Source organism: Syntrophomonas wolfei subsp. methylbutyratica (genome assembly GCF_001570625.1).
GTDB classification, from domain to species: domain Bacteria; phylum Bacillota; class Syntrophomonadia; order Syntrophomonadales; family Syntrophomonadaceae; genus Syntrophomonas; species Syntrophomonas methylbutyratica.
On record NZ_BBQT01000001.1, the window covers coordinates 1 to 115343 of the forward strand.

The 115343-nt window shown below is 46.1% G+C and carries 105 protein-coding genes and 1 other RNA gene (1 of these 106 running past the window's edge); 56 read left to right on the plus strand and 50 right to left on the minus strand.

Going from position 1 to position 115343, the window contains the following annotated elements; translation table 11 throughout:
* Positions 1 to 196 precede the first annotated feature (196 nt).
* The 8 genes from AWB54_RS00005 to AWB54_RS00040 form a co-directional block, all read right to left on the minus strand.
* The gene (locus tag AWB54_RS00005; protein WP_061212602.1) at positions 197 to 1405 is read right to left on the minus strand and encodes a thiolase family protein; all 1209 of its coding nucleotides are present in this window, start codon (positions 1403 to 1405) and stop codon (positions 197 to 199) included.
* Positions 1406 to 1481: 76 nt separating this feature from the next.
* Positions 1482 to 2330 carry a 3-hydroxyacyl-CoA dehydrogenase family protein gene (locus AWB54_RS00010; RefSeq protein WP_153014621.1) on the minus strand — a complete coding sequence of 283 codons (849 nt, stop codon included), beginning with the start codon at positions 2328 to 2330 and terminating at the stop codon, positions 1482 to 1484.
* Positions 2331 to 3074: 744 nt separating this feature from the next.
* Positions 3075 to 4823 carry a sigma 54-interacting transcriptional regulator gene (locus AWB54_RS00015; RefSeq protein ID WP_082735915.1) on the minus strand — a complete coding sequence of 583 codons (1749 nt, stop codon included), beginning with the start codon at positions 4821 to 4823 and terminating at the stop codon, positions 3075 to 3077.
* A gap of 216 nt (positions 4824 to 5039) precedes the next feature.
* On the minus strand, positions 5040 to 5948 hold the full coding sequence (locus AWB54_RS00020; RefSeq protein ID WP_061212603.1) for a bifunctional cobalt-precorrin-7 (C(5))-methyltransferase/cobalt-precorrin-6B (C(15))-methyltransferase: 909 nt from the start codon (positions 5946 to 5948) through the stop codon (positions 5040 to 5042).
* 70 nt (positions 5949 to 6018) lie between these two features.
* Positions 6019 to 6957, minus strand: a complete 939-nt coding sequence (locus AWB54_RS00025; protein WP_061212604.1) for a thiamine pyrophosphate-dependent enzyme — start codon at positions 6955 to 6957, stop codon at positions 6019 to 6021.
* A complete protein-coding gene (gene porA, locus AWB54_RS00030; RefSeq protein ID WP_061212605.1) occupies positions 6954 to 8147 on the minus strand; it encodes a pyruvate ferredoxin oxidoreductase in 1194 nt (397 codons plus the stop codon). The genes AWB54_RS00025 and porA overlap by 4 nt, the downstream gene beginning before the upstream one ends.
* On the minus strand, positions 8144 to 8452 hold the full coding sequence (locus AWB54_RS00035; protein WP_061212606.1) for a 4Fe-4S binding protein: 309 nt from the start codon (positions 8450 to 8452) through the stop codon (positions 8144 to 8146). The genes porA and AWB54_RS00035 overlap by 4 nt, the downstream gene beginning before the upstream one ends.
* Positions 8449 to 9033, minus strand: coding sequence for a 2-oxoacid:acceptor oxidoreductase family protein (locus AWB54_RS00040; RefSeq protein ID WP_061212607.1), 585 nt, complete (start codon positions 9031 to 9033; stop codon positions 8449 to 8451). The genes AWB54_RS00035 and AWB54_RS00040 overlap by 4 nt, the downstream gene beginning before the upstream one ends.
* A 546-nt stretch (positions 9034 to 9579) precedes the next feature.
* Between AWB54_RS00040 and AWB54_RS00045 the strand changes: the two genes are divergently transcribed.
* Positions 9580 to 9783, plus strand: coding sequence for a glutaredoxin family protein (locus AWB54_RS00045; RefSeq protein ID WP_061212608.1), 204 nt, complete (start codon positions 9580 to 9582; stop codon positions 9781 to 9783).
* Between the two features lie 256 nt (positions 9784 to 10039).
* Here AWB54_RS00045 and AWB54_RS00050 read toward each other — a convergent pair whose 3' ends face one another.
* From AWB54_RS00050 to AWB54_RS00060, 3 genes are all read right to left on the minus strand, one after another.
* Entirely contained in the window at positions 10040 to 10927 is an 888-nt protein-coding gene (locus tag AWB54_RS00050; protein ID WP_061212609.1) for a DegV family protein, read from the minus strand.
* Between the two features lie 543 nt (positions 10928 to 11470).
* Positions 11471 to 11935 carry a hypothetical protein gene (locus AWB54_RS00055; RefSeq protein WP_153014622.1) on the minus strand — a complete coding sequence of 155 codons (465 nt, stop codon included), beginning with the start codon at positions 11933 to 11935 and terminating at the stop codon, positions 11471 to 11473.
* 54 nt (positions 11936 to 11989) lie between these two features.
* Positions 11990 to 12964: a DUF3089 domain-containing protein gene (locus tag AWB54_RS00060; RefSeq protein ID WP_061212611.1), complete on the minus strand. Its 975-nt coding sequence runs from the start codon at positions 12962 to 12964 to the stop codon at positions 11990 to 11992.
* Between the two features lie 89 nt (positions 12965 to 13053).
* On the opposite strand from AWB54_RS00060, the gene AWB54_RS15830 reads away from it, so the two are divergent.
* Positions 13054 to 13194 (plus strand): hypothetical protein, encoded by a 141-nt coding sequence (locus AWB54_RS15830; protein ID WP_160328880.1) that lies wholly within the window; start codon positions 13054 to 13056, stop codon positions 13192 to 13194.
* Positions 13195 to 13214: 20 nt separating this feature from the next.
* Here the strand turns inward: AWB54_RS15830 and AWB54_RS00065 are convergent, their stop codons facing one another.
* Entirely contained in the window at positions 13215 to 15164 is a 1950-nt protein-coding gene (locus AWB54_RS00065) for a 5'-nucleotidase C-terminal domain-containing protein (protein WP_061212612.1), read from the minus strand.
* A 634-nt stretch (positions 15165 to 15798) separates the two neighbouring features.
* Here AWB54_RS00065 and AWB54_RS00075 point away from each other — a divergent pair.
* Together AWB54_RS00075 and AWB54_RS00080 are read left to right on the plus strand one after the other, a co-directional pair.
* Entirely contained in the window at positions 15799 to 16233 is a 435-nt protein-coding gene (locus AWB54_RS00075) for a DUF6978 family protein (protein WP_061212614.1), read from the plus strand.
* A gap of 19 nt (positions 16234 to 16252) precedes the next feature.
* Positions 16253 to 17029 (plus strand): DUF1828 domain-containing protein, encoded by a 777-nt coding sequence (locus AWB54_RS00080; RefSeq protein ID WP_082735918.1) that lies wholly within the window; start codon positions 16253 to 16255, stop codon positions 17027 to 17029.
* A 53-nt stretch (positions 17030 to 17082) separates the two neighbouring features.
* Here the strand turns inward: AWB54_RS00080 and AWB54_RS00085 are convergent, their stop codons facing one another.
* From AWB54_RS00085 to AWB54_RS00105, 5 genes are all read right to left on the minus strand, one after another.
* On the minus strand, positions 17083 to 21444 hold the full coding sequence (locus AWB54_RS00085) for an S-layer homology domain-containing protein (RefSeq protein ID WP_061212616.1): 4362 nt from the start codon (positions 21442 to 21444) through the stop codon (positions 17083 to 17085).
* Positions 21445 to 22038: 594 nt separating this feature from the next.
* Entirely contained in the window at positions 22039 to 23025 is a 987-nt protein-coding gene (locus AWB54_RS00090; protein ID WP_061212617.1) for a helix-turn-helix domain-containing protein, read from the minus strand.
* Positions 23026 to 23293: 268 nt separating this feature from the next.
* Positions 23294 to 25798, minus strand: coding sequence for a serine hydrolase (locus tag AWB54_RS00095; RefSeq protein WP_061212618.1), 2505 nt, complete (start codon positions 25796 to 25798; stop codon positions 23294 to 23296).
* Positions 25799 to 25867: 69 nt separating this feature from the next.
* Positions 25868 to 29650 carry an S-layer homology domain-containing protein gene (locus tag AWB54_RS00100; protein ID WP_061212619.1) on the minus strand — a complete coding sequence of 1261 codons (3783 nt, stop codon included), beginning with the start codon at positions 29648 to 29650 and terminating at the stop codon, positions 25868 to 25870.
* 86 nt (positions 29651 to 29736) lie between these two features.
* The gene (locus AWB54_RS00105) at positions 29737 to 29970 is read right to left on the minus strand and encodes a hypothetical protein (protein ID WP_061212620.1); all 234 of its coding nucleotides are present in this window, start codon (positions 29968 to 29970) and stop codon (positions 29737 to 29739) included.
* A gap of 226 nt (positions 29971 to 30196) precedes the next feature.
* Here AWB54_RS00105 and AWB54_RS00110 point away from each other — a divergent pair, with 226 nt between their 5' ends.
* From AWB54_RS00110 to AWB54_RS00125, 4 genes are all read left to right on the plus strand, one after another.
* Positions 30197 to 33061: a hypothetical protein gene (locus AWB54_RS00110; protein ID WP_061212621.1), complete on the plus strand. Its 2865-nt coding sequence runs from the start codon at positions 30197 to 30199 to the stop codon at positions 33059 to 33061.
* Positions 33062 to 33329: 268 nt separating this feature from the next.
* Complete coding sequence (locus AWB54_RS00115; protein ID WP_061212622.1) at positions 33330 to 35402, plus strand: serine hydrolase domain-containing protein; 2073 nt, start codon at positions 33330 to 33332, stop codon at positions 35400 to 35402.
* Between the two features lie 101 nt (positions 35403 to 35503).
* Positions 35504 to 36073 (plus strand): hypothetical protein, encoded by a 570-nt coding sequence (locus AWB54_RS00120; protein WP_061212623.1) that lies wholly within the window; start codon positions 35504 to 35506, stop codon positions 36071 to 36073.
* Between the two features lie 289 nt (positions 36074 to 36362).
* Positions 36363 to 37103: an SGNH/GDSL hydrolase family protein gene (locus AWB54_RS00125; RefSeq protein ID WP_061212624.1), complete on the plus strand. Its 741-nt coding sequence runs from the start codon at positions 36363 to 36365 to the stop codon at positions 37101 to 37103.
* A 145-nt stretch (positions 37104 to 37248) separates the two neighbouring features.
* Here AWB54_RS00125 and AWB54_RS00130 read toward each other — a convergent pair whose 3' ends face one another.
* Both AWB54_RS00130 and AWB54_RS00135 read right to left on the minus strand, forming a co-directional pair.
* Complete coding sequence (locus AWB54_RS00130; protein WP_061212625.1) at positions 37249 to 37611, minus strand: type II toxin-antitoxin system HicB family antitoxin; 363 nt, start codon at positions 37609 to 37611, stop codon at positions 37249 to 37251.
* A complete protein-coding gene (locus AWB54_RS00135; protein WP_338064108.1) occupies positions 37604 to 37783 on the minus strand; it encodes a toxin HicA in 180 nt (59 codons plus the stop codon). The genes AWB54_RS00130 and AWB54_RS00135 overlap by 8 nt, the downstream gene beginning before the upstream one ends.
* A 282-nt stretch (positions 37784 to 38065) precedes the next feature.
* Here AWB54_RS00135 and AWB54_RS00140 point away from each other — a divergent pair, with 282 nt between their 5' ends.
* Entirely contained in the window at positions 38066 to 38440 is a 375-nt protein-coding gene (locus AWB54_RS00140) for an AbrB/MazE/SpoVT family DNA-binding domain-containing protein (RefSeq protein ID WP_082735919.1), read from the plus strand.
* A complete protein-coding gene (locus AWB54_RS00145; protein ID WP_061212627.1) occupies positions 38440 to 38730 on the plus strand; it encodes a type II toxin-antitoxin system RelE/ParE family toxin in 291 nt (96 codons plus the stop codon). The genes AWB54_RS00140 and AWB54_RS00145 overlap by 1 nt, the downstream gene beginning before the upstream one ends.
* 79 nt (positions 38731 to 38809) lie before the next feature.
* On the opposite strand, the gene AWB54_RS00150 is transcribed toward AWB54_RS00145, so the two are convergent.
* The 14 genes from AWB54_RS00150 to AWB54_RS00220 form a co-directional block, all read right to left on the minus strand.
* On the minus strand, positions 38810 to 39670 hold the full coding sequence (locus tag AWB54_RS00150) for a DUF6544 family protein (protein ID WP_153014623.1): 861 nt from the start codon (positions 39668 to 39670) through the stop codon (positions 38810 to 38812).
* 87 nt (positions 39671 to 39757) lie between these two features.
* Positions 39758 to 40513 carry a CPBP family intramembrane glutamic endopeptidase gene (locus AWB54_RS00155; protein WP_235811047.1) on the minus strand — a complete coding sequence of 252 codons (756 nt, stop codon included), beginning with the start codon at positions 40511 to 40513 and terminating at the stop codon, positions 39758 to 39760.
* Between the two features lie 285 nt (positions 40514 to 40798).
* Entirely contained in the window at positions 40799 to 41233 is a 435-nt protein-coding gene (locus AWB54_RS00160; RefSeq protein WP_061212629.1) for a MarR family winged helix-turn-helix transcriptional regulator, read from the minus strand.
* A 602-nt stretch (positions 41234 to 41835) separates the two neighbouring features.
* Complete coding sequence (locus tag AWB54_RS00165) at positions 41836 to 42687, minus strand: hypothetical protein (protein WP_061212630.1); 852 nt, start codon at positions 42685 to 42687, stop codon at positions 41836 to 41838.
* Positions 42688 to 42707: 20 nt separating this feature from the next.
* A complete protein-coding gene (locus tag AWB54_RS00170) occupies positions 42708 to 44234 on the minus strand; it encodes an S-layer homology domain-containing protein (protein WP_061212631.1) in 1527 nt (508 codons plus the stop codon).
* A gap of 85 nt (positions 44235 to 44319) precedes the next feature.
* The gene (locus tag AWB54_RS00175) at positions 44320 to 44808 is read right to left on the minus strand and encodes a hypothetical protein (RefSeq protein WP_061212632.1); all 489 of its coding nucleotides are present in this window, start codon (positions 44806 to 44808) and stop codon (positions 44320 to 44322) included.
* Between the two features lie 262 nt (positions 44809 to 45070).
* The gene (locus AWB54_RS00185) at positions 45071 to 45844 is read right to left on the minus strand and encodes a helix-turn-helix domain-containing protein (protein WP_061212634.1); all 774 of its coding nucleotides are present in this window, start codon (positions 45842 to 45844) and stop codon (positions 45071 to 45073) included.
* Positions 45834 to 46022: a DNA-binding protein gene (locus tag AWB54_RS00190; RefSeq protein ID WP_394326486.1), complete on the minus strand. Its 189-nt coding sequence runs from the start codon at positions 46020 to 46022 to the stop codon at positions 45834 to 45836. Before AWB54_RS00190 ends, AWB54_RS00185 begins: the two co-directional genes overlap by 11 nt.
* Before the next feature lie 202 nt (positions 46023 to 46224).
* Positions 46225 to 46554 (minus strand): ABC transporter permease, encoded by a 330-nt coding sequence (locus tag AWB54_RS16190; RefSeq protein ID WP_235811048.1) that lies wholly within the window; start codon positions 46552 to 46554, stop codon positions 46225 to 46227.
* 81 nt (positions 46555 to 46635) lie between these two features.
* Complete coding sequence (locus tag AWB54_RS00200) at positions 46636 to 49215, minus strand: ABC transporter permease (RefSeq protein ID WP_061212636.1); 2580 nt, start codon at positions 49213 to 49215, stop codon at positions 46636 to 46638.
* Positions 49212 to 49895 carry an ABC transporter ATP-binding protein gene (locus AWB54_RS00205; RefSeq protein ID WP_061212637.1) on the minus strand — a complete coding sequence of 228 codons (684 nt, stop codon included), beginning with the start codon at positions 49893 to 49895 and terminating at the stop codon, positions 49212 to 49214. The genes AWB54_RS00200 and AWB54_RS00205 overlap by 4 nt, the downstream gene beginning before the upstream one ends.
* Before the next feature lie 240 nt (positions 49896 to 50135).
* Positions 50136 to 51005 carry a sensor histidine kinase gene (locus AWB54_RS00210; RefSeq protein WP_235811049.1) on the minus strand — a complete coding sequence of 290 codons (870 nt, stop codon included), beginning with the start codon at positions 51003 to 51005 and terminating at the stop codon, positions 50136 to 50138.
* 137 nt (positions 51006 to 51142) lie between these two features.
* Positions 51143 to 51817: a response regulator transcription factor gene (locus tag AWB54_RS00215; protein ID WP_061212639.1), complete on the minus strand. Its 675-nt coding sequence runs from the start codon at positions 51815 to 51817 to the stop codon at positions 51143 to 51145.
* A gap of 207 nt (positions 51818 to 52024) precedes the next feature.
* Positions 52025 to 52795 (minus strand): helix-turn-helix domain-containing protein, encoded by a 771-nt coding sequence (locus tag AWB54_RS00220; RefSeq protein ID WP_061212640.1) that lies wholly within the window; start codon positions 52793 to 52795, stop codon positions 52025 to 52027.
* A gap of 336 nt (positions 52796 to 53131) precedes the next feature.
* Between AWB54_RS00220 and AWB54_RS00225 the strand changes: the two genes are divergently transcribed.
* Positions 53132 to 54505: a M56 family metallopeptidase gene (locus AWB54_RS00225; protein ID WP_160328881.1), complete on the plus strand. Its 1374-nt coding sequence runs from the start codon at positions 53132 to 53134 to the stop codon at positions 54503 to 54505.
* Positions 54506 to 54707: 202 nt separating this feature from the next.
* Positions 54708 to 55820 carry a stalk domain-containing protein gene (locus tag AWB54_RS00230; RefSeq protein ID WP_061212642.1) on the plus strand — a complete coding sequence of 371 codons (1113 nt, stop codon included), beginning with the start codon at positions 54708 to 54710 and terminating at the stop codon, positions 55818 to 55820.
* 689 nt (positions 55821 to 56509) lie between these two features.
* Here AWB54_RS00230 and AWB54_RS00235 read toward each other — a convergent pair.
* The 13 genes from AWB54_RS00235 to AWB54_RS00295 all read right to left on the minus strand — a co-directional run bounded on the left by AWB54_RS00235 (position 56510) and on the right by AWB54_RS00295 (position 75137).
* Positions 56510 to 56863 (minus strand): DUF5615 family PIN-like protein, encoded by a 354-nt coding sequence (locus AWB54_RS00235; protein ID WP_061212643.1) that lies wholly within the window; start codon positions 56861 to 56863, stop codon positions 56510 to 56512.
* A gap of 7 nt (positions 56864 to 56870) precedes the next feature.
* The gene (locus AWB54_RS00240; protein ID WP_061212644.1) at positions 56871 to 57101 is read right to left on the minus strand and encodes a DUF433 domain-containing protein; all 231 of its coding nucleotides are present in this window, start codon (positions 57099 to 57101) and stop codon (positions 56871 to 56873) included.
* A gap of 271 nt (positions 57102 to 57372) precedes the next feature.
* Complete coding sequence (locus AWB54_RS00245) at positions 57373 to 58203, minus strand: helix-turn-helix domain-containing protein (RefSeq protein WP_082735922.1); 831 nt, start codon at positions 58201 to 58203, stop codon at positions 57373 to 57375.
* Positions 58204 to 58766: 563 nt separating this feature from the next.
* On the minus strand, positions 58767 to 59819 hold the full coding sequence (locus AWB54_RS00250; RefSeq protein ID WP_061212645.1) for an SIR2 family protein: 1053 nt from the start codon (positions 59817 to 59819) through the stop codon (positions 58767 to 58769).
* A gap of 18 nt (positions 59820 to 59837) precedes the next feature.
* A complete protein-coding gene (locus AWB54_RS00255; RefSeq protein WP_061212646.1) occupies positions 59838 to 61775 on the minus strand; it encodes a Piwi domain-containing protein in 1938 nt (645 codons plus the stop codon).
* Between the two features lie 34 nt (positions 61776 to 61809).
* Positions 61810 to 64935 (minus strand): type III restriction-modification system endonuclease, encoded by a 3126-nt coding sequence (locus tag AWB54_RS00260; RefSeq protein WP_061212647.1) that lies wholly within the window; start codon positions 64933 to 64935, stop codon positions 61810 to 61812.
* Positions 64936 to 66789 carry a site-specific DNA-methyltransferase gene (locus tag AWB54_RS00265; RefSeq protein ID WP_061212648.1) on the minus strand — a complete coding sequence of 618 codons (1854 nt, stop codon included), beginning with the start codon at positions 66787 to 66789 and terminating at the stop codon, positions 64936 to 64938.
* Positions 66782 to 67399: a DUF4391 domain-containing protein gene (locus AWB54_RS00270; RefSeq protein WP_061212649.1), complete on the minus strand. Its 618-nt coding sequence runs from the start codon at positions 67397 to 67399 to the stop codon at positions 66782 to 66784. The genes AWB54_RS00265 and AWB54_RS00270 overlap by 8 nt, the downstream gene beginning before the upstream one ends.
* A gap of 10 nt (positions 67400 to 67409) precedes the next feature.
* Positions 67410 to 70640: a helicase-related protein gene (locus AWB54_RS00275; protein ID WP_061212650.1), complete on the minus strand. Its 3231-nt coding sequence runs from the start codon at positions 70638 to 70640 to the stop codon at positions 67410 to 67412.
* Between the two features lie 33 nt (positions 70641 to 70673).
* Entirely contained in the window at positions 70674 to 70865 is a 192-nt protein-coding gene (locus AWB54_RS00280) for a helix-turn-helix domain-containing protein (RefSeq protein WP_061212651.1), read from the minus strand.
* 56 nt (positions 70866 to 70921) lie between these two features.
* On the minus strand, positions 70922 to 71422 hold the full coding sequence (locus AWB54_RS00285) for a DUF6650 family protein (protein WP_061212652.1): 501 nt from the start codon (positions 71420 to 71422) through the stop codon (positions 70922 to 70924).
* Positions 71422 to 74259 (minus strand): NACHT domain-containing protein, encoded by a 2838-nt coding sequence (locus AWB54_RS00290; protein WP_061212653.1) that lies wholly within the window; start codon positions 74257 to 74259, stop codon positions 71422 to 71424. Before AWB54_RS00290 ends, AWB54_RS00285 begins: the two co-directional genes overlap by 1 nt.
* On the minus strand, positions 74256 to 75137 hold the full coding sequence (locus tag AWB54_RS00295) for a hypothetical protein (protein ID WP_061212654.1): 882 nt from the start codon (positions 75135 to 75137) through the stop codon (positions 74256 to 74258). The genes AWB54_RS00290 and AWB54_RS00295 overlap by 4 nt, the downstream gene beginning before the upstream one ends.
* A 301-nt stretch (positions 75138 to 75438) precedes the next feature.
* On the opposite strand from AWB54_RS00295, the gene AWB54_RS00300 reads away from it, so the two are divergent.
* The 44 genes from AWB54_RS00300 (at position 75439) to AWB54_RS00515 (ending at position 111218) form a co-directional block, all read left to right on the plus strand.
* Positions 75439 to 75924, plus strand: coding sequence for a sigma factor-like helix-turn-helix DNA-binding protein (locus tag AWB54_RS00300; protein WP_061212655.1), 486 nt, complete (start codon positions 75439 to 75441; stop codon positions 75922 to 75924).
* Between the two features lie 145 nt (positions 75925 to 76069).
* Positions 76070 to 76252, plus strand: coding sequence for a hypothetical protein (locus AWB54_RS00305; RefSeq protein WP_061212656.1), 183 nt, complete (start codon positions 76070 to 76072; stop codon positions 76250 to 76252).
* Positions 76236 to 76568: a hypothetical protein gene (locus tag AWB54_RS00310; RefSeq protein ID WP_061212657.1), complete on the plus strand. Its 333-nt coding sequence runs from the start codon at positions 76236 to 76238 to the stop codon at positions 76566 to 76568. The genes AWB54_RS00305 and AWB54_RS00310 overlap by 17 nt, the downstream gene beginning before the upstream one ends.
* The gene (locus tag AWB54_RS00315; protein WP_061212658.1) at positions 76561 to 77727 is read left to right on the plus strand and encodes a DUF2800 domain-containing protein; all 1167 of its coding nucleotides are present in this window, start codon (positions 76561 to 76563) and stop codon (positions 77725 to 77727) included. The genes AWB54_RS00310 and AWB54_RS00315 overlap by 8 nt, the downstream gene beginning before the upstream one ends.
* A gap of 13 nt (positions 77728 to 77740) precedes the next feature.
* Positions 77741 to 78319: a DUF2815 family protein gene (locus tag AWB54_RS00320; protein WP_061212659.1), complete on the plus strand. Its 579-nt coding sequence runs from the start codon at positions 77741 to 77743 to the stop codon at positions 78317 to 78319.
* Positions 78316 to 80256 (plus strand): DNA polymerase, encoded by a 1941-nt coding sequence (locus AWB54_RS00325; RefSeq protein WP_061212660.1) that lies wholly within the window; start codon positions 78316 to 78318, stop codon positions 80254 to 80256. The genes AWB54_RS00320 and AWB54_RS00325 overlap by 4 nt, the downstream gene beginning before the upstream one ends.
* A gap of 78 nt (positions 80257 to 80334) precedes the next feature.
* Complete coding sequence (locus tag AWB54_RS00330) at positions 80335 to 80544, plus strand: hypothetical protein (RefSeq protein ID WP_061212661.1); 210 nt, start codon at positions 80335 to 80337, stop codon at positions 80542 to 80544.
* On the plus strand, positions 80537 to 81232 hold the full coding sequence (locus tag AWB54_RS00335; protein WP_061212662.1) for a BRO-N domain-containing protein: 696 nt from the start codon (positions 80537 to 80539) through the stop codon (positions 81230 to 81232). The genes AWB54_RS00330 and AWB54_RS00335 overlap by 8 nt, the downstream gene beginning before the upstream one ends.
* Positions 81229 to 81654 carry a DUF7768 domain-containing protein gene (locus AWB54_RS00340; protein ID WP_061212663.1) on the plus strand — a complete coding sequence of 142 codons (426 nt, stop codon included), beginning with the start codon at positions 81229 to 81231 and terminating at the stop codon, positions 81652 to 81654. The genes AWB54_RS00335 and AWB54_RS00340 overlap by 4 nt, the downstream gene beginning before the upstream one ends.
* The gene (locus tag AWB54_RS00345; protein WP_061212664.1) at positions 81651 to 84038 is read left to right on the plus strand and encodes a virulence-associated E family protein; all 2388 of its coding nucleotides are present in this window, start codon (positions 81651 to 81653) and stop codon (positions 84036 to 84038) included. The genes AWB54_RS00340 and AWB54_RS00345 overlap by 4 nt, the downstream gene beginning before the upstream one ends.
* Positions 84039 to 84201: 163 nt before the next feature.
* Positions 84202 to 84483 carry a VRR-NUC domain-containing protein gene (locus AWB54_RS00350; RefSeq protein ID WP_061212665.1) on the plus strand — a complete coding sequence of 94 codons (282 nt, stop codon included), beginning with the start codon at positions 84202 to 84204 and terminating at the stop codon, positions 84481 to 84483.
* Positions 84464 to 85819, plus strand: coding sequence for a DEAD/DEAH box helicase (locus tag AWB54_RS00355; RefSeq protein ID WP_061212666.1), 1356 nt, complete (start codon positions 84464 to 84466; stop codon positions 85817 to 85819). Before AWB54_RS00350 ends, AWB54_RS00355 begins: the two co-directional genes overlap by 20 nt.
* On the plus strand, positions 85816 to 86265 hold the full coding sequence (locus AWB54_RS00360; protein ID WP_061212667.1) for a sigma-70 family RNA polymerase sigma factor: 450 nt from the start codon (positions 85816 to 85818) through the stop codon (positions 86263 to 86265). Before AWB54_RS00355 ends, AWB54_RS00360 begins: the two co-directional genes overlap by 4 nt.
* A 125-nt stretch (positions 86266 to 86390) precedes the next feature.
* Positions 86391 to 86747, plus strand: coding sequence for an HNH endonuclease (locus AWB54_RS00365; protein ID WP_061212668.1), 357 nt, complete (start codon positions 86391 to 86393; stop codon positions 86745 to 86747).
* A gap of 131 nt (positions 86748 to 86878) precedes the next feature.
* Complete coding sequence (locus AWB54_RS00370; protein ID WP_061212669.1) at positions 86879 to 87457, plus strand: P27 family phage terminase small subunit; 579 nt, start codon at positions 86879 to 86881, stop codon at positions 87455 to 87457.
* Between the two features lie 6 nt (positions 87458 to 87463).
* A complete protein-coding gene (locus AWB54_RS00375) occupies positions 87464 to 88699 on the plus strand; it encodes a site-specific DNA-methyltransferase (RefSeq protein ID WP_061212670.1) in 1236 nt (411 codons plus the stop codon).
* Positions 88700 to 88764: 65 nt separating this feature from the next.
* Positions 88765 to 89424 carry a hypothetical protein gene (locus AWB54_RS00380; RefSeq protein ID WP_061212671.1) on the plus strand — a complete coding sequence of 220 codons (660 nt, stop codon included), beginning with the start codon at positions 88765 to 88767 and terminating at the stop codon, positions 89422 to 89424.
* Positions 89421 to 89696, plus strand: a complete 276-nt coding sequence (locus tag AWB54_RS00385) for a DUF4314 domain-containing protein (RefSeq protein WP_061212672.1) — start codon at positions 89421 to 89423, stop codon at positions 89694 to 89696. The genes AWB54_RS00380 and AWB54_RS00385 overlap by 4 nt, the downstream gene beginning before the upstream one ends.
* Positions 89693 to 89881, plus strand: coding sequence for a DUF5049 domain-containing protein (locus tag AWB54_RS00390; protein ID WP_061212673.1), 189 nt, complete (start codon positions 89693 to 89695; stop codon positions 89879 to 89881). The genes AWB54_RS00385 and AWB54_RS00390 overlap by 4 nt, the downstream gene beginning before the upstream one ends.
* 83 nt (positions 89882 to 89964) lie before the next feature.
* Positions 89965 to 91563, plus strand: coding sequence for a terminase TerL endonuclease subunit (locus tag AWB54_RS00395; protein WP_061212904.1), 1599 nt, complete (start codon positions 89965 to 89967; stop codon positions 91561 to 91563).
* 173 nt (positions 91564 to 91736) lie between these two features.
* Positions 91737 to 92429, plus strand: a complete 693-nt coding sequence (locus AWB54_RS00400; protein ID WP_061212674.1) for a DUF3800 domain-containing protein — start codon at positions 91737 to 91739, stop codon at positions 92427 to 92429.
* Between the two features lie 72 nt (positions 92430 to 92501).
* Entirely contained in the window at positions 92502 to 93719 is a 1218-nt protein-coding gene (locus tag AWB54_RS00405; protein WP_394326488.1) for a phage portal protein, read from the plus strand.
* Positions 93716 to 94423, plus strand: coding sequence for a head maturation protease, ClpP-related (locus tag AWB54_RS00410; protein WP_061212676.1), 708 nt, complete (start codon positions 93716 to 93718; stop codon positions 94421 to 94423). The genes AWB54_RS00405 and AWB54_RS00410 overlap by 4 nt, the downstream gene beginning before the upstream one ends.
* A 16-nt stretch (positions 94424 to 94439) precedes the next feature.
* Positions 94440 to 95639, plus strand: coding sequence for a phage major capsid protein (locus AWB54_RS00415; RefSeq protein ID WP_061212677.1), 1200 nt, complete (start codon positions 94440 to 94442; stop codon positions 95637 to 95639).
* Positions 95640 to 95648: 9 nt separating this feature from the next.
* Positions 95649 to 95870, plus strand: coding sequence for a hypothetical protein (locus AWB54_RS00420; RefSeq protein WP_061212678.1), 222 nt, complete (start codon positions 95649 to 95651; stop codon positions 95868 to 95870).
* A gap of 21 nt (positions 95871 to 95891) precedes the next feature.
* A complete protein-coding gene (locus tag AWB54_RS00425) occupies positions 95892 to 96164 on the plus strand; it encodes a head-tail connector protein (protein ID WP_235811051.1) in 273 nt (90 codons plus the stop codon).
* Between the two features lie 2 nt (positions 96165 to 96166).
* Positions 96167 to 96505, plus strand: coding sequence for a phage head closure protein (locus tag AWB54_RS00430; protein WP_061212679.1), 339 nt, complete (start codon positions 96167 to 96169; stop codon positions 96503 to 96505).
* Positions 96495 to 96878, plus strand: a complete 384-nt coding sequence (locus tag AWB54_RS00435) for an HK97-gp10 family putative phage morphogenesis protein (protein WP_082735925.1) — start codon at positions 96495 to 96497, stop codon at positions 96876 to 96878. Before AWB54_RS00430 ends, AWB54_RS00435 begins: the two co-directional genes overlap by 11 nt.
* A complete protein-coding gene (gene gp17, locus AWB54_RS00440; protein ID WP_061212680.1) occupies positions 96875 to 97243 on the plus strand; it encodes a tail completion protein gp17 in 369 nt (122 codons plus the stop codon). The genes AWB54_RS00435 and gp17 overlap by 4 nt, the downstream gene beginning before the upstream one ends.
* Positions 97244 to 97246: 3 nt before the next feature.
* Entirely contained in the window at positions 97247 to 98131 is an 885-nt protein-coding gene (locus tag AWB54_RS15835) for a major tail protein (protein WP_160328882.1), read from the plus strand.
* A 48-nt stretch (positions 98132 to 98179) separates the two neighbouring features.
* The gene (gene gpG / locus AWB54_RS00450; protein ID WP_061212681.1) at positions 98180 to 98476 is read left to right on the plus strand and encodes a phage tail assembly chaperone G; all 297 of its coding nucleotides are present in this window, start codon (positions 98180 to 98182) and stop codon (positions 98474 to 98476) included.
* Positions 98477 to 98696: 220 nt separating this feature from the next.
* Positions 98697 to 101840, plus strand: coding sequence for a phage tail tape measure protein (locus AWB54_RS00455; protein ID WP_061212682.1), 3144 nt, complete (start codon positions 98697 to 98699; stop codon positions 101838 to 101840).
* Positions 101833 to 103245, plus strand: a complete 1413-nt coding sequence (locus AWB54_RS00460; RefSeq protein ID WP_061212683.1) for a hypothetical protein — start codon at positions 101833 to 101835, stop codon at positions 103243 to 103245. The genes AWB54_RS00455 and AWB54_RS00460 overlap by 8 nt, the downstream gene beginning before the upstream one ends.
* Before the next feature lie 4 nt (positions 103246 to 103249).
* Positions 103250 to 103861 carry a hypothetical protein gene (locus AWB54_RS00465; protein ID WP_061212684.1) on the plus strand — a complete coding sequence of 204 codons (612 nt, stop codon included), beginning with the start codon at positions 103250 to 103252 and terminating at the stop codon, positions 103859 to 103861.
* A gap of 11 nt (positions 103862 to 103872) precedes the next feature.
* Positions 103873 to 104214 carry a hypothetical protein gene (locus tag AWB54_RS00470; protein WP_061212685.1) on the plus strand — a complete coding sequence of 114 codons (342 nt, stop codon included), beginning with the start codon at positions 103873 to 103875 and terminating at the stop codon, positions 104212 to 104214.
* 1 nt (position 104215) lies between these two features.
* Positions 104216 to 104626, plus strand: a complete 411-nt coding sequence (locus AWB54_RS00475) for a hypothetical protein (RefSeq protein WP_061212686.1) — start codon at positions 104216 to 104218, stop codon at positions 104624 to 104626.
* Between the two features lie 12 nt (positions 104627 to 104638).
* Positions 104639 to 105370: a hypothetical protein gene (locus AWB54_RS00480; protein WP_061212687.1), complete on the plus strand. Its 732-nt coding sequence runs from the start codon at positions 104639 to 104641 to the stop codon at positions 105368 to 105370.
* Complete coding sequence (locus AWB54_RS00485) at positions 105370 to 105894, plus strand: hypothetical protein (protein ID WP_061212688.1); 525 nt, start codon at positions 105370 to 105372, stop codon at positions 105892 to 105894. Before AWB54_RS00480 ends, AWB54_RS00485 begins: the two co-directional genes overlap by 1 nt.
* A gap of 21 nt (positions 105895 to 105915) precedes the next feature.
* Entirely contained in the window at positions 105916 to 106338 is a 423-nt protein-coding gene (locus tag AWB54_RS00490) for a CD1375 family protein (protein ID WP_061212689.1), read from the plus strand.
* 71 nt (positions 106339 to 106409) lie between these two features.
* Positions 106410 to 106811, plus strand: a complete 402-nt coding sequence (locus AWB54_RS00495; protein ID WP_061212690.1) for a phage holin family protein — start codon at positions 106410 to 106412, stop codon at positions 106809 to 106811.
* Positions 106804 to 107505, plus strand: coding sequence for an N-acetylmuramoyl-L-alanine amidase family protein (locus tag AWB54_RS00500; RefSeq protein WP_061212691.1), 702 nt, complete (start codon positions 106804 to 106806; stop codon positions 107503 to 107505). Before AWB54_RS00495 ends, AWB54_RS00500 begins: the two co-directional genes overlap by 8 nt.
* A 613-nt stretch (positions 107506 to 108118) precedes the next feature.
* Positions 108119 to 108286, plus strand: coding sequence for an SHOCT domain-containing protein (locus AWB54_RS15840; protein WP_160328883.1), 168 nt, complete (start codon positions 108119 to 108121; stop codon positions 108284 to 108286).
* A gap of 47 nt (positions 108287 to 108333) precedes the next feature.
* Positions 108334 to 109644, plus strand: coding sequence for a recombinase family protein (locus tag AWB54_RS00510; protein WP_061212693.1), 1311 nt, complete (start codon positions 108334 to 108336; stop codon positions 109642 to 109644).
* A complete protein-coding gene (locus AWB54_RS00515) occupies positions 109641 to 111218 on the plus strand; it encodes a recombinase family protein (protein WP_061212694.1) in 1578 nt (525 codons plus the stop codon). Before AWB54_RS00510 ends, AWB54_RS00515 begins: the two co-directional genes overlap by 4 nt.
* 324 nt (positions 111219 to 111542) lie before the next feature.
* Here AWB54_RS00515 and ssrA read toward each other — a convergent pair.
* The 4 genes from ssrA to AWB54_RS00535 all read right to left on the minus strand — a co-directional run.
* Positions 111543 to 111894, minus strand: a transfer-messenger RNA (tmRNA) gene (gene ssrA, locus AWB54_RS00520).
* A 130-nt stretch (positions 111895 to 112024) separates the two neighbouring features.
* Positions 112025 to 112498 (minus strand): SsrA-binding protein SmpB, encoded by a 474-nt coding sequence (smpB, locus tag AWB54_RS00525; protein ID WP_061212695.1) that lies wholly within the window; start codon positions 112496 to 112498, stop codon positions 112025 to 112027.
* A 268-nt stretch (positions 112499 to 112766) separates the two neighbouring features.
* A complete protein-coding gene (gene rnr, locus AWB54_RS00530) occupies positions 112767 to 114884 on the minus strand; it encodes a ribonuclease R (RefSeq protein WP_061212696.1) in 2118 nt (705 codons plus the stop codon).
* 228 nt (positions 114885 to 115112) lie between these two features.
* Positions 115113 to 115343: the end of an HD domain-containing protein gene (locus AWB54_RS00535; RefSeq protein WP_268873627.1), read on the minus strand. It continues 354 nt past the right edge of the window; only the last 231 of its 585 coding nucleotides appear in the window; the start codon falls outside the window, past its right edge; the stop codon is at positions 115113 to 115115.

Consider the following 115343-nt stretch of genomic DNA (forward strand, 5'->3'; position numbering starts at 1 on the left):
ACAAATTCCCCATACTGCACCAGGTCACCTGATTTAACTACTTTCATGGCTTCTTCGACGGGTAGCAGTTTGCGTTTATATTCCATGCTGTAATCCATCTTAGGGTAATTCCTCCTTACTGGCATATATAACTTTAAAAGCGTAGGTGATGGCGGTGCAAACCATCACCTACAAGGGAAATATTAAAGTAAAGCTATTAGATTTCGCGGGTCCACAAAGAGGCCATGGCCGGTCCGGTTCCTACGCAGGTAGAAGCCCCGCCTTTGCTAAGGCCGAGTCTTTCCAGTTCGTAGTATAAAGAAACCACGATACGCAGTCCGGTTGAGCCAATAGGATGTCCCAAAGCAATACCTGATCCATTATGATTTACTTTATCCATAGAGAGGTCCATGCCATATTTTTCTTTCAGGCGAATTTTGCAGCCTATGAACTGAGGTGCAAACGCCTCATGCAGTTCCCAATAATCCACATCATCGAATTTCCAACCAGCTTTTTCGAGTGCTACCGGAATCGCTTCCGCCGGTCCGATCCCCATGATCTGGGGATCAACCCCAACCCCAACCGAAGCGACCAGTTTCATAAGCGGTGTTATTCCCAGTTCCGCAGCTTTTTGTTTGGACATGATAACAGCGGCGGAGGCACCGTCATTGATGCCGGATGCATTGGCAGCGGTTACTACACCCCCATCTTTTTTAAATGCTGCTTTAAGCCTGCCCACGCTTTCCATGCTGCAATCACGAATAGGATGTTCGTCTGTTTCAATAATTGTTATACCTTTTTTAGTTTTAATTTCAACCGGAACGATTTCCCGCTTGAAAATGCCATTATCAGTTGCATTTATAGCATTGGTATGGCTTCTAACCGCTAACTCGTCACACTGTTCGCGAGTAATGTTATATAAAACTGCAACGTTTTCCGCGGTCATTCCCATATGTCCCGGAACCAATGAATCGACCAATGCATCATGGGTTAAGGAATCGATCTGTTTGGCATCGCCCATTCTGGCCCCGGTTCTGGCACTGGGAACCATATAGGGAGCCTGGGTCATGTTTTCCACCCCGACAATCAGCGCGATATCTGTCACTCCCAGCATAATGTTGCGACTGGCAATTTCCAACGCTCTCATGCTAGAGGTACAGTTCTGATTTACAACACAGGCATTACTACGCTCAGGAAGCCCGCAGGCCAAACCAACAATACGTGCGGGCAGCGATTTCTGCAAGCCCTGGTAAACTTGCCCCATTACAATTTCATCAATAATCTCAGCTGGAATCCCTGCTCTCTTGATGGCTTCCTTACCTGCCGTTACTGCCAAATCCTTGGCCGGCACATCTTTAAATTGGCCCAGAAACTTACCTATAGGAGTTCTACAAGCACTTACCATTACAACCTCATTCAATCCCATAATTTAATACCTCCAATTATTTTTCTCAATAATTATTTATCTTGAAATACCGCTTTACTTTTCTTTAGAAATGCTATTAATAGTTATAAAAACCTTTCTTGGTCTTCATCCCCAACCAACCAGCACGAACATACTGTTTTAGCAAACCGGAAGGACGATACTTGGGGTCTCCGGTTTCGTTATATAAGGTATTCATAACCGCCAGGCTTATATCAGCACCTACCAGATCACAGAGAGTAAGCGGTCCCATGGGCCATCCGGCGCCAAATTTCATAGCTGTATCAATGTCTTCGGCAGTAGCCAGTCCCTCATAAAGGATGGCACAACCTTCATTAATTGCCGGAACCAGGATGCGGTTAACCACAAAGCCGGGTCCTTCTTTAACTTTTACCGGTTTTTTGCCAATCTCAATAGATAGGTCAACCACGGTTTGCACAGTTTCTTCCGAGGTCTGCAGAGCAGGAATAACCTCGACTAATTTCATAACATTGGCCGGGTTGAAGAAATGCATTCCGACAACCTTGTCCGGTCTTTTGGTAATAGCCGCTATTTCCGTGATGGAAAGGGAGGAAGTATTAGTAGCGATTATAACTTCAGGGGCCAGCAAAGCATCTAATTTGGTGTAAACGTCTTTTTTGACGTCCATGTTTTCAAAAACGCCTTCAACTATAAAATCAACATCTTTCAGGTCTTCGAATTTGTCTGTTCCGAAAATATTACCCACTATAGTATCCTTTGTGCCGGGAGCAGCTTTCCCTTTTTCTTCTGCTCTGGCCAGACTCTTCCCAATGGAGCTTATAGCTCTATCAGCAAACTCTTTTTTAATATCATAAAGTACGACTTTCTTGCCTGCAGAAGCAAGAGCCCAGGCTATACCCTGTCCCATTGTACCAGCACCGAGCATTCCAATTTTGTTAATAGCCATTAAGATAGTACCTCCTCATCGAATAAACTACAGAGACCTTAAAATTTCTCACCTCCTTAGTAAATAACTCCAGATATCTAAATAAAGATCTAAGAGAAATAACTATAGTTGATTCCACTGCAAAAAGTAATAATTATGCATTAGCTTGCATAAATATTCCGCTCCAGCGTCCTTAATAGCGACCGAAGGGAGCATCAGTTGTGCCCGACAGGGCGCTACGCATGGGCAACACCAACGGCTTGTCTCGCGGCTCAAGGGGTACCGCGCCAATCTCCCGTCCATGGGAGGCAACCTTAATAGTGACACCCGTAGGGTGGAACACTAGGCGTACCCGAAGGGTGAAGGGTGTAGCATCCATGCTTCGCCAACGCTCGCTTTGCATATTTATGCAACCCCATGCAACAAAAAGGGTTTTTTGCAGTAGAGTCATAGTTGTAAAAAAAAATAGTCTGAATCTATCTCATCAGACTATTAAGCAAAAAGCGTGCCAACTTTCATGCGAATCGTAAAACTTCGGGCATTAGGCGTTTTGTCCAAGTCCTGCCCTCTACCCATTATTCCCCATCGTCTTATAATGCAACTGCTGGCATAGCGTCTTTATTAAGTTATCGTCCAATTTTACGCCTTTAGAAAGTCGTATGGATTACCAACCATGTGGCTGTTTTTGCAACTCTCCATAATATATAAGCAGGTGAAATATGTTCCCGCTAAGCGGTCGCCTATTCACAAAATAGGCGATGGGTTCTAATTAAACAAACCGTATTTCCGCATTTTACTATATAAAACCGATTTGTTAAGACCCAATTCTTTGGCTGTCTGAGATTTATTATAGTTGGTTGATTTCAGCATTTGCTCTATCAGCTCTTTCTCCAATCTTTGCACCGAATCGTTCAAGGTGCTATGCTCGTTTTCATTAACTGCGGGGGGAAGTGCTTCCCCGGTTAACGAGGGGAAATGTTGTACCCCCAGGCGGGTAGCCTGCTTTAACGAAGCCAGGTTTATAGCCCGCTCCAGCAGGTTCTGCAGCTCCCGCACATTTCCCGGCCAATTATAATTTTGCAGCATATGCAGGGCTTCATTGGAAATATGCGTTACATTAGCATTAAGATGGGTATTGATACCAGCCATCAAATAACTAACGAGCAAGGGGATGTCTTCCATTCGTTCCCGCAAAGGAGGGATGTGCAAACGCACTACATTCAAACGGTAATAAAGGTCCTCCCGGAACTCTTGCTGAGCAACCATCTTTTCCAGATCGCGATTGCTGGCGGCAATTACTCTTACTTTTATGGCAATGGGAGTGGTGCCGCCCACCCTTTCAATCACCCGTTCTTGCAACACTGAGAGGATTTTGGTCTGCATACCTATAGGCATGTCGCCTATTTCATCCAGAAAGATGGTGCCTCCTTTGGCCAGCTCAAATTTTCCCGGCTTGCCGCCTTTTTTAGCCCCGGTGAAAGCCCCTTCCTCATAGCCAAAGAGCTCGGATTCCAGCAGGTTCTCGGGTAAAGCAGCACAATTGACCCGTACAAAAGGCCCCTCCTGTCCACCCTGGTTGTGTATGGACTGGGCTAACAATTCTTTGCCAGTTCCGCTTTCCCCGGTTATAAGGATGGTAGATCTGGTATGAGCTAATTGCTGGGCCATGGCTTTGACCATCGTAAACTCGGGATTAACTCCTATAAGATCATCAAATTGCCAGCGGGCTTGATAGAGCTGGCGAAACTCCTCCCTATAGTAATTGAGTTCTTTCGCTGTTTCTTGCAGTTTGTTTATAAGCATTTTAGCCTGGGACATATCCAAAAAAAGGCTTCTCCCTACCGCCCCGGTAATCTCGCCATCCTTTATAATGGGGGTTCTGGTAATAATGGTGTCGCGGCCATTAACGGTCCATATGTCAATTTTGTGTATATCACCGGTTCTTAAAACTTCCGGCAGCTTGGAATGGGGGGTTATCTCCAGTATATGTTTTCCCACCACATCTTCCTTTTTCATCCCCAATAAGTGCAGGTAAGTCTGGTTCATGAAAGTAATAATACCCGCTTTATCAACAATCACATATATGAGGTACGGACTCTGCACCAAGACCTCTGATACCGTTTCATACTCCTTTTCCATAGTTTGCAGCTTCTTCATGAGTATTTTCGCCCCGGCTTTATCCAGGAAAATAGTCTGCCCCACCGCCCCAATAACCTGCTCATCTTTAAGCAATGGATAGCGGGTGATGATCGTCTCCCGGTCATTAACCGACCACAGGTCAACCAGATCGCTTTTCCCGCTGCGCAGGACCTCAGGCAATTTGGAATGGGGCGTAACCTCAAGAATATGCTTTCCCATTACTTCGTCTTTGTCTTTGTGCAGCCATTCCAGGTAGGCTTGATTGATAAAGCGAATTATGCCATGCTCATCAACAACAATACAGGCCATAAGAGGATTAGCCAGTATAGCCTCCGATACTTTATAAAGATTAAAACTATCAACGGATTTAGACATGGGTCAGATGCCTCCTGTTGCAAATAAGTTCATAAATACATTATATCTAAACTTGATGAGTTGCAAAATACTACACATAATGGTTTAGGAAATAGAAGCATAAAAAGACCCTTCCGGGTCTTGTATGGAGTAAATACACGCTGTTTTTCTGGTTGGAGGCGGGGTTATGCTGGGTGGAAAGCAGCGACCTTCACCGGCAGTAACTCTACTCTGATACTAACCTTTAACCCTTTTGCCGGAGATCAGCCAGGGAGCTGGAAATGGCTCCATCATTTTTTTGCTATTGACTCGCGATACCGCTACATGGATGGCTTCAGTTCGCTCCAGGCCGTTTTCCCGAAATAAAGCAGGCAGGGACATTAGAACTTCGAAGTCCAGGGTATAGATCACAAAATCCATAAGGGGATTGATGGACAGCAGAGTCTTTATTTCGCTGCCTATCCTGGGAGAACCCACTATAAAGGCTATATCCGGCACCGGCAGCTTATCCGGGATGCCATTTCCCAGAGACTCAACGATGGTTACGTTGTTCAGGCCAAATTTCTTAACATTTTCTTGCATGGTATTCCGGTCCCAGCGGTCATATTCCACAGCAATGACACTGCCCTCAGCAGCAATCATGGCGGCCTCCACCGCGATGCTTTCACCTGAGATTATACATATATTATCCTGGTCCCCCAGATTGAGCTTATTCATTATAACCGCCCGGACTTCCCGGCACACGTACTGCACCGAGCCGCAGGAGAAACGGCTGTTCTCCATACCTATATGATAATTCGTGGCAGCGTCAGGATTCAGAATCAACATAGCTGCAGAGGCATTGATACCGCGATTAATCATATCTGAGACCTTGTCGTGCTTGATCTCGCCGGATGGATCTGAGCCCTCATTGTACCAGATATCACAGTCCCCCAGTTCTGCATTCCACATGTCGTAGAAGATATCCGGATGTCCGGCATCCGTAAAAACCAGCACTGCCCGGTTGCTCATAACGGTTGGAATCAAGTTCTTATTCTTCCCGGTAATGTCCAGCATCTTCAGTTTTGCCAGGTTGATCGGGGCATTCCGGGAAAAATATTGAAGCCAGGATAAAATGACTTCATTAGTAAACATGGTTTGTTCCACAGGCAAAACCTCCTTTATTTACAGCTATCATAGCATATTTTTTGGATTTACTCCCATTCCCTGCAGAGATTTAAGCACCGCTGTGCTCCAGCAAGCGTTCCCATTTTTGATCCACATAGCTCTGCGCTTCTTCAATCATCCACTCATTGCCTTGCCGGAACATATGGCGGAATCTGCCCTGAGGGCGGAGAAAGTCTTCCACAGGCAGCTTTTTCTTGGGCATATAGCTCAAACGCCATACTCCCTCCTCTACTTCGTAAAGGGGCCAGACGCAGGTATCCACCGCCAGCTTAATGATCTCCGCCAGCATAGCCATGGGGTAGTCCCATCCGCGAGGACAAGGAGATAATACGTTCAAAAAGCAAGGACCCTCAGTATAAATGGCTTTATAAGATTTGCTGTGCAGATCCCGGAAATTGCCTATGGGGGCAGTCTGAGCCACATAGGGGATATTATGAGCAACCAAAATCTCCGTCAGATCTTTTTTATTCTGTTTCTTACCCTGCCCCACAGAACCTACAGGCGTGGTAGTCGTGCGGGCAAAACGAGGCGTTGAAGATGAACGCTGGATTCCGGTATTCATATAAGCCTCGTTGTCATAGCAAACATAGACCATGTCATGACCGCGTTCCATGGCTCCTGACAGGGATTGAAACCCGATATCATAGGTGCCGCCGTCACCGGCAAAAGTAATGAACTTGACGGTTCCTTCCACCTTGCCGCGGCGTTTCAAAGCATTATATGCTGCTTCCACTCCGGAACAGGTAGCTGCGGAGTTCTCAAAAGCAGAATGAATATAGCTGTCCATATAGGCAGTGTAAGGATACATAAAGGTGGAAACCTGCAGACAGCTGGTAGCGTTAACCACCACTGCCCGGTCCTCTCTATCCAGGGCACGCAGAACCCCTGACACAACTACCCCGGTGCTACAGCCGGCACAGAGCCGGTGCCCTCCGGTGAGACGGATCGGCTTTTCTACTTCCCGTTTCAGGTTATATACCGTACTCATACTGTCTCCTCCTCCCTTGACCTCTGTCCCATATGGGTATATGCCGGGTGGGTTTCACCGGTCACAGCAATATCCGCCAGCCGGCCGAAGACTTTTTCAATATCCTCGGTCCTTACATCACGGCCGCCCAGACCATAAACGATATTAATCAGATAGGGGCGTTCCTTCAGATTATACAAAGCGCTGCAAGTCTCGGCAAATAAAGGACCTCCGTTGGCTGAAAAGCCTTCCGACTTATCCATAACGGCTACGGCTTTAGTGCCCGCCAACGCCCGCGCCAGTTCCTCGCCAGGGAAAGGACGGAAAACTCTGATTTTAACCAGCCCTGCCTTTACTCCATCCTCCCGCAGCTTGTCGATAGCTGCTTTGGCTGTTCCGGCAGTGGAGCCGATTAGAACCAGAGCCAGCTGGGCATCCTCCATCCTATATTCTTCAAACAGGCCGTAGCGCCGGCCGGAAATCTTTTCAAACTCTGCGGCTACCTCCAGTATGCGGGATTTGGCCGCCTTCATGGCCTCAGCCTCCTGAACCTTGTGTTCCATATAATAGGCACTCACATCATATGGTCCTACCGCCAGCGGATTTTCTTTTTTCAGCAGGTAGTGTTCAGGGTTGTATTCCCCGATAAACTTGCGTACCGCATCCGTCTCCAAAAGCTCTATATTCTCTACGGCATGACTGGTAATGAAGCCGTCCATACAGGTCATCACCGGCAAGCGTACACTTGGGGTTTCGCCGATAGGCATGGCCATTATAATATTATCGTAGGCCTCCTGGTTATTTTCGGCGTAGATTTGGATCCAGCCGCTATCACGGGCTCCCATAGAATCGGAGTAGTCGTGGTTTATGTTAATCGGTCCCGAAAGAGCCCGGTTGACACAGGCCAGGGTAATCGGCAGGCGGCATGAAGCCGCCACGTACAAAAGCTCGTACATCAGGGCCAGTCCGCAGGATGAAGTAGCACTAACAGCTCTGGCTCCTGCTGCTTGTGCCGCAATGCAGACAGACATCGAACTATGCTCGGACTCCACAGCTACATATTCAGTATTCACCTCGCCGTTGGCTACATAAGCGGCGAAGTATTCGGGAATTTCCGTGGAGGGAGTGATAGGAAAAGCTCCCATGACATCAGGATTTATCTGCTTCATGGCATAAGCTACAGCCTCGTTGCCGGAAAGGCGGCTGCTCATCTGGCCACACCCCCAATCATCATGGTAATCGCCGGGAAGGGACACACGTTCTCACAGACGCCGCAGCCCTTGCAGTACATATAGTCGAAGTCCAGACGTTTCCCGTCCTTCACCGGAATAGCGCTGTCCGGACAAAATGGAACACAAAGCATACAGTGTTTACAAGCTTCCTCGTGAAAAACGGGCGTGTTGGTCCGCCAGGTACCGGTATTGAAGGCCCGTGCGGTTCCTGCTTCGTAGATCTCCCCGCCGGGAGTCAGATCCTGCCAGGGGGTAAGCTCATTGATATCTTTCGCACGAATCATCCTAGCTGTACCTCCTCCATGGATTTTTTCAGGGTTGTCATATTCCCCTCAATAAGTTGGGGCTTGTCAGCAAATTTATGTTTAAAGGATTCTTCAATATTCGTCAAAAAGCGCCCGGTTTCCAAAACACCGCTTACCTTAACCGCTGCGGCCAGCATAGGAGTATTGGGGAGGTTTCTGCCCAGTATCTCTTCGGAAATGCTGCGGGCATCAATGGTACAGACTTTTCCGGTCCATCCCTGCAGCCGGGGGCGCATCTCCTGGGGAGAACTGGGAGTATTAATGATTATCGCACCGCCTTCTTTCAGTCCTCCGGTAACGTCGACGCTGTCCAGCAGAGTTTCATCCACCACCACCACATAATCCGGATAGTAAATGTTGGAATGGATGGTACAGCGTTTTTCACTGATGCGATTATAAGCCGTAATAGGGGCTCCCATACGTTCTGGTCCATACTCCGGGAATCCCTGCACGAATTTTCCTTCCAAACCAGCCACATCCGCCAGCAGCAGGCAGGCCATCTTGGCACCCTGTCCGCCCCGGCCGTGCCAGCGGATTTCTACCATATCATTGCTTGCCATTGCTCTTTCCTCCAATCATTATGATTGATAAAATTGAATAAAACTAAAAAGGCTTTCGTCCCATAAAGGGACGAAAGCCAGAAAGACATTCGCTATACCACCCATTAGTACGACATACCATCATATGCGTTCCCGGTGACGGGGGAAAACCGTCGGAGCCTACTGGATAATTCGTTCGGTCCGCAGCTCAGGAGTGATTTTCGGGTTCAGACTACTGGTACCGGGCTTGCACCGTCCCCGGCTCGCTAAAACGTTCACCTTGAAACGTACTCTCTCCGTCAATGCCTTTGAATATTAAATTATAAATAAATATACAGATTTAACCGTGTTTTGTCAATCACTGTATACATTGAATTAGCTTTAATGAAAAGGAATAGTATGATTCCCGATCAGGCTGGCATTCGAAGATCAGCGTAGGGACATGCTATCTTGGATGGTATAATAAAATAGAATAAGAAAGCAACAAGAATACCTCTTGTTTCCTTCGGGAAACACATCGAAGGACGGATAACTACTACTGGTACTGCTAGGGAGGTGACAAACTCATTGATTATTTACACGAAAACCGGCTGCCCTTACTGTGAGGGAGCAAAGCGGCATTTTACCGCCCAGGGAATCCAATTCGAGGAAGTTAATCTATCGGTTCACCGGGAAAGAATCCAAGAGATCAAGCAACTCACAAACAACACCATGGTTCCGGTCATAGTGGATAATGGACAGGTTACAGTTGGTTTCAACGGCGGAGGTTGAGGTGTGTAAATGACCGTCTGTAAGACGGCCGAAACCAGTGCTTTTTCAACCGGCAAACAGCCCAAATATGCCCGAAAGCCCAGGACTGCTGGGCTTTCTTTCGTATATAATTATATATTTAAAATTGACTCCACTGCAAAAACCCTTTTTGTTGCATAAGGGTTGCATGAATATACAAAACGAGCGTTGGCAGAGGTGAAGGCAGGCGGTCGAAGACCGCCCTTTACAATGCCTTGCAGTTGCTATTAAGGTTCAATTAATCCTCCCGCTTGTCACCTAAAAAGAAAAGAGCCACAGTTCCAGGACCGGTATGAGAACCAATTACGGTACCAACACTATTTATCATTACACGCCCATTGAGTAAAGGAAATCTTTTCTCAACTAAATCAGCTACCTTACGTGCATCGTCATAACAAGCAGAATTAGATATAATGCACTTCCCTGAATAACTTATGCCATCTTTTGCATGTATCTCCATCATACGCACGATTTCTTTAATTACTTGTATTTTACCATGAATCTTCTTGCGAGGAATAAGTTTTCCTTCATAGTTCATATTTAACAGTGGGCAAATATTAAGCAAACTCCCCACAACCGCAGATGCAGCTGATATACGCCCGCCGCGTTTATAATGGGTAAGATCCGTAGAGAAAAACCAATGATGAAGATTAAGCTTATTTTTCTGAAGCCAATTATATACTTCTTCAAGTGTTTTTCCATTATCCCGCATATCCGCCGCCATGTCTGTAAGCAAGCCATATCCCGAGGATGCTCCCAGGGAATCTATAATCAGGATTTTTCTATCAGGGTATATCGATAAAAGCTGCTCTCTGGCAATATTTGCAGAATTATAGGCCCCCGATAAGCCAGAAGAAAAGGAAATGTGGAGAATGTCTTTTCCTTCCTTTAAAAAAGGGTCGAAAAAATCTATATATTGTCCCACATTTACCTGTGATGTTGTAGGCATTGAACCTGCGGCAATTCTACTATAAAATTCTTCGAAGGATATAGTTTCGCCCAAATCATCCAGATATTCCTGTCCGTCCAAAATATAATGAAAGCATACAAATGGAATATTTCTTATTTTAAAATAGTTATTAGGCATATCTGCTGTAGAGCAACAAGTTAAAACATAATTTATCATATCACACTCCCCCATACATCTTGTTAATTTAACATAAATAAAACGCCAAGTGTATTTGGTCCACAATGAAAGAAATTTACGCCTGGCACGTGTAACAAAGTTCCTTAAAATCATACATCTCTTCTTCAGTTCTTTTAACAAGGTCAATGTTCTCAGAAAAGCGGCCTTGAGTGGGTAATAAAAACTCTGTCGGGTTTTATGTCAGTCAAGTTATTTAGTTTATCCATAGTATAGCATTTTAGAACACTGGGAAAGGTACTCTTTGTATTTTTTCCCATCTTTATTTTAATCAAGAAAGGTCTTTCGCAGAAACTGGGCTCGCCTAATTCAAAGATTTATCATACCGATTCATTACTCTGTCCCAAATTATTGATGGCGGACGATCTGACCCGCCTGGCTTACACCATCAAACTGAGCCGCAAAACGCTGGGAATTATTTCATTTGGCTTTCCCGGGCATGAAAACGCCCCCCATTTTTTTCATTATGGAGGGCATTTATCATGACATAGAAAATCCAATCAAATTAGAACCATTTATCAAAAATCATGTTCTGTCCAAATGTCTTAGCTCTTCTTGAAATCTTTTTTCTTCCGGCAATAAATCAATAGCTCTGTAATACGCGTTTTTCACATCTCCCATAGGCGCTTTCAACCATTTCAGCACCCTCCCCAAATCACGCCATGCCCATGCATGACGCATAGGCGGGGCTTCCATTTGAATTACCCGTTCCAGTAAATCGCGGGCCTCCATTAATAAGCGACGATTTGTGTCCCGCCGGTAATTATCTTTTCCGCTTCTGTTAATCCACAAATTACGGGCGATATCTATTTTCGTTTGAGCAAACTCATGCAAAGCCCGCACATCGGAAAGAACTGAATCACCGGCCCGTTCAAAATAATTGTGTGCCATCTTTTGATTTCCTAATCGACGAGCTAAAATCGCTGCATCAAAAGCATCAGCCGATGACAATAAAGTCGGTAATTGTTTCATTAAGGCTATACCGGTCAATATGAAAGAACTCACAGGTAGATTGAGTTTTACTCACCCTGAGGTAAAGCATTCCTAGTCATGTGCTTCTATATATTTATCCACTCGAAGTGCTACATTTTGTTGGAGATTGCGGTAGAAAAACTGGTAATCATAGAGATGATATACGCCTTTTTCAAAAATATCCAATACGGGCGGGTAATCCTCGGGAGATACACCGGTTACTTTAAGGGTGCCCCGCTCCGGATCAAGATAGGCTCCGGTTAGAGCCGGGATTTCCTTCAAAATATCTCCCTCATAATCGGTAAAAACTGCGCCTAGATTTAACTCCGCCTCAGCATATTCGCCGGTAGTTTTCCAATTAAGGGGATTAATAGCCAGGGTTGAGCGGGGAACGAGCAGTGAAGTGTTAACCGATTCCGCTTCCGAATTAAAGCTGATTATAACGCCGGTATCGTCAGCCCCCCGGGCCATTTTTAAATACGGGTACTGAGCAACATCCTCTTCGGTAATTCGCCAGCCGATTAAATAGGCACCTACCAGAAGATCGTTATAGCTTTTATTTTGGAATAAATCCTTCATTAAACGCAAGAGCATTTCCGAACCCTGGCTAAAGCCTGCTAAAACCAAGGGCCGGCCATTATTGCATTCCTGCATATAGTATGCAAATGATTGCTTAACATCACTATAAGCCAATTGAAAATATGGTTCCGCTTCAGTTGAATCGAGGCTATAAGCATTCAACCCGGCCTGCCGATAGAAAGGCGCATATATACTGCAAACATTCTCATAAATCCCTTTTTCCATATTAAGCGCTCCCATAAAACTGGCTCGGGTCTTGGCATCGTTCATTTCCATATTAAATGAATTTTCCTCACCCATATAAACGGTGGGACAAATCAAAAAAACATCGGCACTTCTAAGCTGGCTGCTTTCCGGGAAAAATGCCCAGTTATTTTTATCCGCATATTGATTTGATGTTTGCGCGCTGCATCCGATTACGAGCGCAAAAATAATAAACAAAAGCAGGTATTTTAATTTTTTCAACAAAATCTATCCACCCTTTCCGCCGAGTGCCGGCATGGGAACAGTTCAACGAATTCCTGAAGCCAAGCAAGGACAACGGCGTTTTTGATGATATGGTCAAGCGCTGGATCACCGAGGGCAGCAGCGAACACGATATCGGGCTGAAGCTTATTCAGAGCCGCAGTGCCGGCAGCCGGTACAAATATGAAAACGGCAAGAACATCTTATCCATCAAGGTCAAGAGGACGGATTGACCCGGGACCCTTTACAATCGCTAAGCCGCCGGATCAAGAAGAGCCTTGCTATATTGATGTTTATTAAAAAAGGCTGCCGGTTGTGCTTCGACGCCGATGACCTGGAAACGATCGTCACCTTTGCAATCAAGGGTTTTAGTTTTCTTAATCGCTTCTATCAGCATGTCTCTGACAAAGCGGTGGGTATCGCTGGTGTTTCTCCCCTCCCGGAACATGTTGTAGCCATCCCCGCCTTCGGCCATGAAATCATTGGTGGCCACCCGGTAAGTCTTTTCCGGGTTTAACACACTGCCATCCGGCAGAGTAACTTTCGCTATACGTTGGCCGCTCAAGTCGTACGCAACCTTCATACCCGAATATTGTATGCTGCCGATATGGGGATTATTAATTCCATGCTGCAGAATTGACAGGACCTGGCTGCCCGGCAAATCCATCTGGATCAGGGTATTGTCGAAAGGAATCACTTCCCACAGCTTGCCGACGGTTATCTCCCCGGTCGGGATACTGGTTCTCAGCCCTCCGCCGTTTTGAAAAGCGAAGTCAGCATTGCTTTGCTGGCGCATAATATCCGTAACCCATTGACCCAGCACTGAAACTTGCTCTTTTTGATGCGCCAGATCTACAACGGCCTTGCCGATCACTTCGTTTTTGACCGCCGCTATTTCCTTTTGATCAGCATTAATCACCGCTTTTACCGCGGCGTCCTCGCTTAGACCGGGGGTGGGTAGATCGATTACGGAGGCAACGGCGGAGACAACTTTTTGGGTCCGGGGCGAATATTTCAGGGCAACTTTGCCGGCTGCCCGGCCGTTATAATAAGCCTGCACAACGGGTATCCCATTAATATAACCGGCCATTTTTTGATGAGTATGCCCGGTCAGCAGCGCATCCACACCGGTAATACCGTTGGCTAATTCCGTTACTTCACCGGTAATGTTGATATTATCCTTATCCAGGTATCCGCCCAAGTGCCCCAACACCAGGATTATTTGCGCGCCCTGGCGTTTTAGTTCCGGTACCAGGAGGTCAACGCTTGCTGCCGGTTCATTTATATTGTAACCAGCTATGATTTTGGGATTGACTTTGATAACTGTTTCTTTGGTGGTTAATCCGATAATCCCGATTTTTATCCCCTTTTTCTCTATCATAACCCAGGGTTTGGTACCGGGCAGATTCCCGCCGCTTTGCTTATCCGTTATATTGGCAGTCAGAATCGGAAATCGGGAAGCGGCAGCTTGCTCCTGCAATTTATCCAAACCCCAATCGAATTCGTGGTTGCCGATGGCCATAGCGTCAAAACCGATTTGGTTCATGGTTTCAACTACCGTTTTCCCGTACAGCAAGTTGGAATCAATACTGCCCTGGTACATATCCCCGGCGGATAAAACCAGGGTTCCATCAGGGTTTTTAGCTTTTTCATCCCGCAGCCATTTGCCCAATTTGGCCGCCCCCGGATTTTTGCCATCATCCAGGAGCGCCCCATGAAAATCGTTCACACTCAAAACATCCAGAGCAATCAAGTCCGGTTGGGCCGCCTCCAGGCCGCCCGGGTAAAGGTCAACGCTGGCCGTGGAAGCATCCCAGGCAGTGCGAATATTGTAAATATCAGCCACCGCTCGCAGGGGTACAAGCAGTACCCCATTTTTAATGGCCGGGGCAACCGGCAGTAAAATATCCCGGCCGTCTACCCTGGCTGCAGGATTACCGGAAACAAGCGTTAGAATGCTGCCAGGCAAGTAAACAGTTGCCGCACCGGTTTGCCGGTTCCAGGTTAGCTGAGCTCCCAAAGCTTCCACGAGCGGTCTTAAGGCAACTATACACCGGCTGTTTTCCAATACCGGGGCTTCTTGGAAATTAATTTCCCGGTTGTTTAACCGGACGCTGACAGGTCGCTCCGCCGCCAGAGCGGAACCCGCCGCCAGAAGGCCGATTAAAACTCCCAATATAAGCACCATAAATTTTCGCCGCATTTTATCACTCCCCAATTCATACATTTACAGGCTGAAATACCTGTTTCACGCCAGGTTCCCCATATCCCAACCATTCTTTTTTAACCTCCGCATCCTCTAATTACAGTACTTCGACCAACCAGCAGAAAATTCCTGTCTAATTCTGCTAAAATAAAGGATATATATGCCATATTAACGAAGATTAAAAGATGCCGCTTGTAGCTGCGGCCCCTTGGCGGAAGAGTACAAATTTTATAGCTTCATAACAAAGGGGAGGCAGAAGTAAATACTGTGATTTTCAGTTATTTGTCTCACTGCTTAAGCAGCCAGGCCACATTCCCGTACATAATTTTATCTTTGGCATCTTCCCGCAGCTGAATACCAAGTACCTCCATCATTTGGGAAAGTTTCCTAATGCAATACTGGCTGTTAATTCTTATAACGAACCTATAGGCTGGATACCCGAAGATTTTTACTATCAGGAAGACATTGCTCAAAGGCTTGATGACGGAACCATCGTAAAGGGTCAAATCAGCGCTATTTTAGGCGGCGAAGATGGGAAGAGTTTAGGGGTTAGGATTGATATTGCGAGATATACAAAGAAACGGTCTAAATAATTATTAACGTATATCAAGGGATTATAGGGGGTAATATTTTGTTATCAGAAATTGAACGTGATGAAATATATGGCGAACCTAAAGAAATTGATGGCGATACTATTATTTGGGAATCACGTGGCAATAAAGACAGATTTTACTTAAAAGTCCCGGTTAGAAGGGCAAATGGAGAAGAAATGCATTTAAGGGCATATTATGGTGCACGGAGATATAGTTTTGCGTTGTTATACAGAGGGACAATTCTTATAAGAAGATGGGATTTTGAACGTCACGAAAATCCCGGTCCAGATGGGAGCATATTTAATGGTGTTCCACATAAACATAAATGGACAGAAGAATATGGGGATGAGTGGGCTTATACTGTTGATGATGTTCCTGTTAATGATGTTGAATTAGCGTTAAAGGCCTTTTTGACAGAATGCAATATTTCTGTAATTGGGCCTACACAGCAATCACTTTTTAGTATATCCTAAATTAAAGAAAGGAGGGATTATGATGCTTGAAATGGGCGAAATATTTATCATTAACCAGTATATTAATTGGCTTGATAACTCATTTGTAAACAATACTGATGATAGTATAGGCGTCATAAAAACTCCTTATAAAAGACCGGACGGAGATTTTGTTAACCTTAGATTGCTTAAATTAGGTAACAAATATTACCTTACTGACAATGGGGAGACTTATGACTATTTATATATCTCAGGGATAGACTTACACTCTTCTTCCACTAATCGGGATAATTTAGTCAGAAGGACATTATTATCAAATGGGGTAAGCTTTTTAAATGATATTGAGTTATCAATTGAAATAAAAAGCACTGAAGAAATAGGTCCTGCTGTATCCAGATTAATTAGAGCAATTACCGGATTACAGTATTTAATTTACACTACACGTCCTGGTGGAATAAGGTATTTCAAGGAAAATGTAGCCAACTACTTTACTTCAAAGCGCATTAATTTTGAAGCTGATTATTATGTAACCGGTAAAGCACGTGAACATCGTTTTGATTTTTATATTCCCGGAAAATTATATCTCGTTAAGACATTATCCACAGAGAATATTGCATGGGCCAAACGTTTGGCAACTGAAACAATGTTCGAATTTGTGGATACTAAAGAAGTTACCCCTGATTATAAGGGTATTGCTTTAATTGATGATAATAAAATTGAAGTATGGCAAGGTGCTGCTCTCTCAATTTTAAAAGCCTATTCTGATTATGTGATCCCATGGAAGAAACGGGATGATTTAATGTCGCTTATATCATAACTTGGGAAGCAGGGGGAGCTGTAAGGTTTAATCCCCTGATACATGCTGACATTTTATTTTGAGAGCAGGCTGTAAAGCACCTGCGCCATTTCTGCTCTAGTGCTTGTACTTATCGGGGAAAGCTTCCCATCGCTACCGCTGACAGTCCCGGTTTCCACAAAAAGGCTCATGGCAGCCTTTGCCCAGGAAGCTATGTCACCTGCATCGCTGAAGTCAGAGAGGGTCTTCCCGGAATTGCCCTGGGGCAGCTTACCGATAATTTTTAGCACCTTATACAGCAAGGTAAACATTTCCTGACGGGTGATCTCCTTTTCCGGCATAAACAGGTTATTGCCTACACCCGCGGATATACCGAGCCGCTTTGCCGCAGCCAGGTAGCTGGTGTAATAACTGTTGCCGGCGTCTGCGAAGTTAACCTTAGTATTAAGATCTGGGGCTATGCCATATGATTTCATCAGCATGGCGATGAACTGGCCCCTGGTCAGCTTTACTTCCGGGCTGAAATTGCCACCTCCGGTGCCTGTCGTGATCTCCCTTGCAGCGATAAAACCTGCCGCCTTGCTGTACCATGCGCTTTCAGCCACATCCTTGAAGCTGACTTTGTTATAGCCCACGGCATACTGTGAGAAATGCCTGGTGTTGAAGCTGATCATTCCCGTTGCGGGATCATAGATACAATTGCTTACTGCTTCTAGCTCCCCGGACTCCTTGATACAGTAGATGACAATAGCGTCTGTATCCTCGCCTACTTTAGGGGTATAGGGCACGGATACCGATACATTCCCGCCAAACTGGGATATGGTCTTGCCCCTGCTGGTAACACCGAAATCGAACACCGGCCTGTCGCCCACCGTCCGCTGTGCTTCAGGCGAAAGAGAGGAGGCTTCTACTTTGGATGCCGTAATTTTCACATCACCTGTTGCTTCTCCGGAGAGGGTAGACAGGGTGTTGGCGTCAAGGGTAATAGAAGCAACCGGGGTGGATATGGTCAATGCGTCAATCCCGGCTTCCGCGGCCCGGCTTACCGCCTCTTTAGGGATGCTTGTTTCTGCGGTGGTGGCAGCTGCAGGAGCTTGCACCTTGATTTCAAGCCTGGCGGCAGTGCCTTCGCCTTGCTTTCTGGCTTCTTCCTTCGCTTTACTGATGGCATCGCTTACCTGTATGCGGCTAACTATGGCCGTTGCATAGCCGCGGCTGTCTACGGAAGCGGTAACTGTTGTGGCAGCCGTCGCGGTATTTCCTGCAATATTGGTCTCCGTTTTGGGTGTTTCCATAGGAGTACTTGTTCCTCCGCTGCCGCCGGATGAACCGCCGCCGGTACTGTTTTTACTCCATTGTGCGTATACCGTAATGGAATCGGTGACTGCCGTAGCTGCCGTAAAAGCGGTGCCGCTTCCGTTAGCTTGCGTATTCCAGCCAATGAAGGTGTAGCCTGATCTGGCAGGCGCCGTGGGCAGTGTGCCGACCTGAGCGCCTGAGATTACTTCTTGGGCCGCGGGGCTTGCTTCCGTATCTCCGCCATTCTGATCAAAGGTGACCGTATAGGTGACCGCCCTTCGAAAAGAGCCGGGCTTTGCCCAGACAGTGCTGCTTCCATCTGTAAAGGTGTAATAGTCTTCCTTGGTAGTGCTTTCCGTATGCTCGCTTTCCTCTACCGGCAAACTCTCCATCCGCAGGGGAGTGGCGGCGCTGATCTTGCCGTCAACGGTAACTTTCGCCCCCTCGGCCGGGTCAACCAGCTCCCATGCCGATGCATATATTCCCATGCCGCCTTGGCCTGATGAGGTCACGTTGCCTTGTATATGCACATCGGCTCCTGATGAGATAACAGCCGTGGCTTCTTCCCCCTTGGCAACGATATTGCCCTGCACGGTGACGGAAGCGCCGTGCCAAGCGTTTACTGCATAATCCGGTGCGGTGATACCGCCCTTGATTGCGACTTCACCCTTGCCTGCCGAAACAGCGGAAACGCCGCCGGTGACTGTAACACTTCCTTCAACGCTCAGAACTGCTTCCTCTGCGCCCAGGTATATCCCGCGGCTTTTTTCACCGGTTACCGTGACATCCCCCCCGATGAGGACGGACTGCAGTCCGCCACTCTCGGAATCTATATACACGCCATGAGAGGAAACACCCGTAACCTGCACATCGCCGCTGACTTTGATGTTGCTGCTGTCAAAGCACCCTACACCATAAGCGTTATCCCCGGCCACCGTGATACTGTCAACCGTCACAGCGCCGTCGCCCGTCGCATAAACCGCTTTGCTGCCACCAGCCGATGTCACCGCGTTCACTTTGACATTGCTGCCTGTACCCACATAGACACCGTAGGCGACGCCATCTCCGGCCATCACGTTTAATGCGCCCTCTCCTGTCAGTTTCAGCCGGCTGAAGTTATCAGCATAGACCGCAGCAATCTCGGCTGTGCTGCCCATGGGGTCAACGTTTGGCTGTGCCGTGTGGTCAGGCTGTACAGTCAGCGTATGTCCGTTCAGATCAATCGTTAAACTACAGCCGTTCAGCGTGATAGGCATGGAATAATCGATATTCGCCGTCAGTCTCAGATCTTGTGCATTCCAACTGCCGTCGGACACCTTCTCCAGCGCATCCGTCAAATCATTCGCGCTGCCTATCTCGCGTATCGTCACGGGTTCAGGCACGCCCTCTCCTGTGAGCTTGAGTATTTCCGGATCGGCCAGGGTAGATATTTCCTCATCTGTCCCTGCGTTTTCGATGATGGCGCAGCGGTACATCCAACCGTTCATTAAAGGTTCCAGCACGGGCAGGGTGTAGGTCGCGCCGGTTTCCCCCGCTATCTCCTCAAAGTCCTTGCCATCGCCCTTGGCGACAAACCACTGGTAGGTGGCACCGGCTTTTTCTTCCATGGAAAGAGTGATGCTGCCGGTATAGGGCAGTTCATATGAGCTGGCCATGCCGGAAATCATACCGGCGGTTTCACTTGTCGGAGGCCGATCGTTGGATTGTAAAGCGCCCTGATTTACAATCCCCCAGTACCTATTAACGCTAAAAAACTGTTCGCTTGAAATTTTCAAACTGTCATATCGCGATTTAGTATAACTGAAGTCTAAGCGCGCAAGAACCACAGTTTCATTCAATTTCCCTTTATCACTTACTACGTTAGTTCTCCATTGGAAATCAGTCGAATTTACACGTTTATAAACATAATAGTCTGTCGCAAACCTTGTTCCCTTGGGAAGGTGTTGCCCATTGTTGATAAAATTACCTTCTTTAGGATCGAAAAAAATGTCATATAAAGTCTTTTTACCGCCATAAGCTTTATAAATATCCTCAAAAAGGCCCCTCCATGGCTGCCAGGATATTAGTTCGCTGCCACCGTTACCCGGCCGTCTAACCGGATATTTTGTCCATATCATGCTTTGCATGTACTCAGTTGTTTCAAGTCTGTCCCGATAATAAAGATCTAAAGGAGTCATCTGGGCTACATAAAAGTTTTCGTAGAAAGCATACAGATCCTGTCCGGCCTTGGTGTCACGAAAAATGCGTATGTTCGAGTGCTCTACCACGGCACAGCGCTGATTCATATTCTTTACCTTTTCGGCGTTTGCCTTCAGCTCATTCAAGTTCCTCTGGGCCTGCAAGCGGATATTTTGTTCACTCAGACTGTCACCCTGGTGCGCTTCGATCACTTTCTCGCAGGCGATCTGGCCCATGCCATTGTATAAGGCGTAGACATTGATGATGTTATTCCGGTACTCCTTGCGCATATCGTAGCCCTGATGTTCCCAGTGGTTTAGGTGTCGTTCCAGTTTATCAAAAGCACCGAAGACATTATAACCACCGGTCAGCACCATCGTTATTCTATCGCCCAGGGCATTGGCGGCGGCGATAACCGTCATGCCGCGGGTATCAATATTCCTGTTTTTACCCCAATAGAGGTCTTGCATAAATAAATCCGTTAGCTCACCATCGTCAGCCAAATCCGTCTGATAACCACAGAGCTGATTGTATGGGGCGGTGTAATCGCTGAAGAATTCAGCGAAGCTATCCAAATTTCCCCGCAGCTCTTTCTCATCAAGCTTGCCGGATAGGGCCTTTATTTGGTTCTCAATGTTATCCAGTTTTCCCTTGATTTCTTGCAAAGCTTTGAGAATTCGAGCGCTATCCGAGCCGAATATGGCTGCAAACGACTCGTTGACGGTCTTCCCCGCAACTCCGGAGATGATCCCGCCCGCCAGTTTCTCAAGCGCCTTCATGCCCAAGGAAGTTCCCGGCTCTTCTGGTACAGACTGCAGCAAAGGAAGCTCGGTCAAGGCTTTGTTATTCTCTGTTGTCTCAATAACAATCTCATCTTCCGCCAGCGCCGTCAACGGCAGCTGCGTAATGGTTAAAGCCATTATAAGCAGCAGCGCCAAAAGCCTTTTAACTTTTCGCACTTTATCCCTCCTTTTTTTTATGTTTGAACATAACTATGTTTTCATGGAACCCTATTTCATAAATATGACCATTCCTTTCTTGAGGCACAAAACGTCATGAATAGACTTATCACTGCTCCCTGGGTGGTCTGAGCGTAATCTTCGCTAATGGGGAAAAAAATAGCCTCCCGATATTCAGGTATTTTCCTGTTCGTGCTTGCACTCATGAATATCTCCAACGGATCTGACAGACTGGTTAAAAAGGTGGTTTTCCCCCAGCCCCACTCCTCCCTACTGGTGATAGTCCAATCATATGTAAAATGATGTCAATGGGGATAGTCAATTTAGTGCTATATTTTCTGTGGTTATGGCGATTTTGCAGTCAAAAAAAGAGCTCCGAACCATTACGCTCGGAAGCTCTCTGCTATTTTTTATATTAATTCTTTTTAAACGAGAGTTTTGCATCATTCAAAAAATGCAATATTGTCACTCTCAGCGATAGCGAAGCAGTGGTTGCCATTGGCGTCCAGGGCTGAAAGCGATGGGAAGGCAAGCGCGATATGCAGTCTGCGCGTCGATGAGTCTTAAGGGCCATAAATCAAATGAAAAATAGTATTATTTTTGGGTCATCATTGTTCGATATTGCGAAGGAGTCATGCCTAACTTGTCTTTAAATATTTTTGCCAAATTCCCGTTGTAATCCACTCCGCATTCCTCAAAGACCTGGGTTATGGACAAATTAGTATCGCACAATTTTTCCTTGAGCTTACCAATCTTTACTTCTTGATAATAGCTGTAGGGGGTCATGCCCGTATGTTGCTTAAACAAACGGGTATAGTGATACCTGCTCATGTGAACAATACCCGCCAGCTTATCTATGTCAAACTCCTCCCTCCAATGATTGTCTATGTATTCTTTTCCTTTGATAATTTCTTCTCTGTCCTGATAATACCTGGAGGTGATAAAAATAAACACGATAAACAACAATTTATTATTGCTGTCGCGTATAGGCAAGGCAGTTATGTTGTGATACATGCTTCCGTAAACTAACTCCTTGTCATCTCCCAACCGATCAACGATCTCCTGATGCGGTACTTTGACATCATAGGCGTAAACGGCTTCTCCCTGAAACGCCCGCACAGTGAAGTCCTTTACTCCCCACCTTTCCAGGTTGGGATTCTGCAATATATTATGTTTTTTATACAGTCTTTCTGGATTTGATATTTTAGCAAATTTTAAATATGCTTCATTGGCTAAAAGCATCGTACCGTCCGGTGCGCATATGTGCATAGGATAAGGAAAGTGCTTTACGATCTCTATAAACAGATCTTTGTTTTCATACAGCGACTGAAAAGACCTTGCGTTTTCATGCTTGTTTGTTTCATATACGTCATTGTCTTTGCCTGCCGCCGGTTCCTTTTCTTCTTGAATTGAGGCTTTTTTCCGTCTTCTATCCTCCGGTTTAACGGCATCTTCAGGAATAAGCCACAGGTTGCCCTTTTTCACCACGCCGGCTATTCTGCCCTCGGTACAATACAGCGTCACCATCCTGATCCCCAGTCCCCATTTTTCACCGGCTTCCTTCACGGTTATATACTCCATGCCTCATGCCACCCAAAATAATAAATCTTGCCATAACTATATTTCCAAATCAAGCATATTGCAAGTATTAGCAATGTATAATTATAACCTATACAAGTGCGAAAAATCCTGCTTCTTCTTAGGTGAATAACTTTTACATTTTTAGATAATTAATTAGGCTAGGGTGTGAACTGTAACCCAAAAAAGGAGGATGACTAAAAGCAAAGCGGATATTCATCAAATGGATAAGTCATCCTCCAGGTCTTTCATTGCAAGAGTGAACTATAGTCTATTGTATGCACTTTAACATCTTCAAAACCGTTGCAGCTGCTTCCCCGCGAGACATAGTATCCCCGGGCGCCAAAAGTTTATTGCTCCTTCCTTGAAAAATGCCCAGTTTTATAAGTAATGCCGCATTCGATTTAAGCTCTTGGTCAATTCCTTCCAAATCAGAAAAACCTTTTATCAATGAAACTTCTTCTTCTGTGGTCAGGTTAGCTTCGAAGCCTGTTAAAGCCATAACATCTGCTAAGACGGAAACAGCCTGCGTTCTGGTAATAGGTTGTTCGGCTTTAAAAGAAAGCGTTTCTTCTCCAGATGCCGAAAGATTATCCGGGGTTATGCCGGTGGCTCTTTGGATAAGTATCAAAAAGTCAAGCCCCGTCATATTTTTATCAGGCTGATACAGATTATTACCTGTTCCCTTCAGTATGTTGGCAGATGCCAGTTGATTTATGGAATCTTTTGCCCAATGGCCGCTTATATCTTTAAAGCGTTCAGAATTAGTAATTCTAAAAGTATCTCCCGATTTGCCGACAGCCAGAATATAGGCACCTTTTTCCGCATAGGTCTCAGGGCTGTCTGACATCAGACTGTCGTATGCCAAATTGAGTTCGGGAGAGAAGACCACAATTCTTCCTCCTTCGGGAATAGAAAAGCTCACAAGGTCGCTAAACCCCATCTTGCCTGCCTTGTTTTGACCGTTAGAATCAATTTGCAGAATATCACCTTCTGTGATAATTGGTAATTTGGAGGCATCTGAGTAGTAATGGCCATAATTATAGAGCAATGTCTCCCCTTCGATATTTTGCAGAAAGACTTCAAACTGATCCCTTAAATAGTTGAAGGACATCCAGGTACCTGTCGGGCTTTTAAGAGCTAACGGAGTATATGTTGCTCCGTCATCGACAAATATATATCCCGGTATTTCAGGAATTGTTACCGTCCGAATCATTTTCGTGAAAAAATCATATCGGTTCAGATTTCGGGGAACCCACACCCTTCCTGAAAATGCGCTTGTGTCTATATCATTTAGATTATTTAACTTCTCGCAACTTACAAATCCTGCATTTGAGCTGTCAGGATGAATCATCATTACCTTTCCTTCCGCATGCTCTGCAAAGGAATAGTTTAAGCCGCCCGGCTTATAAAACCTGCCATTTTCTTTATAAGTTAAAACACCTGCGGGCTTAAAACCTTTACCATCATAGGTTGAGAGAGTCATTCCATTTTTATCCGCAGAAATCTCCACCTTCATGATTTTATCGTCTGAGGTATAAAATCCCTCATAGCCCTTAAAATAATCCGGAATTTTGGCATCCTGAGGAGGGAGTATATCAGACGATGGTTTTTTCACAATTCCCTTTTCTTCCAGCAGGGCCTGCAATATGGCATTAGCAACTGCTGTGGGGTTTGCAGATCCCGCAAAAATAACCGCTACATTTATATGCTCTTTGGGCAATACATAGAGCTGGGAAAAGTATTGAAGCGTACCGCCATTTTTCGCCAGTACGTCAACGCCTTGATTCTTGAATTTGTGGACTTGCACATAGTCCCAGCCCAATCCCGCATTGAATATCGGTTCTCCCGCCGGGACTGTTTCGGGGCCATATTGAACTTTGGTATATTCTTCAATCATGGCTGGATTCAAAATAGTTTCTGATTGAAGAATCTCTCCGTATTGGCAAAGATCAATTGCTGTGGAGGATATTCCTCCGCTTCCAAGGATGTTTACATATTCAACGGGTAACGGCGCTATACTATCTTTTTCATATACTCTTGCAATATTTTGGTTGCCATCTTTAAAGTATGCGCTTGTGTTATCAAGGCTCATCTTATTGAAAATTCTCTTCTCAAGGAAATCCGGGAAGCTCATGCCTGAAACATGCTCGATAACAGCCTCGGCAATTGTGAAGCCATCGTTGCAGTAAATGCTTATTTTCCCCGGATCATTCACCAAATTGCTGATTTTTAATCTTTCCAGTGTTTCCTCTACGTAGTTTCTATTTTTTACTGCTGTAAAACCATCTTTAGTATTTGTTCCCGGAAAGCCTGAGGTATGATTAAGCAGCATACGGATGGTGATGTCTTTGTACCTGCTATCATTCATTGTAAAATTAGGAATATAGTCTGTGACAGGCTTATCCAGTGAAAGCTTACCTTCCTGCTCCAGTACAAGGACAGAAGCAGCTGTAAAGATTTTGCTGACGGAGCCTATGTTAAACTGTGTATCTGTTTCTACTCGAAGGTTCTTAGCGCGGTCCCTCAAGCCAAAACCTTCTGCATAAACTATCCTGCCATCCACCATGATGGCTACCGTTGCACTTGACGATATGCCGGTTGACAATTCCTTTGCCACGGCCTCCCGTGCCGCTTTAATTGATGCTTCATAGCCTTGAGCCATATCTGTTGTAACTGCATAAGCAGAAAGATTTGTCACTCCCGGCAACTGAATACAGGTTAAAAAAAATACCATAACTATCAATTTAACTAAAAATATGGTTGACTTTTTCATTTTGATTCCTCCTTATCGTACTTTTTAAAAACCCCTTGCAGTCATCCTCAAATTGTGAATATATAACACCTATTTATTAATCAAACCCGAATGGAGGAGAAGCCTGCGCACCATGATTGTGGTCTCGGCTCTTGTAATGTTGTCCAGAGGAGCTATCCGGCCGTTGTCTCTGCCGGTAACAACACCTGTCTTTACGCATTTTGACACAGAATCCTTAGCCCAGTCAGAAACATCAGCATTGTCGTCGAATGCCGCAAGAATGTCGCTTACATCTATCTCAAGCTCTTCTCCCAGCTTGGTAGCACCCATGGCTCGCGCTAAAATTGCCATAGCTTCCTGACGGGTGATATTTCCGTCAGGTTTAAATGTCCCGTCATCATAGCCCCTAACTAAACCATAGTATGATGATGTTGAAATGTATTCCCTATACCATTCGCCTGCCTTGACATCAAAGAAATCATTCTTATATTCTTCCGCTCTAAGCCCTAATGCCCTAAGCATAACTGCCGAAAACTCAGCCCTGGTTATATTGCGCTCAGGCTCGAATAAATCATTGCCCACTCCGCTGATTATCAATCTTGAGGCCATATCGTTGACATCTTTCTCTGCCCAATGGTTTTCAACATCCCGAAAGGTTTTCGGGCTATAGATTAACAAGTAGGCGCTGTTGGTCAGGCTGTTGATTTTTGCATAATATTTGCCGTCTATCATTGCAATGACTGTAGGCACATGGGAAAAGGTTCCGTCGGAATTCAGAATAACACCTGTCGTAATTTTGGACGGATCGACACCTTCAGGTATCGCAATCATCCTTTCTACATATGCGTTGAATTTGGAAACCTCCACGGTCTTGCTTCCGCTTGAGCAGGTAATTTCAAACTCAATGGGCTTTACGATAATTTGATAATTGTTTTTGTCTGCGGTATCTTCAACGATTTTAACAGTATCTGTGGCCGGCTCAGATATTTTTACGCTTACCGCAATATCCTTCAATTCCACCTGTTTTCCGATCTGTTCTGAAACGGCGTCAATATTTATTTGGGATGCCGGCAGCGTATAAGTAATCTGTCCGGTTTTAATTTCAAGAACAGCATCTTTGCTTGCCATGTTCTTGACGGTATGGCCGTTCAGAGTACCGATGACAACATCCGCACCGCTCATAACCGGAATGGTTACAACTGCATGGTTGCCTTCCCGTGCCAGTGTCTCTTCCACTTTTTTATCGTCTATAACAACGGTTGTAACCTTTTTATCGCCTTCCCGGGTGGTGGTTGCCGCAGCGACCGTTTCGGACTTGCCGTTGGCATTATTCGTACTTTGCGAATTTGAAGGAGAACCAAGCGAATTGCCATTTCCCGCACTGGGAATGGGTATTATGTCTATATTCACGGTCTGAGTATTTGAATATTTGCCACTAGGGCCTTTTACTCTATATGTAAAAGAATCATGACCTACCTGTTTCATATCATGAGTACAATATTCAAATTGATTATCTCCGGTAATGGTTACGGTTCCCTTTTTGGCCTGCTCTACAATCTCAAAGGTAAGCTTCCAGTCAGTGCCATCATTACTTGATCCGGCGTCATACGATCCTATCAACCGGCCTTCAAGAGTTGAACCTGCGTACACTGTCCATCCCCGTACATCCGAAACAACCCAGCTGCCGTCTGTCATATTAACCAAGGTTCCATTATACGATCCTTTTGAATCTATAACGGTGGTTCCGCTGCTTTGATTGAGTTTATAGTAATAAACCAAATTACCATACTTATGGTGTGAGCTATCTACGCCCCTGTACATCCAAGCTACAATTTCATCAGGATTCAGTGCAGTATTCCAAAATTGGATTTCATCCATTCGTCCGCTAAAAAATTGGTTGACTGCGGTTGTACCACCAATACTAATATTACCCGCTAAAGGCGCAGGTGCGTAAAAGTGCATGGAATCTAAGGTCATTTCATAATACTTTGTCCCATTTGCATAAACTATTACACTTTCTCCTGACTTCGTAAGCGCAATATGAGTCCACTGGTTCATCGGAATCTTGGTGATATTGGTTAATGATATTTCGTCATTCCAAGGAAAAGCATTTTGCCAGCTGTAATTTAGCCCATTAAATCCAAAGTACAGGTATCCTTCATCGTCATTATATTTAATAAATCTAAAATCTAAACCTAAAGATCCCCTAGTTTCATCTCCTTCTTGGCGATATAGAGTTTGGTATGGTTCATTTTCTCTGGGGAAAATCCACATAGATATGGTAAAATCCGAATTGCCTCCTATCTTGGTATCTTCGAATGGGACATTAATCCGCCCTTGCGAATTTTCAGGAAAATCCAGCGCACTGCCAAACCCCGCGACCGGTTTGGCATAGTCATGGGCGTTAAGGATTATTCTGCTGTTTTGAACATCCCCTGGATTTATACTTATTAAAGGTCCTGCTGACTCTAAACTAATATATTTGCTTTGTGCTGATTTATCCACAAAAAATCCGGTTATCCCTTCACTATTGATTACATGTTCTTGTTCATTCAAAGTTATCTTATTTTCATTTTCAGGTGACAAATTTTCTACTTCTAATCTTACATATGTTAAATCTGTACCTTTGACGTCACCACGCTTAATAATAGTTTTTCCTACACCATATCTTCCATTTCCTATATCTGCACCACCGCCTCCTCCGGTAGCAATAACCGTGGGATAGTTATTGATAATTATAGTGCCTCCGGAACCTCCACTTAATCTGGGATGACCTCCACCGCCGATTCCCGCACTGCCATTGCCTCCTGTGGCTATGACTGTTCCGTTGTTAATTGTCACATTGCCACCGTCGCACCTCTCGCCCCCTCCTATTCCCGCAGCATAGTCACCGCCTGTTGCTGTAACTGTTCCGCCGTTTATGGTAATCTCTCCGATATAAGAGCCTAGGGCTCTTCCGCCGATGCCTGCGCCACCACCGTAACGGGCTATGGCTGTGACTGTTCCGCCGTTTATGGTAATCTCTCCGCTAGATCCTTCGGCTCCTCCGCCGATGCCTGCACTGCCGGCAACGCCTGTGGCATTGAGGGAGCCCCTCTCATCCCCCTTTGATTGTGCGTAAATTGTCAAACTATTATCTTTGGGGACGTTGATGCCCGCATCATCCCGCTTCCCTCTGATGGTAAGGGATGAACTATCTGCCAGGATTAGATGAACATTACCACTTACAGTGATTGCACCGGTTCTATTGATATTGCCTTCCACTATATACCAGCCCTCATTTAGAGTGGCGGTCTTCGAGGTTATTTTAGCAACAGTTTTATTCCCCGTATTTTTTGTCACGCCGTTTTCGTCTATATAAGTGTATCCCCCTTCAGCCCTAAGCCCAGCACCCATCATCAGGTTCTCGCCAGGTTCTTCTTCCGCACTTTCCCCTATTTCTTCTTTTATATCCTCTTCCGTCAGCTTTGCTTGATAAAAAGCGACTATCCGGGCTCCTTCTTCCGTATCAATATCGTAAATCTGCAGATAATTGCCTGCCGCAACACCGGCGGTTATATCTGCACCTGACTCATAGTCTGCAATCATGGTATCTCCGGTTGTTGGGGCCGTGTCTCCCACCCGAGGTGTTGCAATCTCCTGCTCCGTTATATTAACAAGCAAGTTCCCATAAACATAGCCGGTAACCGTTGCTGAAGTGGCCCCTGTCGTTTCCCCAGGGGATAAAGTTACAGCCAGCAGAGGCACAAACTCAGGCCCTGCTATGTGGTCACTTGAATCTTCCGCCAACACTGGTGACACACCAACAAACACCTGGAAGAGCATCGACACAATCAATACAACAGTCATCCTTTTTTGAATCGTTTTAAACATTCTTTATGCCCCCCAATCTATTCACAAATATTAAGTTATTATCCTTAAACATCAACATTTAATCTCAACATCATTTCATTATTCCGTTATCCCGCTAACCTTTTGCCGTAACCTAATCTGCTGCATTCAAAAACAGTCACCGTTTTTAGATCTGCTCCATAAGGAAGAGAGGACCATATGTCACAGTGCGGGCAAGTCTTTTCATATGAAACCATGAATAAGGCATCGTTTTTGCAGCAGCACTTCCCCAGGCAGGGAAACATTTCCTCATCCACACCACAGTCCTCATCTGGAATTTTTTCTATCATATCAGTATTCATCTAAATCACCTCATTTTACGACCAAGCTGTATATCAGCAGTGCATACTACTGTTCAGATAATTTTAAAACACCGGCAATTAACAAAACCGTGAACATAACTGCAAAACTTTTTTAAAAACTTTCTCATTCCGACTTTTTTATCATAATTCTTCGTATGCTTCCCGCAATTTTCCCTAATTTGTGTTACAATTTACCAATCATATATTAGTTGTGGAGTGTATGTGCATGTTCAATATACCAAGCGCGAGGCTGACGATTCCCCGAGCCGCCGCAGGAGAAATTGTACGCCAAAATTTAATAGATACCGTCCTTAACAGTCCAACAAAGCTTGTGTATATCCATGCCGGCGCGGGTCACGGCAAGACGACCCTTCTGTCGCAATTTGCAAACAGCACCGAAAAGGTCGTCTGGCTTTCTCTGGACGGAGAAAACGATATTTTTACCTTTATAAACACGCTCTGCGAGGCTGTAAAGCAGACTTTCCCGGAATTTGACTTCTCCGCCTCGGAATACCTGCCCTTTTCCGAAAAGAACAATTTCATCTCCATGCTTGCGGGTGCACTGATCTGCAGCATTGAAAATATTTCCGGTGATTTTGTCGCCATCATGGACGATCTGCATACCATAGAAGAAGACGAGGTCAAAAAGCTTATCACCTGCCTGATCAAGTATCTCCCTAACAATGCCAAGCTTTGTTTCGGCAGCAGAGAGGCTCCTTGGCAGGATTTTTTATCGTTTAAAGTAAAGGGCAAGATCACAGAACTGACCCAAAAGGAGCTTGCGTTTACAAGAGAAGAAATCGTCGGTATCCTGGGTTTTGACGATCCCGCCATTTACGGTTCCACGGAGGGGTGGCCTCTGGCCATCCGTTCTTTCCAGGTATTGCTGGAGAACGGTATATCCATTGGCGACATTACTTCCTACGGCAATGAAACTTTGTATGCCTACCTTTTCCGTGAATGCATAGCCAATCTGAACTCCGACATGGTGGATTTCCTTAAAAAATCCGCCTGCTTTGACGTGCTGGACGCACAGATGCTGGATAATGTCCTGAATAAAAAAAATACACGACTCATGCTGGAAAGCCTTGTATCCAGAAATATATTCACCATCAAAACAGGCGACGGGTTTTATCGCTACCACGCGCTTTTCAGAAGCGGCCTGCTGGAAACGGGAGATAAGGACCAAATGCCTTTACTGAGGCAGAAAGCCGCCCGGTACTATTTTGATCATAAGCAGTATTCAAGGGCAGCCCGGTACGCCATTGATTCGAAGGATGACGAACTTCTGGAAAATATAATCCTCGCATGCTACAGAGATTACATAAAAGCCGGCAATTACAATGAGCTTCGGATATGGTTCCGGGCGCTTAATGATGCGGCGGTCGAACTAAATCCAAGAATTCTTGTAGCCAAGGGTGCTTTTCTGTCCGTTCTCGGAAATTTTGTACAGGCCAAAGCATGCCTTGAGGCAGCGATACCCTTAATGAACAGAGACGATAAGGAGCTTTATTTTGAGGCTATGATGCATAAGGCAAGGGTTCTCCGTAATTTCGTTTCATTCGAAGAATCAAACAGGCTGCTTGATGAGTTGATCGCCAAGCTTGACGATCCGACTGGGGAACTGGCATATTCTGTAGTCATCGAAAAGCTGTACAACCTGTGCTGGAATTCGCAGATAGGCGAGGCCTATGCTCTTGCACGGCATATGATAGAGAGCTGCGCCCATGTCGGCAATATTAAGATCATGCGTTGGTTTGAAAGGTATCTTTGCACAATTCAATTTTTTGCCGGCAGGATGAAGGAGTCGGTTTACTATTACGAAAAATCCCTTGAGCTTCCCGAGGATGAACTGAACTATTTGGGTATGCACAGTACGGGCATCTATGTGGCCAAGGCTTATCAGATGCTGGGAGAACGAAGCCGTTCACTGTCCGCACTGTCGGAGGAGCTTCAACGGCTCAGGAATACAGGAAACTATGAGGAAATGTGGGCAGGCTACCTGTTGGCAGCTGAAATTCACTTTCAGAATACCTTTATTGATAAAATGAACGGCGAAAACGCATCCTATGAAACCGCCGTAAAGTATTTTACCTTGGCGGACGAGTATGCGCCTCTTTACCGTAAAACTAATTTTCAGATGCATTGGGCAAAAATGCAGCGTCTTACCTACAGCCTTATTTTTACGGATGACCCGAAGGAAGACATTGTTCGGGAAATCTTTGAAAATCTTGACCAGGCGGGAGCTTATTTAAAAAGCCTTGTCCTGGCCAGACTTATGGGGTATTTTTCCGCTATATCCGATTATCCGAACGCGGTTAAATGTGCGAACCTGTGCATAGAGACAGGAGAGAGCTCCGGTATGCTCCTTCATGCGTCGCTGGCATACGGAGTACTTGTAAGAGCGGCAATCGAGACAAAGGATCATGAAAAGGCGACCAGCCTGACAGGGCGTTATCTTAAGCTTTGCTCCGACCATGGGTTCTATGAATATTTCAGGTTGCGGAAGGCTTACGACCCAGTCCTGGAATTTGCGTATAACTACGGAATAGAGCCTGAATTTACCAAGCAGATGATAGAATTTGCCGGATACCGACCAAAGAAAGTATATATTGAAACATTGGGAGCCTTTACCGTTTATCAAGACAGAAGCAGGCAAAAGCTTTTAAAATTTAGGTCGAAAAAGGAACGTGAACTTTTGGCCTTTCTGCTCGATGCAGGCGACCAGGGGGCTACAAAAGAACAAATATATAACGCTATTTGGTGGGAATCGGAATCCAATAATATAAAAAACCTGATTGCGGTAAATCTGAGGCACATAAAAAATGACCTTGAATGTGCCGGCATAATGGAATCAGTCATATACCGGGAAAACCGCTATTTTATCTGCCGGGACGAAATTGCGTGCGATATCGACCTTTTTGAAAGGATATATGAAGAATTTAAGCTTCATAATACCAAAGTGCAAGCAAAAAATCTTTTATCCCTATACAAAGGAGAATACTTATCAGATTTCGAAGCACTTTGGGCTACTGCGAAAAGAATCAGGTATCACGAAATTTATGAGGAAGCCGCAAAGTATTGTCTATAAAGCAGAAGGCCTCCATCATCCCTGAAATGCAAGTGGTCTTTGGCAGCTATTCTTTTAATACGGTACAGCGAAAATTTAAAACGCGTTTCTTTACACAGATCAAACGATTACCTATTGTCAACATCTTTTGCGCATTCTTTAGTTAAATTTGTTGCCTTTTTGTTAGCCTGGTAATATAATGCAAAGACAGCTGGCAATTTTGGGCGATTGCTGCGGCTAGAACCAGGATAACTGGAAAAAGAAAAGGAATACGGAGGATGACAACAGTATGAAAAAACTAAAAACACCTTGGTTTTATGTAGTGGTGGCAATATTTATGATGTTTCCAAGCATTGCATTTGCTGAAAACGATATTTATACTGATGTCAAAAAATCAGCCGTTGAATTGGCTGAAGTTCTTGTAAATGACTATAAAGTTTCCGGAGTTCAGTATGCGTTGATTTCTGATGGGAAAATTGTCGTTTCAGGTACATCCGGAATTTTTCACAAAGCTAATATCAAGACCTTAGATAATAAATCAATATTTGGCATAGGTTCAATAAGCAAAATGTTTCCTGCCACTGCCATAATGCTGCTTTCAGATCAAGGTAAATTGAACTTAGATGAACCGGTCGCAACCTATCTTCCGGAATTTAAAATGGCAGATGAACGCTATAAAGAAATAACTGTAAGGATGCTTTTAAACCATTCTTCGGGAATAATGGGCAGCCTCTATGTTAACAGTGGAATGTATGATTACCCAACTACACTTAATCATGATAATTTTTTAAAAGAGCTTGCCAAACAAAAATTAAAGGGAGATCCAGGAGAATTTTCCGTTTATTGCAATGACGGATTTACTCTGGCAGAGCTTGTTGTTGAAAAGGTTAGCGGCATGAGTTTTTCAGAATTTATAAAGAAAAATATTACGGAACCTCTTGGCATGACTAATACCAAAACACCTCAAGACGACTTTGATAGAAATCGTCTTGCAAGAACATTTATAAATGAAAAAGAAACACCTATCGAAACTTTAAATATGATCGGAGCAGGCGGAGTATACTCAACAGCTGAAGACTTATGCCGATTGGGACAAGCCTATATGAACGACCCGGGATATGCAGCTGCGGCAAAACTATTATCTCAGTATGCAAAGACCAAGACGATGCAAAAAGAGTATCTGAGAAGTATAGGGCCTGAACAGAACGAAGGACTTTTTGGCTATGGTTTAGGCTGGGATTCAGTTGATGCATATCCATACAGCCAATACCATATTCAAGCATTAGTAAAGGGCGGTGATACAGGCTTGTATCATGGCAGCATGATAGTGCTTCCTGAATACAATATGGCTTTTGCGGCTGTGTTATCAGGCGGTTCCAGCTTCTACGGACAAGTAATGGGTCAAACATTGCTTCTTAAAACCCTGTTAGCCGAAAATGATATTACAGAAATTATTCCACCTAGAGACCTTCAAGCACCGGTTCTATCCTCGATGCCATTAGAACAAACTTCATATGCAGGTATCTATGCTAACAACGCCATGGTTATGAATGTAAGTGTTGGAACAGAGGGGAAAATCACTATTTCGGCTTTATCACATAAAGATATACCTGATGAAATTTATCTTTATACATCTGAAGGTGTATTTGTCAACGAAGATGGTAGCAAAAAGTTGACTTTTGTGAATGAGTCAAATGGGAAAACATATATACAGATCAAGCAATTTTTTAATTTGCCTAATATGGGACAGACGGTTATGACTTCATATGAGTATGAGAAAACAGAGCCTAATATTATAGATGATGTATCGCAAAAAGCATGGGATGAACGAAACGGAACAAAATATTATATTGTAAATGAAATTCCTCAAAGTCAGGCTTATCATAAGCTGGAAAGCTCGCATTTTGAAATCACCACCAATAAAGAATTGCCAGGCTATGCCGTACAATATAAAATTGTTGATTCTGATACGGCTTGGCAAGATGTACAAATTCCTCTTATGGCAGGCCGCGATTTAGGAACCCTTGAAATTTCAAATATTGACGGGAAAGAATATCTTTCAAATGCTGGCTCGATTTTTATTAGTGAAAAAGATATGGCCGATATGTATGCGGGGGATAATGCTATCTGCACAATCCAGGAGAACGGATATGCTCGATGGTATACTATCAGCCAAAATGATGCCGGTAAAACAATGACGGTTAATTTGCCGGAAAACGCGTCATTTGCTGTTTATGATGAAGAATCGTGTGTTTACTATTCTACGGTAAACGGTAATCAAGCAGTGAAGCTTCCCGAAAATGGAAAGGTTGTTTATATAGGAGAGGCTCCAGGAGACTGTTTTACTATTACCACCAAATAAGAAATTATAAAAATCAATGATATTGACCTTGTGAGAGCAGCAAGCATAACTGTCCGTATTTCAAGTTATTGGAGGGTCAAGGGGGACAGGTTCCTTGTCCATTGATTACAGCAAAGGAAGGAAGAGAAAAGAAAATGTTATTGCCTGATTTGAATTTTGCGACAATAAACTCACTAAAACCGGTTGAGATAGTTATTACCGAGGCTTCCCGGGCATTAAAAGATCAAGACCGGGTTATTGGCAGCAGTGAAATTGCTAATGTACTTAGGATAACTCTTCAAACTATTGCTGAAGCTGATATTTCTTTTCGCGCTATTTATGCATACGGTACAAGCAAAATAAGCAATCCCGAAGAATATATTCCATCTGAGGATGCTGCCGGCACCTTTATAAGTTCACATCTGCCATACTTGACACCAGGTCTTAATGATGGGCTATTAGCTCTAGTTGGATCTATTTTCTTTCTGGTTTTTAGGAGAAAGAAAATTAAACAAAAAGAACAGATTTTGTATGACGAAGCTGTGGCCAGAGAGAAATCCCTTCGTAATCAGCTTCTGTTAGAAGCTAATGCATCACAGGAACGAATCGACTATCTAAAGAGCATTCTTGCACTGTTAACCTATGCGTTAAAAGAACTTAAGCGAGATTTAACAGTATTAAAAGCTAACTAAACATTTTATAGAAAGGAAAGTCTAATTTAATTTCCCATCCAAAAAGAAATAGTGCAGGAGTTGTCTTCGCTCGATAAGCCTTTAAATCTACTGTACTGGGAATGGAGGGGATGAATCAAAGGCTTGGATGTTCTGACTCTTTCCAGATTTTTAATAATGATAGGGATCAATTGTCATTACCTCCTCCATTAAATAAGAGCTTTGATGAACCTGTTGTTGTTTGACCTATGCAATTAGGCATGATATGTTGTGTATATAATGGTACCTATTAATGATAGAAGGTGATTATATGAGAGAGATGAACAATGGCGATAACATCAAAATCCTGGTGTCAGGGGATTCAATCTCTAAAGGGGTAATATATGATGAAACCAAGAACAGATATATTGTACTGCAAGACAATTATGTGGATACAATCAGCACTAAAATTAGATGTTCTGTTAAAAATGTTTCAAAGTTTGGCAGTACTATAACCAGAGGAATTGGTAAACTGGAAAGATACATTAGTAAAGAAAACCCGGATATGGTTTTAATTGAATATGGCGGGAATGATTGCACCTTTAATTGGGATGAAGTAGCAGATAACCCCTATACCGACCATTTGCCCCAGACAGAAATCAAAATATTTGAAACAGCCCTTCGTGAGACTATAGAACTGCTAAAAAATATTAAAGTTACTCCCGTGCTGATGACCTTGCCTCCGCTTAACGCTGATAAATATTTAGAATGGGTTAGTAAAAACAACCCTATTGCCCAGAGTAATATTCTTAAATGGCTGGGAAACGTTGCGGAAATTTATTACTGGCAGGAAAAATACAGTTTAGTCATTAGCAAAGTTGCCGAAGAAACCCATACCAAATTCATTGATGTCAGAAGTGCATTTTTGCAGTTCCCTGACTTCACTAAAATAATTTGCAGAGACGGAATGCACCCCAACCGGAACGGACAAAAGGTAATTGCCGACAAAGTTATGGATTATATCAAAACAGGTTATGATTATCTACTAATAAAGAAACCTTCGACAATATGAGTGCTACGGTACATTATTCCGCAGCACTTCTTATATTTCTTGCCACATCCGCATGGATGTGGGCCATTTCGGCCGATATCAATTATGCCGTCCCAGACACCGGCGTAGTCGCAGTCCATAAATAGCTGCGGCAGCAGGTTAATCCTTAAAAAGGCCGAAGTCCAACGGCACGAGAAAGGGTATAAGTTATAAACTGGTTTAAGCTTACTCCTTCGGAACTGGCCAGCTCAACAAGCGTACGATGCAATGTCTTGGGAACCCGAACATTGAATTTTCCTGAGTAATCGTCTTCTTTGCCAGGCTCCGGGATCTCCTTGCCGTCTTCCAGAGCTGCAAGCAACCAAAGCCTTTTAGCATCATCTATCATTCCCACAATTTCTTCTTTTGTTTCTGCCTGAGTAATGCATCCCTTTAAATCAGGTATTTCAGCCACATACCCGCCTTCATCACAAGCAACAAGAACCACCTTATAAGGGAGGGCCATGTAGTAATCAAGGTCTTTATTCATCGATTTTACCTCCTTCCAGTAGCTTTATAGCTCTTTCAACATAAACAGCTTTAATATGCGGTTGGTCAAAAGGCACAACCAGGGAATCCCCGTCTTTTGTGTAAATATAGTGGCTGGAACCGCCGCCCGGCTGCCTTCGTTCGAATCCAGTCCTGATTAATATTTTGTCCAACTCCGCAAACCTTACCTGTTTAGGGTTATTCCTTATATCACTATCTATTACCGATACAAATTATACCACTGTTTCCCATAATCGCCACACCTGTAAAAATAGAAACTGTCTCCTCTTCGATGAAACCTGTGCCTCTTCATACAAATAAGAACAAAGCCTAATAGAATATGCTTATTCCTGCCCCCCTACACTTGAGTTTTCTTTGTTTCTTTGCTATGATTAATCAAAGATTCTTTGAATGCTTTCTTTTGAATCAGCATAGACTACCAAAGGAGGACAGTAATGTCTCAAGTTAAAACCAAAGGAGAAAATCCTATGATAAAGAAACGCATCTCGGTGTCTCAGAAACGCCAGATAACCATACCGATTGAGTTCTATAACAGCGTCGGCATTGACAAGGAAGTAGAATGCTACGTCCAAAACAATGCCATCGTCATCCGTCCCGTTCGGGAAAGCGGCGGAGAATTTGACGAACAGATTTTGGCTGATTTAATATCCCAAGGTCTTTCCGGACAAGAACTGCTTGATAAGTTTAAGGAAACCCGTCGCCAAGTTCGTCCCGCTGTGGAACGCTTGCTTGAGGAGGCCCGTCTTGCAGCTCAGGGCCACGCATCAAGCGATAACTATGAAGATGTCTTCGGCTCGGAGGCAGACTGATGACCAAATTAGTCATTTTGCCTCCTGCCGCACGCTATCTTAAAAAGCTTAAAGAGAAACCGCTAAAAGAAAAATTTCAAGCTATTGTCGATCAGATTCTAAGGAATCCTTATTATGGTGAACCTAAAACCGGTGATCTTAGCGGCGTATATTGCTGCGATATCTTCCACAATAAAACCAACTACGAGTTGGCCTATACCATCGTTGAAGAAGGTGGCGAAACCGTTGTTGTTATCCTTGCAGGCACCCGCGAAAACTTCTATGAAGAACTGAAGCGATACATGAAGTAAGCGGGATACCACTTAATCATTTCCGATCGACACTGGTTGCATATTCTCATTCTTCTTACCCCCATTTAATAAAGCGGGCTCACTTGGACACGTCGTATTTTACGGTTATATCTCGGCCATCAAAATATACCAGATCTCCAGTTTCTAAATGCCATACGGCTTTTAGATTTGATGGATACTTGATTCCATCAACCTCTTCATAATCTCCACAGACTGCCAACCACTTTACCTTTTGACTATTGCCTTTGGTATCGGTATATTCTCGGTCATTGGTAGTGAACCTGGTCATGGCGCCATTATCGTCAAAGGTAAAGATTCCACTGGCTGATATTCCATAAAAATTTATCACTGCCTGAGCGTGAGTTTCGTCAATCTCTTCCCAGCTAATATATTCTTGCAGGGCTAAGGTAGGTAATAGCAAGCTTTCAGCCAGGCAGGTAACCAGACTGGCTTGATCCATCGCTTCACCCTTTTGATCAAACAAAGTAAAAGTTTTGGCAATAACACCTTTCATGGAACCTGCACCATTCTGGTAAGCATCGATACCTTCGAAAGGGATACCATACAAACTTGTATTAATATTAGCAAATCTTTCTGGTTCTGCTACGTAGTTATACTGGGTGTATTTTATTTTCAGCTTTGGTTTGTCTGGTGTTAACACAAAATCAACATCGTTAAAATGCATAATCATATTCGACATTTTGGATTTACCGATATATCCGCAATACTGAAAGTACTTCTGCACTGGCAGGGGCAATTCTGCAATATCTTCGGAAGTAATAATCCCGCCTTGGGTCATCGTTTTAGTCATTTGATAGCTGGTCAATTTAGCAAATTCTGCTTTAGTAGGTGAATAAGGAACGATAAACCATATCAATATGCCGGCAATTAACGCTGCAACCGCTAGGCTCCAGACCATATTTTTTTTACCTCTTTTCACAAAAAATCAACTCCTTAAACGATCAGTTCAATATGGGCGCTATCCATACACACCATCTCCATGGACCGCTGGATCGCTCATTATTCCTCATCCTGAACACTCTTCAGCTTTACTAATAAGGATTTGGTCTGATCGCATTCCACAAGCTTTTATTCTATAGGCTCTTATTCCCAGCCCAACAGCTAAATACAAAATTGAAGCAATGATTCCATTGATAGGGGAAACCAGTATTTCTTTTCCGACAGCAATGCTGATATAACCTGATATAACTAACAAATTTATAAGTGAATCCTCCACCGTATGCAATATAACACAGGGCCAGACTGACTTTGTTACCCGGAAAAGTTCAGTAAACATCACCGTCCAGCATAAGAAAGTGGTAAAAGCAACGACAACATAGATAGCCCGACTGACTGGCATTACCGCTTGTATATCTGCCTCCGGCAAAAAAACCAAATAATATGGAATATGCCATGCGGCCCACACACAACCGACGATAAGATATAGCTTCCAGTCATTAAGATTTAGTTTGAGAAGTTGGGAAGTCAGATAACCGCGCCAGGCAGTCTCTTCAAAGATATCAATAATAAAATTAACGAACATAGTACTGCCAAACGCGACAATAAAAGGTCTGAGAGCAAATGCGGACAAGTCTATCCAATTCGTGGCTGCTCCAATTAGCATAACGATGGCGGTTACAACCGGGAAAATAAGAATCGAAGCCAGGTACCATTTTATATTGCCTTTAAAGTTCGGTTTTAAGCCAAGTTCTTTCCAACTGAACCGTGAAATTAAAATGATTACCAAGGCAGTCAGCAGAGGTAATACCAACCATACACCCATACCAAGAGAATCACCTTCGGGCTGCTCGGTGAGGACAGAATCAAGCAGGACCCCTAACCACCCGCTTATAATAACAATGGAAATAAATAAGCCTAGATTTCGGATACCTTTTTTATTTATGCCAGCCCCTCCTCATATACTCGGCTTTACGCCATATAGTAAAACCGCACCATAGTTGTCTATACACAGCCATTTTTCTCGGGTTGGGTTTGAATCCTTGGCAAATTCTGATTTGGTTTTATCTCGATGACACGACAACCCCTTAACTGTCGTTTGCATCATTATCTATATCATCGTTGCAATATTTTTTTCAAGCCTGGATAAGCCCTGATAAAAACCAGCGGTTAATTCAGCATCAAATCCATTGAAAATCTCCTCCAGGAATTCCAATTCCCTCTGATCGCGCCCGGCAAAGTATTCTATACACTTTGGCGTCCGTGCAATGCGAAGAGCTCGTGCATCGTTTTCATCTTTGGCTATGGTTACAAAGCCTCGTTCCTGCAGCACAGCCGCCATTCGCTTGGCATTTTGGCGAGAATAGCCGACATAGTTGGCTACTTCGCTTATTGTCGGTGGTTCCTCGAATTTTGAAATACTTACCAGGAGCAGCCACTGTTTAATGGTGATATTTTTATCAAATTTATCCCCAATCACCTGCAATTTGTTTGACAAGGCAAATATCGTCCCGAAAATGTATGCCTTCTGTTCTAATTGATTCATAGTACAACCTCGCAAATATAATTAAGGTAATATGTTACGCATTTATTATATGCAACATGTTACCTATTGTCAACATCTTTTTGCTCATTCTTTAGCTTTACTGTCAAAATAGCACTCTTCAGAAAGAAACAATAAAATCCGCACAACGGAATGGTAGCCAGCCCTGCGGATTAGTTGTTTATAATTATTAAACTTTAATTACCGTACCGTCTCTGAAAGTAAAATGGATGTCATCAGCATCATGAATTATGACTTTATCAATGACTGCCAAGGCCTATAGTTTTTATACTTCTTATTGCACCGCCATACCGTACGCCGATATTTGGTGTTTGATCCCCAGACCTTGGAACCATAAAAACCGCCACACTCACCGCAAATGATTTTTGCGTTTGGGGCAAATTACAGCAACTATATGCGAAAAATAAATTTGTTGTTATTCATTCGTCATGCATAGCCCCAAATACAAAACTCTCATCATCTATAGTGTAGTATAATTCCCCTCCAATCAATTTGTTATTAAGATTAATATGGGTAACAAAAATCTCTTTTTCACTTGCCGTTCCTCCTTGAAAAATTTGCGCATATTTTCACTGCTGCGCTGGCTAAAAAGCCTTTCCGTTCAGTTTCCCTGTAAATTCTCCATTGGCAATGGTGAACCAGTGAGTAGCTCCGCTGATGAAATCTTCCTCCGAGGGAACGCCGCCAAGCAAAGTTTCCGGTTCGGCATCTATACCGTCAAAGCGGGCGCAGGAGCCGTTTTGCCCATCAAAAATAGTTCTGTAAACACACATCTGCTCTTTAGCACCGCTGAAATCACGGCCCGTAATCGCCTTGAAATAATACTGCGCCGCGTAACCGCCGCCGTTCTTCGCATATTCAAAGAGCAGCGCCGGCTCTCCATCCTTTTGCGCCTCCAGGCGAAGATCGTCCCGGTCGGGATCGTATTCAATCCTGATGCTCATTGCGCCGCCATCACGGGAGGTGCCTGTCACTAAAAAGTTGCCGTCCCCGTTGTCGGTCAGCTTGGCGTCGTCAGCCCAGCCTGTCTGCAGCATGGTGGTTTCCATGGCCTCGTTATACCGTCCTGTGCTGTTTATCGATTCTCCGATAAAAACAAGCGGCAGTAAATACTCAATAATCTTCAATTCAAAGGCGCTTACAAGCCCAATACCCACATCTACAACTTCATGGCTGTGACTTTGCTCCAAAGCATACTTGTCAAAGGCGTCACGAGCCTGCTTGTAGGCATTGTAGCCGGCGGAAATTGTCGATTTACCCTGTTGAGTTGATTTCCCGCCGTTTTCATCCGGTACATTTTGCGTGAAACCGGCTTCAGCCTCATTCTGATTATTGGTCCCCGAAGGCGCTGCAGTATGTGACTTTCCTCCTGCGCAGCCTGTAATTATGCCCGCAAGAAGTATCAGCATTAAAATCAATGACAATAATTTTCTCATATTGAACTCCCCTCTTTTTACTAATACTCTTTATGCGGTTTGACTTGAATCCCCACTAGATTTCCCCCGCTAAGCGCAACGGATATATCTATCTCCCAGCCATCCCTGACGCCGCGAACATAGTAGGCTCTTCCGTCATCCTGTTTGTATGTAAAAAAGTCCTCCAAGCCTTTCATGAAATCAACGTACAAATAATACAGGGCTTCTAGAGTTTGTTCTGACGTGTAGCCAATCATGATCATATCGTCACTGGGTGGATATATCCCGCCGAGGGCGCCGAATTCCGCATCGGCAGCAATGGGGATGTCGAGAAACCAGTCCGGCAGCCAGCCCGGCAGCCCGGCTATTATGTCTGCGGGTAAGCGGCCGCCGCTGCTTGCCGCCTTTCCCGATGAATTGTCAACGGGATTGGAATTGCCCGCGCTTGATGCTTTAATATCCGGCGCTTTATCATGGGTCCTGACCGATAAAGCTATGGCCTGTTCTCTCGTTGCCATGCCGTATCCGGCGGCCTCCTGCGCCGGCGTGGTTGCCTTGGGCATAAAATTGCCCTGGGCGTCGCCGGTAATAATTCCGACTTTATTCATATATTTTGTTGCTTCAACCGCCCAGCTTGAAATGTTTTTCTGGTCGGGAAAATCCTTAACGCCTGCTACGCTGTAATCACCCTGGGGGTGAATGGCCTTAATCGCTCTGAACAGCATGGCCGCGCATTGCTCCCGGTTAATCAGCACTTTGGGCGAAAAGGTGGTTTGTGAGGTTCCTGAGGTTATCCCGAGATTATAGGCCTTCAGTATTTGCGGATTTGCCGTGTCCGTAAAGGGGTTTGGAGAAACCGGCTCGCTTTTTTTGTCCGTAACCCTTTCATAGAGCACTACCGCAAGCTCGGCAAACTCCTCGCGCGTGATCGGTTTTGTCATATCGGCGCCCTTCAATATGCCGGGGATCAGGCCGAGATCATTGGATTTCTGAAGCTCGGACTTTGCCCAGTCGGACGCTTCCTTGTAGAACGCTTCGGTACCGATAGAAGCAATATTGGAAAACGGGCTGTATATATAATGCTCGTCATCGCTGCCTTGATTAGCTGAATAGGCGTATCTCACCCGCAAATGATAGACATTTGCCTTGATATCGGCAGTACCGCCCACACCGAGATCCATAGGGTCGCATTTAACGTCATCTGTTACATAATTTCCGGGTTCATCCAATTCTTCATCAAACGAAAGCGCATTCCCGAAAAGACTCTCGCCCATGTCAGAGCGCCATTTCCCGTCGCCGACCTTCATATCAATCTGATACTCCGCGCCCCACTCTCCATGTTCGACGCCGTATCGTCCCAGTTCCCATATGCTTCGAGGGTTAGTCCACTTAAGCGCAAAATAGGGCCTTCCATCTTCCCATTCCTTGAGCTCCGCCGTCAGATTTTGAGGGGCCTCCAAACTGCCGCCTGTCGGGAGTGATTCCGCAAATGCGCTCATGCCCGGTATGGACAGCATGGTGAATGCCATTACACCGGCAATAATAAATGCAAAAATTTTTGTTTTCATTGTTTATCCTCCTATGATATTTTTGTAGGGTTTGTTATTCACGCAACCGCCAGCGGCCTGTGTTTACTTGTCTTGTCCTGTTTGCTCACGGTATAAACACAATCACGCCGTGGGTGATTTCAGCATCATCGGCCGGAACAGGAAAAATAACGACCCGATTAAAAAGGTCAGGCTCCGACGCGCTTTGTTGCGTAATTCCCGAAAACATGGAAAACGGGTTCTTTAAGTCCTCTAAAAAGAAGGTATTCCCGGCAAAGACCCCTGTGATGGCGGCAGCCAGTTGCATATCATTGATCTTGTGTTGAAGAATGCGTGCGGCTCCTTTTTCCGGATACATTACCCGCGTTTTTGTTTCCGCCGCAAAAGCCTTATTTGTCATGGACAGTGTATACTGTGGTGTAAATATAGCGAGGGGATAAGGGAGAAAGTCGATTATTTGAGAAAACAGCCCCTCATTTTCGATAAGCGTCTGAAATTTTCTTATCATATGACCTTGAGTCTCTGTTCTTTTCTCCAACATTTTCTGTACTTCCGACAGTTCCTCAAGCAGCTGCTTTTTCGTTTTACCGCCCATATGAACGCTCCTTTCCAGCCAAAGTGCCGATGCTTTCATTATGGCTATCAATATTTTATTAGCCGGCTGGCTGTGAGGATAGGTTGAATATGCTTATAATTAGTAAGGAAAGTGCTATCTTGAAAATAAGAACCCCTACCCGTCAACGCATTCAAGGATTGCTGACGGATCCCGGGAACCTTGTTTTATTCACAATAAAAAAAGCCGGGCTTTCGTACACACAAAAGCCGGGCTTTCTCTTATTACTTTTTATGGCAATTTTTTATTCTGACTTTTTCCGGTAAGCAGAAGGGGAAAGTCCGGTTTTATTTTTAAATACTCGGGCGGAATGGCCGTTGTAGTCCATGTTGCAGGCGGCAAAGACTTGGGCGATGGAAAGGTTGGCATCCAGCAGCTTCTCCTTCACTTTGCTGATTTTATAATTAGTATAATACTCATGAGGCGTTACACCGGTATGCTTCTTGAACAGCTTTGTGAAATGGGCTTTGCTGAGGCAGGCCGCCCTTGCCGTTTCGTTCAAGTCAAACCTTTCCAGCCAGTGGATTTCTATGTATTCTTTTGCCTTTTCAATTTCATCCTTGCCGCGATAAACCCTCCTGTTGATTAAAAATGCCGCGACATAGATCACCCGTTTTTCGCCGTCCAGAATAGGGAAAACCGTAATATCCTGGTATACGGCCTCTATATCGAAGTCCTCTACTCCGTATCGCTCCGCAATATCTTCCAAAGGCACTTTGATATCCGGGAAAAAGACCGTTTCTCCCTGAAAAGCTCGCTTTAACACGGGGAGCTGGCCCGAGGCGACAATATAAGGATCTTTGAATATATTGTATTTCCCGACAACCATGTCCGGGCTAATCGTATGATATTCAGCCAGCATAGCCTTATTCACCAGCACCGAGGTTCCGTCCGGATCGTAAACCTGAATCGGATAGGGGAAGCACTCGATTACTTTCGCAAGCAGTTCTTCCTTTCCAAAGAGCGATTGGAAGGACCCTATAATGTTATTTTGCATTTCTTTCATACTACTTCCCATTTTTTAGCCCCCTTTTATACCTGCCATCTTTAGGCTTTTCTGCATCCTTAGGGAGCAGCCACATATTGCCGATTTTCTCCGTCCCTTTAATCCGCCCATCTGCACAGTAAAGCGTTACCATCCGGCTTCCGATGCCCCATTTTTCTCCCGCTTCCTTCACAGTCATATAATCCAGCATGGTAACCCCCAAATAGTTTTTTTTATTATACTACAGATTTCAGTATATTTCTATATTCAGAAATATACTGAAGGCGGAAATGCACGCAATAAGATCAAAGGAATGGTTTTTTTTAGGTCAATCTAAACCCTCAGCCGCTCCCGCTGCATATAAAAGGAATATAAAGCACCTCAAAAATATTAGGGCAAGGCAAGCAAGCGGGCTATTCTAAGTTGCAACCAAAGTAAAGGTCTTTCCCTCTTTCTCGAAACTCTGAAGGATAAAGACTGTCCTGCACACAGCGGTATAACTCGGTGAGCTGGTTATCATTAAACAAGCGGTTGGGGGGAATCAGTCCTGTTCTACGGACAAAAATCAGAGTACAATTGTGTTCTTCTTTCATAAAACTACATATGTTTTGAGCTGGGAACCATACCCCATACCCCTTGGCCATCGCCACCAGCCCTAATATGCCGCCGTTCAACGCGATCCCCACCGGTACGGCAAAACTGCGGATCACCAGCGACAGGCAAAGCTGGAAAGCACAGATCACGATCCCGCCGATAAAGCCATAGAAAAGCCAGGTTGGATTATACTTTTAGTTTTCGATAGCAGTATTTATTTCGGCACTGAATTACAATGCCTCTTTCTTGAGTGCATCCGCCGTGTTTTCTTTTTTGACCTTGCTGACGGAATACATCATGGTGACAAACACCACCAGGAATACGCTGAAAACACTGATACCCACACTCATCCATGGCACCAAAAAGGCAACATCAGCGCCAGTCATGACACTTCTATAGATCAAGTAAGTAATGATGAACGCAACCGGGAGTCCATATAACAGAGACTTTAGCCCATAAAAAACACATTCAAAATTTATCATTTTATTAAAGCCTTTATAGCTCATGCCCACCGATTTCAAAATGGCGAATTCGCGCCGGCGCAGGTTGATATTGGTGGAAACCGTGTTGAATACGTTGGCAATGGCAATAAGCGAGATCAGCAGGATGAAGCCATAGGAAAAGACATTGATCAAAATAATCACATTACGGTTTTGTTCCTGAATCTGAGCTATATTGTAGAGGCTGTATCCGGAAAAAATACCTTCATCTTTTAGGATAGCATTCATTTCTTCCGCTGATTTACCGGGGTCGGTCGACAAAAAGGCAAATGTCAGATGTTCATCACGAGTTTCGCTAAAGCGGCTGTTCATAGAATAGGGAGCAAAAACCAAGAAGCCCGCACCACGGGATTCGGAAATAGCTTCCGGCATCCGGTCGGCTATATATGTGACGGTAATCTCCGGGCCGGGCTGGCTCCCGCCTGATGGCTCACCCGGAGCGAAGAGCTGCAGGGACAGGGGCAAGCTGCCTTGGAGCACATCGAACGACACATACCGTCCGGTTTCATCATCGTATTTATTTATCTTGGTTATGACAATCATGTTGTCGGTGTTTTCACCGGCATACTTCTGCGGGTCAAGCCCGAGCTCCTTTACATAAGCCGCATAAGTCCCGTCATCAACCAGACACAACGCCACATTGATGGGAACCATATCACCCGCCGGCAGCGAATCCCCGTAATAATGTTCCAAATATCTCTCCGTTAATCGGTCCTTAGGCAGGCTCGCTTCAAAATAAAGGGCTTTATAAAATCCGCTGTCGTAAACGCCGCTCACGTTCCTCAGTTTCTCATATAGCAGCAGCTCTTCATCTGTGGTCTGGGTGGACCTAAAAAGAATATCGTAGCCGGATTCATTGATGGTTGTTTCCGCGCTTTCCTGGAGATAGATACCAAAGGCGCTGGCCGATATAAACAGTACGACACTGACGAACAGCGAGATCACCGTACTCCGGTATCCTTTCTTGTTCCTTTTGAAGTTTTTCAGGGCCAATGTCCCCTCCAGACCGAAGAGCTTTGGCACCAGCCTTGATGTTTTCACCTTTTTGGCGTTGATTTTAATATCGGTTGTCTGGCGGATAGCATCGATAGCCGATAGCCGGGCCGCCTTGCGGGCTGGAATATAGGCTGAGATCAGAATGGTGATGATGCCCACAACGCCGGCCGTCACCAGCGAGGGCAGGGAAAGTGACAGCTTCATGTGAACACCGCTGTAAGACAGACTCGCAAATATACCGCTCATCAGCGAAAGCGTAATCCCGATGCCGCCAATCCCGGCCATAATGCCCAACGGGATGCCGATCAATCCAATCCACGCGCCTTCCAAGAGAACTGATCTGCGCAACTGCTGGGGGGTTGCCCCCACCGAGGAAAGGATCCCGAATTGGCGGGTGCGCTCGGCGACTGAAATGGAAAACGAGTTATGAATCAACAAAATGGAGCCAAGCATAATCAGCAGGATGAAAATGCCGCCCAGGCGGTACAGGACCGCGTTGAAGGTCTCATCTTTCGAGATGCCCATGTACCGCAATAAGTCATTGTTGTAGGTATAACCGGAGCCGCCCCCGACTGATTGGGCAAATTCATATACCTTGGCCGGGTACCGGAGCTTGGTAAAAACATTTACCCGGTCGGCATCGCCCAGCTCCGCCAGGTTCATCTTGGTGATTACGGTATAGCCAGGCGCGGAATAGTCCTCAAACCTCGGCTTTTCACATATCCCCACGATGGTATAGGCCTTTGGGCTTTCCGGCACAAAGCTTTCGCGGGGAGCGCCGTTCTGGTCATCGAGGACAAACGGGTTATTTTGCCCCAGCCTTTTGCCTGCCAGCACCCGATGGCCCAGAGTAAGATTCAGCGTATCGCCGATTTTATATCTTACTCCCGCGTTGTTTATTTGGCTGTTGATAACGATTTCGCGGTCATTCTGCGGCAGCCGCCCGTCGAGCAGCCGTATCGGTATCATCTCCATTGCCTTATCATCAAATCCGGCTACAAACAGATATGGTTTATTTTCGTTTTGCCCCCCTTCCAACACCGCATAGCCGATATTCTGACTGACCGCAGCCGCTGCTACTTCGTTATCCGCAGACAGTCTTTGCACCAAAGCGGAGTCAGCTTCCATAAATTGAACATGCCAGTCCCCATCGGTGGCAATTACATTCCGGATCATAAAACTCTGCAGCGAGGCAATGAGTGTTGTGACGGCAGTTATCATAGCCACCGATAAAATAACCCCGATAATGGTGACAATGGTCCTGGTGCGGTTCTTTTTCAAGCTGCTCAATGTAATTTTGCTGAAGACATTCATCTGCGGATCACCTCGTCTTTGGAGATTCTCCCATCCTCGATGCTGATGATACGGTCAGCCTGCAGGGCGATGTTTTCGTCGTGGGTGATGATAATCAACGTCTGGTGATATTTTTTGTTGCTCAGCTTTAAAAGCTCAACGATGTACTGCCCGTTTTTGCTGTCAAGATTGCCGGTCGGTTCGTCGGCAAGCACGATGGCGGGCGCGTTGATGAGTGCCCGGCCTATGGATACCCGCTGCTGCTGACCGCCGGAAAGCTGGTTAGGGAGATGTTCGGCACGGTCGGTCAGGTTGAGCGTTTGCAATAATTCATGCAGCCGCTCCTGGTTGACCTGACGGTTGTCCATCAATACCGGAAGGGTAATGTTTTCCACCACATTAAGCACCGGGATGAGGTTGTAGAACTGATAAATCAGCCCCACCTGCCGGCGTCTGAATATAGCCAACTGTTCCGGATCTTGAGCGTAAACATCCTTACCATCCACATAGACATGGCCAGATGTGGGCGTATCCACCCCGCCCAGCATATGCAGGAGCGTGGATTTTCCTGAGCCCGATGGCCCAATAATGACAACAAACTCGCCTTTCTCCACAGAAAAAGATACCCCGTCAAGTGCTTTAACGAGGTTTTCATCTCGACCATAAGTTTTATATAGGTTATCGACCTTAAGAATTTCCATCCTCATTCCTCCATCATTTGGTTGTATCCTTAGTATAGCCGGGCCAAATGACACCTCGGTGACTTCTATATAACAATAATGTCACCTTATTGAGGTTTTTGCATAATTCGTTTTTTTCTTAAAAATAACCGGCATTTTAGAATTGTCATCCTGAGGCAACGCCGAAGGATCTTAGAGATTCTTCGCTAACGCTCAGAATGACAGGTTGGATTTTTCCATTATGCAAAACTGTCCATTAGGTTACACAACCTGTTGGTAGAACCTTATTGTGAAGCAGGCTCCGCCGTCAGTGCGGTTGGCCGCTTTGATGGTAGCGTTTTGCAGAGACAGAATCATGCGGCCAAGGGCAAGCCCCACCCCAAAGCTTGAGTCTTTGGCGTCTTTACCCTGGTAAAACCGCTCAAAAATATGGGGCAAGTCATCAGCGTCGATTCCGGAGCCATTATCCTTGATTATGATTTCTGTAAAAAGGGGGTTTGGGGTATAATCAATTTCGATCAATCCGCCATTTTCGCAATGTTCCATGCAGTTCTTAAGGATGTTCCCGATGGCTTCCGAGGTCCACCGCAAATCGCCGGTAAACTGAGCGACTCCGTCTCCGTTTACACGAAGCTCAATATTCCTGAGTTCAAGAGGAATCAAAAAAGGCTCGGCGGCTTTTTGTAGCAGGATGGGGACGGATACCGGCTCCTTTTGAAAGATAGCTGTGCCCGCATCGATTTTGGATATTTTGAGCAGCGTGGTTATGAGCCAGTCGATCCGCGCTAGGAGGCTTTTCATCTCACCCACAAGCTCCAAGCGATGCTGGGGTTCCAGATCGGAATGGCCGAGAAATGAGACGATCATATTGATAGACGTCAGCGGCGTTTTGAGTTGATGGGCGATATCCGCAATAGAATCGGATAAGTACACTTTTTCTTTTTTTAACATGTCCGACTGCTCTTTAAGCCGCACCGTCATTTTGTGGATTTCGCTTTGCAGAATGGACAGCTCGCCTTCATTGAACATATTAAGATCAAATCCATCTTTCCCATGCAGGACGATATCGATTTGTTCGCCCAAAAAAGCGATGTCCCGGTATCTTTTTCTGGTAAAAACAAAAAAGGCCATACAGAATAGGCCGCATAATATAGTCGTGAAGGCTCCGGTTATAAAGCTGATTACAAAACCGGTTATTACGGCTATAACGCAGATTGCCGCAATCAGCAATGCAAAAATCCTGATCTCCCGGTTTCGTAAAAACGCCATCATGATTCTCCCAGCCTGTACCCGAGCCCCCGTATGGTTTTGATGATTTGCGGATTTTGCGGGTTATCCTCGATTTTTTCGCGCAGTCTTTTGATGTAGACTGTCAATGTGTTATCGTTGACGAACTCTCCGGCTATGTCCCATATCTCGCCAAGCAGCTTGTCCCTTGACAGCACAATGCCGTGGTTATTGGCGAACACCAGCAGCAGCCTATATTCCAACGCCGACAAAAACAGCTCGGTGCCGTTTTTATAAACCGTGCCATGCAATAAATCGATCCTAAGGTTTCCGATCTCAAAAACGGACTCCGCTTTTCCGCTTCTCCTGAGCACGCTTTTAATTCGGGCCAGAAGCTCCATCGGGCGAAACGGCTTGACCACGTAATCATCAGCACCCAGGTCAAGCCCTGTGACGGCACTGAGTTCGTCATTGGAAGCGGTCAAAAAGATGACCGGAACATCACTGCTTCGCTTGGCGGCGGTACATACAATATAACCGTTGCCATCGGGAAGCGCGATATCAAGTATCAGTAGATCAAAATGTTCCTTCTCTATCTTGGCTAGCGCCACCTTTTGGGTGTCGGCAAGCACGACCGAATAGCCCTCCGAGGAAAGCAGATGAGATAAATTTTTGGATATATTTAGGTCGTCTTCTACCAGAAGTATTCTATTCATGATAAGGCTGCGCCTCCTTGCCGTATATAGCGGGTCTGTCCCGTTGGTTGGCCCACGGTTTTACATTCACCAACTGCCGCAATATCCTGGTGTGTTTCTCATCCAGGTTCGAACTACCCGGCCATTTCAAGCACTCCTGTTTGAATAAGATTTGCCTGGCACAACTTATTCGATTGGAAAGCAAACGTAATAGAGAGCATACCTTACTCAGTCCTCCGGATCTCTCAAATAAGGGATATATTGTATACTCCCTTCAACTCTTGCTTTGCCTGATTCAATGATTGCATGTTCCAGCCGCTCAACTTCGCTTCTTGTCAGTTCAAGCTTGCTATTGAACTTAGTTTTATAATTATTAAGATAACAAATGAATTTGTTTTTGTTATCTTCATCTTGCAAAATAAATATTGATTCGCATACCGACAGCAGCGGAAATTCATTACTTTCGATATGTGCTTCATTTTCTACAATATACTGAACACTGGTAAATCCACGGCGGGGCTTATCTTCAGTATCGGGAATCAACCAGTCACGTCCGTTCTTTTTTGCATGCCTTAGTTTCCCGCGCCGTATCCATTGCCTTACTGTAACAGGCTCCACCCCAAGCATAGCCGAATATTGGTCAACTGTTAGGTAATCGCATTCGACCGTAATTAACGTGTGTTCCACAGTTGAGGTCATGCCACTGATTTCATCATTTTCAACTTCGATCTCATCAGCCTGACATAAATTCAGTTCCATGCTGTTTCCTAAGAACTGATATTCATAGTACCACCAAAGTTCTGTTAAGACCGGAAGTTTGGATTTCTTTACTGCTGCAATAAACTTTTCGCAAAGTTTAACCCTATTTTTTACAACTTCACCTGAATAGGCGGGTTCTTCATTTAATCTTTCGTGTTCAACAAATAACTCTAATGACTTTAAAATATCTTCCCGTGTAAATAGATAATCCTCCCGAAACAGTTCTTCTTTAATGTCCATAGATAATCCCCCAAAGCTATGTTTGATACTATTGTAACGCACCGTTACAATAGTATCAAACATCCAGCCATTTATTTCCTAAAGCACATTGATCGTATAGCCTAGGTTCATATATTTACTTGACTTATTCTTTCCTTGGAGACATAACTACGGTTAAAAATTCAAGGAGAACGCTATGAACCAGCAGCAAGCAGAAAACGAAATGAAGTACCGCCTTAATACAACAGGGCCTCTTCACAATGAAGAGGCCCTCTATATATTTTTGCTTTAGTGTTATGGTTCATTCATGTAAACAGCAAGTTTGGTAAGAAGATCTCTAAAAACAGAATGTTCCTAATGTCCGTTAAAGCAGATAAAAACGGTAAGCTAGCCGTTGACGAGAAAGGGCTTATTCATCGAGAGGCCGATATTAAAACAACAAAATTGCTGTCAGTATATGTGGTAGAAGGTCTTGATTCCCCATGTCTCATGGGATACAAAGGAGAAATGGCCATTTATGTTCCTTCTGAGGTAGCTGCCGATCAGGAAAAGCTTCGTTTTGCTATTGCTCACGAGCTATGTCATTACAAGCACCATGATTTGATCTGGGCTATTGTCAGGGGTGGACTGTTGGCATTTTACTGGTTCAATCCTTTGGTATGGGTAGCTGCAATAATGTCCAAAAGAGATTGTGAGTTGGCCTGTGATTACGGTGTACTGCAAGAGATCGGAAAGGAAGATAGGCTGGCCTATGGCAGGACCTTAGTAGACTTAATAAAGCAAAGTGATCATAAGGGCGATGTTTTGCAAATGGCAACTACCATGTACGGCAGTACAAATGGGATAAAGGAGAGAATCACTCTAATTGCAAAGAATAAGAAAATGAAGACCACTACCTTGATTGCCGTACTGTTGATTTCTATATTTGCTGTCGGTTATACCTTTACCGCAGCGCCAAATAATGTAGAGGGTTTGAGCAATGACGACAAAAAAGAGATCGAGGCTTTCGCCATTAAATGGGCAGATGCGTTTTCGCAGAGAGATGCAAGGACTATTCACGAATTGTGTGAAAGCGAGGAGCTATACTTAACAATCGGCGGCATAGCGGAAAATGGAGAGTATTGGATGGGTTGGTCCAGCCCATGGCCTTGGAGTAAAGATTATGTGATAGACATAGAGGATAATTCAACTATTCATATGTATTATTATTTCAGGACATCAGACCCCTCAATTTATGTGGGGAAAGAAACTATTACGGTGAAAAAAATCGAGGGCGCGTATAAGGCGACGCAGGTCACGATGAAGTTCTTCAAAAGCATTAAAAGCAAGGCTGACTTTGATGTGGCATTCGAGCCCGGATTCCCTGATTTTATGCATTTAGCAGCTACTTATCAGGCTCAGGCAGATAAAAATGTCCGGGGCAAAACCGGGATCTTTGAGAATCCAGTATCGGCTGCCATTCATCAATTAAACCTTGTAGGAGCAAAGGTGACAGGATCTTATCAAGACCAAAATGCGGAAACCCCACTGGCCGTGGTCAAATTTGCATGGGAGGACGGCGAAGTAGAAGTCAACTTAATCCAGCCAATGTTGACCGACGAGAGCGGAGCTAAAAGACAGGCCTCAATTTGGATCGTAGTTAACGAAGATTCTACAGACAACAATGCTATAAGTGACGGTACTACAACCAGCGATCCGCAGCACATCGAAAAAATCAGCGCTCAGAAGTGAACTCTTTAGTTCTTGGAACCTCTGGAACCCTATGGCTATAAGTATGTTTTGTATGCTTAAAGGTGTTTGGAATTTGAGTAGTAAAAAGGAATAGTAAGACACATCATTTATATTTAGCGACATAAGGAAGCAAAGAGTGAGGGTTAGAGGAATACTACATGATATTTTATAAACGGATACAGAGAAAGGAATGATCAATATAATGAAAAGATGTTTAATGTCCGGTCTGTTGTTGGTGTTTATGTTTTTTGCTGTAAGTACCAGCGGTTTTGCCGCCGCGGCTCCAGTTGATGATGCTGCTCCTTCATTGCAGGTGCAATTAAACGGCTCCATAGTAAATGCTCCCCCTTATATGAGTGTAATTGAAGGGCAGGTCATGGTACCGCTGCGCTGGTCAGCAGATGTACTGGGAGCAACTTCGGTAGAATGGGACGCCGCCACCCGTACGGTAACTATTACGACCCCGCAGGATTTCTATAGTATGGAGAAATTCAAGTCCTATGCTAATGCCATGCAATCCCCTATTGATGAATACAACGAGCAAATCTGGCCCTTACCGGATAGGGTTAAAGACATACAGGTACCTGATCTGGTGTCCGACCGGCCCTGGGTGTTGAACCTAAAACAGTTTAATCCGGAAAGAGAAGGCCTGACCCTGCCTATGCCCCGTGATAATATGACCATCAATATTACCAGCGATGACGGGGTATATCAACACAGTTCAGTGGCAAACAGCATTGAAAACCACCAGGGCCATTATTATCTGCCTATGGACTGGCTGGGATACCTATTTAATGCCCGGGTTAGTTATAATGAAGCAGCCAATATACTGTCCATTCAAACCCCTGATCTGGAGCAAATCAAATCCGAAATTGAACGTATAGAAAACGCCCTTATTCCTGACAGTGCCGAAGAAGCCGTAAAATTATGGGGTCGGGGTATGCAAACCCGCAATGGAGCTCTGCAGTATTCAGCTTTGTCACCCCAGTTGCGTCAGGAAGCGGATAAAAGCGCTTATGTCCGTCAATCTTACTGGGTTACCGGCTGTTCAAGTCCTCAGGTAGGTCCTATCACCATAAAAAGCCGGAACGAGCTTAGCGATACCAAAGTCGAGTATACCATTTCTTTCCCGGAGATCTTTTCCGGCCAGACCCATGCTATAGCAACTGAAAAGATGGTGGTAGAGAAGCTGACCGATAACAGTCAGGCAGGATGGTTTATTACCCAAATACTTAAGACCAGCGGCTATGGGATTATTGACGATGAGACAACCTCACTGGACAACGGCAAGGTGGTATTTATAAAAGATAACTAGAAAAGCCCAAACCCAACATAAAAAATAAGTAATACTCAGCCAGGGTAATGTTTTAGAAGCAATACTGAACCCTGGTTTATTTTTTGCTGGTACCTATATGCTCGTGCCTTAATGGTACCGCTTTTATTCTGCACAAGGATAGCAATGAAGGATCAGGGGCAACAAAGTTACCCCTGCTATCCCCGGCAGAACCCCCTCTGGCGCTCGGGTTGCTCCTCAGCATTGCCCTATCCTCCAGATGGGTAAGAGCCAACTTTATTATATCCCAATTTTCCTAAGGCAACTCAAACGTTGGTGATTACTTGGACTGGATGGACTATTTTTGTCTTTAAAACTTTGTTGGGGGGCTTGACAAGGCCCTTCCATATCAGGGGACGGGGGTGTTGTCACATTTATATCCTTGAAACAACACCTCTATTAATTCCAGTTAATCCGCATCGATTAAGCGTTGTTTTTCTTCTTTCCCCAGATACAAATCTGCATTTAGTCATATGCGGGATGGGATGGAACCCATCCCCTACCAATAATTTACCATGTTATTCGTAGGGGCAGGTTTCCATGCCTGCCCGTTTAGCGACATATAAAGGTGTCAAGGGCGTGTCAATACCCCCGTCCCTTTGACACAGGCTTAAGCCGTTAATTTGTGCTCATAATAGATCTTGACATACACTGTTGTATACTGCCAAAGATTATTTGCGAATTCTGACCCTGTCTTCTTCCACAATCCATAATGATCCTGCTGGATTATAGTCTTCAAACAAGATAAGTAACTTGGTTATGAGCACCTGTATTTGTGATTTATTTTGATTTTTGGCCCTTATGACAATTATTCCCGCATATGTTTGTGGTGGATATGCAAGGATATCAGCGAAGTCGTAGTCAAGGGTTATTAGAATTCTTTGTTCCCGGGTGCAAGTATTAATAAGCTTATCATCCGAGCAACCATTCAGACCTTCGGACAATACCGTTTCTACATCATACCCGTAATCAATCATTATATTACTAATACTCCATGGCAGATTCTCATCCAGTTTAAATCTCATGACAACCTCAAATCGCCACATGACGTTCACGAGCTAACAAAGCCGCATACGCCAAAGCTGCATCGATATCAATAGACGTCAATGAAGGATAGTCCCTTAACAATTCTTCTTTCATTACCCCACTGGCTAAATTGTCCAGGATAACCGCAACCGGAATCCTGGTGCCAACTATACAAGCTTGACCATGACATATGTCTGGACTTGAACTGATGCGATTCATCAATGCATTGTCAGCCATTGCCTTACCCCCTAAAGAGTTATGTGTGTGGGCCGGAACCCAAACCGGTTGCTTTGCCTGATAATATTAACCAACCTTATTTCTATTTTATCATGAAAGCTTGTCAATTCAACTTTTGCATTACGACAATGCATGCCAGATGGGGACCAATTCGGACAGCATTTATCCTTATCCTTGTATAAACCAACAAGATATTTTTCATGATGGCGTATCTCCACTATTTTGAAGGTTTTCTAGTTTTTTGTGGTATTCGAATTTGCGCTCTTATTTTTCATTCTATTTTTCGGGCTATGATCGAGCTTACTGCATGTTGATGTGAGATATTGGCTGACATACAATCTATTATTTGTTCATCGTAATAAATAATCTCCCAATCATGATAATAGCCTGCCAGGTCGCCCGACCTGTAGAAAAACTCATTTTTCTCCCAGTCAGGTGCCAATGAGATAAAAGGTTTCTCCACAAACACCAGGTGAGCGTTCAATCCCCTTACCTGCGTGTGTTCTTTATACCTTTCAAAATGCTTCAACCGCTGGTCTAGCGGTAAAAACTGCAAAGCCCCCATTGAATAAATGACATCATAATCATCAGTGAGCTCGTAACCAATCATATTAGCATGAATTGTACTTATAGACAGTCCATTTAGCTGGCTGTACCTCTTGGTTTTCTCCATCCCGGGTAAAGAGATTTCCAAGGCATCAACCAGGAAACCACATTTAGCAAAATAAATGGAATCCCTCCCTTCGCCGCTTCCTATGTCTAATAAACGTTTACCTGCTGATTGACTGCCCATCAGGTTAACGATCTGCTCCGCTAATACTGACTGCTGCAATCCCCAATAATACTCCTGCTTTTCATATTCATTATCATACGGACTAGCCGGGATGACTACATCTTGTCCGGTAAGTAATCGATCAATAGAGGTATCCAGTACCTTTGCTATTATCGGCAACAAGGCCGTATCCGGTAAAGCACGCCCTTTTTCCCACTTGGAAACCGCCTGCCCAGTAACCCCTAGCAGGTCGGCCATTTGTTCCTGAGTAAGCCCTTTTTCCATGCGTAAAAATGCAATCCGCTGTCCGGTATTAGAGATATTAAACACAAGTTTACCCCCTTTGTTCGGATTATCGGTGCTAATAATCAAATTGTACTTTACCGGTATGCAAATATCTATCGAAGGTCAGTTGTGACATGCTTGAATGATTCAACTCACAGTTGGATTTCTTCCACCCCCAATAGCCCTCCAGAAAACGATAAAGTCGCTCCGCTAAAACGCAGGAACGGCTTTATTACTGGATTTACAGGCAAAACAAAAACCGCCCACCGATAAAATTCTTTTTATCAATAGATGGTAGAATATTTGGCTACCCTACTATAAAATGATACAAATGCACACCACTGAAAATAATAATCGTTTGACATTAGACAAATCGTTGCACATTAGGGAGAAATCGTTGAGCATTTGCTCCCCTCTCAAGAGACCCCTGAAATGTTTCCTTATAACGTCTGGGCCGATAGGCTCACCTTGATGTCTGATCTGTAATTTGTTATTTTTCCGTTCTCGGGAATAGGTCAATAGCGGTTTTTATGGGTATTTTCCGTTCTTGTAAATATGTCCACAGTATTTTTATAGTCTATATCCGTTCTCGGAAACAAGTCGATATTTTACTGAAAAACTTCGTCATCATCTGGGATAAGGTTCTCTACTTTCTCCTTTGTTAGTTCTGATTCTAAGAACTCCTTCGCGGTCAACTTTTTATAAACAACCTGACTTTGATAACTACTATCAAGAGACAGTTTCTCCAGAATTAATATCGTGTAATCGTCACTAGTATCGACAACAAGTAGCTTGCGGTTTGATGACCGCAACGCTTGTCCTAATAGACCGTTGATGTGAGAGTCGTTAAAGCTATAGCCGATGATAACAATCAACTTGCACAGCAACGAATAATACCTAAGTTCGTAAACGTTAAACAGGAACGGATCAACGGACTGCAACTTGGCATCTGTCCCAAAAATCAACTCCGCGTTTTCCTGAGGTGAATCGTAACGCATCAATATTCCGGTAGCAGAATCTCGTACCCAGTCAATCGACCCGTGGAGTTTGTAGAGATAAATCCCTGCACTTATGTCGGATGTATTGCTGAATCTTTCAGATGACCATTTGCTGTTCTCGTCGAATCCGCATTCTAAATCATAATCGCTCAGCTTTGCTTTTTCCAAACACTGGTCATAGTTTAGAGAGAAAACTCTGATAGGCGCCTGAATGCTCTTTTGAAAATCGTAGAACTTCTTATAATATGCCACCCTTGCCATAGTGTTATTATGAAGTGTTACAAAATCAACTATTTTCTTGCTAAGGAGCTTATCAAACTTATCGATATTCGAGAACCCTTCCCCCGCTAATTCGATGAGTTTTTCATTCCAACTGCCGATAAATGGATAGATTGGATTGCGTTCTTTCTTTTTAAGGTCGCGTAATACCCCAACCAGACGCTCGATGTTTATATTGTTGTCGAACATACCCTGAATACCGTCAGCGTATAAGATGGCACTCTTGACATAGAAATACAAATTGCGAAAAGGCATCCATTCGGGATTTGTTTTGATAAGTTCTTCAATTTCGTGTATCATTTGCCCAGAAGTTTTTATCTGGGCATCCATACTGCAACCAGCACCAATGAGGAAGATTATCGAATCCGCTTTTATGAGTCCCATTTCATATACCTCCACATTTTACAGAAACCACGGGGTGTTGAATTGAGAAAGGGCTTGCCTAAAATCCTGATTGGCATCTAATTTTCGAAAGTCACGAATGAACCCTGCAATAAGCTGGGGATAGAATATTGAAATAGGCTCTAGTTTGGTGTTGAATCCCCTCCAACTCGCGCCTGCGAGATTCACTGCATCTTGTAATAGCCGTATCGTTTTAGCGTATTCATTTCCTCCATAAAAGAATTCAATGTATGTCGGGTTTGCGATTCGCTTGTTGAGATATTCGCGCCCATGGCGCAAGCCCTCAAACCAAACGAGGTATTCTTTTTCGGATAATTTCACATACGAAGATTCATATGGGACTTTCAGGTTGTTATCCGCAAACCCGAAAAATCTGTTCTTTACGTTTATTCGCATAACAGTAAAGGACATCCCGCTATGCTGTTGCCGAAGCCTGTCAATGCTCTTTTTTATCGTCATCATTTCGTCGTTGCGCATACGAAACGGCGTATGAATGACACAGTCGGTAATGGCTTGTCCCTGACTAATTCGAGCCTCAATTTGAGAAATAATATTTTTTTCTAAATCAGAATAGTATTCGGCTCGATTATCGGTATCACACAATACGCCCAAAGACCTATAAACACCAGTTGAATCAAAACAGACAGAATATGCGAAATATTTCTTTACACTTGTAGAGCCATCACGCTGCCGCTGTATATCATGGGCCTTTCCAATCCCGAATATAAGGCAGTTACTGGTACTAGGTTTTACCAACCACGGAATGCCGCCTAACTTTGAAAATATCTGTAATCCAATCCCAGAAATAGCCCATTTCAACCCATCAGATGCAACTATCCTGTCGTTTCGTACGACTTGCAATGGGATACCCCGCGAAAAGAACGCCTGTTTTGCTTTAATATAATTATCTGAGTTATTGTTAAAGTGGGAGTAGGAATCGATGAATAGTCCGATGATTTGCTTTTGTGGGTTCTTTTCTGCTATATCATTAAGCCCTGAAACTAATGTATCAATAGCGTTATTGTCGGAATCAAAGTCTACGGCAATACGTACAACATTGTTTGTATTTATATCACAGTTAAACCAGTCTTTCATTCCTGAAAAGGTTGACGCATAACTTTTACCTATTAGTGCACGGTAGAGTTCATTCCCAGAAGCTTTTTCTGTATCTTTGAAAACAAACACAAACAGTGGTTCCTTTGGCGGAAGAGCATAAGGATGAGTCTTTATACCGCGGATTTTGTCGTAGTTTTCGTGGTCATTACCAAAAATATAGGTGCGCTCTTTCAACTCTTGTGAGTCAAGCCTGACAAAATACGGAGATATATGGTACTGTTGTTCGCCAATCGATAGTGCCCCAAGGGTTGAAAACGTAGTGCGAATGAAAGCTTTTATATAATTAAACCTGTCAAGATACGAGTTAGCGTTTGACTTTCCAGCACGGTCAATACTAAAACTTAGTTGTTGAATCCTTTTGCCGAAAGCTACGCCCGGTTTCTTCTTAAACGAAAAATCCAGAAGAAATCCGTACTGCTTGGTAATACCCAAATAGTAAGGGTATGCTTTTACAACACGCTGACCTTCAGGAAATTCCTCGACAATAAAAGAAACATACTTCTCGTATCTGTCTACCACCTCCGCTTTTATCTTGTTTTCAGAAACATGCTGAAGAATCCGGCACTTAAACAGATACCAAATAATGGATGTCATTAAACGAGGATTTTCATGTGCCCGAAAACTATAAGCATCTGAATTAGCAAACTGGGATAGCGCGACCCGATAAGTATCATAGGTCGCAGTATCCCCAGTGTTTTGACTAATAGGCAACTTTGCAACGAAATACCCAGCTTCGCGCTTTTCACCGTTAAATTTCCTGCGAAATACCGGCACGGTGAAGTCAGATATTTCAAACGGGAGAAAATTCAAATCTATTTTCATAGCAACCTCCATAACGCCGTTCACGCCCTATTTCCTAAAGCGTATCCATCACTGCCAGCAAGGTCTGGTAGCTGTCCACATCATGGTATTTCACACCGCTTGTTGAAATCTCGTTGAACAGCTTCTTAGCGCATGAAATTTTAGCTTTTTCAATTTCGTCGGTACGACTCATTTGGCCGAATTTTGTGGATTGCATACTTCCTTTTGTTTCAGCAATGAAGAAGATATGCTTCACCGAACCTTTCTTAAATGAAATTGCCCAGTCTGGGGAGTAATTTCCCACAGGTGTTGGGATATAGAACCCACGAGGCCCTCTGGGCAGTTTGGCATAGACAATCACCTCGTCGGCGACATCCAAGTCTTGGACAAACTTTCGTTCAACGCTGTCAACAGCCGTTCCGTCTGTGAAAACGTAATCCTGTATAGCGTGTTTAGCCTTAAACGCTTTCGCATACTCGTCGGAGGCGCGGCTCATGTTAAAAATGTCCTGTGAATAGGGTTCCTCAGCGCTTGGTGTATAAGTAATATGTTCCACCACAACCGACGCTTTTTGACGATTGATGATTCCTGCAACTTTGGTAATAAACTCCTCTGGGTTTTCTCGAAACAGCCATAGTTTTTCACGTTTAATACCACTTAGAATCGCTGTAACTGTCCGGCGCGTAAGTGTGGTACCTTCGGCAATTTTGCCTATAAGGTCATACTCGGCAAAACTGCCCTGCGCACGATTAAGTTTTTTGGTTTCGGTATGCTCAACATTAAAATCTGTGCCTATCTGTTCTCCTTTCGTTAAGGTGTACGACAAGCGGGCAACCCGCAGTTCGCTATTTATGGCAACAACGGACTTTTCAATGAGTTCTGCGCTATCAAACTCTACAGTGTATGCATACTTCTTGTTGATGCGCTCCCACAATTCCTTGAAGTCCTTCCAGTTTTCATTTAGCGGGTTATCCTTGACTTTCGTTTCGTGTCCATTACCCGCAATTTCTTTCAGGATGCTTGGATCAAATATAGCTTGAACAAGCTTATGGATGTTTTCTGCAAGCGGTGCCAGTTCTTCATCAAGCGGGGCAAGACTACCCGAGGCAGCGTCATTTCGGTAAGCGTCAGTGACTTCGCCCTGCTTAGTGATATAACCGTTTGAGCGGAGATATACAAAAATCTCCTGAGCCTCGGTTTGCGTTATTGTTCGGGGCACCCCGTCCAAGAAGAAGGTTTTGTTTGCAAAGTAATCCACACTTGCTTTCGTCGGGCGCTCGTAAAGGTCGGACTTGATCTCACTTTGCAATTCTGCCACAAACCCTGCATAGCTTTCACTGGCGACTACTGTCAGGACATTTATGCCGTGGACATAGCTTTCACCGCAGGCGTCAATATCCTGCCGTTCGCCATTGATGTTTACACACAGGCGCAGACCGCGACCCACCTCCTGCCGTTTTGCCGTGGTGTTATCTGAGTGCTTCAAGGTGCAAATTTGGAATACGTTGGGGTTATCCCAACCTTCTCGCAGCGCGGAGTGAGAGAATATGAACCTAGTTGGTTCTTCTAAGGAAAGCAAACGTTCCTTATTTTTAAGGATAAGATCATAAGCAGAAATATCATCCGAAAATTCGCTTCCACGCTTGACAGTGCTGTTTACGGCCCTTCCCTTTTTGTCTATTGAAAAGTAGCCGCGATGGGTTTCAGAGGTTTCGATTCCTCGCAAGTAGGCTTGATACGCTGAAGGAAACAACGTCAACCGTTCATTAAGCGCAGCGGTATACTCCTCTTCAAAAATGCGCCCATATTCACCGAGGATTTCCTCGCCATCTTCGCTATATTGACGGTATTTAGCCACCTCGTCAATGAAAAAGAGAGATAGGCACTTTATACCTTGCTCGAACAGTTTCTCTTCTTTGTCAAAATGTGAAGATATGGTCTCGCGAATTTGGATGCGCCGGATATCATCCTCGTTAACGTTACCGCTAGCTTCACCTGCTGCCAAGCTATCGCCGTTGGAGAATGTAACTACAGATCTTATCGGGTCTACCTCGGCAACAGAGACTCCTTTGTATTCCTCTAAACCGTTTGATGCTGTGTAAAGACTGTCACCCACACCAAGGGTTTGAATTTCACGTTTAATACCACTGCCACGTTTTACTTCGAACTCCAAGCGGGCACGTGGCGGCTTCTTGCGGTCAATCACTATATCGGCAAGGTACATATACCTGTTTGTACCGCTCAGGTTCTTAAGCTCAAAACCCTTAACCTCGATTTTTTTGACGAGTTTCTTTTTGAAAGCGTCAAGTGCATCAAGTACATAAACAAGGTTGTGTGAAGTCTTATGCGTAGCTGAGTAATTCAGTGAAAACAGGGGATTAAAGTTATTCTTCAATGCATTCTGTGTTGCTGTACCACCCATTTTTTGCGGCTCGTCCAGAATGATAATCGGGCGGTTGGCTTTGATAACATCAATCGGACGACGGGAACCGAACTCGTCGCGCTTGGTGTAGATAATGCGGGCAGCCTCATTGCCGCTTCTGCCCTCAACATTTTTATTCTCGTTCATCGTCGTATTAAATGCCTGGGTGTTAATTATCATGACATTAATACCGGAGTTCTGCGAAAACTCATCAAGCTGGTGGAGATTCGAAGAATTATATACGAAGAACCGAGCCTTAAGGCCGTACAATTCCATAAAGTGTTCCTGGGTAATCTCAAAGGTTTTTTTGACGCCCTCGCGGATGGCAATGCTCGGTACAACCACAATGAACTTGCTCCACCCGTATGCCTTGTGAAGCTCAAACATTGTTTTTATGTAGACATAGGTTTTGCCTGTGCCGGTTTCCATTTCCACGTCAAGTGAAACGGCACCGAGTCCTTGAACAAGCTCATTGGAGAGCTTGATATTATTTGCCATCTGAACATCACGGATATTTTTGAGAAGCTTTTCCCTGGTTAACTCCACTTCTGCATTGCGGTAAGCAGTCTCGAACTCTTCCATTGTTTGCTCTGTTTCATCTTCAAACATTGACTCCTGTGCAGGTCTTTGCTTTGGCTTTGTCGTACCCACGTCGCGGCGGTATTTGGATACACCGTAATTCGGCTGTCCGGCAAATACCTTGACTACACTTTCTGCAGCTTCGGTCTGGAAAGGCTGTATTTTAAACTGAAATTTCATCTACAACACCTTCCTTATCGTGTTCGGGCTGTAGGTGGAAAATACTTGCTCGAAGTTGACCATCGCGCTGTCGTTTATGAAACTGCTGTCACGGAACACGGCATAGTATGGCTTTTTCTTTGCGATTTCCGTAATTAGGTCGGTATCAACCCTGCCGAAGGAAGCAATCAGGTAGTTGTCATTGACATAGAAGGTCTCGCCATCCTGTCTGATTTTAGCTGACAGCGGGATGCCGAGGTCGAGCATAACCTGGAAGAGCAGGTCCTCCTCAGTTCGGTCAGGCTTGATGTTGTCCATGAAGCCCTCCAGGTTGAAGCTCATTTGTGCATATTCTTCGGGCGTATAGTAAACATCTTTCATATTGCTGCTGTCGAGCTTGAGGACCCGGAAGCCGATATCAAGCCCTTGCGCTGTTAATCCGGCTTCCTCACAAATTTTCGTCCCTGCTTGGCGTATACGTTTTAATGCTATATCCCAAACAGTCCTAAATCCAGCACTTATCGCTTCGCTATTTTTATCACATTTTTCTTCAACCTGAACCATAATAAATTTTCTCGATGAAGACAATTCATTGTTAAGCTCGAATACGGATTGTGCAGTTGTGGCTGTCCCAGAAAAAAAGTCTAAAATAATATCATTGTCATCAGAGAATGTAGCGATAAGATATTTTATTAATTGAACAGGCTTTACTGTATCAAAGCCATGTTTATTACCAACTAATTCGCTCAAATCGGACTTCCCGTTTTCAGCCGTTCCTGACAAGTCTGGTTCTATGTAAGTATATATTGGGTAAAGCGGGTCGTTTTCTTCGTGGCTGTATTTTTTCTCCATAGGTACACCCTCATTATTTAGTTCCATGTGATTGGTCTCAAACAAACTATCGATAGTAGATTTGCCAGCTTTCCATCGAAAATCTTCATCGGGTCTATATCCACCCGATTCAAATCGCATTGTTTCACGACGAAAAGTTCCTCGATTGGAAGTAAGGATTGTCGTTAATCTATATCTCCCCATTGCATCTTCGTGGGGATAAATTCTATCTTTAGCAGAGACAACATTATGTAATAGTTGGTCAGGATTCTTTTTACTATAAACTACTATATACTCCGAAACTTTTTGAGGACGAAATTTCGCATTTCCTGCATTTGTGGGCTTAGCTCTTGATTTCCAAACAAAAATGCAAACCTGATTAGAAGCCCCATAGATTTCATCCATGGCCTTAATTGTATTTGCCACTTCTTTGTCGCCGATTGATACCAAAATTACTCCGTCCTCATGGAGCAAATCCCTTGCTACACGAAGACGAGGATAAATCATATTCAGCCAATCGGTGTGAAACCTTCCATTGCTGTCAAGATTAGGTGTAAGGCGATTACCTTGTTCGTCGTATTGCCCGTCGCGGCGCAGGAACTCACCTGTTTCTTCCGCAAAATCGTCCTCATATATAAAATCTTTCCCTGTGTTATATGGCGGATCGATATATATCATCTTAACGCGGTTCAGGTAGGTCTCGCGAAGCAGTTTCAACACATCCAGATTGTCGCCCTCTATGTAAAGATTCTCGGTGTTGTCAAAGTCTACGCTTTCCTCGCGGCAGGGACGTAATGCCGCCGCAATGGGTGCGTTCGCCAAAAGCACTGACTTTTTCTTGTCCGGCCAAGTAAACTGATAGCGTTCCTCTTTTCCTGACACTACCTGGGTGTTTATTTCCTGTGCGAGAATATCCGCGTCAATCGCCCGGACAACCACCCCGTTTTCATCAATAGTCTCAGTGACGGCATTGGGGAACATAGAGGCCAGCGCAGCAAATTTTTCATCAGCGAGGTTAGGGGTAGACATCTTAAGTTTATCCATTGGAAAATTCCTCCATTTCGTTTTTAAGCTTTTTCACTTCTTCAACCAGCTCCCATTTTCGGCGAGGCTGTTTCTCGTTCATTGCCTTTTTCTCAAGCGCGGCAATTTTCTTTTTAAGCTTTTCGCGGCATTCATTGGCTATGATGGTTTCATCTAAGCTCTTACCCTTTGTGAGGTCAATGCTACCAATTTCTGCGATAATATTCTCCCATATTGCCCCGAGGTCAAGCCCGCGTAAGTTTAGCTTCCATTCATGAAGCGATTTGCTCTCTGACACAAGAACGCGTTCAGCACGGTAAACGGCAAGACGCACTGTGTCCTCATATTGCAAGACAAATAGCATACGCTGGTCAATCAACTTTGACAAAAGGACAATGTTCTTCTTGTCGCATTCTGGAGTTTTCAGCGACACCAATATCAAGTAAATCGCCGAAACATCCAGGCTTGCATTGACCGCCAAAGTCTGTGGAGAAATCTCCGCTACGATTACCAAGCGGTTGATCTGTTCGTCAAACAGTTTGCGATCGTCTGGCTTCGGTTTGAATCTATCGAAAATCGCTTTTTTCGGGAGCGGCTTTTTAATCTCTGTTGATCGCGGCAGTCCAAACATTTATGCCACCTCACTTTACGGTCAGGAAGCAGACCAGCTCAAAGTCGTCCAGACCGTCAATCGTGTTCGCAGCCAGGGATATCTGTTTGCCGGAGAGAAAACTGTCGATAGAGTTGTCCTCGTTCAAGTCCACGATGGACTTTACGGCAAAGTACAGAAGGTCCGAATAATGGCGCATATTTCTGCCGTCTTTCGTTTCGGCATTGAATTGGTGGCAAAGCTCTTGGTCCGGAACTGATTTACCCTTGCATAGACGCCTGAAAGCGTCGAGGAGTTTTTTCGGCTGCAGGTGGTCGATATGGATAACCGAGCCATCACGGACGTACACCATATAGAACGGATGAAGCTGGTTCTTGTTCTGCGGGTTGATGCCCGCATTGCGATTTTTTAAAATGTATATTGTACCATCCGGCGCATCGTCGTTTCCTCTCACAACTGCATGAAGACCGAATGGGACTTTATCGAGGTTATCGTGGTTCTTGATGTATTCAAGCAGGTCAAGCCTAAACTCATTCAGACCCAAGTCCATAATCGAAACGCCGGATTGCATTTCTTCGATGTCCACGACCTCGTTCTGCAGGCGTTCAAGCTGCGCCTTTCGGTATTCCAGGTCGCCCTGCTCCTCGGGGTCAATCGGGTTGTCGTCGCCTGTTGACGTCATAACGGAAGCTTTCATTCGGGTTTCAACGCGGCCTTTTAATTCAAGGTACTTGTCCAAATCGATATTAGGCCAAAAGTTCACCAGCTGAATCCTGGAGTTGCAGCTACCAATACGGTCAATGCGCCCGAATCTTTGGATAATGCGAACGGGGTTCCAATGGATGTCGTAATTGATGCAGAAGTCGCAGTCCTGAAGGTTCTGCCCCTCGGATATACAGTCCGTAGCGATGAGGATATCTATTTCGGCGGGGTTATTGGGCATCAGTAAAGCTTTGTCCTTTGAAAGCGGCGAAAACAATGTCAGTATTGTGTTCATATCAGTGCGCGGCAGTTTGACAGTTGTCCTGCCGTCTGTCGTGCCAGTTATCATGGCCACGTCAATCCCGAACCGCTGCTTCATGAGCGGAGCGATTTGGGAATAAAGGTAGTCAACTGTATCCGAAAACGCAGAAAATAGCAACACTTTTTTGTTGCCGGGATTAAACGGCCGCTGTATCTTGTCTGAGATAATGCCTATCAATGTTTGTAGTTTTCTGTCGAATTCAGGGGTGATGTCCTCGATCATCATTGAGAGCAGTTCGAGGGTTTCAGAGTCCTCGACTAACTTCTCACGCCAGGACACATAGTCCATATCGGCAAGGTCGATGTCCAGTTTCTTACCCTGATGCTCAAAAAAATCAGTGTTGGCGTCGTCGGCGTCAAATTCAGTATCAGTGATTTCCTGTGTGTTGATAATCTTGCTGCCACCGCTAGTGAAAGCATCGATGTCGGCAATCGTGCCGTTTATCAGCTTCCTCACCCGGTCAATCGTGATGCGGAATGAATATACAGAACTCTCAAGCCGTTTTAGGAGATTGATACACATCAAGCGACGAATGCCGATTTCGCGCCCGGCTCGGTCAATGTTTACGCTCGGGTCTATGTACTTGGCGCGGCGGCTTTCGAGCAGAAAGTCGGTTGGGATATATACAGCAAGATTTAGCCGCATAAGCTGTTCGTAGATTTCATCGTAGTCAATCGCCGATGGTAGGTCGGTCAATTTCGGGCGCAGGGCAAGCGGCTTCATTCTTTCTGGAAACTTGCCTATTTCTTCTATGTTATAGTATTTCTCAATATGCTTACGGGAACGTGCAATTGTTACGCTGTCAAGTAATGTAAAGAAGTCAAAGTCGAGTGACCGAAGAAGGTTCTCGGTCGTGCGTTCTTCCGGGTCGAGTTTGCTCCATTTATTAAAGGCAGTTTGAGCGTTGTGAAATATTACATCAATCGGCTTTGCAGTGTCGAGTTTGTCATTTATGAGTGCAGCGTTGCCCTCGTAAGCAAGTTCAAGCTGATGCCGCAGGTCGGAGAACTTACTGTTGACTGGCGTCGCAGAAAGCATCAATACTTTTGTTTTCACGCCTTTGCGGATGACCTTGTTCAACAGGGTCAGATAACGGTTCTCGCGTTTGGCTTCACCACTCCCCGAATAATCGGCGCCATTACGGAAGTTATGCGATTCATCTATGACTACCAGGTCGTAGTTGCTCCAGTTGAGTTTCGAGAGGTCTATGCTCCCTGAAAAGCCACGCTCTCGAGATAAGTCAGTGTGGTATAGTACGTCATATCGCAGTCGGTCTAAGGCTATAGGATTATTGAGATAGTTTTCTTTAAATGTTAGCCAGTTGTCACCTAGTTTTTTCGGACAAAGCACCAGCACGTTGCGGTTACGGAGCTCGTAGTATTTTATGACGGCCAAGGCAGTGAATGTCTTACCTAAGCCGACACTGTCGGCAAGGATACACCCGTTGTACTTTTCCAGTTTGTTGATAATTGCAAGAGCCGCGTCTTTTTGAAAACTGTATAGTTTACTCCATATTTTGCTTTCCTTGAACCCTGTCGCCTCGTTCGGCAGTACGTCCTCGTTGATATCCTCAAGAAACTCGTTAAAAATATTATAAATGGCTACAAAATAAATGAACTCAGGCGAGTTTTCGTTGTAGGCGGCTGTGATGCCGTCAATAACCTGTTCGGTTACATCCTGAAGTAGGTTCTTGTCATTCCATATCTGTTCGAACATCTTAACATACTCTCCAGCAAGCGGAGCGTCAATGCGGTTGACCAGGTTCATTATGTTGTTGCCTCGCTCGCACCCCAAGTCCGAAGTTGTGAACGAATTTAATGGCGAATAGGCTATTGCTTCATTGGGTTTGACCACACTAAGGAATCCGCTCATCGCTCCACCGGTTATGTTAGAGCGGAAGCGTACCTTTTTCCGAATCCACTCTGCACACTCGCGGGCAATCGCCTTCTGGGTTAGTTCATTACGCAGCTTGACTTCAAATTCCGTGCCATACAAAGATCGTTCGCGATTAAGCCGAGGGATATAGAACTCACGCTTCTCCTTAGGTGCTGTTTCTTTTAAGAAGGTCGGTGAAGTAAATACAAAGCGCAGCTCGTCAATCCCATCAAGCTGCTTTTTGAGCGTTTGGTAAGCATATATTGAAAAACAAGCAGCGGCTATCGATAATTTATCACCTTTTGATACCGTTGCCGCCAAGTCATCTTTGACGGTTTTAGTCACGTTGTCAAGAATTTGCATATGTTTTCCCTCGTTTACAAAGTTTATTATCGTTTACTCAATCTTTGCGCTTTTGCCGCTATTAACCCAAGCATCCACTTCAGATATCTTAAACTTGTATTGCTTACCTATCCTACGATGAGGAATAACGCCTTTTTTTATCCAATTGCGAATGGTATCCTTGCTGACGCCAAGATACTCAGCAATTTCTTCAAGGCTGGACCATTTTTCCGGCTGGTTCGTCATTGTTGTTCCTCCTTATGGATTGCCCTCTGCAGACTACACGACAGTATTCAGGGCAGTTATCTAATTTCCTTGTTATATTTCAGACCATAATCCCTTTCTATGTTCTCTATTACGGAACGGAATCCCATCCGTAAACTTCCTAAAGCACCGTTGGGTGACATATTAAACCATTCCCAATCCTGGTGGTCTATGATGAATCCATGACCATTGAAAATGCCTACTTTATCAAGATAATTATTGCAAGCTTCAATCATATCCCGTATAGGCTGTAGCTCTTTATCGGTAAAACTCATTCCCATAACACTGCTAGCCAAGGTTTGTTTCATTTCAAGCACAGAGGCAATGCAGTGTTCTTTCTGTTCTACTGCGCCAGGGTTAAATAAAACGCGTTTTGACTCAAGATAAACCAACAAGTTTCGATAAAAATCTTTCACTGAAGGATTATATTCACCTGATATACCACCAACAATATTACCGTTCACTTTGTTTATATTGATTATCGTTTGGTTTTTAACATCGCCATAGTTCGCGATTCTTTTGAATTCGCTGTAATTCACTAAAGAAATACCTCCGTCCACTCATCATCCGTAGCCTGTTGCTTGGACTTCAGGTCATTTAAATATTCTTTTAATGCATAATAAGCTTTTTTGTAGGTGAAATCCTTACTATTAATTACCGAAAGCAGGTTAGCATGTTTTTCTGGATTTTTACGAACCTCGCTTACCGAAAACCAGTAATCATCTTCAACTTTCACAAACGTTGAAAATTCGTAAATCTCCTGCTCTATTTCAGAGGCATCATTATGTTTACATTGGTCAGCTTCTGTCTCTTCTATTTGTTTGAATTCTTTAATTATCTGCGGCACCTTATCCATAATATCTTCGTTGTCATAGTACGTACTATTATCAGTGTCAAAACCCATCAGTGTATCAATTATAAAAAAATACAATTTCGAATTCGCCATAAATGCCCCGTTGTCATCAATGCTGAAATCGTAATAAGATTCGTCAGTATACTCACCGGTCTCACTATCAATTTCGTAATGCTCATGGTATTCATGACAAACCTTAATACTTGGGTACACCTTTTCAAGGAACGCCCAATACCCATCTTCATCCTCAACGGGGTTATCACCAACTAGATTTTCTAAGTAAGGTATAATGATAAATTCCTCTGTCTTTTCCGGTACCATATCATAAAGCATATCAAGCACTTTATCGTCGCTGTTATCGAAGCGGTCGAAGAACCTGATAAGCCCGGCTGACATTAATTCTTTTTTATCCGTCGACACTTTTTCAAAGCCATTTTTCAGATTTTTCGCGCAAAAGTATTCTTGGAAAGAGCGATGAATGAAACGATATTTACCGCCCTCATGAAGTAACAAACAGAGATTGTTGCTGACGTCAAACAGAAAATCATCAGCATTGATTTTTGAAGATGTGTTATTCTGACATTGGTCGAAATAAAATTTGAATTCGTTTCCAGTCAATTCGTATTTTTCATCCTTATATGATAGAAAGCAAATCTTCGCCAAATAGTCGGCAATTACATCCTTTGACAACCCGGACTTGAACTCGCGGACAAGTAGTTTAGCGTCATCGTGCTTTCTGGCAAGCGTCTCAAATGCCATCTCATAGAACTTATACATTTTCAACGGTACTATCGAATACTCTTCAAATGACATTAGCATAATAGTGAGAAGCAAAGGATTCTCGGCGAATTCCCTATGGCTATACCACAGCTCATGTTCCAACTGATTGCGAAAACTCTCCTTAATTTTTCTTTCGTCCTCGCTAAACTTGAAGTTGTCTATCATTTTCAATGCTTGCATTTTGCTGAACGGTTGTAACTCTAATTCGCAAAAGTTATTTAGCGCGACAAACTGGCGGAACGGGCGGGAAGAAAGGACGAAGTAGCTTTGAGGGTAATGGCATACAAAACTTTCTAATTCTCGAACGAACCGCGTTGATAAGGCAGATATGATTTCGTCTAATCCATCAAATAGCAAAAGGCACGAACCGCTTTCGAGGATGGCGGTCAACTGTTCGCTTGTGATATTTTCATCAAAGCGTTTCACCGCCGAATATACATAGTCATGCAGGTCGCCTGTTGATTCACCGTAATCTTTCAACTGGATAAAAATAGGCAAAAATTTTAATTCGTCATAGTTGTCAATCGCGTTAAGCAGTAGATGGCGCATCATCATCGACTTCCCCAGGCCCCCTATACCAGAGATGATGATGAAATGCGACAACGAACAAAGTCTGGCTGCGCTTATGTTTCCTATGGCTTTTTGATTATACTTCAAGTCATTGCAGACATAAAAACTGTAGAATTCTTTCGGCGTCTTGTCGTAAAGGAGGGTTTTCAGCTTCCTATAATATTCTTTCACTGCGGAAAGGTATTTAAAGAACGGTATCGAACCGCTACAATCTTCACTAACATCGTATATGAACAAGGTTTCCCCATTCGTAATTTCACCGAAAATGCGGTCAAGCTCCTTACGGAAGTTTAAGGTATTTTCCTGAAATTCTGCGGCCCAGCTGATATTGTCCTCACGGTGTAACGGAACGTAAGTATCCGCTCTGTGATCATTCATTGGACGCATATGGTTTGATAAATATGTATTGTAAGCCTCCATGGTTTGCACAAACCCACTGATTTTTAAAAACAGTGGGTCTTTTTGCAAATAAGCGAACGGCAGCAATAACTTATCTTTAATAACCGCAACAAAATACTCCACATCCATTTCCAAATCGGCAGACAACGACACACATGGATCGGTATAAACAAAATCGTAGATACGGTAATCAGAAACCGTTTGTTTGAATATCGTGAGCATGCGCTCTATAGGCGTTGCATTTTGCGGCAACGTAAATTTTCTCTTCAGTAAATACTCCTGTCGAAAATCGAAATAGAAATGCAAGGCAGACTTTATATCTTCAAATACCAGCCCGAGCGGTTTTCCGCTTTCTTCAGTGTCTGTTTCGGCCTCTTTAGCTGCAACAGCCCACTCTTCGGCTAGTTTTGTTATATTTTCTACAAATGTTTTTAGTTCTCCAACTATATTGATAAGTCGCTTACTTTGAGAAACAGTTTCATTAAGATTATCGACAAACCTGCAAACAACTGTTTCACTCTGTTTTTTATCACCTTTTTCTATGGTTTCGCTGAGACGGCGTAAAGCACGGTCGAGCATTAAGACACGACCATCAAATTCTTCGTCATAATAAACAGAGTCATTTTTTACTCCAGGTACTCCAGATGGGGTATTACCCGATTTAACTTTACTATCGGGCAATACAATATTCCCCGGCATATTTTGAATATTAATTATCGTTTGATTGCCGATGTTGGCACGATTATCTACATTTCCCATACTATTTTCACTCATAGATTTATGTCTCCGTTCATCGTTTCTATAGAGATGAACTTCTGATTCTGAACTGTCCCATAATTGTTGACGGTAATACGTTTCGGGTCTGTACTGTCAGATGTTGTCACAGGTAACAGCGAATGTCCTCGGGAATCTGACGATTGATCAGGGGCTGGCGATTCGTCAGCTGAAGCCATATTTTCTACAGGCTCGCTACGAAAGTTCACTTTAATATCACGGGTTATGCTCGCACCGTTTGAACCAATAAAAGTCCACTTCCCTCGACGTTCCTCCGGGGCTTTATGCCATCTATTGTAAGTTTCTATACCTACAGTGTTTTCTTTCCTATTAATAAGAATATAATGCCAGATTCCCAGTAAAAAAGCTGGAAGGCATACTTCCTTTACCTCAAACAAATCTGTTTTTGTTAAAAATTGTCCATTTTCACAACTGTAGAACTGCTCTTCCCCTCCGATGCTTTCATCAGCAGCAATTAGTTCAATCAGTGCTTTTACGAGCCGCACATCTTTGCCGACGGCTGTTCCTACTTCTATGAAAGTATCTACAAAATCGGACATATTTGTGAGTGCAGCTTGATAGTCGTTCTTTACGAGTTTGTCGAAATAATCTATCATTGCTGGTTCATCAAACGGGAAATAAGTCCCTCTCGATATTTTGCATTTTATATAATTCGAGGTATTTGTATCAAAAGTATCTTTATTAGGTTTTTTAAAGTCAGGGTTAATAACCCGAATCAACCCGCTAAGCACTTCGGGATTAGAAAGGCCGTCTCGCTCGCTGACAATATGTCCACGGGCGCTTGTGCGCTGTTTTAGGGCTTGCAGTACCAGAGATAAGAACGTCCCGCCACAAAGCCGCGGATAATCATTTTTCATAAATTATGCCTCCCTTGAAACTTGTTAACCTTATTGACTTTATTAACCGTAACAACGATTGCCCCATAACTTTGTGGACTATTAGGTAGCTCCTGTGAGAGATCGCAGGGGGCTTTTTTTATTCCTTCAAACCGATGGATTTGGTGCATTAAAGCTTAAAAGCAATTCATACCAATTCCCACTAAATCATTGTATCACGCACTTTCCTGGAAATCAATGCCATAAGTGTGCCCTATATATTAAGCCATAAAATTTCCTCCCTGCGATTGCTCACTCATTTCAAATCACAGGAGGAAATTAAATGCCAATCAATGACAATCATCAGACAACCACTCAGCGTTACATCGAAATCGATGGACAGCAAATCCCCGTAACAGAAGAGGTTTACCGTGCCTATAAACGTCCGGCATGGGCTGAACACAAGCGCAAGGAACGCGAAAAACGCTGCCGTGATGAAAACGGCAACCGCTGCAACAGGGACTGCAGCAAATGCGAAAAACAGCGGACAGGCAGTGTACTATCCCTGGACAAGTTCACCGAGGATGGCCTTGAGGTAGCCGATACCGTTGACATTGCCGAACTAGTTGCGGACAAGCTGCTCCTCGAAGAGCTTTATGCCGCTTTAGATGAACTCGATCCGGATAACCGCAGGATCATGGAACTCTTCAGCGTCGGCAAGTCAGAGCGGGAAATTGCCAGCGATATCGGCCTTTCTCAGAAAGCTATTAATAAACGAAAAACAAAACTGTTCGCCCAGTTGCGGGAGCGTCTCAAGGACTTTATCTGATCTTACAATCACGCCCTCTGGTTTCCTACGGATATCAGAGGGCATCACCATCAAGAAAATTTCTAAAAAAAAGTACTCAACTTTCCAACTTCTGTCCTGTGGATGGTGAGGGAAGAAAAGCACCCCTCGGAACGGAGGTTCAAAAATGGAAAAACAAGCGCAACAAACCGACACCGAAATCCGCGACCGTGAGATGGATGAGGAATTGGCGGATGTCCTCACGGCAATCAGTGTGGTGTCAAAACGCCTTGCCCGGAAGCTAACGATGCTTTCCCGGCAGGACAGAAAAAGGGCGGAAGGAGGAAACTCGGATGAGCAAGATGAGTGAACTTTCTCTTGTGGTTACTGAGCTAAAGCGCTGCGGCGAAGCGCTTATCAGTATATCGGAGTCGCTTGCTGACTTGTTTAGCGGTAACGGTGATGCCCATACTACGGATCAGCCGGAAGCGGAAGTCCCTGCACCGGATGAAAAGCCAATCAGCCTTGAAGCGGTCAGAGCTGTTCTTGCAGAAAAGAGCCGGTCCGGTCACACCGCCAAAGTTCGGGACCTACTGGAAAAGCACGGCGCTGCGAAGTTGTCGGAAATCGATCCCGCGGAATATCCGGCACTGCTTGCGGAAGCTGAGGTGCTGGGAAATGAGTAAACAGAAGGTCAATTGTGCCGTAGACACAAGAGAAGCTGGCCTGGGCCACGCTCTCCTTTCGGCTTCCTCCTCTCATAGGTGGCTGAACTGTCCTCCTTCCGCTAGGCTCTGCGAGAATTATGAGGACAAGGGCAGCGAATATGCCGCTGAAGGAACGTCGGCCCATATGCTCTGCGAGTACAAGCTGAAGGTCGCACTCGGTATCCGTGCCAAAGACCCCACCGCTGACCTTTCTTTTTACAACGCGGCGATGGAGGACTGCGCCAACGGCTATGCCGCCTATATCCTCGAACTGGTTGAAATGGCCAAACAAAGCTGTGCCGACCCGGTTGTTCTTATCGAACAGCGGCTCGACTTTTCCAAATACGTTGAGGGCGGCTTCGGTACCGGCGACTGTTTAGTTATCGCGGACGGTACACTCCACATCGTGGATTATAAACACGGACAAGGAGTACGGGTAGAAGCAGAGGATAACCCGCAAATGAAGCTGTATGCACTGGGAGCTTTGGAGATTTTCGATGGTATCTACGACATCGATACGGTTTCCATGACCATCTACCAACCCAGGCGCGATAACGTGTCCACCTACACGGTATTCAAGGAATCCTTGTACCAATGGGCTGAGGAAGTTTTGAAGCCAACTGCCGAACTAGCTTACGCTGGGGACGGAGAATTCAACTGTGGCGAATGGTGCATGTTCTGCAAAGTGAAGCACGAGTGCCGTGCTAGAGCCGAACGTAATCTGGAACTCGCCCGATATGACTTCAAGCTTCCCCCTCTGTTGGAGAACGATGAGGTTGAAGATATCCTTGGCAAAATCGACAGCCTAATCTCATGGGCCAACGACATCAAAGACTATGCTCTGCGCGCTGCCCTAGGTGGTAAGCAATGGAACGGGTGGAAATTGGTCGAAGGCCGATCCAACCGCAGATACACTGACGAGGCTGCGGTGGCTGATGCAGTCAGCGCGGCTGGATTTGACCCCTACGAACGCAAAGTTCTGGGTATCACCGCTATGATCTCTCTACTCGGCAAAAAACGTTTTGAAGAAGTTCTCGGCGGCTACATTGAAAAACCTCTAGGCAAACCAACGCTTGTGCCAGAAAGCGATAAACGCCCGGCAATCGCCACCGCGCAACAAGATTTTAGTGAATTTTAAGGAGGAAAATCTTATGTCAAATAATTCAAACAAAGTCAATAGTAATCCTATGAAGGTTATAACCGGACCCGACACCCGCTGGTCTTATGCCAACGTCTGGGAGGCTAAGTCCATTAACGGAGGCACTCCGAAGTTCTCTGTATCGCTCATCATCCCCAAGTCCGACACTCGCACCATAGCAAAAATTAAAGCTGCAATTGAAGCAGCCTACCGTGAGGGTGAGGCTAAGCTGAAAGGCAACGGCAAAACTATGCCGCCCCTTTCCGCTATCAAGACACCATTGCGTGACGGCGATACCGAACGGCCGGATGATCCCGCCTATGCCAACGCCTACTTTATCAACGCTAACTCTGCAACCGCGCCCGGTATCGTAGACGCCAACCTCCAGCCCATCCTTGAACGTTCTGAGGTTTACAGCGGAGTTTACGGCAGGGCTAGTATCAACTTCTATGCCTTTAATAGCAACGGTAACAAAGGTATTGCCTGCGGACTGAACAATCTACAGAAAATCCGGGATGGTGAACCTCTTGGCGGCAAGTCCAGAGCTGAGGACGATTTCGCCACCGAGATCGATGAGGACTTCCTCTCGTGAGGGCGCTCAGTATCGACATAGAAACGTACAGCACTGTAGACCTCGCCAAAAGCGGGGTCTATCGCTATGCGGAATCACCGGATTTTGCAATCCTGCTCTTCGGCTATTCTGTTGATGGCGGCGAGGTTCGGGTGGTTGACCTCACGAGCGACGAAACAATTCCAACCGAAGTCGTTGATGCGCTTATGGATGAAGACGTGACAAAATGGGCTTTCAACGCCCAGTTTGAACGCATCTGCTTGTCAAAGTGGTTAGGTTTACCCGCAGGTCAATATCTTAATCCAAAATCCTGGCGCTGCACGATGGTGTGGTCGGCATACATGGGGCTACCCCTTTCCCTGGAGGGAGCCGGTGCCGTTCTGGGCTTGGAAAAGCAGAAGCTGACGGAAGGCAAGGACCTTATCCGCTACTTTTGCCAACCATGCAAATCTACCGCCGCAAACGGTGGTCGCACTCGCAATCTGCCAACCGATGCTCCGGATAAGTGGGCGTCATTCATAGCCTATAACCGTCGTGATGTGGAATCCGAGATGGCCATAAAAAAGAAGTTGGCAAAATTCCCCGTGCCGGAGGAAGTTTGGGAGGAATATCACCTCGACCAGGAGATCAACGACCGTGGTGTAGCACTGGATATGGCTCTTGTGCGTCAAGCCATTGATATGGATAAAAGTTCACGCTCCGAACTGACCCGTATGTTACGGGAACTGACCAAAGTCGAGAATCCAAATTCTGTGGTTCAGTTGAAGCAATGGCTTTCCGACCACGGCCTTGAAACCAATTCGCTTGGCAAGAAGGCTGTGGCAGAACTGCTGAAAACCGCACCGGAATCGCTCGGTAAGGTGCTGGAACTCAGGCAGTCACTGGCAAAGTCATCAATTAAGAAATATGTTGCAATGGAAAACGCCGTCTGCGCTGACGGCCGCGCTCGTGGGATGTTCCAGTTTTACGGGGCCAATCGAACCGGCAGATGGGCTGGCAGATTAATACAATTACAAAATTTGCCCCAGAACCACATGCCCGACCTGGAACAGGCTCGAAACCTTGTGCGGTCTGGCAACCTCGCGGCTTTGGAAATGCTCTACGAATCTGTACCAAATGTGCTGTCAGAACTCATCCGTACATCATTTATCCCAAAAAGCGGCTGTAAATTCATTGTGGCTGACTTCTCGGCAATTGAAGCAAGGGTCATCGCCTGGCTTGCAAGTGAAAAATGGCGGCAGGAAGTTTTTGAATCCGGCGGTGATATCTACTGTGCTTCCGCTTCCCAGATGTTCCATGTTCCTGTAGAAAAAAACGGTGTCAACAGCCACCTGCGACAAAAAGGTAAAATCGCCGAACTCGCTCTCGGATACGGCGGATCAGTCGGCGCTCTCAAAGCTATGGGTGCAATTGAGATGGGGCTTGAAGAGGAAGAACTCCAACCACTTGTTTCCGCCTGGAGGTCGTCGAACCCCAATATTGTGCGACTTTGGTGGGATATCGACCGTGCCGCTATGACGGCGGTCAACGAGCGTTCCACCACAGCGACACATGGCATCCGCTTTTTCTATCAGAGCGGAATGCTCTTTATCATTCTTCCATCCGGTAGGCGTCTTTCATATGTGAAACCGCGTATTGGAGAAAACCGATTTGGATCAGACTGCGTCACCTACGAAGGTGTCGGCGGCACAAAGAAATGGGAGCGGATCGATAGCTATGGCCCGAAGTTTGTGGAAAACATCGTCCAGGCAGTAAGCCGGGATATCCTCTGCTATGCCATGCAGAATCTTCGAGACTGCGCCATCGTGATGCACGTCCACGATGAGATTGTTATCGAAGCTGATCACCGTATGTCCACTGAGGCTGTATGCAATCAAATGGGCCAAACCCCGCCCTGGGCAAAAGGCCTTTTATTGCGAGCGGACGGATATGAAACATATTTTTATAAAAAGGACTGATATAAAGTACTCAAAACCGTGCCTCCTGTCCTGTGGATGGTAGAGGGCAATGATGCCTTCAAGATGGGAGGTAAAAACATGTTTTATGTAAGAGAAAAGATCAGCGACGCGGTTGAGGTAATTGTGGAAATCCACGATGACAATGTGTTCTGTACCTGCCCCGGCTGTGGGTGTGAGGTAGAAATTAACCTAGCAGAATTATTCAGCGATGACGAGGGTGACCTGTATGGCACAACGGTTTACTGCCAGAAATGCAGCGGGTCAAGATTGGAGGGTCGCTATGAATAACCAAATACAGATTTTCAACAACAGTGAATTCGGCTCATTAAGTGTGTTAATGATTAATGACAAGGCCTATTTCCCAGCAACGGAATGCGCCACCATTTTGGGGTATGCCAAACCACATAATGCAATAGCGATGCATTGTAGGTACTCCCTAAAACAGGGAGTACCCCATCCGCAAAATCCAAATAAAACGATTGAAAAAACTTTCATACCCGAAGGCGACCTTTACCGTCTCATTATCCGCTCTAACCTTCCCGGTGCCATTCGTTTTGAACGCTGGGTGTTTGACGAAGTTCTCCCCTCTATCCGCAAGCATGGCACATATATGACGGAGACAACCATTGATAAAATACTTGCCGATCCTGACTTCGGCATTCGGCTTTTAACACAGCTTAAAGAGGAACAGATGAAAAATGCCAAATTGGCTGCCCAAAATGAGGAATTAGCTATAAGGCTCAATGAATCCGAGAAATTTTGGACAATTATGAAATTCAACCAGCACTTCAATATGGGATGGGACATGAAAACTTGCCAGCGTAACGGTCGGGCAGCATCAGCATATTCACGCCAGCACGGTTATGAAATTCAAAAGTGCCAAACGAATGATGACCGTTTTAAGTTCACCAACAGTTATGCCTATGAAGTGTTGGAAACCCTGTTCCTTCCCCAAAAGTGTGAGGTGACGCTATGAGCACCGACAAATACAACTTAGAAGGCTACTATGACCCCACCGCCTATGAAGCTTTAACATCTATAGAGCAAGAGGAAAAAGCCGCTAAAGCTTTTCGGCCCCTTGTATATATCTGTTCCCCCTACTCCGGGGATATCGGAAACAACATCAAGTCTGCCAGGCGATATAGCCGGTTTGCGGTTGATATGGGATATATCCCTATCACACCGCACCTGCTATATCCTCAGTTTTTAGATGACAATAACCTGTCAGAACGCAGCCTAGGATTATTCTTTGGCAATGTACTCATGGCAAAATGCGCTGAAGTCTGGGTGTTTGGCACTTATATCTCCTCCGGCATGAAGGCAGAGATTGAGAGAGCCAAGCGAAAGAAATACACTATTAGATATTTTTCTGAGGACTGCAGGGAGGTTTCAGGATGAAGATTTCTTATGGCAATAGTCGCATGGATAAGAAGTGGAAAAACAGCGACATATCCTGGGAGGATTTCTGCATGCGAGTCAGTTCCACCGTCCGCACGACGGAAACCGTGGAGGAATACCGCAAACTGAAAAAAGGTCAGCAGGATGCTATCAAGGATGTAGGCGGTTATGTAGCCGGTCATTTGCGCGAAGGTAGGCGCAAAAAGGGCTTTGTACTCTGCCGCTCCATGATTCTTTTAGATATGGACTACGGAACGCCGGGCATTTGGGATGCAGTCATTATGAAGTACAGTTTCAAGTGCTGTGCCTACTCCACCCATAAGCATACTCCTGAAAAGCCTCGTATCCGCCTTGCCATCCCACTTTCCCGCGATGTTAGCGAAGCGGAATATCCTGCGGTAGCCCGGGTGGTAGCAAAGGACATTGGAATAGACCTGTTCGACGATACAACCTATGAAGCCCACCGGCTCATGTACTGGCCGTCTACTTCGATGAACGGTGAATTCTGGTTTCAGAAAAAAGATGGCAGCAATCTTGACCCGGATATATATCTTGCACGCTATGACGATTGGCAGGACGAGTCCACATGGCCGCGCTCCAGCCGCCAATCCGAGGTGGCGCGAAGTGGTGTCGCCGAAGCCGGTAATCCGCTTACCAAGCCGGGTATCATCGGTGCGTTCAACCGTGCCTATACTGTTGAAGACGCAATCGACACCTTCCTCTCCGATGTATATGAGCCATCCGCTATGAACGGCAGATACGACTATATACCTGCTGACAGCAGCGCGGGCGTGGTTATCTATGATAGCGCGTTCGCCTATAGCCATCATGCCACCGACCCCGTCTGCGGAAAACTGTTAAATGCGTTTGACCTGGTACGGCTCCATAAATTTCGAAGCCTTGACGATAAGTCCGCAGAAGATACCCCGGTAAATAAGCTACCGTCCTATAAGGCAATGTCGGAGCTTGCTGTAAATGACGAGCGTGTAAAACTGCTATTGGCAGAAGAACGCCGGACACAGGCTTCGGCTGAATTTGCCGTGGTAGATACGGACTGGGAGAAAAAACTGGAGTATGAGCCACGCTCTACCGTGCTTAAAAACTCCCTTGGCAACCTGCTGCTCATCCTAAAAAACGACCCCAAGCTGCAAGGCATCCGGTATAACCGGCTTGCCAATCAAATATATGGTGATGACGCTCTGCCGTGGGAACGTCCGTATCAGCCATGGCGGGATGCGGATATGGCGCAGCTGGTTGCTTATGTGGATAAAACCTACGGCACGTTTTCTTCCCGCAACTATGAGCTTGCGCTTACCAAGGTGGCAGATGACCGCGCCTACCATCCTATTCGTGATTACCTGGACAACCTGCCCGAATGGGATGGCGTCAATCGTGTGGAAACCTTGCTGGTTAAATATTTTGGCGCGGAGGATTCGGAGTATACCAGAATGGTCACCCGTAAAACCCTCGCGGCGGCGGTGGCCCGTATCTATCAGCCAGGCATCAAGTTTGACTCCATGCTGGTGCTGAACGGACGGACCGACCTCGGTAAATCCACTTTCTTTGCCCGGCTGGCCGGAGAATGGTTTTCCGATAGCCTAAACTTTACCGATATGGGCAAAGGCAAAGATGCTGCAGAGAAGATTCAGGGTGTTTGGATTGTAGAAATTCCTGAATTAGCGGGTCTATCGAAAATGGACGTCAACAACATCAAGGGCTTTCTCTCCCGACAAGACGACCAGTACCGCCCCTCCTATGGGCGGACAGTCGAAAGCCATCCGCGCCAATGTATTATCGTCGGCTCTACGAATGCGGAAAACGCAGGATTCCTGCGTGATACCACCGGCAATCGCCGTTTCTGGGTGGTGCGTGTCTGGGGCGGCAGTAATAAAGGTTGGGATTTGCCCGAAACTGATGTGCCGCAGATCTGGGCTGAAGCAAAGCACTACTGGATGCAAGGAGAAAAACTCTATCTTGAAGGAAAGGTCGCCCAGCAAGCAAAAGCGGAACAGACGGCAGCGCTGGAAACTGATGAGCGCGAAGGCGTGGTGCGCGAATACCTCGATATGCTCCTGCCGGAAGGCTGGTATGATATGGATTTGTACAGCCGGAAACATTACTTTTCCTCGGACGACCCATTGCGGCCGGAAGGCAAGATTCAGCGCGAGTACGTCAGCAATATGGAAATCTGGTGTGAATGCTTCGGCAACGACCGGGGTAAATTTGAGCGCCAGGCTGACAGTTACAAAATCAAGCTAATCATGCAAAAGATCGGCGGCTGGGTGTACTCCGGCCAGAAAAAGAAAATCAAGGGTTATGGCGCTCAATATGTATGGGTGCGAACCATTGATGGAACCGAAAATCTTAATCATGGAACCTCTTAGAACCTTGAAATATCAACACTTTTTCCAAGGGTTCCATGGTTCCAAAATATATAAATATTTTTGTATATAGAGAAAGGGTATCGTGTTTACCTCATATACGCGCGTATAGGTTATATGGAATTCTTGGAACTTTGGAACCTTGGAACTGGCAGAAAGGACTTGTATGAGAGAAAAAACCATAGAAATAAAACTCACAAACACAGTCAAATCGATGGGCGGCGTCGCCCTGAAGCTTATCTCACCAGGTTTTGATGGTGTGCCTGACCGCTTAGTACTTCTACCCCATGGCAAGCTTGCCTTCGTAGAACTTAAAGCACCAGGGAAACGACTTCGTCCTTTGCAGGAAAAGCGAAAAAGGCAACTTGAGGCGTTAGGGTATTTAGTATTCTGCATTGACGGTGCCGAGCAGATTGGAGAGATGATTGATGAAATATTGTCCTCATGACTACCAAACATATGCAACCAATTTCATACTGCAGCATCCTATTTCGGCGGTATTTCTGGATATGGGGCTTGGCAAGAGCGTAATTACGCTGACTGCCATTTTTGACCTTGTGCTAGACAGTTTTCTCATCCGCAAGGTACTCGTTATCGCCCCCCTCAGAGTGGCACGAGATACTTGGCCTTTTGAAATCGAAAAGTGGGATCACCTGAAAGGCATGACCTACTCAGTGGCCATTGGCACTGAACAGGAACGCAAGTTTGCACTGATGCGAAACGTTGATGTGTATATTATCAACCGGGAAAACGTGGACTGGCTGGTTAATAAGAGCGGCCTTCCCTTCGATTTCGACATGGTAGTGGTTGACGAACTTTCCTCCTTCAAGGCATATAGTTCAAAGCGATTCAAGGCACTTCGCCGTGTCCGCCCGAAGGTAAAACGCATCGTTGGGTTAACAGGCACACCATCCGGTAACGGTCTCATGGATTTATGGGCGGAAATCGGCATTCTTGACATGGGTCAGCGGCTCGGTCGCTTCATCACCCATTACCGTAACAAATTCTTTACCCCGGAAAAGCGCAATCAGCTTGTGGTGTTTAGCTATAAACCGCTACCCGGAGCAGAGGATGAGATTTACCGCCTGATTTCTGACATCACCATCAGTATGAAAAACACTGATTATATAAAGTTGCCGGGACTAGTGATGAACGAGATTTCTGTTTGGCTGCCGGAGAAAGAGCAAAAAGCCTATGACACCATAAAGCGGGATCTGATTCTTTCACTGGAAGGGCGGGATATTGACGCTGCTAATGCCGCTGCGCTGTCAGGTAAACTGCTGCAGATGGCAAACGGAGCGGTCTATGATGAGAACGGCGGTGTAGCACACTTACATGATCGCAAGCTGGACGCATTAGAGGATATTATCGAAGCCGCCAACGGCAAACCGGTACTGGTGGCTTATTGGTTTAAGCACGATCTTGAACGGATACTTTATCGTTTCCCCGCTGTGAAGCTGGACAGCGCAGCTTCCATCAGGCGCTGGAATGATGGAAAAATACCACTGGCTGTGATTCATCCGGCATCGGCCGGACATGGATTGAATTTGCAAGCGGGCGGTTCCACCCTGGTGTGGTTCGGGCTTACCTGGAGCCTTGAACTCTACCAGCAGACCAACGCCAGGCTGTGGCGGCAAGGGCAAAAGGATACGGTGGTTATTCACCATATCATTACCAAGGGCACCATTGATGAAGATGTGATACGCGCCTTAAAAAGAAAGGACAAAGTCCAGACCGCTCTAATTGACGCGGTCAAGGCAAATTTAAAGGAGGCGGTCATATGATTGCGCTGAAATACATCAATAAGAACGCGGCGACGATTGCCGCCATACGCGACTATAACAATATGCGTTTTATCATCAACAACACTCCGGAGGAAATAAAGAGTGTGTACGAAAAAATGATTGCGCCCCGAACCCCCAAGCTATCAAGGATGCCTTCAGCAAGGAATCCGCAAGCCGGAGCCGACAAACTGGCGGCGCAGATTGACAAGCTGGATATCCTGCGGGAGCGCTACAGCCAGGCTATAGAGTATATGGCGTGGTTTGAACCTGCCTGGTCAAGCCTGACTGATACCGAGCAGCACATCCTTTCTGAATTTTACATGGGTGACAATCAGAAGTCCGGTGCAACCTACCGACTGATGAGTGAACTCAGCTACAGCGAAAGCCATATCGAGCGTCTGAGGAGCAACGCGCTGAATCACCTGCGCAGTATGTTGTTCGGATAAAGATGAGGGAATTCTGAGGGAGTGTTTGCTTTAGGTCTCTGTATAATAATAGTATCGAAGCTGTATCAATAGCCTTCGCGGGACACTGCGGAGGCTTTTATATGCCTTTAACGAGGTGAATTTTAATGCCCTTTAAACCCAAACGGCCGTGTTCTTACCCTGGCTGTCCAAAGCTGACACACGACAGGTTTTGCGAAGAACATCAAAAGCTGACCGACAAACAATATGAAAAGTACCAGCGTGACCCGATCGTGAAGAAACGCTACAACAGGACTTGGAAACGAATCCGCGACCGGTACATTGCCGCACACCCTCTCTGCGAGAAGTGCGCAAGTCTTGGACGGGTCACCCCGGCCCAGGAGGTACACCACATCAAGCCGCTGTCCCAGGGAGGCACCAATGATGTGGATAACCTCATGAGTTTGTGTACATCCTGCCACTCCGAGATCACTGCCCGCGAAGGCGGTCGTTGGAGGAAATGAGTATCATGTCTCCCCCAGGGGGATCTAAATCTCTACAACCCTACCCTGGAGAACGGGCGGCCCCCTTCGCGCGTAAAAATCACGGTTCAAACGGGGGATTAAACCCGGCCACAGCAAGGAGGTGAAGGCTTGTGGCAAAAGACGGAACCAATAGGGGCGGCCGTCGGGTTCGCGCCGGTGACAAGCCGCAGCCCCTGGCTGACAAAATCTCGGCCGGAAAGGCCGCAAAAGTTTTAGCAGCCCCGGACCTGCATCCCGAGTCGATGCTTGAAGCGAGCGACCTTGACGATGCGGCCGATTTATACGGAGAAGATATGCCAACGCCCAGCGATTACCTCAGCGCGAGACAGAAAGACGGTAAGCCGCTGGGCGCTGACGTTCTGTTCAAAGAAACCTGGAAATGGCTTAAAGAGCGTGGGTGTGAGAAATTCGTTAACCCAAGATTGATTGAAGCCTATGCCCAGGCTTTCACTCGCTACATCCAGTGTGAGGAAGCCATCAGCACCTATGGGCTTTTGGGCAAACACCCGACCACGGGCGGCGCTATAGCCAGCCCCTTCGTACAGATGAGCCAATCCTTTCAGAAGCAGGCCAACCTCATCTGGTACGAGATTTTTGACATTGTTAAACAGAATTGCACTACAGCCTTCGTCGGCAACCCGCAGGACGATATTATGGAAGCCCTGCTATCAGGCAGGAAAGGACGGTAGGTATGGATGAACACAACCGAGCGTTTTGAAAAAGTTAATATCGACCGGTTAGTACCATATGCTCGCAATGCCCGCACACATAGCAAGGAGCAAATACTTCAGCTTCGAGCATCACTTAGGGAGTTCGGCTTCGTCAATCCGGTCATCGTAGATAAAGATCTCAATGTCATCGCCGGGCACGGGCGCATCCTCGCTGCCAAGGAGGAAGGTATTGCTGAAATACCTTGCGTGTTTGCGGAACACCTGACCGAAGCCCAGAAGCGAGCCTACATTATAGCTGACAACCGCCTCGCCCTGAACGCTGGCTGGGATGCGGAGATGCTCTCGGTAGAGCTTGCCGATTTGCAGGCTACCGATTTTGACGTATCTCTTCTCGGCTTTGACGATGCGGAACTGAACAAACTACTGGGCGGTGCCGAGGGCGTTAAAGAAGACGACTTTGATGTAGAAGGCGAACTAGCCAAGCCCGCTATATCTAAGGCGGGTGACCTCTGGTTACTGGGGCAGCATCGCTTGGTCTGCGGCGATAGCACCAAAGCGGAGACATTTTCCCTACTTATGGACGGTAAACTTGCCAACCTGGTGGTGACTGACCCTCCCTACAACGTCAACTATGAGGGTACAGCAGGCAAAATTAAAAATGACAATATGGCGGATCAGAAGTTCTATCAGTTTCTGCTGGAAGCTTTCACCCTGACCGAAAAGGCGATGGCCAAGGACGCAAGTATCTATGTGTTCCACGCCGATACCGAGGGACTGAATTTTCGCAAAGCCTTTTTAGAAGCAGGATTCTATCTCTCGGGAACATGTATCTGGAAAAAGCAGTCGCTGGTACTGGGGCGCTCGCCTTACCAGTGGCAGCACGAGCCGATCCTGTTTGGCTGGAAGAAAGCGGGAAAACACGCCTGGTACTCCGATCGTAAACAGTCTACTATCTGGGAGTTTGACAAGCCCAGGAAGAACGCCGACCACCCGACCATGAAACCCGTGCCGCTAATAGCTTACCCGATACTCAACTCCAGCATGACAGGGTGTATAGTTCTTGATCCGTTCGGTGGTTCGGGCAGTACCCTGATCGCCTGTGAGCAGACCGGCCGGATTTGCTACACCGTGGAGCTGGACGAGAAGTTCTGCGATGTTATTGTGAATAGGTACATTGATTTTAGGGGTTCCGACGCAGATGTTTTCCTTATGCGTGGTGGTCAGAAAATACCCTTGAAAAGTGTGCAAAAACCGGTATAAAGGCTTGCTATTCCACAGCTTAAGAGTGATGTATATGACTACCAAAACGAAAGGTGGTCGATCTCATGGAATTTAAGTTTAACGTTACCGGCGCTAGGCGTAAAGAACTGGTTCAGGTGATCAGCGAAATCCTGAATACTGCATCGGAATACAAAGGCGCTCCCACATTTGCTTATGTCATCGGCGGATTTACCGTCAACAAAGAAGGCACCCTCAGCGCCAGTGAAAACAACAGTGAGGAAGATCTTGAGCAACTATTAGACGAGCTTGACCAACGCGGATTTCAATTTGAAGCGCCGAGCGAACTGGTTATTGAGATGCCCAGGGAAGGTTTTACCGAAGCCGCCATTGCCAATCTGGAGCGGCTGGTTAAGAGCAAGGAAACCCTTATTAAGAAAGCACTGGACACAGACAGGTTGCCAATTGAACTGATCGAGGACAGGCTGCGTTTCCCTTGGTTCTCTAGAAGCCTTGCAGCGGAAGAAGTCAACGCATATGCCCGCTTCATCGGTGCGCTCTGCGCCATGGCCAAGAACCAGCATCGGGTAACTGCCACCGAAAAGGCTTATGACAACGAAAAATACACTTTTCGCTGCTTCCTGCTGCGCCTGGGCTTTATCGGGCCGGAGTACAAAACGGAACGAAAAATCCTGCTCTCCAGGCTGACCGGCAGCGCTGCTTTCAAAAACGGCCAGCGCAATTTGGAGGAGGAGACTGAAGCATGAAGCAGATTCATCCTGAAATGTTAAAGGCTTTGAGGTCATATTATCCCCCGGGTACGCGGGTCGAATTGGTCCGTATGGAGGACCCGTACACCAGGCTGAAACCTGGCGACCAAGGCACAGTATCATTTATGGACGATACCGGCACCGTATTTGTCAGCTGGGACTCCGGTAGTGGGTTGGGGGTAGTATTTGGCGAGGATGAAATAAGAAAACTCGATAATACTCTGCGCCGGGCAGCCGCCAAGTCGGCAGAAATGGAGGAGACCAAATGAACGAAACCATTCGGTTGCAGATTTTAGCCATCAGGGAAAGCGGCGTCACGAATATGTTTGACATCCCCCGCGTTAGGCAGGAAGCATACTCCCGAGGCTTTCACGAACTGGTTAATTACCTTAATGACCACAAGACCGAGTACGCGCGCTTTATCCTGACGGGCGAGGAAGATGAGAGCAAATAACTGAAGGCCAAAAAATATACGGTTAACAGAGCTTCTTAATGAGGCTCTTTTCTTTTATTCGCTTTAAGAAAGGAGGCGGCAATATACGTAAACTAAAGAAATATAAACCGACACAGTTTATGGCACCGGATTCAAAATACAGTAAAGATGCCGCCGACTATGCTGTGGCGTTCATCCAAGCCCTGTGCCACACCAAAGGCTCCTGGGCTGGTAAGCCCTTTGAACTCATAGACTGGCAGGAACAGATTATACGCGATATTTTTGGGGTACTGAAACCCAACGGCTATAGGCAATTCAATACGGCTTATGTGGAAATTCCAAAGAAAATGGGCAAGTCTGAATTGGCAGCCGCCATCGCTCTGCTTCTTACCTGCGGGGACAACGAGGAGCGTGCCGAGGTTTATGGCTGTGCTGCCGACCGCCAGCAGGCATCTATTGTGTTCGAGGTCGCCGCCGACATGGTGCGGATGTGTCCCGCACTGAACAAACGTGTTAAGATCCTGGCCTCCACCAAGCGGCTTATTTACCTGCCGACCAATAGCTTTTATCAAGTGCTGTCGGCTGAAGCCTATTCGAAGCATGGTTTCAACATCCACGGCGTGGTGTTTGACGAGCTGCATACCCAGCCTAATCGGAAATTGTTTGACGTCATGACCAAAGGCTCCGGAGATGCAAGGATGCAGCCGCTTTACTTCCTCATCACGACAGCGGGCGATAACGTCAACAGTATTTGCTATGAGGTGCATCAAAAAGCCAAAGACCTGCTGGCTGGTCGTAAGCATGATGCGACGTTTTATCCTGTAATCTATGGAGCGGAGGAAGATGACGACTGGACTGACCCTAAAGTGTGGAAAAAAGTTAATCCGTCGCTGGGTATAACCGTAAGTATCGACAAGATTAAAGCTGCTTGTGAAAGCGCGAAACAAAACCCCGCTGAGGAAAACAGCTTCCGGCAGCTTAGGCTTAACCAATGGGTCAAACAGGCAGTACGCTGGATGCCCATGGAGAAATGGGATAAATGTGCTTTCAAGGTTGACCCGGGAAAATTAAAAGGCCGAGTTTGCTATGGCGGGCTAGACTTGTCCAGCACTACCGATATAACGGCTTTTGTACTGGTTTTTCCTCCGGTTGATGAGGACGATAAATTTCATATTCTCCCCTACTTCTGGATACCGGAAGAAAACCTCGACCTCAGGGTACGACGCGATCACGTAAACTACGACCTGTGGCAAAAACAAGGTTTTCTGAAAACCACCGAAGGCAATGTGGTGCATTACGGATTTATCGAAGCCTTTATTGAGGAGTTGGGTACCCAATACAATATCAAAGAAATCGCCTTTGACCGCTGGGGAGCGGTGCAGATGACGCAAAACTTGGAAGGGCTTGGTTTTACAGTGGTGCCGTTTGGCCAGGGCTTCAAGGATATGTCCCCGCCTACCAAGGAACTGATGAAACTGACCCTGGAAGAAAAAATCGCCCATGGCGGCCATCCGGTTCTGCGCTGGATGATGGATAATATCTTTATCCGAACTGATCCGGCAGGCAATATCAAGCCCGATAAAGAGAAAAGCACCGAACGGATTGATGGAGCTGTTGCACTGATTATGGCGTTGGATAGGGCTATTCGACATGAGGGTAACGATGGTAGTGTATATGATCAAAGAGGAATAATTATCATTTAATGTAAAATTTAAAAAAACAGACTCCGTTGACTTTCGCCCTCATTAAACATATAATTAATATGCAGGTAGAAATACGCTGTATACTCGTGTAACCGAATTAGCGTTTAAGCGACATGTAATGTCGTCGGTCACGAGGCCGCCAATTGGCGGTTTTTTTGTTTTGAGGGTTTCATATGAATATTTATATTTATTCTGATGAATCTGGAGTGTTTGACAAAGTACATAATGATATCTTTGTTTTCGGCGGCTTGATAATCTTAGGTACCCTTTCTAAGGAGGAATGGTCACACAGATATGCTGCTGCTGAAAAAGCAATCCGGACCGCAAGAAACTTGCCAAAAGAATTTGAACTTAAGGCAACTAATTTATCGAATAAGGATAAAGGTAAGCTATTTCGTTCCCTTAATAACTGTTACAAATTCGGGGCAGTAATTGATCAAAAGTCGGTCTTGGATAGGATTTTTGAAAGCAAGAAAGATAAACAAAGATATCTTGATTACGCATACAAGATTGGAGTTAAAAGAGCTTTTGAAAACTTGATTCGCAAGAATGTGATTGCTCCAGATAATATAGAGCGGCTGTACTTTTACATCGATGAACATACAACCGCAACCAATGGATATTATGAATTAAAAGAGGGGCTTGAACAAGAATTTAGAAATGGAACATATAATTACAGTTACAATGCCTTTTATCCACCAATTTTTCCCAGACTGTTAGATGTACAATTACAATTGTGCAATTCCAAATCAAAACTACTTGTAAGAGCAGCGGACATAGTTGCGAACAGAATTTATTTCGAAGCACAAAAAGGGAATAATCTTAATAGATGGCATAATAAGCTAAACATAATTCGATTACCATAGTTACATAATATTTGAGCATCTCCTCGGAGGTGCTTTTTTCATGCCCATTTTCAGGAGGAACGATTTATGAAAATACCTTTTCTTTCGGGCTTGCTGAAACCCCGAGCAAGTCCTAAAAATCGTCTGTATGGCAGCACATACAGCTTTTTCTTCGGCGGAACCGCCAGCGGCAAAACCGTCAATGAAAGAACGGCCATGCAGACCACCGCGGTATATGCTTGCGTCCGAATTCTGGCGGAAACCATAGCCAGTCTGCCACTCAATATTTACCGATCCACGGACAATGGCAAGGAGAAAGCCACAGACCACCAGCTATATTATCTGCTCCATGATGAGCCTAATCCGGAGATGACTTCATTTGTGTTTCGGGAAACACTGATGAGTCATCTTTTATTATGGGGCAACGCCTATACCCAGATAATTAGAGACGGTAGGGGCCGAATCCTGGCCCTTTATCCCCTGCTGCCTGACCGCATGACAGTAGATCGGACAACTGATGGACAGCTATATTACGAATACCGCAAGGACAGCGGGTATGTAATCTTAAGGCCGGAAGATATCCTGCATATTCCCGGGCTTGGTTTTGACGGACTAGTGGGCTACTCTCCTATCGCTATGGCCAAGAATGCCATCGGCATGGCAATCGCCACCGAAGAATATGGGGGCAAATTCTTTGCCAATGGAGCCAGTCCGGGCGGAGTTTTAGAGCATCCTGGAGTAGTCAAAGACCCGGCCCGAATCCGGGAAAGCTGGAACGCGGTCTACCAGGGCAGCGGCAACGCCCACCGGATAGCTGTGCTGGAAGAAGGTATGAAGTTCCAGTCCATCGGTATACCGCCGGAACAGGCGCAGTTTCTTGAAACCAGGAAGTTTCAAACCGAGGAGATTTGCCGGATCTTTCGGGTGCCGCCCCATCTGGTGGCCAACTTGGACAAAGCCACTTTCAGCAACATCGAGCATCAATCTATCAGTTTTGTAGTCCATACCATCCGGCCCTGGCTGGTAAGGCTCGAGCAAGGAATGAATAAAGCTCTGCTCAGCCCATCCGAAAAGGGCCAGTATTTTGTGGGTTTTGTGGTGGACGGACTATTGCGGGGCGACTATGCCTCGAGGATGCAAGGCTACGCCATAGGTATTCAAAACGGTTTCTTAAGCCCCAACGATGTAAGAACCTTAGAAAACATGAACACCATCGAGCATGGCGATATTTATGCCATGAACGGCAACATGCTGAAGCTTGAAGATGTGGGCGCGTATGCCAATACCAACAGAAAGGAGGTCAGCCAATGAGCAGAAAGTTTTGGAACTGGCTTAAAAACGAACAGAATCGAACCCTCTTTTTAGATGGGTATATCGCTGAGGACAGCTGGTTCGACGACGATATTACCCCTAAGCAGTTTAAAAACGAGCTCTACGCTGAGGATGGGGATGTCGTGGTGATGCTCAACTCCCCAGGCGGCGATGTATTTGCCGCCAGTCAAATCTACACCATGTTAAAAGAATATCCGGGACATATCACCGTCAAAATCGAAGGACTTGCTGCCAGTGCGGCTTCAGTAATCGCCATGGCGGCGGACGAGGTTCACATGTCTCCGGTAGCCATGATGATGATCCATAACCCCGCCACCGTCATATTCGGGGAAATATCTGACCTTAAAAGCGGTATTGCCATGCTGTCAGAGGTTAAAGAAAGCATTATCAATGCCTACGAGCAGAAAACCGGTTTATCAAGAGCCAAAATCTCGCACATGATGGATGCCGAAAGCTGGTTTAATGCCTGGAAAGCAGTGGAACTGGGCTTTGCCGACAAAGTCCTATACACAACAGAAGAACACCTAAACGAGCCGCCCAGCGCGGCTTATCTTTTTGACAAAATGACGGTCACCAACGCGCTGGTAAGAAAGTTTCCGCTGTCCCAGGTTAATAACCCTAAACCGCCGACCGGCACCCCGCTTAGCTACCTGGAAAAGCGGCTCAGCCTATTAAAACATTAGAATGGGAGGAATAACCATGAGCAAAATCTTAGAACTGCGTGAGAAAAGAGCCAAAGCCTGGGATGCCGCAAAAGCCTTTCTGGACAGCAAACGCGGCGCTGACGGGCTCCTTTCCGCCGAAGACGTTGCCACCTATGAAAAGATGGAAGCCGATGTGGTGAATCTCGGCAAAGAAATCGATCGGCTGGAGCGTCAGCAGGCATTGGATGCGGAGCTTAACAAGCCCATCAATACACCCATTACCGGTCAGCCCGGGCAGCCCAACCCTGAGAATAAAACCGGCCGGGCCAGTGACGAGTACAAACGAGCCTTCTGGAACGCCATGCGCAGCAAGACAGCGGGATACGAAGTCCTGAACGCGCTGCAGGTGGGAACGGATTCCGAGGGAGGCTACCTGGTGCCGGACGAGTTCGAGCGTACCCTGGTCGAAGCCCTGCATGAAGAAAACATCTTCCGCACCATGGCCAAGATCATCCAAACTGCCAGCGGCGACCGCAAAATACCGGTCGTAGCATCCAAAGGAACCGCTTCCTGGGTGGATGAAGAAGGTGCCATTCAGGAATCAGACGATGCCTTCGGGCAGGTTTCCATAGGGGCCTACAAGCTAGCGACCATGATCAAGGTATCCGAGGAATTGTTAAATGACAGCATCTTTAATCTGGCGTCATATATCGCCCGGGAATTTGCCCGCAGAATCGGTGCCAAGGAAGAGGAATCCTTCTTCATTGGTAACGGAACCGGCAAGCCGACCGGGATTTTCAATGCTACCGGCGGAGCGGAACTGGGTGTAACTGCTGCCTCGGCAACAGCTATTACGGTGGATGAGATCATGGATCTGTTCTACAGCCTTAAGTCCCCTTACCGCAAAAACGCCGTATTCGTGATGAACGATTCCACGGTCAAAGCCATCAGAAAATTAAAGGACGGCAACGGCCAGTACCTCTGGCAGCCCTCCATTACTGCCGGACAGCCGGATACCATCCTAAACCGGCCGGTCAAGACCTCGGCCTATGTACCGGCCATCGCGGCCGGGGCTAAAACTATCGCTTTCGGCGATTTCGGCTACTATTGGGTGGCTGATCGTCAGGGCAGGTCCTTCCAAAGGCTGAACGAGCTTTATGCGGCTACCGGACAGGTGGGATTCAAGGCAACACAGCGGGTGGACGGCAAGCTGGTTCTTCCTGAAGCCATCAAGGTACTGCAGATGAAAGTGTAGGTGAGGGTTATGAGCAATGTTAAAAACTACGCCGAGCAAGGCGGCGAGAAAACCGTCATCGGCGGGGAGCTGGAGATTGCGGTTGGCGGTAAACTGACCTTTGCAGGTAATGAACTTAAGCCTGCAGGAACTCAAGCGGACAGTACGGCATCAACGATTGAAGGCCTGGTAACCGATTTCAATGCCCTCCTCGCTAAGCTTAAAGCTGCGGGACTCATGGCAGTTGAGTAATGAAAGGCGGTGGGCGTATTGGTGCTTTCTTTGGAGGAAGTAAAACTATATCTGAAAGTAGACGGTGATGAAGACAATACGCTCATCACCGATCTCATAGGTGCTGCCGAGGAGCTCTGCCAGGACATTCTGCGCTTTCCCCTGACCGAATTTACCGAGGTGCCGGAAACAGTTAAACAAGCCCTACTCTATGCTATCGGCAATCTTTATGAACTACGGGAAGCAGTCGACATGAAAGCATTAATTGAGTTTATGACCAGGCTCTTATTCGCCTACCGCCGAGAAGGGTGGTAATTATGAAGAAGCGCGATTTAATGGGTCAGATGCGGCAGCGTATTGCCTTGCAGGCCAAGACTATCACAAAATCAGAAGGCATCCCCCTAGAAAACTGGACTACAGTAGCCATAGTGTGGGCAGCAGTTTCGGACATATCGGGTAAAGAATATTTCCAGGCGGGGGCCTTGCAGTCGGAAGTCACCACCCGGATTAAAATCCGCTACCGAACCGGGCTAACTACTTCCATGCGGGTATTATATGGCTCCCGGGTATTTCAAATTCTGTCGGTAATCGATAAGGATGAGCGGCACCGCATAATCGAACTGATGTGCAAGGAGGTGATCCCCGGTGGCGGGTAATCTGACTCTGGAAGGTATGGACGAGATTTTAGATAGGCTAAAGGAACTGGGGCAAAGAGCCGCTCCGGTAGAGAACCAGGCCCTCTATGCCGGTGCCAAGGTCGTCCAGGAAAAGGCTAGCCAAAAAGCGCCGCGCAGTTTAGAGGCTAAGGAGCATCTGGCCGACAATATCGTGATTTGCGAACCAAAGCAGGATGAAAACGGCAAATACGTGGAGGTGGGGCCAACGGCTCCCTTTTTTTATGGCAAATTTCTGGAGTACGGCACCTCCAAGATGACCGCCCGCCCTTTTATGGGTCCGGCCCAAGCCGAAAGCAAAAAACAGGTGCTGGAAACCATCAGGCAGACCTTGAAAGCGGGGCTTGACCTATGATCAATGTCAAACCGGAAGTCCTGGCGGCTTTGGAGGAAAATACCGATTTACTGGCTTTATTGGGTGGGCCTCATATCTACCAGTTGAAAGCGCCGGAGGGCTTAGATAAATATATTACATTGTTTGAGTTAACTAATTTCGATTCCGCCTGGGCAGACAACACTGCCTTTATGGCTGAGGTGCACGTGCAAGTGGATGTGTGGGTAAAAGCAGCCAGCACCTCCCCTATTGCCGCCGAGGTAGACAAAACCATGAAATATTTAGGCTTTAAAAGAACTAGCAGCGCCGATCTTTATGAAGACGATACCGGAATATATCACAAAGCGCTCAGGTATGTGACTGAGCGGGAAGTTGAAGGAGGTTAGAAAATGGCAGGAGTACAAGTAGGCTTAAACAGCCTGTATTACGCGGTTCTTACCAGCGATACGCCTTTAGCAGCGACATATAACAGCCCGGTGGCCATAGCCGGGGCTATCAACGCCAAAATAAGTCCCAAAAGCAACACAGAAACCCTGTACTGTGACGACGGGCCTGATGAAACCGTCACCTCGCTGGGAGAAATCGATGTGGAGTTTGAGACTAAAGACATTGACTTAAACACCCAGGCGGTCCTTTTGGGACACAGTGTCACCGGCGGGGTGCTGGTCAAGAAGTCAACCGATACTGCGCCCTATGTAGCTCTGGGATTCAAGTCCAAAAAGAGCAACGGCAGCTACCGCTATGTATGGCTGTATAAAGGGAAATTCGCCCTGCAGGAGCAGGAGTACCAGACTGCGGAGGATAAGCCCAAATTTCAGACCCCCAAAATCAAGGGGACATTTATTAAACGCACCTTTGACAACGCCTGGCAGAAGATCGGCGATGAGGATCATCCCGATTGGACAGCTTCAACCGGCACAAATTGGTTTACGGCGGTAGACGGAGCGGCCCCCGGCCCTTTGACGGTGACAATAAGTCCGGTGGATGAAGCCAGCGGAGTGGCAGCAGACGCTAACCTGACCTGGACCTTTGCCAACGCCATCCAGGCTACCGATGTAACCGCCGCTAATTTTATCTTACTAAAGGCTGATGATGGGTCCTTAATTGCCGGAGTCCTTAGTATTGATACGGAACACAAGGTGGTGACTTTTAACCCGGCCAGCAATTTAGCCCCGGGCGCGGATTACATCATGGTATGCACGCAGGGTGTCAGGGATATTTACGGCCAAAACCTGGCTACAACCTTAATAGGCAGCTTCACCACTGCTGTTTAAGCCAATCGGGGCGGTTTTTGTATCGCTATCACAAAGGGAGGGATATTGATGGAGAACCCCAAGATTACCCTTAAAGGAAAGACATACACCGCGCCGCCGCCCAAGGTCAAACTCTGGCGCGAAGTGACCAAATTCAAGGATAAATTCGGCGATAAAGAGCAAGGCGATGAGGAAGCTCTAAGCGAGATGGAACGCCTGATCGCCGCTGCCTTTAACCACCCGGAAATAACCGCTGAGGTTATCGAAGAGGAACTGGACCTGGATGAGTTTGTCCCTCTCTTTTACCAGATTGCCAGTTGGGTGGCCGAGGCAGTCAGCCGCAAGATGGCAGAACTCCCAAAGTAAATCCCGCCGACGGACCGGATCTAAGCCATCTGTCGGCTTATCAAATGGTGGTGTATTACTATTTGAGCCTGGCCCAAAGCTACCACTGGCTTCCGGAACAGATTGACGCTATGACGCTCGATATGTTTTGGGATCTTCTCATTGTTGGAACGTTAATAAACGAAGCTGAAAACAATCCTAGCGGCTACATTGATGACATTTGGTGAGGGGGTGAGCACAGTTGGCAGAAACCATCGGCGAACTGCTGGTCAAAGTCGGCCTGGACAACACCGGCTTTAATCAGGGCATGAAAGAATTAGATCAGTCGCTTAAGCTGGCCAGGGCTGAATTTCAGGCAGCCTCCGCCAAGATGGGCGATATGGGCAGCGCCGCCGACCAACTTAAATTAAAAGTTGAATACTTAAACAAGCAGGCTGAGGTGCAAAGGCAAAAAGTTGCCGCCTTAAAAGATGCCTATGACAAAGCGGCGGGCAGCACCGAGCAGGATGCGGCGGCGCTGGAAAAACTGCGGATTAAAATGCTGCAGGCCGAAAAGGTTCTGGCCAATATGGAACACTCCCTGAAAAATACGGTCAAGGAATTGGAACTGCAAGCTTCCGCCTGGACTAAGCTCTCTAAAAAGGCCGAAGAAGCCAGCCAGAAATTTAAAGCGGCGGGCAGCAGCATCACCAGTGCCGGTCAGGGAATGTCCCTGGCGGTTACCGCACCGCTTGCAGCCGCCGGAACCGCTGCGGTGAAACTGGCCTCAGATACCAATGAAGCTCTAAACAAGGTGGAGGTAGCCTTTCAGGATAACGCTGAAGGCGTTAAGAACTGGAGCGATACCACCCTGGAACGCTATGGCATCGCCAAGGGCACTGCCCTGGATATGGCTGCTACCTATGGGGACATGGCCACCAGCTTGGGACTCAACACCGCGCAGGCGGAAGAAATGAGCAAGACCCTGGTGGGTTTGGCCGGAGATCTGTCCAGTTTTAAGAACATCAGCATCGACATCGCGGATACCGCTTTAAAGTCGGTATTTACCGGCGAGACCGAATCTTTGAAAGAATTAGGCATTGTTATGACCCAGGCCAATCTGCAGGAATACGCCTACAGCCAGGGGATTAAAAAGAAGATCCAGGATATGAATCAGGCGGAGCAGACCCAACTCAGGTACAACTATGTCCTGGCCATGACCAAGAACGCCCAGGGGGATTTCGAGAGAACCGGGGCGGGAACGGCTAACCAGATGCGGGTTTTCTCCGAAAGCATTAAAGAGCTGGGTGCAACTATGGGCCAACATATCCTACCAGTTATAACCCCATTAATCCAGAGATTAAATGAACTGGTGCAAAGATTCGGCGCTTTGAGTCCCAGCGTCCAAAAAACCATTCTGGTTGTGGCCGGGGTGGCTGCCGCCATAGGCCCGGTTGTCCTCATTATCGGTCAGCTGGTCACCGCCGCCGGGGCCATCTCCGGGGTAGTTGGTACAGCTGCAGCCGCTATCGCCAGCGCCGGCGGGGTTACCGCAGCTTTGGGGGCGGCTTTTTCCGCCTTAACCGGTCCTATTGGTATCGCTGTAGCCGTTATCGCTGGTTTGGTTTTGGCCGTAAAGGAGCTTTGGCAGAACAATGAAGGCTTTCGTAACACGGTCAAGGAGATCTGGGCGGATATTGGGAGCGTTATCGCCAAAGCCGGAACCGCCATTAAAGTGTTCTGGGACAATTGGGGTAAAGATATCACTGCGGTATTCACCAATATCTGGAACATTATTAAGGCGGTATTTCAGACTGCGGCGGAAGTGATTGTAAACGCATTCGGCTTTTTCCTGGATGTCTTGCAGGGAGACTGGCAAGGGGCCTGGGAGCATATCAAAAACATTTTCATCACCCTGTGGAATAGGATTAAGACAGTGGTGGTCAACGCTTTCGAGGGTCTAAGAACCCTGCACAACACTCTGCTGGAAATCGGAGCTCATATTATTCAGGGCCTTATCGACGGGATTAAAGACCGGATAGATAAAGTCAGGGAAATCGCCGGGGAAATTGCCGAAACCGTAAAAAACAAGATCAAAGAAGCCCTGTCCATCCGCTCCCCCTCCCAGGTGATGCGCGAATACGGCCTTAATATCAGCGAAGGCTTGAGCACCGGCATGCAAGAAGGACTGTCCTTTGTAGAAGGCTCGGTATCCGACATTATTGCCACTCTCGTCGATATGCGCAACAGCTTGGAAAAGATAACGAATGAAACCAACGCCAAGCTGCTGAAAGCGGAAAAAGAGTACGCCGACCAGTGCCGGGAAGTCAAAACTAAACTAGCCCAGGATGAAATCGCTTTGCAGCAGGAACTGTCAGATAAATTAGCCGCTATTACGGCAGCAGGCTTAGAGAAAGAAGCCCAGGCCATCGAAGCCTACCAACAGAGCTATGCGGCCAAGGTGGAGTCCATTAAGAACCAAATTGGGCTTTTTGATGAAGTAAAACCGCAAAAAGTATCGGGCAAGTCCTTGCTTGGCAATCTGGAGGATCAGGTTCAAGAGTTCGACAGCTGGCAGGCCAACCTGAAGTCACTGGCCGCCAAAGGGGTTGACGAGGGGCTGATTGACGAACTTAGGCAGATGGGGGTCAAGGCGGCTCCCCAGGTCGCGGCGTTAAATACCTTGACAACTGATGAGCTTAATAAATATGTGAACCTTTGGAAAACCAAAAACGCCCAGGCCCGGGCGGAAGCCAATATCGAAATGCGCCAAGCCCGGGTTGATCTAGGCCAGCGCTTAAGCGAGATCAGGATGGAAACCCAGAATCAACTGGCCCAGCAGACTATCGAAATGCAGAACAAACTCATGGAAATGAAAGCCAAGGCCGATGAGGAGCTGGCCAAGTACAAAAAGGCCTGGGAGGAAAAGAACGGAGAAATTAAAAAGAACGCCGCCGAAACCATCGCCACCATCGAAAAGAAGTATGAGGAAATAGTCAAGAAATCGGCCGGGTACGGCATCCAGGCCATGAGTGAGTTAATCCGGGGAATAAGGTCCAGGATGAGCGCCTTGCAAAGTGTCATGGATGAAGTGCGAAGCATAATGGGCTCCGGTATGGACCCCAATCAGCGCAACTCCCCCTCTTTAGTAGACAAGATTAAAATCGGGGTGGCTGATATAACAGCCGCCTACAGCAGCTTAAAAAACAATTTAAGGGGTCTTGACTTGCAGAGTGCTTTAGCAGGAGTTGCCCCTTTAGCTTTGGGTACGGCTGCCGCTAATTCAACAAGTAACAGCTCGACCACCATCAACCGGATCAGCATAACGGTCAATGGCGGCACCGCCGATGTGGGCGAGCAGATTTACCGGACGCTCTTGGCCAAGGGGGTGCGTTTCAGTGGCTAAAAGCCTTAAGGTTGCCGGGATGGAGCGCTGGCCGGACTATCGCCGGGGAAGTCTTAGTATCAGCCAAATCCTTACCAGTCAGGTAGACAGCTGCTCGTTTTTGGTTAAGGGATCAAAACCCCTGCAGGGCAGTGAAGTCATCATCGAGGATAGCGGTCTTACAGAGCCTCGGCTCTTTGCCGGGACCATCGACCGGGTGGAACTGGTGAATTATAAGGCTCCGCTGGTGTGGAAAGTGGACTGCCAGGACTATACCCTGCAGATGGATAAAAAGCTGGTGGTGGAAACCTATCTGGGCTTAAGCGCTGACGCCATTGTACGCGACATCCTGCTTAAATATTGTCCGGATTTTTCGGCGGCGGAGGTAGCCAGCGGCGCACCGGTAATTGAGTCTACCGGCACCGAATTCAACTACAAAATGCCGTCGGAATGTATGAAGTGGCTGTGCGACTATATCGGCTGGCAGTGGTATGTGGACTACTACAAGGTGGTCCATTTTTTTGATCCTGCCCAAATGGGAACTTCTGCTCCCATGACCTTGCAGCCCGGGGGTCGGTTTAGCAATTTTAAAGTAAGTATCGACCACCAGGGACTGCGCAACCGCATATATGTCCTGGGCGGCAGCATGCTGTCCGACCCACAGACTATCGAGTGGAAAGCAGACGGTGCGGCTCGTATCTGGGTGCTCCCCTGGGTTCCTAATGAATGTAGCTTGCAGGTGGGCGGTACTGTGCAAAACGTCGGGGTTGAGGGTGTGGATGAAGAAGATGCCAAGGATTATCTGGTAAACCTCAGCGACGGCTACCTGCGCTGTTCTGCTGATACTGATACACCCGAGAGTGGCGTGACCATTTCGCTTACCGCCCGGCAAAGCATTGATGTTATTACCGTGGTAGATGATTTGGCCAGCCAGGCTTCCATTGCCGTCCTGGAAGGCGGCGACGGAGTGTATGAGCACTATATCAAAGATGATACCTTGACCACCATTGAAGCTGCTGAAGCAGCCGGAAATGCCGACCTTAGGGAATGGGCTAATCCTAAGACCAGCGGAAGTTTCATCACCGCTGTGCCGGGATGGGAACCGGGACAGTTAGTAAGCATTGAGCTTCCTGAACGAGGTGTGAACGCAGTTTTCCTGGTACAAAAGGTGACCATCTCCTTAAGTGAAGCCGGTCTTTGGATATACACCATAGAATACGGCGGACGTCTCTTAGGGATAGCCGATTTTCTTAAAGCCCTGGTCTCCGCCCAGCAGAAGAAAAAAATGAACGACACCAAACTAATCCATAAGTTCGTTTATGGAACCGAAGCCATAGCGATAAAAGATGTGTTGCTTACAGCAGGCAGAAACCGGCCCTGGTTGGTCGAAAGCTGTGCAAGCAGCGCAGTAATGATAGGAGGTTGATGTAATGGCTGGCGGATATATTCAAGTCCCGCCCGACAGCATCGGGAAAAAGTTAAACGCGCGCTACCGGGCGATTGAAGGCACAGCGGGCTATGAGCAGTATGTGGCCCTACAAGGGCTTCCTACCTTTTATTGTTTAGCGCCTAGCGTTTCTCTGGCGCAAAACAAACATTTGTTTTCCATATATAACGATGCAGGCAGCGGTTATTTAATTCGGGTCCCTAGGCTGTCTATTGTCAACATGTCACTGACATCGGTTTCCGGCGTAGGGGTGGAACTGGATTTTATGCGTACCACCAGCCAGAGCGGCGGTACGGTTATAACCCCGCAAAAAGCTGATACTGCGGATGTTAACCTAACAGCGGCTATTCACATTGCTACCGGGGCCACCATTGCTGAAGATGCCTTGCTGTGGCCGGTGACTCTTAATAACGATGAAATTCCCCTGACCCTTAATGCCACTCCTTTGCTGGATTTCAATATGATACCCCGGGGAATGGACGTTAAGCCTTTATGTATACGGCCAGGAGAAGGTTTCAGTATCAAACAGATAACCAACACCAGTGTCGGCCTATGGTCAATACTGGCGGTGATTACAGCTGAGGATATCACGTAGGAGGTTAGGCTATGTCTATGATATGGGAAATGCATAAGTGGGGGCTTGACAACATCCCGCAACCGGAAAGCCAAGCTGTACCCACTATTGGCAGCCTGGCCCGCATCTATCCCCAGACCCAAGCTATGTCATTGCCTAGGGGGCTGCAGATATCAACAAGTATTAATGGCAGCCAGTGGAGTCCATGGGCGGATGTGGACTTTTCCAAAGCTGTAACGGTACCTTTCCCGGGCTTTATCAAATTCAGGGCCTATCAAAAAGCGAACGTGCAGGTCTTTAACTACAAATCGCCAGATGAAGCCGACTCGCTGGTTGGCCTGACAGTGGTATTAGGCCAGTATGGGGTGGTGTGACATGAAAGATATTATCAGTCTTAAATCAGAATGGTATTTGGAATACGAGGATGGCAAAGTTATCGGCCCCTTAAAAAACTATGTTACCAGCGCAGGCTTAAGTATAGCCGCCCAGAAGCTGGCCGGACTCTCCAGCCCCTATCTTGTTATTGGTGATGATACGGCCGAAGGGGATACCATATCCGAAGTTTACCGCAAAGCGGTATCGGTGGTGACCCAGTCCGGGAACATAATCCGCTTCAGGACGGTGCTCTTGTCTGGAGAAGGAAATGGGCAGCACCAAAAGACCTGTATCTTTACTGACGCCAGCGATGCCCCCGGTTCAGGCATTATGTTTAACCTCTTAAAAGTGCCCTGGGGCAAGGAAAACCAGATGATTTTGACAGTGGAATGCAGGCTTACTCTGCAGTAGGGGGTGATTTTTGTGTTGTTTGCAGCTGAAAGCGGCCGAACAGTAATCGATGAGAACCTGGCTAATGCTGCTATGATGATGCAGGAATTCTCGCATATTTATGAAGGCACCGCTTTTGGTGGCAAAACCGGAGCGGGCATTGCTGAATTTGACTGTGCCGGATATGACCATGCGGTACGGTTTAAAGCCGATGCCGCTGCCGCTATCGCGAGAGTAACCTTTGAAATTATCAGGCATGGTCAGGGTGCAGATCTTATGATTGAACTACGGGACGGCTTTAATCCGGACGGTTCAACGGCGGGTTCGTTGCTAAGATATATGGTACTGCCTAAAGAGTTTATTCCCACCAGCAAGGGATATTTCAGCATCCCTATAGATATATCTGACTTGGTGAGCGGCGCTTACTACTGGCTGATCATTAAAAAAGCCGGGGATGCTGATAACCATTTCCACCTACATGGGGAAACCATACAAGACTCCTTATACCCCACTTACAAAAGAGCGGGAAACAGCGGAGCCTGGACAGCAGAGAACGCCATCCACTTCGGGGTATATAACGGGGAAACGGGCAACCTTTTACATGGCATCTATGGCTACAATGCTATTACCTGGCTTATATGGGACGGTGATCTAATCTCCAAAGCTTACCGGTACCTGCCCCCTGCTTCCGGTTTTTCTGGCGGGGTCAGGCAGATCAAGACCTATCAATGGTCAGGCGAGATATTAAAACGGGGGGTGGTGTGATGTTTGGCTCAGAAGAGATTCTGGCTTTTATCCGCAGGCAGGTCGGAGTAAGGAACGATGCCGATGATCCGGCGGGTAGCCTGCATGCCAAAATCGGCAACCTGAAAGATGTTATGCAAAATTATATAAAGAACTACACCATCATGCAGTTAAGCACTATATCATCAACATCTTGCAGCTGGAGCAGTACTGAACAAAGTGTAACCATTTCCTACAATGGCGCAGGCATCTTGCAGAACATCTATATACAAGGCAGCGGCACTACATGGACCAGCTCTTGCAGGGCTACCGTTACCGTCGATGGCATAGCCTTTCCCGCATTTGGTTCTGCATCCGGAAGTGTGGCCTGGCCAGGATCCAATGTTAATCTGTTCTCTGATTCAGCGGGAAAACTCAATGTAATCGGTAGCAGAGCCAATTTAGGCATCCCCTTTCGTTCTTCCCTGTCTGTTACCATATACTTTTATGTTTCCGGCGGGGGCGGCGGATCTATGGTAGGCAATCTTGAAATCTACAAATATTAGGCGAAAGGGGTTAAGGCATTAATGTTTTTGGTATATAACAAAGCCGATGGTTTAGTAGTGCAAGCATCCGAGACTGAACCGGTGCTGGCTCCGGGACAGGACTGTGTTTTTGCTCATGACCCTGAACTTAATTTATCCAATTATGAAACTATACGGGTTTTAGCCAAAGAAGGCTGTCATTTGGAGCTAAAGCCTACTGCCCAATGGCTGAGCCGGGTAAGTGGCAGCAGTAATATCACGCTGGATGAAAAAATTGGCAGGTTGGAACATTACAACCTGGTACTGATGGAAGCCGTAGCCAAGCTTTCGGAAGCAACTCCCGGCACGGTCAGCCCAGATTTGATGGTTGAACTGGTGCTGGCGGGAAGGAGAACCATTGATCAGGTGCCAGCTGACATACAAAAGGAAGTGTCAGGCAGGATTGCATCAGCTAGCGAATTATAGGCAGCTTAAGTTATTTTTCAGAATGGGCCTTGGGGCTCTTTTTTATTGCCAATTTTAAGGAGGATGAACTAATGAAAAGCTCAATTCAAATCGCCTTTACAGCCTTTGGCGGCTGGCTGGGCTGGGTCTTGGGAGGCTGGGACGGCTTTTTGTACGCGCTGATCACCCTTGTGGTTGTCGATTACCTGACCGGCGTCATGTTGGCCATACTGGAAAAGCGCTTGTCCAGCGAGGTCGGTGCCAGGGGCATCTTTAAGAAGGTGCTGATTTTTGCCATGGTGGCAGTGGGACACATTATAGATGCCCAGGTTATAACAAACGGTAGCGCTGTCCGTACCGCGGTCATCTTCTTCTATTTATCCAACGAAGGAATCAGTATTCTGGAAAACGCAGCCAAGATCGGCCTGCCTATTCCGGAGAAACTCAAACTGGTTTTGGACCAGCTAAATAAGGAGGAAACGATTAATGGCTAGATTATGTTTCGACTACGGTCATGGCGGCAATGACCCGGGCGCAGTATATAAAGGAAGGAAAGAAGCTGATGATGTGCTGAGCCTAGGTCGGGCCGTAGCAGCAGTGTTGAGACGCCATGGAGTAATCGTCGATGAGACCAGGACGTCTGATGTTAGTGTAAGCCTGAAAGCTAGATGTGATTTTGAAAACATGGGCAGCTTTGATTACTTCATATCCTTTCACCGTAATGCTTTTAAACCGGAGGCGGCTGCTGGTGTAGAAACTTACACTTATTTAAATCCGGGAGCCAAGTCAAAGGGGCTGGCCGAAAAAATTCAAAGCTCCCTGGTGGGGGTCGGTTTTGCAAACCGGGGGGTGAAAACTGCTAATTATCAAGTCTTAAGAGAAACAAAGGCCCCTGCAGTACTAATCGAAATCGGCTTTATTGATAACAGCCAAGATAATGCACTGTTTGATGCCAAGAGAGATGAAATTGTCAAAGCAGTTTCTGGCGCTATCCTTTCCCAACTGGGGTTAGCATACATAGAAGAAAACAAGAATGGTCTTGAAGGAGCTTTGGAGGTGTTGGTAAGAAACGGCATACTTAAATCCCCTGAATATTGGCTGCAAAATGCAAGAAAAGGCCAGAGCGTAAATGGCGAATACGCCGGGATGCTGATTGAAAGAATGGCCGAGTACATTTCATCCCTATAACCTTAACGATTATTACCTAAAAGAACTATCCTTGAAGCATTAGCTCGGCTTTTACTTCTTTAATAAAACCTAATAACTGACTCCAAATCGCCGGGTGATTGATTTCACCCGGCATTTTTTGCTTTAACCCTAAGCTACTGGTACTCAAACCGCCCTTCGTTGTCCTGTGGATTGTGAGGGAACGATTCATGCCCTTCGAAGGGAGGAACCGATATGAACGGCTTGCAAAAAGAGCGGATTGCTCTTCTTCGCGCCGAAGGTAAGAGTTACACCAAAATAGCCGATACCTTAGGTTTATCGATAAACACGGTGAAGTCTTACTGTCGCAGAAACAATCTGGGCGGAAATGCTACTATAATGTCTGACTCTGTGGACGGTACATTTTGCTGCGAGTGCAGAGTGCCGCTTAATCAGACCATCGGGAAGAAGCAGAAACGGTTCTGTTCGGACAAGTGCCGTATGGCATGGTGGAATGCCCATCCAGAGGACGTTAAACACAAAACCATCCGGTCATTTACTTGTCAGACTTGTGGCCAGTCCTTTGAAGCGTATGGCAAACGAGAGCGAAAATACTGCTCCCGCGCTTGCTACGGCAGGTCGAAGGCGGTGCGGCATGAGTAGTAAGACATTAGCAGTCATCTACTATACGGCTACCATGGCAGTTTTCAATAGATGGCTTGCAGCAGGCATTATCCGAGAAGATGAATTGATTAAAATTGAGGCAACTATCGCTCAAAAATACGGGCTTTCCGAGCGCAGCATATATCGCCAAAACACTTGATAATATGGGCTTTTGGAGCGAATATGTCATAGCGAAAGGAGGTCATTATGGAAAAGATAGTTACGAAAATATCCCCTTCGGTGCCACCAATCCCTGCTAGATTACGGGTTGCCGCCTATGCCCGCGTATCATCCGGAAAAGATGCGATGTTACAATCTCTGGCAGCTCAAGTCAGCTACTACAGCAAACTCATTCAGCAGCGCTCGGATTGGGAATATGCTGGTGTATACGCCGATGAGGCACTGACAGGAACCAAAGACACTCGCCCGGAATTTCAGCGTCTAATTGCTGACTGCAAAGATGGCAAGATTGACCTGATCATTACAAAATCGATATCACGTTTTGCCCGCAACACGGTAACACTGCTTGAAACAGTGCGAGAGCTAAAACTGCTCGGTGTTGACGTTTATTTTGAGGAGCAGAATATTCACTCCATGAGTGGGGATGGCGAACTTATGCTAACCATCCTCGCATCCTATGCTCAGGAGGAAAGCCGTTCGGTTAGTGAGAACTGTAAGTGGAGGATTCGCAAGCGGTTCCAGCAAGGTGAGATTGTAAACCTGCGTTTCATGTACGGGTATCGGATCAACAATGGTCAAATTGAAATCGATCAGGAACAGGCCGAAATCGTTCGAATGATCTACGCCGATTACATAAAAGGCCTGGGTTGCGATCGGATTGCTGCCAGACTACGGGAAATGGGTGCGCGAACGTTCAGCGGCAGACAGTGGACAGCAAAGCGGGTCCTGGCCATCCTAAATAACGAGAAATATTCTGGCAACGCGCTGCTTCAGAAAAAGTATGTAGCCGACCACTTGTCAAAGAAGCTGGTTTATAACCGGGGAACCCTGCCAAAGTACTATGCCGAAGGAACACATCAGCCGATTATAGACCCTCTCACCTTTCAAATGGCGCAGGAAATCATGGCTCTTCGCCGGGAGAACAGAAATGTCAGGCAAAACCCGGCCAACCATTACCCATTTTCAGGCTTAATCTTCTGCCCCCGCTGCGGCAAGAACTACCGGCGGGTAACCTACAAGGGGCATGCAGCGTGGAACTGTTCCACCTTCGTCAATTACGGTAAGGACGCCTGCCCAGCGAAGCAAATCCCGGAACCAATCTTATTGTCGCTGACCGCTGAAGTGTTGGGCCTGGCGGAATTTGATGAGGTGGTTTTCCGATCCCAGATTAAGCAGCTGCAGGTGCCGCAAGCAAACAAGGTAATTTATATTTTTCAAGACGGTCATAAAGTTGAAGCCGCCTGGCAAGACCGGTCACGCAAATCTAGCTGGGACGACAAAAAGAAACAGCAGGCGCGGGAAAGGACGCTTGCATATCAAAGGGGAGATTTGAAATGAAACCCGCTCGAGCCGTTACTGTCATACCACCAACCATAAACCGCTTTACACCGGAAACGACTGGTGTGGCCGCAAGAAAAAAAGTAGCTGCATATGCTCGTGTTTCAACAGATTCTGAGGAACAGCTTACCAGCTACGAAGCCCAGGTAGACTACTACACCAAATACATCAACGAACGTGCTGATTGGATATTTGCCGGAATCTACACCGATGAAGGTATCAGTGCCACTAATACCAAAAAGCGCGATGGGTTTAAGCAGATGGTTGCCGACGCACTGGACGGGAAAATTGATCTGATTGTTACTAAATCAGTCAGCCGCTTTGCGAGAAATACAGTTGACTCTCTGGTTACGGTTCGCCAGCTAAAAGAAAAAGGCGTTGAGGTTTATTTCGAAAAGGAGAACATTTACACGCTGGACAGTAAGGGGGAGCTTTTAATCACCATTATGTCCAGCCTGGCGCAGGAAGAAAGCCGTTCAATTTCTGAAAATGTAACCTGGGGCCAACGCAAACGTATGGCTGATGGGAAAGTAAGCATGCCTTATCGTCATTTCCTTGGCTACGAAAAGGGTGAGGATGGTTTACCTAAAATCGTTGAAAAGGAAGCGGAAACAGTGCGGCTGATTTACAGAATGTTTCTTGAGGGTAAAACGCCTTCAGCCATCGCTAAGCATCTTGGCAATCTGGGCATCCCATCTCCAGCCGGGAAAAAAACCTGGCAAGTGGCGACAGTGATAAGCATTCTGACAAACGAGAAATACAAGGGTGATGCTCTGCTGCAAAAAAGCTTCACGGTGGATTTTCTCACCAAAACCACCAAAGTCAACGAGGGTGAAGTTCCCCAATACTATGTTCAGAATAGCCATCCTGCCATTATTGAGCCGGACGAATTTGATGCGGTGCAGCTTGAAATGGAACGGCGTAAAAAAATCGGTAGGCCAGTCAGTTGCCACAGCCCTTTCTCAGCAAAAATAATTTGCGGCGAGTGCGGCGGTTTTTACGGTTCCAAGGTCTGGGGTTCCAACACTAAGTATCGGCGCACGGTATGGCGGTGTAATGAGAAGTACAAAAACGATAAACCTTGTTCAACACCTCATATTACAGAAGATGAAATTAAGCAGCGTTTTCTGAAAGCATTTAACATACTGATGAGTGATCGGGATGAGGTTCTCACCAACTGCCGCCTTGCCCAAGAAGTCTTATGCGATTGCATAGAGATTGATGCTGAACTAAAAGGACTCCAGCGGGAAATCGATGTGGTAGCTGAATTGTTGCGAAAGGCCGTTTATGAGAACGCCCGTATCGCCCAAAACCAGGAAGAGTTTAATGAACGCAACAACCGCTATTGGGAACGCCACCGTAAAGCAACGGAACGTTTCAACCAATTAGAAGAAATGAAGCGAGAGCGGCAGGCTAAAAGCTTATCACTTGGAACCTTCATCCGCGAACTGGAAAGCAGCCCGTCCGTGGTCGAGGAGTTTGACGAGCGACTTTGGGCGGTAGCAGTCGATACAGTCACTGTCACCAAGGACGGCAAGTTGCACTTTCGCTTTAAAGATGGCACGGAAGTATGATAGGTGCTTTAAAGGAATCCTCAAAAAGCGTACATGGCTTCGGCTTTGTAGGCTTTTTCTTTTCCAATGACCGGGCTTGACTGTTTGCACACCCCTCTGGAAAATGCACACCCCCTTTGCACACACCCTGCTAAAGTTCAACGATTACCTCCTGGCGCGATGACAATAAGTGGAAGGATTTCCCCTTATCAAAAGAGAATAACCCACCAGAAATCGAGAAAGCCGCTCTGCTAAAACGCAGGAACGGCTGAAATACCAACTTTTCAAGCAATATAAAAACCACCCACCGATAAAACACTTTTTATCAATAGATGGTAGATAATCTGGTGGAGGCGGGGGGAATCGAACCCCCGTCCGCAAGAAAGACCAGCTGAGTATCTCCGAGCGCAGTCCGTGTTTTGAGCTTCGCCATCCGGGCGCCCGCGGACAGGCTCCCATCAAGCTATCCCCGATTGTTTTCCCCATAAAGCCCCTCGAGAAAGAAGGCTTCAGGGTACCCTAACTAAGTGACGCCCTGCACCAGGCCGTTAGGAAACCTGGCCGGACGAGCCGCTTAAGCGGCTAGTGCAAAATTATCTTCTGCAGTTAATTTAAGTTTTCACCTTTTTAACGAGCTGGCGACAACTCGGCTCGCTGCTCAACCCATCTTATCCCCCGTCGAAACCAGTACGCCCCCATATTAATTAATACTGACTGCAAAAGCCATAATAAACCCTGTCGTTTATATTGTCAACGGTGATAAACATTTAAGTTGTAAGTTTTGAACTTGCGCCCTGCGGGTGCTATTTCTTTTCCCCAGCTTAACCCTAAGCACGGTTCCTCTCTTTTAGGCTGCGTTCCATATCGCGCCGGGCATCGCGGCTGGCTATATCCTCGCGCTTGTCATAGAGTTTTTTCCCTACTGCTACCGCCAGATCCATTTTAGCCCGGCCTTCTTTGAAGTAAATCTTCAAGGGAATCAGGGTCAGGCCTTTTTCCCTCTGTAAAGCATGCAGGCGGTTTATTTCCCGCCGGTGCAAAAGGAGCTTTTTGGGCCGCAGAGGATCATGGTTGAACTGGTTGCCTTTGTCATAGGGACTGATGTGGAAATTGTTGACCCAGATCTCTCCATCTTTGACCACAGCATAGGCATCACGCAGGTTGGCCTTGCCCATGCGCAGTGATTTGACCTCGGTCCCCACCAGTACCAGACCGGCTTCCAGGTTTTCTTTGATATGATATTCGTAGCGGGCGCGGCGGTTATCTACCACCGACTTAATCCCTTTGCCCTTCTTGCCCATCTTTCACACCTCAAGCTATTATAGATGAAACAAACCCTCGTCTCGGGCCAAAAGCTGTTGCTGAGACCAGGGTTTTTCTATTGCCTACGCTCTTATTATAGCTCAGATTCATCGCTACGTCAATGTTACCCGAGTCTGAATGACAGGGGGACGGACTTGTGGACACACTCCCTGGCACTCAGCCAAACCTCGATATGTCTATTAAGCATTATCGTTTCTGAGTGCCGGGAGGAAAAGCGAGTTAGTAGCTATGGGAGGTGAAACGCTTTTACTCATCCTGGAGCAATTCAAAATCGATCTTGCCTTCATCCACATCCACTCTAACCAGTTGCACCCGAACGCTATCGCCGATAGCAAATTTTCTCCCGCTATGCCGGCCACGCAGGGTGTAAGTACGATCGCTGAACAAATAGTAATCATCAGCTATGCTGGAGATATGCACCAGGCCCTCAACCGTGTTTTCCAGGGCTACGAAAAAACCAAAGGCTTGCACGGAAGAGATGCGAGCTGAGAATTCATCACCAACAAACTGGGACATATACTGGGCCTTTTTCACATCCAGGAGCTCTCTTTCCGCCTCCTCGGCTTTCATCTCCTGCAGGCTGGATTGTTCTCCGTAAATTGTCATCTTCTTTTCCAGGCTGCTCTTCTTACGGGCAGTCATACCCCCATCCAAAAGGCTGCTGAGCACCCGGTGAACTATAAGGTCGGGATAACGCCGGATAGGACTGGTAAAATGGCAGTAGTAGGGGGAAGCCAGACCAAAATGACCCCGGGGCTCAGGCAGATAGGAAGCATGTTTCATGGAGCGTAAAATCATCAAGGAAATCATTTGCTCCTCCGGCCGGCCCTTAATGTCGGCCAGTATCTCTTGAAAAAGCATGGGGCTGACTTTATGTCCTTTTATCTTATGCCCAAATACCGCCAACACCTTGTTTAACTCGCCAATAGCTTCTTCATCCGGTTTTTCATGGACCCGATACAAGGCGGGAAGTCCCAGATTATGCAGGTGTTCCGCTACCACTTCATTGGCTTTTATCATAAAATCTTCTATCAGCATTTCACCCGGACCGCGCTCAGTCCGTTTGACTTCCAGGGGAAAACCCTCTTCGTCTACTATCACCTTGCTTTCGGGGAAATCAAAATCCAGCATCCCCCGATTTAAGCGGGAACGGCGCAGGATATCAGATAGTTCTTTCATCAGGAAGAAATCCTCTACCAGTTCCCCGTATCGCTCCTTTAAGGCCGGGGAATTATCGGCCAGAATACGGTTTACCTCACTGTAAGTCATGCGTTCATTTATCTGGATTACCGACTTGCAAACCTCATAATCCACTACCTGCCCCCGGGAATCAATATCCATTATACAGCTTATAGCCAGGCGCTCGACCTGAGGATTGAGACTGCAGATATTGTTGGATAATTCCACCGGCAGCATGGGCAGAACTTTATCTATCAGGTAAACACTGGTGCCGCGCTTAAAGGCTTCCCGGTCCAATTTGCTGTCTTCTTTAACATAATGGGAGACATCAGCGATATGCACCCCCAGCTTGTAACCTTCTAATGTTTTTTCAATGGAAACAGCATCATCCAGGTCTTTGGCATCTTCACCGTCAATGGTTACCATGCGCCAGTCCCGCAAGTCCCGGCGCCGGGATATCTCTTCCGCCGCGACCGCCACAGCCACGGACCGGGCTTCTTCAAGCACATTATCAGGAAATTCCAGGCGCAGGCCATGTTTTTTGGCCAAAACTTTAAGATCAACACCCGCCTCTCCCTTGCGTCCCAACACTTCCACGATTTTACCCTCGGCCACCTTGTCCCGTTCAGGCCAGGAGCTGATCCTGACCAATACCTTGTCTCCTTCTTTGGCTTTCCATTTACGCGAGGCTTTAACATAGATAGGGTAAATCTGCCGGGAATCATCCGGAACCACCTGCAGCAGGTGCCGGCCTTTGGTAAAGGTCCCTACCAGTTCCCGGGTGTTGCGGGCCAGGATTCTGATAACCGTGCCCTCCGGCCGCTGGCCGTTATATCCCTTTTCCTGTATCCTTACCATCACCCGGTCATTATGCATAGCCCCGTTGAGTTTCTTGCCATAAACAAATACCTCTTCAATGCCTGCTTTTTCCGGTACCAGCACGCCAAAGCCCTTTTTGCTGATATGGATTATCCCTTTGACCAGGTTCATCATTTCCGGCAGGCCAAATTTTCGTGCCCTGGTCTTGACGATTTCTCCCTCTTTCTCCAGCTTCCCCACGATCTTGCTGAATTTAATTTCATCATCGCCATCTTTGATGCCAAAAACCTCTTTTAATTCATGGTAACTCAATGGCTTATAGCTTTCTTTATGCATACATTCAAGTATGCTATCCCTATTTATCATATATTCATTTATTCCTCCTGGTGGTTTTTTCTAAAGTTGCCGACTCGATAATCCTGCTTTTTTTCCTGAATTCTGCACCGCCTTCCCTCCCGAGCCGGCGTAAAATTCTAATAATACCAAATTTGGAACGGCCAGGTGCAGAACTCTCACAAACAGCCAGCTTATCTCTCTTTTACTGCTATTATTCCCCACCCTAATATAAGTTAAAAATCTTGAGCGTTTTATTAATTAGAGTCCCAGCTGCGGGGCAATCTTTTTACAGCTTTCCAGGGCTATGCTTAGAAACTCATCCAACTCCAATCCCAGCTCGGAGCAGCTAGCCATCTGCTCCCGGCTGGCTCCCCGGGCAAAGGCTTTTTCCTTGAAGCGCTTCTTCAGTGATTTGAGCTGCACTTCCGCAAGTTTCTTGTCCGGCCTTACCAGTGCCGCCGCAGTTATGAAGCCGCTTACCGGATCGGC

What these genes read in the sequence shown, in the direction of transcription:
- AWB54_RS00250 (WP_061212645.1), bottom strand. Translation starts at nt 59,819, where the DNA reads ATGGGACTCATAAAAGCGGATTCGATAATCTTCCTCATTGGTGCTGGT.
- AWB54_RS00005 (WP_061212602.1), bottom strand. Translation starts at nt 1,405, where the DNA reads ATGGGATTGAATGAGGTTGTAATGGTAAGTGCTTGTAGAACTCCTATA.
- AWB54_RS00260 (WP_061212647.1), bottom strand. Translation starts at nt 64,935, where the DNA reads ATGAAATTTCAGTTTAAAATACAGCCTTTCCAGACCGAAGCTGCAGAA.
- AWB54_RS00350 (WP_061212665.1), top strand. Translation starts at nt 84,202, where the DNA reads ATGAGAGAAAAAACCATAGAAATAAAACTCACAAACACAGTCAAATCG.
- rnr (WP_061212696.1), bottom strand. Translation starts at nt 114,884, where the DNA reads ATGATAAATAGGGATAGCATACTTGAATGTATGCATAAAGAAAGCTAT.
- AWB54_RS00160 (WP_061212629.1), bottom strand. Translation starts at nt 41,233, where the DNA reads ATGAATCAATTAGAACAGAAGGCATACATTTTCGGGACGATATTTGCC.
- AWB54_RS00410 (WP_061212676.1), top strand. Translation starts at nt 93,716, where the DNA reads ATGAGCAGAAAGTTTTGGAACTGGCTTAAAAACGAACAGAATCGAACC.
- AWB54_RS00415 (WP_061212677.1), top strand. Translation starts at nt 94,440, where the DNA reads ATGAGCAAAATCTTAGAACTGCGTGAGAAAAGAGCCAAAGCCTGGGAT.
- AWB54_RS00080 (WP_082735918.1), top strand. Translation starts at nt 16,253, where the DNA reads ATGATGCTTGAAATGGGCGAAATATTTATCATTAACCAGTATATTAAT.
- AWB54_RS00215 (WP_061212639.1), bottom strand. Translation starts at nt 51,817, where the DNA reads ATGAATAGAATACTTCTGGTAGAAGACGACCTAAATATATCCAAAAAT.
- AWB54_RS00115 (WP_061212622.1), top strand. Translation starts at nt 33,330, where the DNA reads ATGAAAAAACTAAAAACACCTTGGTTTTATGTAGTGGTGGCAATATTT.
- AWB54_RS00265 (WP_061212648.1), bottom strand. Translation starts at nt 66,789, where the DNA reads ATGGATAAACTTAAGATGTCTACCCCTAACCTCGCTGATGAAAAATTT.
- AWB54_RS00375 (WP_061212670.1), top strand. Translation starts at nt 87,464, where the DNA reads ATGAACACAACCGAGCGTTTTGAAAAAGTTAATATCGACCGGTTAGTA.
- AWB54_RS00255 (WP_061212646.1), bottom strand. Translation starts at nt 61,775, where the DNA reads ATGAAAATAGATTTGAATTTTCTCCCGTTTGAAATATCTGACTTCACC.
- AWB54_RS00500 (WP_061212691.1), top strand. Translation starts at nt 106,804, where the DNA reads ATGGCTAGATTATGTTTCGACTACGGTCATGGCGGCAATGACCCGGGC.
- AWB54_RS00100 (WP_061212619.1), bottom strand. Translation starts at nt 29,650, where the DNA reads ATGTTTAAAACGATTCAAAAAAGGATGACTGTTGTATTGATTGTGTCG.
- AWB54_RS15835 (WP_160328882.1), top strand. Translation starts at nt 97,247, where the DNA reads ATGGCAGGAGTACAAGTAGGCTTAAACAGCCTGTATTACGCGGTTCTT.
- AWB54_RS00335 (WP_061212662.1), top strand. Translation starts at nt 80,537, where the DNA reads ATGAATAACCAAATACAGATTTTCAACAACAGTGAATTCGGCTCATTA.
- AWB54_RS00140 (WP_082735919.1), top strand. Translation starts at nt 38,066, where the DNA reads ATGTCTCAAGTTAAAACCAAAGGAGAAAATCCTATGATAAAGAAACGC.
- AWB54_RS00485 (WP_061212688.1), top strand. Translation starts at nt 105,370, where the DNA reads ATGTTTGGCTCAGAAGAGATTCTGGCTTTTATCCGCAGGCAGGTCGGA.
- AWB54_RS00300 (WP_061212655.1), top strand. Translation starts at nt 75,439, where the DNA reads ATGCCAATCAATGACAATCATCAGACAACCACTCAGCGTTACATCGAA.
- AWB54_RS00175 (WP_061212632.1), bottom strand. Translation starts at nt 44,808, where the DNA reads ATGGGCGGTAAAACGAAAAAGCAGCTGCTTGAGGAACTGTCGGAAGTA.
- AWB54_RS15840 (WP_160328883.1), top strand. Translation starts at nt 108,119, where the DNA reads ATGAGTAGTAAGACATTAGCAGTCATCTACTATACGGCTACCATGGCA.
- AWB54_RS00050 (WP_061212609.1), bottom strand. Translation starts at nt 10,927, where the DNA reads ATGATAAATTATGTTTTAACTTGTTGCTCTACAGCAGATATGCCTAAT.
- AWB54_RS00015 (WP_082735915.1), bottom strand. Translation starts at nt 4,823, where the DNA reads ATGTCTAAATCCGTTGATAGTTTTAATCTTTATAAAGTATCGGAGGCT.
- AWB54_RS00280 (WP_061212651.1), bottom strand. Translation starts at nt 70,865, where the DNA reads ATGACGAACCAGCCGGAAAAATGGTCCAGCCTTGAAGAAATTGCTGAG.
- AWB54_RS00365 (WP_061212668.1), top strand. Translation starts at nt 86,391, where the DNA reads ATGCCCTTTAAACCCAAACGGCCGTGTTCTTACCCTGGCTGTCCAAAG.
- AWB54_RS00400 (WP_061212674.1), top strand. Translation starts at nt 91,737, where the DNA reads ATGAATATTTATATTTATTCTGATGAATCTGGAGTGTTTGACAAAGTA.
- AWB54_RS00360 (WP_061212667.1), top strand. Translation starts at nt 85,816, where the DNA reads ATGATTGCGCTGAAATACATCAATAAGAACGCGGCGACGATTGCCGCC.
- AWB54_RS00170 (WP_061212631.1), bottom strand. Translation starts at nt 44,234, where the DNA reads ATGAAAACAAAAATTTTTGCATTTATTATTGCCGGTGTAATGGCATTC.
- gp17 (WP_061212680.1), top strand. Translation starts at nt 96,875, where the DNA reads ATGATCAATGTCAAACCGGAAGTCCTGGCGGCTTTGGAGGAAAATACC.
- AWB54_RS00035 (WP_061212606.1), bottom strand. Translation starts at nt 8,452, where the DNA reads ATGATTCGTGCGAAAGATATCAATGAGCTTACCCCCTGGCAGGATCTG.
- AWB54_RS00240 (WP_061212644.1), bottom strand. Translation starts at nt 57,101, where the DNA reads ATGGCTGACAATGCATTGATGAATCGCATCAGTTCAAGTCCAGACATA.
- AWB54_RS00310 (WP_061212657.1), top strand. Translation starts at nt 76,236, where the DNA reads ATGAGCAAGATGAGTGAACTTTCTCTTGTGGTTACTGAGCTAAAGCGC.
- AWB54_RS00275 (WP_061212650.1), bottom strand. Translation starts at nt 70,640, where the DNA reads ATGCAAATTCTTGACAACGTGACTAAAACCGTCAAAGATGACTTGGCG.
- AWB54_RS00025 (WP_061212604.1), bottom strand. Translation starts at nt 6,957, where the DNA reads ATGAGTACGGTATATAACCTGAAACGGGAAGTAGAAAAGCCGATCCGT.
- porA (WP_061212605.1), bottom strand. Translation starts at nt 8,147, where the DNA reads ATGAGCAGCCGCCTTTCCGGCAACGAGGCTGTAGCTTATGCCATGAAG.
- AWB54_RS00470 (WP_061212685.1), top strand. Translation starts at nt 103,873, where the DNA reads ATGTCTATGATATGGGAAATGCATAAGTGGGGGCTTGACAACATCCCG.
- AWB54_RS00430 (WP_061212679.1), top strand. Translation starts at nt 96,167, where the DNA reads ATGAAGAAGCGCGATTTAATGGGTCAGATGCGGCAGCGTATTGCCTTG.
- AWB54_RS00090 (WP_061212617.1), bottom strand. Translation starts at nt 23,025, where the DNA reads ATGGAGTATATAACCGTGAAGGAAGCCGGTGAAAAATGGGGACTGGGG.
- AWB54_RS00185 (WP_061212634.1), bottom strand. Translation starts at nt 45,844, where the DNA reads ATGGGAAGTAGTATGAAAGAAATGCAAAATAACATTATAGGGTCCTTC.
- AWB54_RS00200 (WP_061212636.1), bottom strand. Translation starts at nt 49,215, where the DNA reads ATGAATGTCTTCAGCAAAATTACATTGAGCAGCTTGAAAAAGAACCGC.
- AWB54_RS00355 (WP_061212666.1), top strand. Translation starts at nt 84,464, where the DNA reads ATGAAATATTGTCCTCATGACTACCAAACATATGCAACCAATTTCATA.
- AWB54_RS00210 (WP_235811049.1), bottom strand. Translation starts at nt 51,005, where the DNA reads ATGGCCTTTTTTGTTTTTACCAGAAAAAGATACCGGGACATCGCTTTT.
- AWB54_RS00345 (WP_061212664.1), top strand. Translation starts at nt 81,651, where the DNA reads ATGAAGATTTCTTATGGCAATAGTCGCATGGATAAGAAGTGGAAAAAC.
- AWB54_RS00420 (WP_061212678.1), top strand. Translation starts at nt 95,649, where the DNA reads ATGAGCAATGTTAAAAACTACGCCGAGCAAGGCGGCGAGAAAACCGTC.
- AWB54_RS00320 (WP_061212659.1), top strand. Translation starts at nt 77,741, where the DNA reads ATGTCAAATAATTCAAACAAAGTCAATAGTAATCCTATGAAGGTTATA.
- AWB54_RS00225 (WP_160328881.1), top strand. Translation starts at nt 53,132, where the DNA reads ATGTCCGTTAAAGCAGATAAAAACGGTAAGCTAGCCGTTGACGAGAAA.
- AWB54_RS00145 (WP_061212627.1), top strand. Translation starts at nt 38,440, where the DNA reads ATGACCAAATTAGTCATTTTGCCTCCTGCCGCACGCTATCTTAAAAAG.
- AWB54_RS00315 (WP_061212658.1), top strand. Translation starts at nt 76,561, where the DNA reads ATGAGTAAACAGAAGGTCAATTGTGCCGTAGACACAAGAGAAGCTGGC.
- AWB54_RS00105 (WP_061212620.1), bottom strand. Translation starts at nt 29,970, where the DNA reads ATGAATACTGATATGATAGAAAAAATTCCAGATGAGGACTGTGGTGTG.
- AWB54_RS00465 (WP_061212684.1), top strand. Translation starts at nt 103,250, where the DNA reads ATGGCTGGCGGATATATTCAAGTCCCGCCCGACAGCATCGGGAAAAAG.
- AWB54_RS00295 (WP_061212654.1), bottom strand. Translation starts at nt 75,137, where the DNA reads ATGAAAAATGATTATCCGCGGCTTTGTGGCGGGACGTTCTTATCTCTG.
- AWB54_RS00230 (WP_061212642.1), top strand. Translation starts at nt 54,708, where the DNA reads ATGAAAAGATGTTTAATGTCCGGTCTGTTGTTGGTGTTTATGTTTTTT.
- gpG (WP_061212681.1), top strand. Translation starts at nt 98,180, where the DNA reads ATGGAGAACCCCAAGATTACCCTTAAAGGAAAGACATACACCGCGCCG.
- AWB54_RS00475 (WP_061212686.1), top strand. Translation starts at nt 104,216, where the DNA reads ATGAAAGATATTATCAGTCTTAAATCAGAATGGTATTTGGAATACGAG.
- AWB54_RS00155 (WP_235811047.1), bottom strand. Translation starts at nt 40,513, where the DNA reads ATGGGTGTATGGTTGGTATTACCTCTGCTGACTGCCTTGGTAATCATT.
- AWB54_RS00340 (WP_061212663.1), top strand. Translation starts at nt 81,229, where the DNA reads ATGAGCACCGACAAATACAACTTAGAAGGCTACTATGACCCCACCGCC.
- AWB54_RS00515 (WP_061212694.1), top strand. Translation starts at nt 109,641, where the DNA reads ATGAAACCCGCTCGAGCCGTTACTGTCATACCACCAACCATAAACCGC.
- AWB54_RS00040 (WP_061212607.1), bottom strand. Translation starts at nt 9,033, where the DNA reads ATGGCAAGCAATGATATGGTAGAAATCCGCTGGCACGGCCGGGGCGGA.
- AWB54_RS00385 (WP_061212672.1), top strand. Translation starts at nt 89,421, where the DNA reads ATGAAGCAGATTCATCCTGAAATGTTAAAGGCTTTGAGGTCATATTAT.
- AWB54_RS00270 (WP_061212649.1), bottom strand. Translation starts at nt 67,399, where the DNA reads ATGTTTGGACTGCCGCGATCAACAGAGATTAAAAAGCCGCTCCCGAAA.
- AWB54_RS00205 (WP_061212637.1), bottom strand. Translation starts at nt 49,895, where the DNA reads ATGGAAATTCTTAAGGTCGATAACCTATATAAAACTTATGGTCGAGAT.
- AWB54_RS00330 (WP_061212661.1), top strand. Translation starts at nt 80,335, where the DNA reads ATGTTTTATGTAAGAGAAAAGATCAGCGACGCGGTTGAGGTAATTGTG.
- AWB54_RS00305 (WP_061212656.1), top strand. Translation starts at nt 76,070, where the DNA reads ATGGAAAAACAAGCGCAACAAACCGACACCGAAATCCGCGACCGTGAG.
- AWB54_RS00010 (WP_153014621.1), bottom strand. Translation starts at nt 2,330, where the DNA reads ATGGCTATTAACAAAATTGGAATGCTCGGTGCTGGTACAATGGGACAG.
- AWB54_RS00510 (WP_061212693.1), top strand. Translation starts at nt 108,334, where the DNA reads ATGGAAAAGATAGTTACGAAAATATCCCCTTCGGTGCCACCAATCCCT.
- AWB54_RS00190 (WP_394326486.1), bottom strand. Translation starts at nt 46,022, where the DNA reads ATGCTGGATTATATGACTGTGAAGGAAGCGGGAGAAAAATGGGGCATC.
- AWB54_RS00095 (WP_061212618.1), bottom strand. Translation starts at nt 25,798, where the DNA reads ATGAAAAAGTCAACCATATTTTTAGTTAAATTGATAGTTATGGTATTT.
- AWB54_RS00290 (WP_061212653.1), bottom strand. Translation starts at nt 74,259, where the DNA reads ATGAGTGAAAATAGTATGGGAAATGTAGATAATCGTGCCAACATCGGC.
- AWB54_RS00110 (WP_061212621.1), top strand. Translation starts at nt 30,197, where the DNA reads ATGTTCAATATACCAAGCGCGAGGCTGACGATTCCCCGAGCCGCCGCA.
- AWB54_RS00490 (WP_061212689.1), top strand. Translation starts at nt 105,916, where the DNA reads ATGTTTTTGGTATATAACAAAGCCGATGGTTTAGTAGTGCAAGCATCC.
- AWB54_RS00125 (WP_061212624.1), top strand. Translation starts at nt 36,363, where the DNA reads ATGAGAGAGATGAACAATGGCGATAACATCAAAATCCTGGTGTCAGGG.
- AWB54_RS15830 (WP_160328880.1), top strand. Translation starts at nt 13,054, where the DNA reads ATGGTCAAGCGCTGGATCACCGAGGGCAGCAGCGAACACGATATCGGG.
- AWB54_RS00495 (WP_061212690.1), top strand. Translation starts at nt 106,410, where the DNA reads ATGAAAAGCTCAATTCAAATCGCCTTTACAGCCTTTGGCGGCTGGCTG.
- AWB54_RS00065 (WP_061212612.1), bottom strand. Translation starts at nt 15,164, where the DNA reads ATGCGGCGAAAATTTATGGTGCTTATATTGGGAGTTTTAATCGGCCTT.
- AWB54_RS00235 (WP_061212643.1), bottom strand. Translation starts at nt 56,863, where the DNA reads ATGAGATTTAAACTGGATGAGAATCTGCCATGGAGTATTAGTAATATA.
- AWB54_RS00130 (WP_061212625.1), bottom strand. Translation starts at nt 37,611, where the DNA reads ATGAATAAAGACCTTGATTACTACATGGCCCTCCCTTATAAGGTGGTT.
- AWB54_RS00380 (WP_061212671.1), top strand. Translation starts at nt 88,765, where the DNA reads ATGGAATTTAAGTTTAACGTTACCGGCGCTAGGCGTAAAGAACTGGTT.
- AWB54_RS00390 (WP_061212673.1), top strand. Translation starts at nt 89,693, where the DNA reads ATGAACGAAACCATTCGGTTGCAGATTTTAGCCATCAGGGAAAGCGGC.
- AWB54_RS00165 (WP_061212630.1), bottom strand. Translation starts at nt 42,687, where the DNA reads ATGAGAAAATTATTGTCATTGATTTTAATGCTGATACTTCTTGCGGGC.
- smpB (WP_061212695.1), bottom strand. Translation starts at nt 112,498, where the DNA reads ATGGGCAAGAAGGGCAAAGGGATTAAGTCGGTGGTAGATAACCGCCGC.
- AWB54_RS00220 (WP_061212640.1), bottom strand. Translation starts at nt 52,795, where the DNA reads ATGGACATTAAAGAAGAACTGTTTCGGGAGGATTATCTATTTACACGG.